The 91,144-nt window shown below is 63.0% G+C and carries 101 protein-coding genes, 1 tRNA gene, 1 pseudogene and 1 riboswitch; of the genes and pseudogenes, 38 read left to right on the top strand and 65 right to left on the bottom strand.

Annotated elements, in window-relative coordinates; genetic code table 11:
- The first annotated feature begins 189 nt into the window (after positions 1 to 189).
- Together M2S36_RS00510 and M2S36_RS00505 are read left to right on the top strand one after the other, a co-directional pair.
- Positions 190 to 1,923 carry a C13 family peptidase gene (locus M2S36_RS00510; protein WP_207832798.1) on the top strand — a complete coding sequence of 578 codons (1,734 nt, stop codon included), beginning with the start codon at positions 190 to 192 and terminating at the stop codon, positions 1,921 to 1,923.
- A gap of 27 nt (positions 1,924 to 1,950) precedes the next feature.
- Positions 1,951 to 2,595, top strand: a complete 645-nt coding sequence (locus M2S36_RS00505; RefSeq protein WP_207832796.1) for an oxidoreductase — start codon at positions 1,951 to 1,953, stop codon at positions 2,593 to 2,595.
- Between the two features lie 108 nt (positions 2,596 to 2,703).
- On the opposite strand, the gene M2S36_RS00500 is transcribed toward M2S36_RS00505, so the two are convergent.
- From M2S36_RS00500 to M2S36_RS00485, 4 genes are all read right to left on the bottom strand, one after another.
- A complete protein-coding gene (locus M2S36_RS00500) occupies positions 2,704 to 2,991 on the bottom strand; it encodes a YceK/YidQ family lipoprotein (RefSeq protein ID WP_207832794.1) in 288 nt (95 codons plus the stop codon).
- Positions 2,988 to 3,617 carry a flavin prenyltransferase UbiX gene (gene ubiX / locus M2S36_RS00495; protein ID WP_016715383.1) on the bottom strand — a complete coding sequence of 210 codons (630 nt, stop codon included), beginning with the start codon at positions 3,615 to 3,617 and terminating at the stop codon, positions 2,988 to 2,990. The genes M2S36_RS00500 and ubiX overlap by 4 nt, the downstream gene beginning before the upstream one ends.
- Positions 3,614 to 4,963: a UDP-N-acetylmuramate:L-alanyl-gamma-D-glutamyl-meso-diaminopimelate ligase gene (gene mpl / locus M2S36_RS00490; protein WP_063911089.1), complete on the bottom strand. Its 1,350-nt coding sequence runs from the start codon at positions 4,961 to 4,963 to the stop codon at positions 3,614 to 3,616. Before mpl ends, ubiX begins: the two co-directional genes overlap by 4 nt.
- 66 nt (positions 4,964 to 5,029) lie before the next feature.
- Positions 5,030 to 7,003: a sigma-54-dependent Fis family transcriptional regulator gene (locus tag M2S36_RS00485; protein WP_233688376.1), complete on the bottom strand. Its 1,974-nt coding sequence runs from the start codon at positions 7,001 to 7,003 to the stop codon at positions 5,030 to 5,032.
- Between the two features lie 255 nt (positions 7,004 to 7,258).
- Here M2S36_RS00485 and exaC point away from each other — a divergent pair, with 255 nt between their 5' ends.
- The 17 genes from exaC to M2S36_RS00400 all read left to right on the top strand — a co-directional run bounded on the left by exaC (position 7,259) and on the right by M2S36_RS00400 (position 25,493).
- Complete coding sequence (exaC, locus tag M2S36_RS00480; protein ID WP_012270312.1) at positions 7,259 to 8,779, top strand: acetaldehyde dehydrogenase ExaC; 1,521 nt, start codon at positions 7,259 to 7,261, stop codon at positions 8,777 to 8,779.
- A gap of 227 nt (positions 8,780 to 9,006) precedes the next feature.
- A complete protein-coding gene (gene eat / locus M2S36_RS00475; RefSeq protein WP_013970695.1) occupies positions 9,007 to 10,455 on the top strand; it encodes an ethanolamine permease in 1,449 nt (482 codons plus the stop codon).
- Between the two features lie 46 nt (positions 10,456 to 10,501).
- Positions 10,502 to 11,896 (top strand): ethanolamine ammonia-lyase subunit EutB, encoded by a 1,395-nt coding sequence (locus M2S36_RS00470; RefSeq protein ID WP_013970694.1) that lies wholly within the window; start codon positions 10,502 to 10,504, stop codon positions 11,894 to 11,896.
- Between the two features lie 8 nt (positions 11,897 to 11,904).
- Complete coding sequence (gene eutC, locus M2S36_RS00465) at positions 11,905 to 12,723, top strand: ethanolamine ammonia-lyase subunit EutC (RefSeq protein ID WP_207832788.1); 819 nt, start codon at positions 11,905 to 11,907, stop codon at positions 12,721 to 12,723.
- A 108-nt stretch (positions 12,724 to 12,831) separates the two neighbouring features.
- Positions 12,832 to 13,290: a GNAT family N-acetyltransferase gene (locus tag M2S36_RS00460; protein WP_207832785.1), complete on the top strand. Its 459-nt coding sequence runs from the start codon at positions 12,832 to 12,834 to the stop codon at positions 13,288 to 13,290.
- Positions 13,291 to 13,538: 248 nt separating this feature from the next.
- Positions 13,539 to 14,186 carry a DedA family protein gene (locus M2S36_RS00455; protein ID WP_207832783.1) on the top strand — a complete coding sequence of 216 codons (648 nt, stop codon included), beginning with the start codon at positions 13,539 to 13,541 and terminating at the stop codon, positions 14,184 to 14,186.
- A gap of 8 nt (positions 14,187 to 14,194) precedes the next feature.
- Positions 14,195 to 15,010: a zinc-dependent peptidase gene (locus tag M2S36_RS00450; RefSeq protein WP_023660929.1), complete on the top strand. Its 816-nt coding sequence runs from the start codon at positions 14,195 to 14,197 to the stop codon at positions 15,008 to 15,010.
- Between the two features lie 93 nt (positions 15,011 to 15,103).
- Positions 15,104 to 15,631 carry an inorganic diphosphatase gene (ppa, locus tag M2S36_RS00445; RefSeq protein ID WP_003255365.1) on the top strand — a complete coding sequence of 176 codons (528 nt, stop codon included), beginning with the start codon at positions 15,104 to 15,106 and terminating at the stop codon, positions 15,629 to 15,631.
- A gap of 369 nt (positions 15,632 to 16,000) precedes the next feature.
- Complete coding sequence (locus M2S36_RS00440; RefSeq protein ID WP_207832780.1) at positions 16,001 to 16,702, top strand: LexA family transcriptional regulator; 702 nt, start codon at positions 16,001 to 16,003, stop codon at positions 16,700 to 16,702.
- 430 nt (positions 16,703 to 17,132) lie between these two features.
- Positions 17,133 to 18,284, top strand: a complete 1,152-nt coding sequence (locus M2S36_RS00435; RefSeq protein ID WP_207832778.1) for an efflux RND transporter periplasmic adaptor subunit — start codon at positions 17,133 to 17,135, stop codon at positions 18,282 to 18,284.
- A complete protein-coding gene (locus M2S36_RS00430; protein ID WP_333956471.1) occupies positions 18,281 to 18,967 on the top strand; it encodes an ABC transporter ATP-binding protein in 687 nt (228 codons plus the stop codon). Before M2S36_RS00435 ends, M2S36_RS00430 begins: the two co-directional genes overlap by 4 nt.
- The gene (locus M2S36_RS00425) at positions 18,967 to 20,178 is read left to right on the top strand and encodes an ABC transporter permease (RefSeq protein WP_233688203.1); all 1,212 of its coding nucleotides are present in this window, start codon (positions 18,967 to 18,969) and stop codon (positions 20,176 to 20,178) included. Before M2S36_RS00430 ends, M2S36_RS00425 begins: the two co-directional genes overlap by 1 nt.
- Complete coding sequence (locus tag M2S36_RS00420; RefSeq protein ID WP_333956470.1) at positions 20,178 to 21,374, top strand: ABC transporter permease; 1,197 nt, start codon at positions 20,178 to 20,180, stop codon at positions 21,372 to 21,374. The genes M2S36_RS00425 and M2S36_RS00420 overlap by 1 nt, the downstream gene beginning before the upstream one ends.
- 396 nt (positions 21,375 to 21,770) lie before the next feature.
- On the top strand, positions 21,771 to 23,540 hold the full coding sequence (locus M2S36_RS00415; RefSeq protein WP_233688205.1) for a copper resistance system multicopper oxidase: 1,770 nt from the start codon (positions 21,771 to 21,773) through the stop codon (positions 23,538 to 23,540).
- Between the two features lie 14 nt (positions 23,541 to 23,554).
- Positions 23,555 to 23,854, top strand: coding sequence for a hypothetical protein (locus M2S36_RS00410; protein ID WP_233694721.1), 300 nt, complete (start codon positions 23,555 to 23,557; stop codon positions 23,852 to 23,854).
- Positions 23,844 to 24,806, top strand: a complete 963-nt coding sequence (locus M2S36_RS00405; RefSeq protein WP_333956469.1) for a copper resistance protein B — start codon at positions 23,844 to 23,846, stop codon at positions 24,804 to 24,806. The genes M2S36_RS00410 and M2S36_RS00405 overlap by 11 nt, the downstream gene beginning before the upstream one ends.
- 9 nt (positions 24,807 to 24,815) lie before the next feature.
- Entirely contained in the window at positions 24,816 to 25,493 is a 678-nt protein-coding gene (locus tag M2S36_RS00400) for a c-type cytochrome (protein WP_233688207.1), read from the top strand.
- A gap of 70 nt (positions 25,494 to 25,563) precedes the next feature.
- On the opposite strand, the gene M2S36_RS00395 is transcribed toward M2S36_RS00400, so the two are convergent.
- Positions 25,564 to 25,827, bottom strand: a complete 264-nt coding sequence (locus M2S36_RS00395) for a DUF3077 domain-containing protein (protein ID WP_207832764.1) — start codon at positions 25,825 to 25,827, stop codon at positions 25,564 to 25,566.
- 653 nt (positions 25,828 to 26,480) lie between these two features.
- Positions 26,481 to 27,686, bottom strand: a complete 1,206-nt coding sequence (locus M2S36_RS00390) for an RtcB family protein (RefSeq protein ID WP_233694718.1) — start codon at positions 27,684 to 27,686, stop codon at positions 26,481 to 26,483.
- 91 nt (positions 27,687 to 27,777) lie between these two features.
- Positions 27,778 to 27,919, top strand: a riboswitch (FMN riboswitch).
- An 80-nt stretch (positions 27,920 to 27,999) separates the two neighbouring features.
- Between M2S36_RS00390 and ribB the strand changes: the two genes are divergently transcribed.
- From ribB to dxs, 4 genes are all read left to right on the top strand, one after another.
- Positions 28,000 to 28,650 carry a 3,4-dihydroxy-2-butanone-4-phosphate synthase gene (gene ribB, locus M2S36_RS00385; RefSeq protein ID WP_207832758.1) on the top strand — a complete coding sequence of 217 codons (651 nt, stop codon included), beginning with the start codon at positions 28,000 to 28,002 and terminating at the stop codon, positions 28,648 to 28,650.
- A gap of 207 nt (positions 28,651 to 28,857) precedes the next feature.
- Positions 28,858 to 29,100 (top strand): exodeoxyribonuclease VII small subunit, encoded by a 243-nt coding sequence (locus tag M2S36_RS00380; protein WP_003255380.1) that lies wholly within the window; start codon positions 28,858 to 28,860, stop codon positions 29,098 to 29,100.
- Positions 29,097 to 29,984: a (2E,6E)-farnesyl diphosphate synthase gene (gene ispA, locus M2S36_RS00375; RefSeq protein ID WP_207832755.1), complete on the top strand. Its 888-nt coding sequence runs from the start codon at positions 29,097 to 29,099 to the stop codon at positions 29,982 to 29,984. Before M2S36_RS00380 ends, ispA begins: the two co-directional genes overlap by 4 nt.
- 177 nt (positions 29,985 to 30,161) lie before the next feature.
- Entirely contained in the window at positions 30,162 to 32,057 is a 1,896-nt protein-coding gene (gene dxs, locus M2S36_RS00370; RefSeq protein WP_063911072.1) for a 1-deoxy-D-xylulose-5-phosphate synthase, read from the top strand.
- 118 nt (positions 32,058 to 32,175) lie between these two features.
- On the opposite strand, the gene M2S36_RS00365 is transcribed toward dxs, so the two are convergent.
- The 12 genes from M2S36_RS00365 to nrdR form a co-directional block, all read right to left on the bottom strand.
- Positions 32,176 to 32,988: a cobalamin-binding protein gene (locus tag M2S36_RS00365; protein WP_207832753.1), complete on the bottom strand. Its 813-nt coding sequence runs from the start codon at positions 32,986 to 32,988 to the stop codon at positions 32,176 to 32,178.
- Positions 32,988 to 33,407 (bottom strand): hypothetical protein, encoded by a 420-nt coding sequence (locus M2S36_RS00360; protein WP_063911070.1) that lies wholly within the window; start codon positions 33,405 to 33,407, stop codon positions 32,988 to 32,990. The genes M2S36_RS00365 and M2S36_RS00360 overlap by 1 nt, the downstream gene beginning before the upstream one ends.
- Positions 33,404 to 34,021 (bottom strand): GTP cyclohydrolase II, encoded by a 618-nt coding sequence (ribA, locus tag M2S36_RS00355; RefSeq protein WP_003260612.1) that lies wholly within the window; start codon positions 34,019 to 34,021, stop codon positions 33,404 to 33,406. Before ribA ends, M2S36_RS00360 begins: the two co-directional genes overlap by 4 nt.
- Before the next feature lie 157 nt (positions 34,022 to 34,178).
- Positions 34,179 to 34,922: a substrate-binding periplasmic protein gene (locus M2S36_RS00350; RefSeq protein WP_207832751.1), complete on the bottom strand. Its 744-nt coding sequence runs from the start codon at positions 34,920 to 34,922 to the stop codon at positions 34,179 to 34,181.
- 16 nt (positions 34,923 to 34,938) lie between these two features.
- Positions 34,939 to 35,442: a phosphatidylglycerophosphatase A family protein gene (locus tag M2S36_RS00345; RefSeq protein ID WP_004376077.1), complete on the bottom strand. Its 504-nt coding sequence runs from the start codon at positions 35,440 to 35,442 to the stop codon at positions 34,939 to 34,941.
- A complete protein-coding gene (thiL, locus tag M2S36_RS00340; RefSeq protein ID WP_333956458.1) occupies positions 35,439 to 36,407 on the bottom strand; it encodes a thiamine-phosphate kinase in 969 nt (322 codons plus the stop codon). Before thiL ends, M2S36_RS00345 begins: the two co-directional genes overlap by 4 nt.
- An 18-nt stretch (positions 36,408 to 36,425) precedes the next feature.
- The gene (gene nusB / locus M2S36_RS00335; protein WP_013970674.1) at positions 36,426 to 36,926 is read right to left on the bottom strand and encodes a transcription antitermination factor NusB; all 501 of its coding nucleotides are present in this window, start codon (positions 36,924 to 36,926) and stop codon (positions 36,426 to 36,428) included.
- On the bottom strand, positions 36,923 to 37,399 hold the full coding sequence (gene ribH / locus M2S36_RS00330) for a 6,7-dimethyl-8-ribityllumazine synthase (RefSeq protein WP_003255395.1): 477 nt from the start codon (positions 37,397 to 37,399) through the stop codon (positions 36,923 to 36,925). The genes nusB and ribH overlap by 4 nt, the downstream gene beginning before the upstream one ends.
- A 92-nt stretch (positions 37,400 to 37,491) precedes the next feature.
- The gene (ribBA, locus tag M2S36_RS00325; protein ID WP_016484697.1) at positions 37,492 to 38,583 is read right to left on the bottom strand and encodes a bifunctional 3,4-dihydroxy-2-butanone-4-phosphate synthase/GTP cyclohydrolase II; all 1,092 of its coding nucleotides are present in this window, start codon (positions 38,581 to 38,583) and stop codon (positions 37,492 to 37,494) included.
- Between the two features lie 18 nt (positions 38,584 to 38,601).
- Positions 38,602 to 39,267: a riboflavin synthase gene (locus M2S36_RS00320; protein ID WP_003255399.1), complete on the bottom strand. Its 666-nt coding sequence runs from the start codon at positions 39,265 to 39,267 to the stop codon at positions 38,602 to 38,604.
- A gap of 42 nt (positions 39,268 to 39,309) precedes the next feature.
- The gene (gene ribD, locus M2S36_RS00315) at positions 39,310 to 40,440 is read right to left on the bottom strand and encodes a bifunctional diaminohydroxyphosphoribosylaminopyrimidine deaminase/5-amino-6-(5-phosphoribosylamino)uracil reductase RibD (protein WP_207832747.1); all 1,131 of its coding nucleotides are present in this window, start codon (positions 40,438 to 40,440) and stop codon (positions 39,310 to 39,312) included.
- A 2-nt stretch (positions 40,441 to 40,442) separates the two neighbouring features.
- Positions 40,443 to 40,907, bottom strand: a complete 465-nt coding sequence (gene nrdR / locus M2S36_RS00310; RefSeq protein ID WP_009685710.1) for a transcriptional regulator NrdR — start codon at positions 40,905 to 40,907, stop codon at positions 40,443 to 40,445.
- A 106-nt stretch (positions 40,908 to 41,013) separates the two neighbouring features.
- Between nrdR and M2S36_RS00305 the strand changes: the two genes are divergently transcribed.
- The 3 genes from M2S36_RS00305 to trxA are packed head-to-tail and all read left to right on the top strand — an operon-like array spanning position 41,014 to position 43,030.
- Entirely contained in the window at positions 41,014 to 41,466 is a 453-nt protein-coding gene (locus M2S36_RS00305; RefSeq protein ID WP_063911066.1) for a YbaY family lipoprotein, read from the top strand.
- A complete protein-coding gene (locus M2S36_RS00300; RefSeq protein WP_207832744.1) occupies positions 41,467 to 42,126 on the top strand; it encodes a class I SAM-dependent methyltransferase in 660 nt (219 codons plus the stop codon).
- 31 nt (positions 42,127 to 42,157) lie between these two features.
- Entirely contained in the window at positions 42,158 to 43,030 is an 873-nt protein-coding gene (trxA, locus tag M2S36_RS00295) for a thioredoxin (RefSeq protein ID WP_207832743.1), read from the top strand.
- A gap of 104 nt (positions 43,031 to 43,134) precedes the next feature.
- On the opposite strand, the gene M2S36_RS00290 is transcribed toward trxA, so the two are convergent.
- The gene (locus M2S36_RS00290) at positions 43,135 to 43,479 is read right to left on the bottom strand and encodes a hypothetical protein (protein WP_207832742.1); all 345 of its coding nucleotides are present in this window, start codon (positions 43,477 to 43,479) and stop codon (positions 43,135 to 43,137) included.
- A 130-nt stretch (positions 43,480 to 43,609) separates the two neighbouring features.
- On the opposite strand from M2S36_RS00290, the gene M2S36_RS00285 reads away from it, so the two are divergent.
- From M2S36_RS00285 to M2S36_RS00265, 5 genes are all read left to right on the top strand, one after another.
- Entirely contained in the window at positions 43,610 to 44,188 is a 579-nt protein-coding gene (locus M2S36_RS00285) for a DUF2796 domain-containing protein (protein ID WP_333956446.1), read from the top strand.
- The gene (locus M2S36_RS00280; protein ID WP_233688215.1) at positions 44,189 to 44,899 is read left to right on the top strand and encodes an ABC transporter ATP-binding protein; all 711 of its coding nucleotides are present in this window, start codon (positions 44,189 to 44,191) and stop codon (positions 44,897 to 44,899) included. It begins immediately after the preceding gene.
- The gene (locus tag M2S36_RS00275; protein ID WP_063911060.1) at positions 44,899 to 46,164 is read left to right on the top strand and encodes an ABC transporter permease; all 1,266 of its coding nucleotides are present in this window, start codon (positions 44,899 to 44,901) and stop codon (positions 46,162 to 46,164) included. Before M2S36_RS00280 ends, M2S36_RS00275 begins: the two co-directional genes overlap by 1 nt.
- Positions 46,165 to 46,290: 126 nt before the next feature.
- Positions 46,291 to 46,803, top strand: coding sequence for a DUF3299 domain-containing protein (locus M2S36_RS00270; RefSeq protein ID WP_333956478.1), 513 nt, complete (start codon positions 46,291 to 46,293; stop codon positions 46,801 to 46,803).
- A 109-nt stretch (positions 46,804 to 46,912) separates the two neighbouring features.
- Positions 46,913 to 47,596: an OmpW/AlkL family protein gene (locus tag M2S36_RS00265; protein ID WP_063911057.1), complete on the top strand. Its 684-nt coding sequence runs from the start codon at positions 46,913 to 46,915 to the stop codon at positions 47,594 to 47,596.
- A gap of 53 nt (positions 47,597 to 47,649) precedes the next feature.
- Here M2S36_RS00265 and M2S36_RS00260 read toward each other — a convergent pair whose 3' ends face one another.
- Entirely contained in the window at positions 47,650 to 48,855 is a 1,206-nt protein-coding gene (locus M2S36_RS00260) for an MFS transporter (protein ID WP_207832739.1), read from the bottom strand.
- Positions 48,856 to 48,957: 102 nt separating this feature from the next.
- Here M2S36_RS00260 and M2S36_RS00255 point away from each other — a divergent pair, with 102 nt between their 5' ends.
- Positions 48,958 to 49,401, top strand: a complete 444-nt coding sequence (locus M2S36_RS00255; protein ID WP_063911055.1) for a winged helix-turn-helix transcriptional regulator — start codon at positions 48,958 to 48,960, stop codon at positions 49,399 to 49,401.
- Between the two features lie 132 nt (positions 49,402 to 49,533).
- Here the strand turns inward: M2S36_RS00255 and M2S36_RS00250 are convergent, their stop codons facing one another.
- Positions 49,534 to 50,466 carry an NAD-dependent epimerase/dehydratase family protein gene (locus M2S36_RS00250; RefSeq protein WP_207832737.1) on the bottom strand — a complete coding sequence of 311 codons (933 nt, stop codon included), beginning with the start codon at positions 50,464 to 50,466 and terminating at the stop codon, positions 49,534 to 49,536.
- Complete coding sequence (locus tag M2S36_RS00245; protein WP_196176555.1) at positions 50,459 to 51,343, bottom strand: sugar nucleotide-binding protein; 885 nt, start codon at positions 51,341 to 51,343, stop codon at positions 50,459 to 50,461. Before M2S36_RS00245 ends, M2S36_RS00250 begins: the two co-directional genes overlap by 8 nt.
- Positions 51,344 to 51,559: 216 nt before the next feature.
- On the opposite strand from M2S36_RS00245, the pseudogene M2S36_RS25030 reads away from it, so the two are divergent.
- A pseudogene (locus M2S36_RS25030) lies at positions 51,560 to 51,748 on the top strand (hypothetical protein); the annotation flags it as partial.
- Positions 51,702 to 52,547: an alpha/beta hydrolase gene (locus M2S36_RS00240; RefSeq protein ID WP_233688217.1), complete on the top strand. Its 846-nt coding sequence runs from the start codon at positions 51,702 to 51,704 to the stop codon at positions 52,545 to 52,547. The pseudogene M2S36_RS25030 and the gene M2S36_RS00240, both read left to right, overlap by 47 nt.
- 11 nt (positions 52,548 to 52,558) lie before the next feature.
- Here the strand turns inward: M2S36_RS00240 and M2S36_RS00235 are convergent, their stop codons facing one another.
- Positions 52,559 to 53,368, bottom strand: a complete 810-nt coding sequence (locus M2S36_RS00235) for a helix-turn-helix domain-containing protein (RefSeq protein ID WP_207832735.1) — start codon at positions 53,366 to 53,368, stop codon at positions 52,559 to 52,561.
- Positions 53,369 to 53,547: 179 nt separating this feature from the next.
- On the opposite strand from M2S36_RS00235, the gene M2S36_RS00230 reads away from it, so the two are divergent.
- Together M2S36_RS00230 and M2S36_RS00225 are read left to right on the top strand one after the other, a co-directional pair.
- Positions 53,548 to 54,990, top strand: coding sequence for an alanine/glycine:cation symporter family protein (locus M2S36_RS00230; RefSeq protein ID WP_063911050.1), 1,443 nt, complete (start codon positions 53,548 to 53,550; stop codon positions 54,988 to 54,990).
- A 71-nt stretch (positions 54,991 to 55,061) separates the two neighbouring features.
- Positions 55,062 to 56,051: an asparaginase gene (locus M2S36_RS00225; RefSeq protein WP_416774941.1), complete on the top strand. Its 990-nt coding sequence runs from the start codon at positions 55,062 to 55,064 to the stop codon at positions 56,049 to 56,051.
- Positions 56,052 to 56,167: 116 nt separating this feature from the next.
- Here M2S36_RS00225 and M2S36_RS00220 read toward each other — a convergent pair.
- The 9 genes from M2S36_RS00220 to M2S36_RS00180 form a co-directional block, all read right to left on the bottom strand.
- Positions 56,168 to 56,263, bottom strand: a tRNA-Sec gene (locus M2S36_RS00220).
- 6 nt (positions 56,264 to 56,269) lie between these two features.
- On the bottom strand, positions 56,270 to 58,192 hold the full coding sequence (gene selB / locus M2S36_RS00215; protein ID WP_207832732.1) for a selenocysteine-specific translation elongation factor: 1,923 nt from the start codon (positions 58,190 to 58,192) through the stop codon (positions 56,270 to 56,272).
- Entirely contained in the window at positions 58,189 to 59,616 is a 1,428-nt protein-coding gene (gene selA / locus M2S36_RS00210) for an L-seryl-tRNA(Sec) selenium transferase (RefSeq protein ID WP_063911047.1), read from the bottom strand. Before selA ends, selB begins: the two co-directional genes overlap by 4 nt.
- A 160-nt stretch (positions 59,617 to 59,776) precedes the next feature.
- Positions 59,777 to 60,697, bottom strand: a complete 921-nt coding sequence (gene fdhE / locus M2S36_RS00205; protein ID WP_333956441.1) for a formate dehydrogenase accessory protein FdhE — start codon at positions 60,695 to 60,697, stop codon at positions 59,777 to 59,779.
- Between the two features lie 4 nt (positions 60,698 to 60,701).
- A complete protein-coding gene (locus tag M2S36_RS00200) occupies positions 60,702 to 61,358 on the bottom strand; it encodes a formate dehydrogenase subunit gamma (RefSeq protein WP_063911045.1) in 657 nt (218 codons plus the stop codon).
- Positions 61,355 to 62,305, bottom strand: coding sequence for a formate dehydrogenase subunit beta (gene fdxH / locus M2S36_RS00195; protein WP_207832731.1), 951 nt, complete (start codon positions 62,303 to 62,305; stop codon positions 61,355 to 61,357). Before fdxH ends, M2S36_RS00200 begins: the two co-directional genes overlap by 4 nt.
- The gene (gene fdnG / locus M2S36_RS00190) at positions 62,305 to 65,373 is read right to left on the bottom strand and encodes a formate dehydrogenase-N subunit alpha (RefSeq protein WP_156510838.1); all 3,069 of its coding nucleotides are present in this window, start codon (positions 65,371 to 65,373) and stop codon (positions 62,305 to 62,307) included. Before fdnG ends, fdxH begins: the two co-directional genes overlap by 1 nt.
- Before the next feature lie 257 nt (positions 65,374 to 65,630).
- Positions 65,631 to 66,392: an SDR family NAD(P)-dependent oxidoreductase gene (locus M2S36_RS00185; RefSeq protein ID WP_207832729.1), complete on the bottom strand. Its 762-nt coding sequence runs from the start codon at positions 66,390 to 66,392 to the stop codon at positions 65,631 to 65,633.
- A 21-nt stretch (positions 66,393 to 66,413) separates the two neighbouring features.
- Positions 66,414 to 67,199, bottom strand: coding sequence for a TSUP family transporter (locus M2S36_RS00180; protein WP_207832849.1), 786 nt, complete (start codon positions 67,197 to 67,199; stop codon positions 66,414 to 66,416).
- 199 nt (positions 67,200 to 67,398) lie between these two features.
- Here M2S36_RS00180 and M2S36_RS00175 point away from each other — a divergent pair, with 199 nt between their 5' ends.
- On the top strand, positions 67,399 to 68,781 hold the full coding sequence (locus tag M2S36_RS00175; RefSeq protein WP_233694708.1) for an aminotransferase-like domain-containing protein: 1,383 nt from the start codon (positions 67,399 to 67,401) through the stop codon (positions 68,779 to 68,781).
- A 193-nt stretch (positions 68,782 to 68,974) separates the two neighbouring features.
- Here the strand turns inward: M2S36_RS00175 and M2S36_RS00170 are convergent, their stop codons facing one another.
- From M2S36_RS00170 to M2S36_RS00160, 3 genes are all read right to left on the bottom strand, one after another.
- Positions 68,975 to 69,844, bottom strand: a complete 870-nt coding sequence (locus M2S36_RS00170) for an EamA family transporter (RefSeq protein ID WP_207832725.1) — start codon at positions 69,842 to 69,844, stop codon at positions 68,975 to 68,977.
- 165 nt (positions 69,845 to 70,009) lie between these two features.
- Complete coding sequence (locus M2S36_RS00165; RefSeq protein ID WP_063911040.1) at positions 70,010 to 70,552, bottom strand: single-stranded DNA-binding protein; 543 nt, start codon at positions 70,550 to 70,552, stop codon at positions 70,010 to 70,012.
- 9 nt (positions 70,553 to 70,561) lie between these two features.
- On the bottom strand, positions 70,562 to 71,956 hold the full coding sequence (locus M2S36_RS00160) for an MFS transporter (RefSeq protein ID WP_063911039.1): 1,395 nt from the start codon (positions 71,954 to 71,956) through the stop codon (positions 70,562 to 70,564).
- 129 nt (positions 71,957 to 72,085) lie between these two features.
- Between M2S36_RS00160 and uvrA the strand changes: the two genes are divergently transcribed.
- Entirely contained in the window at positions 72,086 to 74,920 is a 2,835-nt protein-coding gene (uvrA, locus tag M2S36_RS00155; protein WP_333956431.1) for an excinuclease ABC subunit UvrA, read from the top strand.
- 117 nt (positions 74,921 to 75,037) lie between these two features.
- Here uvrA and bfr read toward each other — a convergent pair whose 3' ends face one another.
- From bfr to rpsJ, 30 genes are all read right to left on the bottom strand, one after another.
- Positions 75,038 to 75,502 carry a bacterioferritin gene (gene bfr / locus M2S36_RS00150; protein ID WP_003257116.1) on the bottom strand — a complete coding sequence of 155 codons (465 nt, stop codon included), beginning with the start codon at positions 75,500 to 75,502 and terminating at the stop codon, positions 75,038 to 75,040.
- 163 nt (positions 75,503 to 75,665) lie between these two features.
- Positions 75,666 to 77,105 (bottom strand): catalase, encoded by a 1,440-nt coding sequence (locus M2S36_RS00145; RefSeq protein ID WP_207832721.1) that lies wholly within the window; start codon positions 77,103 to 77,105, stop codon positions 75,666 to 75,668.
- Positions 77,106 to 77,277: 172 nt separating this feature from the next.
- Positions 77,278 to 77,664 (bottom strand): 50S ribosomal protein L17, encoded by a 387-nt coding sequence (rplQ, locus tag M2S36_RS00140; protein ID WP_003255451.1) that lies wholly within the window; start codon positions 77,662 to 77,664, stop codon positions 77,278 to 77,280.
- Positions 77,665 to 77,706: 42 nt separating this feature from the next.
- The gene (locus M2S36_RS00135) at positions 77,707 to 78,708 is read right to left on the bottom strand and encodes a DNA-directed RNA polymerase subunit alpha (protein ID WP_003255452.1); all 1,002 of its coding nucleotides are present in this window, start codon (positions 78,706 to 78,708) and stop codon (positions 77,707 to 77,709) included.
- A 22-nt stretch (positions 78,709 to 78,730) separates the two neighbouring features.
- A complete protein-coding gene (gene rpsD, locus M2S36_RS00130) occupies positions 78,731 to 79,351 on the bottom strand; it encodes a 30S ribosomal protein S4 (protein WP_003257114.1) in 621 nt (206 codons plus the stop codon).
- A gap of 15 nt (positions 79,352 to 79,366) precedes the next feature.
- Positions 79,367 to 79,756 (bottom strand): 30S ribosomal protein S11, encoded by a 390-nt coding sequence (gene rpsK, locus M2S36_RS00125; RefSeq protein ID WP_003255454.1) that lies wholly within the window; start codon positions 79,754 to 79,756, stop codon positions 79,367 to 79,369.
- Between the two features lie 18 nt (positions 79,757 to 79,774).
- Complete coding sequence (rpsM, locus tag M2S36_RS00120; protein ID WP_003257112.1) at positions 79,775 to 80,131, bottom strand: 30S ribosomal protein S13; 357 nt, start codon at positions 80,129 to 80,131, stop codon at positions 79,775 to 79,777.
- 131 nt (positions 80,132 to 80,262) lie between these two features.
- Positions 80,263 to 80,379: a 50S ribosomal protein L36 gene (gene rpmJ, locus M2S36_RS00115; RefSeq protein WP_002555468.1), complete on the bottom strand. Its 117-nt coding sequence runs from the start codon at positions 80,377 to 80,379 to the stop codon at positions 80,263 to 80,265.
- A 28-nt stretch (positions 80,380 to 80,407) separates the two neighbouring features.
- Positions 80,408 to 81,739, bottom strand: a complete 1,332-nt coding sequence (gene secY / locus M2S36_RS00110; RefSeq protein ID WP_003257108.1) for a preprotein translocase subunit SecY — start codon at positions 81,737 to 81,739, stop codon at positions 80,408 to 80,410.
- The gene (rplO, locus tag M2S36_RS00105; protein WP_003257107.1) at positions 81,740 to 82,174 is read right to left on the bottom strand and encodes a 50S ribosomal protein L15; all 435 of its coding nucleotides are present in this window, start codon (positions 82,172 to 82,174) and stop codon (positions 81,740 to 81,742) included.
- Positions 82,175 to 82,177: 3 nt separating this feature from the next.
- Positions 82,178 to 82,354, bottom strand: a complete 177-nt coding sequence (gene rpmD, locus M2S36_RS00100; protein WP_003255463.1) for a 50S ribosomal protein L30 — start codon at positions 82,352 to 82,354, stop codon at positions 82,178 to 82,180.
- A 2-nt stretch (positions 82,355 to 82,356) separates the two neighbouring features.
- Positions 82,357 to 82,857 carry a 30S ribosomal protein S5 gene (rpsE, locus tag M2S36_RS00095; protein ID WP_003255465.1) on the bottom strand — a complete coding sequence of 167 codons (501 nt, stop codon included), beginning with the start codon at positions 82,855 to 82,857 and terminating at the stop codon, positions 82,357 to 82,359.
- Between the two features lie 3 nt (positions 82,858 to 82,860).
- Complete coding sequence (gene rplR, locus M2S36_RS00090) at positions 82,861 to 83,211, bottom strand: 50S ribosomal protein L18 (protein WP_009397496.1); 351 nt, start codon at positions 83,209 to 83,211, stop codon at positions 82,861 to 82,863.
- A gap of 10 nt (positions 83,212 to 83,221) precedes the next feature.
- Positions 83,222 to 83,755: a 50S ribosomal protein L6 gene (rplF, locus tag M2S36_RS00085; protein ID WP_009681972.1), complete on the bottom strand. Its 534-nt coding sequence runs from the start codon at positions 83,753 to 83,755 to the stop codon at positions 83,222 to 83,224.
- 12 nt (positions 83,756 to 83,767) lie between these two features.
- Entirely contained in the window at positions 83,768 to 84,160 is a 393-nt protein-coding gene (rpsH, locus tag M2S36_RS00080) for a 30S ribosomal protein S8 (protein WP_009681971.1), read from the bottom strand.
- A gap of 209 nt (positions 84,161 to 84,369) precedes the next feature.
- A complete protein-coding gene (gene rpsN, locus M2S36_RS00075) occupies positions 84,370 to 84,675 on the bottom strand; it encodes a 30S ribosomal protein S14 (RefSeq protein ID WP_013970638.1) in 306 nt (101 codons plus the stop codon).
- Positions 84,676 to 84,688: 13 nt separating this feature from the next.
- Positions 84,689 to 85,228, bottom strand: coding sequence for a 50S ribosomal protein L5 (gene rplE, locus M2S36_RS00070; RefSeq protein ID WP_003257095.1), 540 nt, complete (start codon positions 85,226 to 85,228; stop codon positions 84,689 to 84,691).
- Between the two features lie 20 nt (positions 85,229 to 85,248).
- On the bottom strand, positions 85,249 to 85,563 hold the full coding sequence (gene rplX, locus M2S36_RS00065) for a 50S ribosomal protein L24 (protein ID WP_013970637.1): 315 nt from the start codon (positions 85,561 to 85,563) through the stop codon (positions 85,249 to 85,251).
- Positions 85,564 to 85,574: 11 nt separating this feature from the next.
- A complete protein-coding gene (gene rplN / locus M2S36_RS00060) occupies positions 85,575 to 85,943 on the bottom strand; it encodes a 50S ribosomal protein L14 (RefSeq protein ID WP_002555479.1) in 369 nt (122 codons plus the stop codon).
- Positions 85,944 to 85,966: 23 nt separating this feature from the next.
- Positions 85,967 to 86,233, bottom strand: a complete 267-nt coding sequence (rpsQ, locus tag M2S36_RS00055) for a 30S ribosomal protein S17 (RefSeq protein ID WP_003255478.1) — start codon at positions 86,231 to 86,233, stop codon at positions 85,967 to 85,969.
- A gap of 2 nt (positions 86,234 to 86,235) precedes the next feature.
- Complete coding sequence (gene rpmC, locus M2S36_RS00050) at positions 86,236 to 86,427, bottom strand: 50S ribosomal protein L29 (RefSeq protein WP_002555481.1); 192 nt, start codon at positions 86,425 to 86,427, stop codon at positions 86,236 to 86,238.
- Positions 86,427 to 86,840, bottom strand: a complete 414-nt coding sequence (gene rplP, locus M2S36_RS00045) for a 50S ribosomal protein L16 (RefSeq protein WP_003255479.1) — start codon at positions 86,838 to 86,840, stop codon at positions 86,427 to 86,429. Before rplP ends, rpmC begins: the two co-directional genes overlap by 1 nt.
- A 12-nt stretch (positions 86,841 to 86,852) precedes the next feature.
- Positions 86,853 to 87,539 (bottom strand): 30S ribosomal protein S3, encoded by a 687-nt coding sequence (gene rpsC, locus M2S36_RS00040; RefSeq protein WP_003255481.1) that lies wholly within the window; start codon positions 87,537 to 87,539, stop codon positions 86,853 to 86,855.
- 13 nt (positions 87,540 to 87,552) lie between these two features.
- On the bottom strand, positions 87,553 to 87,885 hold the full coding sequence (gene rplV, locus M2S36_RS00035; RefSeq protein WP_003103908.1) for a 50S ribosomal protein L22: 333 nt from the start codon (positions 87,883 to 87,885) through the stop codon (positions 87,553 to 87,555).
- An 11-nt stretch (positions 87,886 to 87,896) separates the two neighbouring features.
- Positions 87,897 to 88,172: a 30S ribosomal protein S19 gene (rpsS, locus tag M2S36_RS00030; protein WP_003255482.1), complete on the bottom strand. Its 276-nt coding sequence runs from the start codon at positions 88,170 to 88,172 to the stop codon at positions 87,897 to 87,899.
- Positions 88,173 to 88,188: 16 nt separating this feature from the next.
- Positions 88,189 to 89,013: a 50S ribosomal protein L2 gene (gene rplB / locus M2S36_RS00025; RefSeq protein ID WP_015268750.1), complete on the bottom strand. Its 825-nt coding sequence runs from the start codon at positions 89,011 to 89,013 to the stop codon at positions 88,189 to 88,191.
- Between the two features lie 14 nt (positions 89,014 to 89,027).
- Positions 89,028 to 89,327 (bottom strand): 50S ribosomal protein L23, encoded by a 300-nt coding sequence (gene rplW, locus M2S36_RS00020; RefSeq protein WP_003255484.1) that lies wholly within the window; start codon positions 89,325 to 89,327, stop codon positions 89,028 to 89,030.
- The gene (gene rplD, locus M2S36_RS00015; protein ID WP_008089819.1) at positions 89,324 to 89,926 is read right to left on the bottom strand and encodes a 50S ribosomal protein L4; all 603 of its coding nucleotides are present in this window, start codon (positions 89,924 to 89,926) and stop codon (positions 89,324 to 89,326) included. The genes rplW and rplD overlap by 4 nt, the downstream gene beginning before the upstream one ends.
- A gap of 12 nt (positions 89,927 to 89,938) precedes the next feature.
- Complete coding sequence (gene rplC / locus M2S36_RS00010; RefSeq protein WP_003257089.1) at positions 89,939 to 90,574, bottom strand: 50S ribosomal protein L3; 636 nt, start codon at positions 90,572 to 90,574, stop codon at positions 89,939 to 89,941.
- Between the two features lie 80 nt (positions 90,575 to 90,654).
- A complete protein-coding gene (gene rpsJ / locus M2S36_RS00005; RefSeq protein WP_003186070.1) occupies positions 90,655 to 90,966 on the bottom strand; it encodes a 30S ribosomal protein S10 in 312 nt (103 codons plus the stop codon).
- Positions 90,967 to 91,144: the final 178 nt, after the last annotated feature.

Here is a 91,144-nt window from a genome sequence, read left to right as displayed (position 1 = left end):
TACCCGCGAAGAAGACCACGCGCTGCATGGCACCGGCGTCGCCGGTGTTCGCGGGCACGCCCGCTCCCACAGGGACCGTGCCAGCTTTTCGATGCAGTGCAGGCTCGAGAGCTGCGCCAGCACATGCGTTCGCTGTTTCAGGATCCCATTCTGCGTCATACTCGGCAGACCTATTGCCCGGTTCTCGCCATGCGTCCATTGCTCCCCATCACCCTGGTCCTGCTGCTCGCCGCCTGCGGCGATGGCGAATCGCTGCTCCCGCCGGACGCGCGTCTGCCCGACGGTGGACGGTACCGGGGGCAGGTGGTCGATGGCCTGCTGCAAGGCGAAGGCCGGATCGACTACCCCAACGGCAGCTGGTACGCCGGCAGCTTCAAGGACGGCCAATGGCACGGCCAGGGCGAATGGCACGGGCGCAACGGCGAGGTGTACCGTGGCCAGTTCGCCGCAGGGCTGTTCCAGGGGCTGGGTGAGCTGACCACCCCGGGCAGCCACTATGCCGGCACCTTCAGCCGAGGCCGCCGCGACGGCGAAGGTACCCTCAAGCAAGCCGACCAGACCTACCGCGGCCAGTTCAAGGACGACCTGTATGAAGGCGCCGGCGAGCTGGAACTGGCCGACGGCAGCCGTTACCAGGGCCTGTTCGCCAAGGGCAAGCCCAACGGTGCCGGGGTGCGTAGCGATGCCAGCGGCAACCAGTTCAGCGGCCGCTTCATCAACGGCCAGCTGGAAGGCAGCGGCACCTACGACAGCGTCGACGGCGAGCAGTACATCGGCGAGTTCAAGGACAACCGCCTGGAGGGCCGTGGCCGCTACGAAAACGCCGAGGGTGATGTGTGGATCGGCGAATTCAAGGACGGTTCGCTGGTCGGCGAAGGCGAACTGCTGGGCAGCGACGGCAGCCACTACAAAGGTACCTTCGCCGACTGGCGCCTGTCGGGCCAGGGCAGCCTGCAACTGGCCGACGGCAGCAAGTACATCGGCGGCTTCCTCAATGATGCCTACCACGGTCAGGGCCGGCTGATCCTGGCCAGCGGCAAGGTCGAAAGCGGCACCTGGAGCAACGGTGTGCGCATACGCGACCAGAATGGCAAGCTGTTGCCCGACCCGCTGGACCTGGCGTTGCTCAATCAGGGCCGGTTGCTGGACGAGGCGCTGGCCCGGGTACCGCGCTCGACGCCACCGGTCCAGCTATACAGCCTGGTGGTGGCCGGCGATGGCCAGCAGAGCGTGTTCCTGCGCGAAGCCGACTACGTCAGCAACATGCTCAAGGTGCGTTTTGGCGCCCGCGGCCAGGTAACCTTGGTCAACCACCGCGACCACATGACCACCCGCGCCATGGCCACGCGCGAGAACCTCACCCGCGCTGCCCGCACCCTGGCCGAGCGCAGCGGCCCCGAAGACCTGGTGTTCATCTACCTCACCAGCCATGGCAGCCAGGACCACCAGCTGGTGCTCGACCAGCCGCGCCTGCAGCTGGCCGACCTGTCCACCGACGAACTGGCCAGCGCCCTGGCACCGCTGAAGGATCGCGACAAGGTCATCGTCATATCCGCCTGCTATTCAGGGGGCTACATCGCAGCGCTCAAGGATGAGCGCACGGTGATCATGACCGCCGCCCGGGCCGACCGCGTGTCCTTCGGTTGCTCGGAAGAAGCCGATTTCACCTACTTTGGCGATGCCCTGTTCGCCGAGGCGCTGAACCAGACCGACGACCTGAAACAGGCGTTTGAACTGGCGCGCGCCAGCGTTGCCGAAAGAGAACAAAGGGAAGGTTTCGAGGCCTCTGAACCGCAGCTGTGGGCGCCGCCGAGTGTGCTTGAGCACTGGCAGCACCTGCGCCGGCAGCAGGCCGAAGAAGCATTGCGTAACGCCGCACAGGCCACCGTGGGGGAACAGGCGCAAACGCCACGCAGCCACTAAGCTTGTGTGTAACAAGGGAGAGACATCATGTATTTGACGCCTCAGCATGTCCTGCTTGCCGGTGCCACGGGTCTGACAGGTGAACACCTGCTCGACCGCCTGCTCAACGAGCCAACCATCACCCGCGTACTGGCGCCTACCCGCCGGCCATTGGCCGAGCATCCGCACCTGGAAAACCCGGTGGGCGACCCGGCGGTGTTCCTCCCGCAGCTGGCCGGGCGGGTCGATATCGCCTATTGCTGCCTGGGTACCACGCTGAAGCAGGCCGGCTCCGAATCGGCCTTCCGTGCGGTGGACCTCGACATGGTGGTGGCCTTCAGCAAGCGTGCCCGGGAGTTGGGCGCGCGGCATCTGCTGGTGGTCAGTGCGCTGGGCGCCGACCCGAAATCGTCGATTTTCTACAACCGGGTAAAGGGCGAGATGGAAGAGGCACTCAAGGCCCAGGATTGGCCGCAGCTGACCATTGTGCGGCCGTCGTTGCTGCTGGGCGAGCGGGTCCAGCCGCGGCTCGGGGAAAAGCTGATGTCGCCGTTTTCCAGGCTGATACCCGGGAAATATCGGGGGATCGAGGCTTGTACCTTGGCCCGGGCGCTGTGGCGACTGGCGCTGGAGGAGGAAGACGGGGTGCGGATAGTGGAGTCGGATGAGTTGCGCAGGTTGGGCAAGAAATAGGCTTCACTTGTGATGGCCTCTTCGCGGGCACGCCCGCTCCCACAGGTACTGTGATCACTTGAGGATTACACAGATCCTGTGGGAGCGGGCGTGCCCGCGAAAGGGCCCTTACAGGCCACCAGTGGCCTGGAAGCCTACACCGGCCGCTGTCAGCAACGACAACGGCAGCAACAGGGTATCGAGCAGCATGCTCCCGGGCAGGTCCAGCCCCGGGTACGCCGGGGCATCAGCCCCATAATGATCACGCGGGCAACACCCGCCATTGATCACATACAAATCCAGCCGGGTACCGGCATACACCACCGGCGCCCCGGGCTTGTTGGCATCCAGCGTGCGCACCGTGGCACAGCCACCGAGCAGCACCAGCACCAGCACAACCGCCAGCGCTCGCTTCAATCATCCACCCCGAAATGGTGCTCACCCCAACGCGGCAACATGTCCTGGGGAATGTTCAGCAGGTTGAGAATGCGCGCGACGACAAAGTCGACCAGGTCATCGATGGTCTGCGGCTGGTGATAAAAGCCCGGCGCCGCCGGCAGGATCACCGCGCCCATCTGCGACAGCTTGAGCATGTTCTCCAGGTGGATGGTGGAGAATGGCGCTTCACGCGGCACCAGGATCAGCTGGCGACGTTCCTTGAGGGTAACGTCGGCAGCACGCTCGATCAGGTTGTTGCAGGCACCGGTGGCAATCGCCGACAAGGTGCCGGTGGAACAGGGCACCACCACCATCGCCGCCGGGGCGCCGGAACCCGAGGCCACCGGCGACATCCAGTCTTCCTTGCCATACACGCGGATCTGCCCGTCGGCGGCTCCGGTGTATTCGGTGAGAAAGGCCTGCATCGCCTGCGGCTTGGCCGGCAGCAACACGTCGGTCTCGGTGGCCATCACCAGTTGCGCGGCCTTGGAGATCAGGAAGTGCACCTCGCGGTCCTCACGCACCAGGCAGTCGAGCAGGCGCAGGCCATACTGGGCGCCAGAGGCGCCCGTCATGGCCAGGGTGATGCGTTCCGGCCCGCTCACTTCAGTGCCTCGGCCAGCTTGCCGTGCAGGCCGCCGAAGCCGCCATTGCTCATGATCACAACGTGGGTACCTGGGCGGGCCTGGCCCTTGACTCGCTCGATGATCGCTTCGAGGCTGTCGGCCACCACGCTGGGCACTTTGCATTGCGCGGCAGTGGCAGCCAGGTCCCAGCCCAGGTTGGCCGGGGCGTACCAGATCACCTGGTCGGCGTCGTTGACGCTTTCCGGCAGGCCGTCACGGTGGGCACCGAGCTTCATCGAGTTGGAGCGCGGCTCGATCACGGCGATCACCGGGGCCTCGCCAACGCGCTTGCGCAGGCCGTCGAGGGTGGTGGCGATGGCGGTCGGGTGGTGGGCAAAGTCATCGTAGATGGTCACGCCCTGCACTTCGGCAACCTTCTCCATGCGCCGCTTGACGCTCTTGAAGGCACTCAGGCCTTCGATGCCCATGGCTGGCACCACACCTACATGGCGCGCCGCTGCCAGTGTGGCCAGGGCGTTGGCGACGTTGTGCTGGCCAGTGAGTGCCCAATCCACCACGCCCTGCACTTCGCCGTCGAACAGCACTTCAAAGCGCGAGCCGTCGGGGCTGAGCAGACGCGCTTGCCACTGCCCACCTTCGCCAGTGGTCTGCACCGGGGTCCAGCAGCCCATGCCGATCACCCGCTCCAGCGCCAGCTCGGTAGTGGGGTGGATGACCAGGCCTTCGCTGGGGATGGTGCGCACCAGGTGATGGAACTGCCGCTCGATCGAGGCCAGGTCGGGGAAGATGTCCGCATGGTCGAACTCAAGGTTGTTGAGGATCGCCGTGCGTGGGTGGTAATGGACGAACTTCGAGCGCTTGTCGAAGAAGGCGCTATCGTACTCGTCGGCTTCGACCACGAAGAACGGCGTATCGCCCAGGCGCGCCGACACCGAGAAGTTCTGCGGCACACCGCCGATCAGGAAGCCCGGGCTCATGCCGGCGTGCTCCAGCACCCAGGCCAGCATGCTGCTGGTCGTGGTCTTGCCGTGGGTACCGGCAACGGCCAGCACCCAGCGGCCCTGCAGCACGTGATCGGCCAGCCACTGCGGGCCGGAAACATAGGGCAGGCCCTTGTTCAGCACGTACTCCACCGCCGGGTTGCCACGCGACATGGCGTTGCCGATGACCACCAGGTCTGGCGCCGGGTCCAGCTGGGCCGGGTCATAGCCTTGGGTCAGCTCGATGCCCTGGGCTTCGAGCTGAGTGCTCATCGGGGGATAGACGTTGGCGTCCGAGCCAGTGACGCGGTGGCCAAGTTCCTTGGCCAGCACCGCCAGCGAGCCCATGAAAGTGCCGCAAATACCGAGAATGTGAATATGCATGGTCGACCTCGCAAAACATCGAGGCAGGGTAGCCCAGGGCGCGATAAATCGCACCAGATGTTTCGCTCAGCCGGCCCTGGTGATGCCGTGTTTGCGCAGTTTTCGATACAAGGTATTGCGGCTGATGCCCAAGTGCTCGGCGACACGGGTGAGGTGCCAGTGTTTTGCCTCCAGGGTCGCCAGCAGCGCATGGCGCTCGGCATCCTCCAAAGCGGCAGGCCCTATCGCCGGCAAGCCGGCTCCCACAGGGTTTGCACATGGCTTGAAGCCATTGCCGTCGATGTGGGAGCTGGCTTGCCGGCGATCGAGGGCGAAGCCCTCGCGAACAATGGCGGGGAGATCCGGGAACACAATCCGGGAGTCTTCGCAAAGCGCCACCAAGGTACGCAGCACATTACGCATCTGCCGCACATTCCCCGGCCAGGCGAAATCGAGCAGTGCCTGGCGCGCCCTCGGCTCGATGTCGATCAGCTGCCCCTGCGCCTCCTGACGCAGCAGAAAGTCCAGCAACTGCGCCTTGTCACTGCGCTCGCGCACCGCCGGCAACGCCACTTCCAGGCCATTCAGGCGGTAATACAGGTCCTCGCGGAAACTGCCCTGCTCCACCCGCTCCAGCAAGTCGCGGTGGGTGGCGCTGACAATGCGCACGTCGACCGCCTGCGGTTCGCCACCGATCGGCACCACCTGGCGCTCCTCCAGCACGCGCAGCAAGCGGGTTTGCAGAGTCAGTGGCATGTCACCAATCTCGTCCAGCAGCAAAGTGCCGCCGTCAGCCTGCAACAGCTTGCCGCGCATGCCTTCCTTGCGCGCGCCGGTAAAGCTGCCGCCACGGTAGCCGAACAGTTCGCTCTCGATCAGGCTCTCCGGGATCGACGCGCAGTTGATGGCGACGAACGGCTTGCCGCGCCGCTCGCTGGCCTGGTGCACAGCCTGGGCGAAAGCCTCCTTGCCACAGCCGGTCTCGCCACGCAGCAACAGCGGCACATCGCGCTCGAACACCCGCACACTGCGGCGGAAGTCGTTCTGCAAGGCCGGGTCGAGCAGGCAGATAAGCGGCTCCACGTCCCGCACGGGTCGCGGCTGGGCAGCTGGCACCGACCACACCGGTGCGCGCGCCTGACCACGCAGGCTGGCGAACACCTGGCGCCCGTCCAGGGTGCGCAGCGGCCAGGCCGTGCTGCCAGCGGGCGTGGCGCGGCTGAACAGTTCGTCGTGGCTGCAAGCGAAAAAGCGTTCCAGCGGTTTGCCCAGCACGCCACCACGCACCGTGCCCAGCAGGTTCAGCGCGCTCTGGTTGGCGGCGCAGATGCGCCCGTCACCGTCGAAGGCCAGCAGGCCTTCGCTGAACAGACCGACCGACTCGGCCTGCAGGTGAAAACGCAACAGCCATTGCTGTTCGAAATGGCGCAGGAAGTAGCAGCTTTCGATCATCTTCGCCGACAGGTTGACCAGGGCCATGGTGTGGAACTGGCTCTGCCGGGAAACGTCGGGCCGTGCCGAAGACACATCCAGCACCGCCAGCAGCTCGCCGTGCGGGTCGAACACCGGGCTGGCCGAGCAGGTCAGGCCGGTGTGGCGACCACGGAAGTGCTCGTTCTGGTGAATGGTCAGCGCCTGGCGCTCGACCAGACAGGTGCCGATGCCGTTGGTGCCCTCGCGTGCCTCGCTCCAGTCGGCGCCCAGCCACAGCCCGGCGCGCTCGAAGCTGCGCCGCTCGGTCGGCGCGCTGACGCAATTGAGGATCACCCCACGGGCATCGGTCAGCAGCACCGCATGGCCGGCCCCGGAAAGCTGCTGATGCAGGCTGTTCATTTCATGGTCGGCAATCTGCAGCACCTGGCGCAGGCGCTCGCGGCTTTCCAGCAGGCGCCCGTGTTCGAGCACCACCGGGGCCTCGATCACCGACGGGTCGAGGTGGTAGTCCTCCAGGCAGCGCAGCCAGGAGCGGGCGATGGAGGGGTCGCTGCCGCCCTCTCCGGCCCCACCATGGGCAACGCTGTGGACTTGCTGGGCATGGCGACTGAAAAGATTGCTCTGCATTGTTGTAGTTCTCCGCAGATAGAGAGTCCCGCCAGCATCCTCCACCCGGGAAGGCTTTGCAATGCACCCTCCGGTTACGTGTCGCAAATGGCACAAAGTGTCACCCCCGCGCGTACCGGTGCTGGCACAGCAACCGTGGGGCAGGCTTTGGGAATCGAGCCAAGTCATTGATTTTACTGGCACTCGAAACGCTGGCCCAACCTTTGCTCTACGCTTTCCAACTCCCTAACAAACACAATAGCCAGGAGACACACCATGCGTTACGCACATCCCGGTACCGAAGGCGCGAAGGTTTCCTTCAAGAGCCGCTACGGCAACTACATCGGTGGTGAGTTCGTTCCTCCGGTAAAGGGGCAGTACTTCGAAAATACCTCCCCGGTGAATGGCAAGCTGATCGCTGAATTCCCTCGCTCCACTGCCGAAGACATCGACAAAGCCCTGGATGCCGCCCACGCTGCGGCCGACGCCTGGGGCCGCACTTCAGTGCAGGATCGCTCCAACGTTCTGCTGAAGATCGCCGACCGTATCGAGCAGAACCTCGAACTGCTGGCCATTACCGAAACCTGGGACAACGGCAAGCCGATCCGCGAAACCCTCAACGCCGACATCCCGCTCGCGGTTGACCACTTCCGCTACTTCGCTGGCTGCATCCGCGCCCAGGAAGGCGGCGCTGCCGAGATCAACGAAGGCACCGTGGCCTACCACATCCACGAGCCACTGGGCGTGGTCGGACAGATCATCCCGTGGAACTTCCCGATCCTGATGGCCGCCTGGAAGCTTGCTCCGGCACTGGCCGCCGGCAACTGCGTGGTGCTCAAGCCGGCCGAACAAACGCCACTGGGAATCACCGTACTGCTCGAAGTCATTGGCGACCTGCTGCCACCTGGCGTGCTCAACGTGGTGCAAGGCTATGGCCGCGAAGCCGGTGAAGCCCTGGCCACCAGCAAGCGCATCGCCAAGATCGCCTTCACTGGCTCTACCCCGGTCGGCTCGCACATCATGAAATGCGCCGCCGAGAACATCATCCCGTCCACCGTCGAACTGGGCGGCAAGTCGCCGAACGTGTATTTCGAAGACATCATGCAGGCCGAGCCAAGCTTCATCGAGAAGGCGGCCGAAGGCATGGTGCTGGCGTTCTTCAACCAGGGCGAGGTATGCACCTGCCCGTCGCGGGCACTGGTACAGGAATCGATCTACCCGCAGTTCATGGAAGTGGTGATGAAGAAGGTGCTGCAGATCAAGCGCGGCGACCCGCTGGACACCGACACCATGGTCGGCGCCCAGGCCTCGCAACAGCAGTTCGAGAAGATCCTGTCGTACCTCGACATCGCCCAGAAGGAAGGCGCCGAGCTGCTGACCGGCGGCAAGGTGGAAAAACTGGAAGGCTCGCTGGCCACCGGTTACTACATCCAGCCGACCCTGCTCAAAGGCAACAACAAGATGCGCGTGTTCCAGGAAGAAATCTTCGGCCCGGTGGTCAGCGTCACCACCTTCAAGGACGAAGCCGAAGCCCTGGCGATTGCCAACGACACCGAGTTCGGCCTGGGCGCCGGCGTGTGGACCCGCGACATCAACCGTGCCTACCGCATGGGCCGTGGGATCAAGGCTGGCCGCGTGTGGACCAACTGCTACCACCTGTACCCGGCGCATGCGGCGTTCGGTGGCTACAAGAAGTCGGGGGTCGGGCGTGAGACCCACAAGATGATGCTCGATCACTACCAGCAGACCAAGAACCTGCTGGTGAGCTACGACATCAATCCGTTGGGCTTCTTCTAAACCGCGCCGTCTTCTTCGCGGGTAAACCCGCTCCCACAGGTACTGCGCTTGCTTAAGGTGCTGTACACCCCCTGTAGGAGCGGGTTCACCCGCGAAGAGGCCTGGCCTGCTTTACACAATACCCAGAGCGGTAACCGTGCACCAACCGCTCTGGCTCGCTTCCTGCAATACACATCACCATCGGCCCGGAACCCGTCCGGCCACCAAGAAAAACAACAGGTGAATCTATGCCAAGCGATCATTCCGCCGGCTCGCCGGCAGGCTCTTCCGTCGACTTCGAAAAAGTCGGCTCGGACTATTTCCAGCAACGTGAACTGAAAAAAGGCGCCGCCGGCTGGGTCCTGCTGGTCGGCCTGGGCGTGGCTTATGTCATCTCGGGCGACTATGCCGGCTGGAACTTCGGCCTGGCCCAGGGCGGCTGGGGCGGTATGTTCCTCGCCACCCTGCTGATGGCCACCATGTACCTGTGCATGTGCTTCTCGCTGGCCGAGCTGTCGTCGATGATTCCCACCGCAGGCGGCGGCTATGGCTTTGCCCGCAGCGCCTTCGGCCCCTGGGGCGGCTTCCTCACCGGGACGGCGATCCTCATCGAGTACGCCATCGCCCCCGCCGCCATCGCGGTGTTCATCGGCGCCTATTGCCAGTCACTGTTCGGCATCGGCGGCTGGATGATCTACCTGGCGTTCTACATCGTGTTCATCGGCATCCACATCTTTGGCGTGGGTGAGGCGTTGAAGCTGATGTTCATCATCACTGCCATCGCCGCCATCGCCCTGGCCGTGTTCCTGGTGAGCATGGTGCCCCATTTTGATGCAGCCAACCTGTTCGACATCGCCAAAACGGACGCCGTGGGCGCCAGCAGCTTCCTGCCGTTCGGCTATGTCGGCGTATGGGCGGCCATCCCCTACGCCATCTGGTTCTTCCTCGCCGTAGAGGGCGTGCCACTGGCCGCCGAAGAAACCAAGAACCCCAAGCGCGACCTGCCACGCGGCCTGATCGGCGCCATGCTGGTACTGCTGGCCTTCGCCCTGCTGATCCTGGTGGTCGGCCCCGGCGGCGCGGGCTCCGAAGCACTGAAAGCGTCCGGCAACCCACTTGTAGAAGCCTTGTCCAAGGCCTACGGCGGTAGCACCTGGATGGGCGGCTTCGTCAACCTGGTCGGCCTGGCCGGGCTGATCGCCAGCTTCTTCTCGATCATCTACGCCTATTCCCGGCAGATCTTCGCCCTGTCCCGCGCCGGCTACCTGCCGCGCAAGCTGTCGGAAACCAACAAGAGCAAGGCCCCGGTACTGGCCCTGATCATCCCCGGGATCATCGGCTTTGCCCTGTCGCTGACTGGCCAGGGTGACCTGCTGATCCTGGTGGCGGTGTTCGGCGCTACCCTGTCGTACGTGCTGATGATGGCCGCGCACATCACCCTGCGCATCCGCCGGCCGAAGATGGAGCGCCCCTACCGTACCCCCGGTGGCATCTTCACCTCGGGTTTGGCCCTGGTGCTGGCCTGCATCGCCGTGGTCGCCGGTTTCCTGGTCGACCCACGAGTGGTGATTGGCGCCGCAGTGATCTATGCGGTATTAATTGCCTACTTTGCTTTCTACAGCCGCCACCACCTGGTCGCGGGTACACCGGAAGAGGAATTCGCCGCGATCCAGAAGGCCGAAGAGGCCCTGCACTGATCGCCGCCACCCGCCGCGGGGCAACCCGCGGCTCTGGAGAGTCTGTATGGCAAGTTTCGTACACACGGTCGGCCACCTGGTCTACCGCTTCGACAGCCTCAAGGAAGTGATGGCCAAGGCCAGCCCCGCCCGCTCCGGGGACTACCTGGCGGGCGTTGCGGCCAGCAACGACGGCGAACGGGTCGCCGCGCAGATGGCCCTGGCCAATATCCCGCTGACGCATTTTCTCAATGAAGCGCTGATCCCCTACGAAGATGATGAAGTCACGCGCCTGATCATCGACACTCACGATGCCCAGGCCTTCGCCCCGGTCAGCCACCTGACCGTGGGTGGCCTGCGCGACTGGCTGCTGAGCGAAGAGGCCAACGAGGACAGCCTGCGCAGCCTGGCGCCAGGGCTGACGCCGGAAATGGCCGCCGCGGTGTCGAAGATCATGCGCGTGCAGGACCTGGTGCTGGTGGCGCAGAAGATCCGCGTGGTCACCCGCTTCCGTGGCACCATGGGCCTGCGCGGGCGCCTGTCGACCCGGCTGCAGCCCAACCACCCGACCGACGAGCCGGCCGGCATCGCCGCCAGCATTCTGGACGGCCTGCTGTACGGCAACGGCGACGCCATGATCGGCATCAACCCGGCCACCGACAGCATCGCCTCGATCTGCGCCCTGCTGGAAATGCTCGACGCCATCATCCAGCGCTACGACATCCCCACCCAGGCCTGCGTGCTGACCCACGTCACCACCTCGATCGAGGCGATCAACCGTGGCGTGCCACTGGACCTGGTGTTCCAGTCCATCGCCGGCACCGAGGCGGCCAACGCCGGGTTCGGCATCAACCTGAACGTGCTGCAGGAAGGCTACGAGGCGGGCCTGTCGCTGAAACGCGGCACCCTCGGGCAGAACCTGATGTACTTCGAAACCGGCCAGGGCAGCGCGCTGTCGGCCAACGCCCACCATGGCGTCGACCAGCAAACCTGTGAAACCCGCGCCTATGCCGTGGCCCGCCACTTCAAGCCGTTCCTGGTCAACACCGTGGTCGGTTTCATCGGCCCGGAGTACCTGTACAACGGCAAGCAGATCATCCGCGCCGGCCTCGAAGACCACTTCTGCGGCAAGCTGCTCGGGGTGCCGATGGGTTGCGACATCTGCTACACCAACCACGCCGAAGCCGACCAGGACGACATGGACACCCTGCTGACCCTGCTGGGCGTGGCCGGGATCAACTTCATCATGGGCATCCCCGGCTCCGACGACATCATGCTCAACTACCAGACCACCTCGTTCCACGACGCGCTGTACGCGCGCCAGACCCTGGGCCTGAAGCCCGGGCCGGAATTCGAGGCATGGCTGGCCCGCACCGGCATCTTCACCCAGGCCGATGGCCGGGTGCGCTTTGGTGACAACCTGCCGCCGGCCTTCCGTCAGGCCTTGGCACAGCTTGCATAGGGATGACCATGGACCACCGCACGCCTACCCCCGACAACCCTTGGCTGGCCCTGCGCAACCTGACCCCGGCGCGCATCGCCCTGGGCCGTACCGGCACCAGCCTGCCGACCGGGGCGCAGCTGGACTTCCAGTTCGCCCATGCCCAGGCCCGCGACGCCGTGCACCTGGCCTTCGACCATGCCGGCCTGGCTACCCAGCTGAGTGACCGCGGGCGCGAAAGCCTGGTGCTGCACAGCGCCGCCAGCGACCGCAACCAGTACCTGCAACGCCCGGACCTGGGGCGGCGCCTGAGCGAAGATTCGGTTGCCGCGCTGCGCGAGCACGCCCAGGCCAACCCCGGTGGGGTCGACCTGGCCATCGTCGTCGCTGACGGCCTCTCGGCCCTGGCCGTGCACCGCCACACCCTGCCCTTCCTCGCGCGCTTCGAGGAGCAGGCCGCCGCCGACGGCTGGACCAGCGCCCCGGTGGTGCTGGTGCAGCAGGGCCGCGTGGCAGTGGCCGACGAGATCGGTGAACTGCTGGGCGCACGGATGACTGTGATGCTGATCGGCGAACGGCCGGGGCTCAGTTCGCCCGACAGCCTTGGCCTGTATTTCACCTATGCACCGAAGGTGGGCCTGACCGATGCCTACCGCAACTGCATTTCCAACATCCGTCTGGAAGGGCTGAGCTATGGCATGGCAGCGCACCGCTTGCTGTACTTGATGCGTGAAGCCTGCCGGCGCCAGCTTTCCGGGGTGAATCTGAAAGACGAAGCCGAGGTCCATAGCCTGGAGAGTGAACACAGCACCGGCCAGAAAGGTAATTTCCTGCTCGGCAAAGGGTAAAAAACATGTCACGGAAGGCGGATTGCACTTGCCCCGCGCATTGGGCAGCATGCCCTTGAAAGCTGCTGGCAATCCGCTGTTTCCCCTAACGGACTCTGAGGGCCGCACATGCGCATCATCAAGGCAACCCTGGAACACCTCGACCTGCTCACGCCGATGTTCGTCAAATACCGTGAGTTCTACGGGCAGCTCCCCTACCCCGACAGCTCGCGCAGCTTCCTGGAAAAGCGCCTGAAGCGGGATGAGTCGGTGATCTACCTGGCGCTACCCGATGATGACAACGGCAAACTGCTGGGCTTCTGCCAGCTGTACCCGAGCTTCTCGTCGCTGTCGCTGAAGCGGGTATGGATTCTCAACGATATCTACGTGGCCGAGGACTCGCGGCGCATGCTGGTGGCCGACCACCTGATGCGCGAGGCGAAGAAAATGGCCAAGGAAACCAATGCCGTGCGCATGCGGGTGTCGACCAGCGCGGACAATGAGGTAGCGCACAAGACTTACGAATCCATCGGGTTTCGTGAGGATAACGAGTTCAAGAGCTATATCCTGCCAATCAGCCAGGATTGACTGTGCTGGCCTCTTCGCGGGTGAACCCGCTCCCACAGGGATCGCGACGCATCTGAAATCGATGCTGTACCTGTGGGAGCGGGTTCACCCGCGAAGAGGCCGGAACAGGAATACCCCTGCCGTAACCCCCCGCTACAAACTCCCCGGGCATGATCCTGACTTAGCCGTATAATGGCCCACCTGTCATGTGTGAAAATTTACCCATCCCCAGGTAACCGAGCCTACGCCCAAGAACACAGGTGCTGTACATGGATTTCAACCCGCTGGACCTTATCCTGCATCTCGATGCCTACCTCGATCTGCTGGTCACCAACTACGGTCCCTGGATCTACGCCATCCTCTTCACCGTGATCTTCTGTGAAACCGGTCTGGTGGTCATGCCCTTCCTGCCCGGCGATTCGCTGCTGTTCATCGCCGGCGCCGTGGCCGCCGGTGGCGGCATGGACCCGGTCCTGCTGGCCGGCCTGCTGATGGCCGCCGCGATCCTCGGCGACAGCACCAACTACGTGATCGGCCGCACGGCCGGCGAGCGGTTGTTCAACAACCCCAACTCGAAGATCTTCCGTCGCGACTACCTGCAGCGTACCCACGACTTCTATGAACGCCACGGCGGCAAGACCGTGACCATGGCGCGCTTCCTGCCTATCCTGCGCACCTTTGCACCGTTCGTCGCCGGCATCGCCCACATGCACTACCCGCGCTTCCTCGGTTTCAGCGTCGCCGGTTCGCTGCTGTGGGTCGGCGGCCTGGTTACCCTGGGCTACTTCTTCGGCAACGTGCCATTCATCAAGCAACACCTGTCGCTGATGGTGGTAGGCATCATCATCCTGTCGCTGGTGCCGATGATCCTCGGCCTGCTGCGTAGCCGCCTGGGCCGCACGGCCAAGGCGCACTAAGCCTGCCAATGTGGTCGTTCAGCGCCTGGCGGCGCAAGCGCACCCTGGCGCGCTACCCCATCCCCCCCCAGCAATGGCAGGCCGTGCGCGAGCGCCTGCCGATGCTGGACGGCATCACTGACGAAGAAGATCGCTGGCTGCGTGAAGCCTGCATCCTGTTCCTGCTCGACAAGCACCTCACCTGCCTGCCCGGCGTCGAGCCGGACGACGAGCAGCGCCTGTTGCTGGCGGCCCAGGCGCAGTTGCCGCTGCTGCACCTGGGCGAGCTGAACTGGTACCAGGGTTTCCACGAAATCATCCTCTACCCCGACGACTTCAAGAGCCCCCAGCGCCACCGCGATGCCAGTGGCGTCGAGCACGTATGGGACGGCGAGCACAGCGGCGAGGCCTGGCAACAGGGCCCGATCATCCTCGCCTGGAGCGGCGTGCTGGCCAGTGGGGGCTGGGAGGCCTACAACCTGGTCATCCATGAGCTGGCGCACAAGCTCGACATGCTCAATGGCGATGCCAACGGCCTGCCGCCGCTGCACAGCGGCATGCCTGTGGATGAATGGGCAACCGCCATGCAACAGGCCTATGACGACCTCAACCGCCAGCTGGACGCCAACCCCGACGCCGAAACCGCCATCGACCCGTATGCCGCGGAAAACCCCGCGGAGTTCTTTGCCGTCACCAGCGAGTACTTCTTTAGTGCACCCGACCTGCTGCAACAGGCTTATCCACAGGTCTACCGCCAGTTGTCGCTGTTCTACCGCCAGGACCCGCTGGCGCGCCTGTGCCGGCTGCAGGCCGAACACCCGGAATACCGCGAAAGCCACGCCTGACGGGGCCGCACATCAGGCCAGGCGTGGCATGCCCATGCAGAATGTGCCTATAATCGCCGCCACTTTTTTGGTCAAACACGGGGGCACTGCCCAATGAGCTACAGCAAGATTCCGGCGGGCAAAGACCTGCCGAACGACATCTACGTCGCCATCGAAATCCCGGCCAACCACGCGCCGATCAAATACGAGATCGACAAGGACAGCGATACCCTGTTCGTCGACCGTTTCATGGCTACCCCGATGTTCTACCCAGCCAACTACGGCTTCATCCCGAACACCCTGGCCGATGACGGTGATCCGCTGGACGTGCTGGTCGTTACCCCTTACCCGGTAGCTCCAGGTTCGGTTATCCGCGCCCGTCCGGTCGGCGTGCTGAACATGACCGACGACGGCGGCGGCGATGCCAAGGTCATCGCTGTTCCTCACGACAAGCTGTCGCAGCTGTACGTCGACGTGAAGGAATACACCGACCTGCCAGCCCTGCTGATCCAGCAGATCGAGCACTTCTTTGCCAACTACAAAGATCTCGAGAAGGGCAAGTGGGTCAAGATCGAAGGCTGGGAAGGCGCTGACGCCGCCCGTGCCGCGATCACCAAATCGGTTGCTGCCTACAAGGGCTGATACCGGTTGCATGAAGAACCCCGCCCTGGCGGGGTTTTTTTATGCCTGATGGATGGCTGGCCGCCCTGGCACTGGATGACCTGCCTGCGCAGCACTTTTGTGGGAGCAACTGTCTTGCTCAAACTCTAAATGCTGGCGCGATCCCTGTGGGAGCGGGCGTGCCCGCGAACACCGGCGCAGCCGGTGCCAGCTACCGCGTTGGCCTCTTCGCGGGCACGCCCGCTCCCACAGGAACCGCGCACTTGCTTGGGAAAGTAATAAGTCCTACGCAGTCCTACGCCAACGCCCTACAAACAGGCGCTTTTCACACAAGCCCCATCAACATCCGGTTCATATCCTTGCTGGCACCCCGCCGCTACACTCGCCGCCATGAACACATCCGGCGACCGCCTCAAAGCCCTGCTCCACGAATGTGGCCTGACCCCTTCCGATTTCGCCGCCCAGCGCAGCGTCACACCCCAGCACGTCAACAACTGGTTCAAGCGCGGTGTGCCCCTGGCCCGGCTGGACGAAATGGCCGACCTGTTCTGCGTGCATCGTCGCTGGTTGCGCACGGGCGAAGGGCCCAAACACCACAACCCGATCCTGCGCAACTGCCCGCCAGGGCCGGCGCCCGCCAACCCGCCCACGCCACTGTCGGCGCAAGGCGGCCGGGCACTGAAGGTGCCCTTTTACGAACTGCACAACGGCCTGCTGTCACCTGTGGCCAGCAAGCACCTGTGCCTGCCCGCAAAAGCCCTGAAAGTGTTGGGTGTGCATGCCGACAACGCCATCTGCCTGGCCATGCCCGCCAGCAACATGACCCCGCTGATTCCGCTGCAGGCCACCCTGGCCATCGACCTGGGCATGACCCGGGTGGTCGAGGGCGAAACCTATGCCCTGCTGCACAACGGCGCGCTCCGGGTGAACAACCTCAGCCTCGGCCAGCACGGCACGCTGTACCTGCACAGCCATGACCGGCGCACCTATGCGGTAGAACGCTACACCGCCGCCCAGCGCCAGGCACAAGGGCTGGAAATTCTGGGCTGGGTGTTCCACTGGTCGCATTTCCGCCAGCAACGGCCCGGCTGAAACAACCTGTGCCATTTTTTGCTGGGCATCCTGCGCGCGCCCTTGTATGCTACGCCGCACATTCAGCCCCGACCGGCGCGAGCCGCGGTCCAGAGGGCTCGGCGATATCCCACACGGGCATCTGCCATCTCTTTCAGGCCTTTGATGGCCACACAGTTAAGGCGATTGCGGCTTACCATAAATTAGTCGGAAGCGTCCCCGAGAAGCCGGCCACAAGCCGGCTTTTTAATGCCTGAAGAAAAGCCATTGTGATTCTCTGCAACCTTCCTATGGCTGGGAAATCGCAGTTGCGAGAGCGAAAATAATCTCATTCGCCATTTATCTGACACTACCCTGACGCTCATCTGAAAATCGTCGGATAAATGACGTTTCGCGTGGAGCTTTCATCCTCCTGTTCTAGGCTCAAGCCATATGGGAAAAGGTGTAGTCCATGCGCAAATTATTGATTGGCTCGTCGATACTGGCTTGTCTGGTGGTGCTGGGTGGCTGGTTGAGTCGACCGCAGCCGTTGCCGGTCAGGCTGCTGGAGGTTGAGCGGGGGCCGGTGGAAACGGTGGTGGCCAATACGCGCGCGGGTACGCTGAAGTCCTGTCGACGCTCGCACCTGTCCTTCAATGTCGGCGGCCAGGTTGCCGAGTTGCAGGTCAGCGAGGGCCAGCGGGTCCAACCGGGCCAGGTGCTCATGCGCCTGCGCCAGGACGAGCAGCTGGCCAGGCTGCAGGAGGCCGAGGCGCGGCTGGAGGCCCAGCGCAACACCCGCGAACAGCGCTGCCAGCAAGCGCTCCTGGACCGGCGCGACCTTGATCGCCTGGGCCAGCTGGCCGACCGCAAGCTGATTGCCGCCGATCGTCTGGACCAGGCCGCGACCAAGGCCAACCTGGCGAAGCTGATGTGCAGTGCCAGTGCCGTGCTGATCCGCGAGGCCGACGCCAGCCTGCAGCTGCAGCGTTCACTGCTGGAGCAGACGACCCTGCGTGCGCCATTTGCCGGCGTAGTCGCAGAAATCAACGGCGAACTGGGTGAGTTCGTCACCCCTTCGCCGCCGGGTATTCCCACACCACCGGCGGTCGACCTGATCGACGACAGCTGCCTGTATGTCGAGGCACCGATCGATGAGGTGGACGCTGCCCGGGTTCACCCCGGCACCGCCGTGCGGATCAGCCTGGATGCCTTCCGTGGCCAGCATTTCACCGGCCGCGTCAGCCGCATCGCACCCTATGTGCGTGAATTGGAGAAGCAGGCGCGTACCGTCGATGTCGAGGTTCGCTTCGACCAGCCGCCGTCAGACCTGGCCCTGCTCACCGGCTATAGCGCCGATGTCGAGATCCTCCTGGAGCAGCACGCAAGTGCTTTGCGCATCCCCACCGAAACCCTGCTGGAGGGGCAGCGTGTGCTGCGATATGACCCGAGCGCCCGGGTGTTGCGCGAGGTGCAGGTACAAACCGGGTTGAGCAACTGGCGCTGGACCGAGGTGCTCGCCGGGCTCGACGAGGACGCGCGTATCGTCGCCAGCCTCGAGCAGGAGGGGCTCAAGGATACCGTGGCGGTGATCCCGCTGGATGCCACGGAGACCGAAAAATGATCCGCCTGCGCGGCGGCAGCCGCAGCTTCCAGCTGGGCGAACAACGGGTGATGGGGCTGGACGGCCTGGACCTGGACATCGCAGCCGGTGACTACATGGCGGTGATGGGCCCTTCGGGCTCGGGCAAGTCGACCCTGCTGAACATCCTTGGCCTGCTCGATGCGCCGAGCGCCGGCGAGTACTGGCTGCAGGGCGAGGCTACGGCGGCGCTGAGCGAGGCGCGCCGCGCCCAGTTGCGCAGCCGACTGATAGGCTTCGTTTTCCAGTCCTACCACCTGATCGCACGGCTGACGGTGCTGGAAAACATCGAGCTGCCGATGGTCCTCGCCGGCATCGGTGCGGCGCAACGGCGCAAGCGCAGCAGCCAATTGGTGGCCCGCCTGGGGCTGGGCAATCGCCTTGCCCACCGCCCGGCCGAGCTGTCCGGTGGCCAGCGCCAGCGCGTCGCGATCGCCCGGGCGATGGTCATGCAACCGGCGCTGTTGTTGGCCGACGAGCCCACCGGCAATCTCGATAGCCAGGCCGGCGCCGAGGTCTTCAGCCTGCTGGAAGAGCTCAACGGCGAGGGTCTGACCCTGATAGTGGTGACCCACGACGCCAGCCTTGGCGCCCGCGCACAGCGCCAGCTACACATGCGTGACGGACGCATCCACAATATTGCGCCGCAGCGGGCGCTGGCCTGATGCGCGCTGCCGATGCCCTGGGCTTCTGGCTCGGCGCTTTGCGTGGGCACCGCTCGCGCAGCCTGATGCTACTGCTGGCCATCGCCATCGGGGTGGTGGCGGTCAACCTGCTCACCGGCCTTGGCGCTGGGGCGCGGGCCTTTGTGCTGAACGAGTTCTCGCTGCTCGGGCGCGACATCCTGATCGTTTTCCCGGGCCGCAAGGAAACCACGGGGCGAATGCCCCCGCTCACCGGCCTGACGCCGCACGAATTGACCTTGCAGGATGTCCAGGCCATCACCCGGCTGCCGGGCATCCGCCGGGTCGCGCCGCAACAGGCCGGGCAGATGGAGGTGATAGTCGGCAACCGCAATCGTGAGGTGCTGACCCTGGGCACCACCCGGGACTTCTTCGCCATTCGCCAACTGACGGTCGTCCAGGGCCAACCCCTGCCGGCGCTGGACCCTGAACAGGCCGAGGCCGTCTGCGTGATCGGCGGCAAACTCCGGCGCGAGCTGTTCGGCGAACGCCCGGCCCTGGGTGAATGGTTGCGCGCCGGCGACCGGCGCTTCCGGGTGGTCGGTATCCTCGGTGAGCGGGGCGAATCCCTGGGCATGGATTTCGCCGAGATGTTGATCATCCCGGTGGCCAGTGCCCAGGCCTTGTTCAATAGCGAAGGGTTGTCGCGGGTGTTTGTCGAGGTGCATGGTCCGAGCGTTCTCGACCGTAGCAAGCGCCTGATACTCGCCGCGCTCAAGGAGCGCCACGAGGGTGAGGAAGACGTCACCCTGGTCAGCCAGGACAGCCTTCTCAGCGCCTTCGACCACATACTCGCGGTGCTGACCCTGGCGGTGGCCGGGATTGCCGCGATCAGCCTGGTGGTGGCAGGCATCCTGATCATGAACGTGACCTGGATTGCGGTGAGCCAGCGCAGCGCCGAGATCGGCCTGCTCAAAGCCATAGGCGTGACGGCGGCGCAGCTGCGCCTGCTGTTCCTCGGCGAGGCGGCGCTGCTGGCCCTGACGGGGGCGCTGGCGGGGCTGCTGCTGGCCGAAACCTTGCTCTGGCTAGGGCGCCTGGCGTTCGATCTGCCGCTCTATGCACCCTGGTGGGCGCGGGCTGGCGCAGTACTGCTGGCACTCGGCACGGCACTGCTGTTCGCCTGGCTGCCGGCCGCTCGGGCCTCGGCGCTGGAGCCGGTGGCGGCGCTACGCCCGCCGGGAGCGCACTGATGCGCTGGCAAGATGGTCTCCGGCTGACCAGCTCGGCGCTGACCTGCCGCCCCTTGCGCAGCCTGCTGACCCTGCTCGGGGTAGCGATCGGCATAGCCGCCGTGGCGCTGCTCACGGCCATCGGCGAGGGCGTGCGCGGCTATGTGCTGGAGAACTTCTCGCAGTTCGGTACGCGGATCATCACCGTGCGCCCGGGCAAGACCCAGACCAGCGGCCTCGGCGGCCTGCTCGGCAGCGTACGGCCACTGACCATCAGTGACACCGATGCCCTGCGGCGCTTGCCGCATGTCGAGGCGGCTGTGCCGATCATTCAGGGTAGCGGGGATGTCCAGTTCGGCCAGCTGAGCCGGCGCAGCGACATTCTCGGTGGTGGCCATCAATTGGCACAGGCCTGGCGCATGCAGCTGAGCCTGGGCGAGTTCCTGCCCGCGGCCCGTGACGGTCGTTCGCCGCCCTATGTGGTGCTCGGCCATCAGCTGCGTGCCGAGCTGTTCGGTGCGCGCAATCCGCTGGGCGAGTTGATTCGCGTCGGCGGCGTGCGTTTCCGGGTGATCGGCGTGATGGAAAAGAAGGGCCAGTTGCTCGGTTTCAACCTCGACGATATCGCCTACATCCCGGTGGATTGGGCGCAAAGCCTGTTCAACCGCACCGGGGTGGTCAAAGCCCATGTAGTGTTCGGCGCAGGCACCACTTCAAAGGCGTTGAGCCGGCAGATTCGCGAGGTGCTTGGCGAACGGCACGGCGCGGAGGACTTCAGCCTGACCACCCAGGATGACATGCTGCGCAGCTTCAACCGCGTGCTCGGCACCCTGAGCCTGGCCATCGGTGCCTTGGGGGGTATTTCGCTGTTGGTTGGCGCGGTCGGCATTCTCACCATCATGACGACTGCTGTGGGCGAGCGCACGGCGGAAATCGGCCTGTTGCGGGCGATTGGCGCCAGCCCGCGGCAGGTGCTCGGGCTGTTTCTCGCCGAAGCGACGCTGCTGTCCATGGCCGGTGGCTTGCTTGGCCTGCTGTTGATGGGCCTGCTGCTCGGGCTACTGCACCTGGCCATGCCGAGCCTGCCCTTGGCGCTGCATCCGCTGTTTCTGCTACTGGCGCTGCTGCTGGCGGCGGTGCTGGGGGTTCTCGCCGGCCTGGCTCCGGCATTGCGGGCCGCCCGCCTGCATCCGGTGGCGGCGCTACGCAGTGAGTAGCGGCCAGGCCAATGAGCCGTACGCTGCAGGAAGATTTCTACAGGCTTTACTGGGGCTGCTTTGCAGCCCTTCGCGGGCACGCCCGCTCCCACAGGACTGCACATAACTCATTGAATTAGCAGGGGCCTTGTGGGAGCGGGTTTACCCGCGAACACCGGCATAGCCGGTGCCATATATCGCGTCGCATTCTTCGCGGGTGAACCCGCTCCCACAGGGTGCGCGGCGCGCTTACTGAATTTGACCCACCGCAAGCTGACAGAAAAGTAATCTGAAGCTCAGCCAGCTGACAGCGCAGATCAGCTAGCGTGAAGGAAGATTGTGGGGCTTCTCGACCCACAGGCTGGGCATTCACCCGCCTGAATACCAGCAACTTTTCGACTGACTGGACGCAACGGCATGCAAAGCAAAACCACCAGACGCTCCTTCGTCAAAGGCCTGGCCGCTACCGGACTACTTGGCGGGCTGGGCATGTGGCGCACGCCGGTCTGGGCCGTGACCAGCCCCGGCCAACCGAATGTGCTGAGCGGCACCGACTTCGACCTCTACATCGGTGAGCTGCCGGTCAACATTACCGGCGCTGCGCGCACAGCGATGGCCATCAACGGCTCCATACCCGGGCCCATTCTGCGCTGGCGCGAAGGCGATACCGTCACGCTGCGTGTGCGCAACCGCTTGCAGCAGGACACCTCCATTCACTGGCACGGCATCATCCTGCCGGCGAACATGGACGGCGTGCCGGGCCTGAGCTTCCATGGCATCGCCCCCGACGGCATGTATGAGTACAGGTTCAAGGTCCAGCAGAACGGCACCTACTGGTACCACAGCCACTCCGGTTTCCAGGAGCAGATCGGGGTGTACGGCGCCCTGGTCATCGATGCAAAAGAGCCTGAGCCATTCACCTATGACCGAGACTATGTGGTCATGCTCAGCGACTGGACGGATGAAGACCCTGCCCGGGTGCTGTCCAAGCTCAAGAAGCAGTCCGACTATTACAACTACCACAAGCGCACGGTGGGTGATTTCGTCAACGACGTGAGCGAAATGGGCTGGTCCGCTGCGGTAGCCGACCGCAAGATGTGGGCCGAGATGAAGATGAGCCCCACCGATCTCGCCGACGTGAGCGGTTACACCTACACCTACCTGATGAACGGCCAGGCCCCGGACGGTAACTGGACGGGCGTGTTCAAGCCGGGCGAGAAAATCCGCCTGCGCTTCATCAACGGCTCGGCCATGACGTATTTCGATGTGCGAATTCCCGGCCTGAAGATGACGGTTGTCGCGGCGGATGGGCAGCATGTAAAGCCCGTTTCGGTCGACGAGTTCCGCATCGCCGTTGCCGAAACCTACGACGTCATTGTCGAGCCCGAGAACGAGCAGGCTTACACCATTTTCGCTCAATCCATGGACCGCACCGGGTATTCCAGGGGCACCCTGGCTGTTCGCGAAGGCTTGCAAGCCCCTGTTCCAGCTGTCGATCCACGGCCGATCATTTCCATGAGCGATATGGGCATGGACCATGGCGGTATGGGTGGAATGGACCACGGCAGCATGGCTGGCATGGATCACGGCGACATGGCTGGCATGGACCACGGCAGCATGGCCGGCATGGACCATGGCAACATGGCTGGCGCCAACGCAGCCATGCAGAGCCACCCAGAATCCGAGACCAACAACCCCCTGGTCGACATGCAGACGATGACCCCTACGCCAAAACTGGGCGATCCGGGCATCGGGCTGCGTGACAACGGCCGCCGTGTGCTGACCTATGCGGACCTGCGCAGCACCTTCCCGGACCCGGACGGCCGCGCGCCAGGTCGCACAATCGAGCTGCACCTCACCGGCCACATGGAAAAGTTCGCCTGGTCCTTTGACGGCATCAAGTTTTCCGATGCCGAGCCATTGCGCCTCAAGTATGGCGAGCGCCTGCGCATCACCCTGGTCAACGACACCATGATGACTCACCCCATCCACCTGCATGGCATGTGGAGCGACCTGGAGGATGAGAACGGCAACTTCATGGTGCGCAAACACACGATCGACATGCCGCCTGGCTCAAAACGAAGCTACCGCGTCACTGCAGATGCTTTAGGACGTTGGGCCTATCACTGTCACCTGCTGTTCCACATGGAAATGGGCATGTTCCGCGAAGTCCGTGTGGACGAATGAACTGGAGATCCGAGATGAGCAAACCAATGAAACGAAGCGCGTTTTTCCTTTCTGCTGCAATGGCCGGCCTGTTTGCCGTTTATGCCCCGTCATCATGGTCCGACGGCGAGCAGCCTGCCGATGCCGCAAAAGCCAAGGGCACCCAAGGCATGGACCATGGTGCGATGAAGGGCATGGATCACGGCGCCATGAAAGGGATGGATCACGGCTCGATGAAAGGTATGGACCATGGCTCGATGCAAGGCATGGACCACGGCAAGATGATGCAATCGCATGGCAGCGATAAAGCTAAGGCAGGGAAAGATGCTCAATAGCCTGGCACGACCATCGCTGCTGGCATTGACCGTTTCGCTCGGCGTGCTGGGGGCTGCGCCCAGCTTCGCCGCTGAAGAAATGGACCATTCGACGATGGACCACGGCAAGATGGATCATGGCAGCATGCAGGGCATGGACCACGGCACCATGGATCATGGGGCTATGGACCATGGAGCCATGAACCATGGAGCGATGGACCATTCGAAAATGAACCACGGCTCGGCGGATACGCCGACGACCAGCCGTACCCCGATCCCGGTGCTGACCGATGCCGACCGCCAGGCGGCCTTCCCGCCGTTGGGCGGGCATCAGATGCACGACAGTGCGATCAACAGCTTCTTCCTGCTGGATCAGCTCGAGTACCAGGATGCCGATGAAGGCAGCACGCTGGCCTGGGATGCTTCTGGCTGGATAGGCGGCGATATCAACCGTCTGTGGATCCGCTCCGAAGGTGAACGCACCAACGGTGTCACCGAGGATGCCGAATTGCAGCTGCTGTACGGCCGCTCGATCAGCCCATGGTGGGATGTGGTTGCCGGGGTGCGCCAGGATTTCAAGCCTGAATCTCCCCAGACCTGGGCGGCGTTCGGTATCCAGGGCATGGCACTTTACGACTTCGAGGCCGAAGCCACTGCGTTCATTGGTGAGAACGGCCAGACTGCCGCGCGCCTGGAAGGCGACTACGACATTCTGCTGACCAACCGCCTGATCCTGCAGCCAACCGCTGAAGCCAATTTCTATGGCAAGAACGACCCTGGGCGCGGCGTGGGCTCCGGCCTGGCCAATACCGAAGTCGGGCTGCGCCTGCGCTATGAAATTGTCCGCCAGTTCGCCCCCTACATCGGCGTCACCTGGAACCGCTCCTACGGCAAAACCGCCGATTTCATCCGCGACGAGGGTGGTGATGTGGATGAAGCGCGTTTCGTGGCCGGTATTCGCCTGTGGTTTTGAGAGCCAGACATGAAAAAAACAATAACAACGCTTGTTGCAGCAGGCGCAGTGGCCAGTGTGGCCGTGCTGGGTGCCGCGTACTCCGGCCTGGTCAATGTCGGAGCCGATGATCCCCATTTCCCCGCCGTGCATGCCTTTCTGGCCATGGCACGGGAGCGTTCGATCGCAGTGCGGGCCAGGGACATCGAGGTGCCAGACCTGAAAGATGAAGCGCTGATTCGTACCGGCGCCGGTAACTACAATGCCATGTGCATCGGTTGCCACCTCGCCCCCGGCGTCGAGAACACCGAGCTCAGCCAGGCTCTGTATCCATCACCCCCCAACCTTGCCAGGAGCGGGATCAGTGGCGACCCTGCGGCTGCGTTCTGGATCATCAAGCACGGCATCAAGGCCTCCGGCATGCCGGCCTGGGGCAAAAGCATGGGTGATGAATACATCTGGGGCATCGTCGCCTTCCTGGATCAGCTACCCCAGTTGAACGCCCAACAGTACAAGACAATGGTCACGGCCAGTGGCGGCCACCAGCATGGTGGTGGCGAAAGTGAAATGCACAACCATGAAGGCCAGCACGGCGACAACGTGCCTGACCACCATGGCGAGCAGGCCTCGGGCGCAGGCCATCATGATGAGGGGCATTCAAAGGCGCATACTCATCGCGATGGCAAGCAGCACATGCATAAAGACTGAAGGCAGCTTCGCGGGCCAACAGGTGTATACCGACAGGTTTGCAGCGCCTATGAGACCTGAAAGCAAACACTCACTGCTTCATGCCCAACTCAGCATCATCCATCAGCGCCTTGGCCATCGCACTCAGGTAGTGCGCAGCCCAGATCATCATCGGTTTCTCATCCATCAGGCCGGTGATGGTCAGTTCGTGGACATAGCCCATCAACTCTGAGGACTGCTCGCGGGCATCGCGGCAGGGGATGCCGGGCTCGATGCGGAACAGCGGGTGGGTGCCGTTTTCGCCCTGGTAGAAGGTGGTTTTGCCGACGGTGAACTGGGTGTCTTCTGTGGTCATTGTTGAATCCCCCTGAAATTTCTCGAGTGCCTGGGCCGGCCCTTTCGCGGGTGAACCCGCTCCCACAGGAGCTGTGCAAGTCTTGAAGCTTGTAATGAACCTGTGGGAGCGGGTTTACCCGCGAAGAGGCCCGCCCAGACAACACATCACTCAAGCCTCAGTGCAAAGTCCGAGTCTCAATGGCCTGAGGCACAACGGTCGCAACACACAGCGCATAGTCCGTGGCCTGGATCAGGGTGTCTTCAAGGGAATGAATAACGTGGGGTGGATCGGGAACAATCTTAAGCATGGTGAGGTTCTGAATTGACTGGCTAGAACCGCCACTCATTACCTGCAGTGTGATGGGTGGCGGCCACGTACAGGTCTGCAAGACCGGCAGAGAACGAAACCGGCAGGTTCGAAAACCTCCCGTACGCAGCCACCATCAAACGCGCGCAATGGCATGCCATTGGCTATTGGTGATCGGTAATCGTTCTCTGAGCGGGCTTGCAGGCCCGGTCGCTGATTTGCCAACGACAGGGCCACACTAGGCCGCCAGGAACACCACCGCAATGGCTCAAGGGCGCTAGGAAGCTATTTCAGCAACGCCCTACGCGCAACGGGAAAAATCTGATTATTACCGGCGCGATTGAGGGGATGTCGCGGTAAACCTGTCAGCCCTTCACACACACCACCTGCCGCAAGGTGTGCACCACCTCCACCAGTTCCTGCTGCGCGCGCATCACCGCATCGATGTCCTTGTAGGCCATGGGTATCTCGTCGATTACCTCCTTGTCCTTGCGGCATTCCACATGCGCCGTGGCCCGCCGCTGGTCTTCCACGGTGAAGCGGCTCTTGGCCTTGGTCCGGCTCATCAACCGGCCGGCACCATGGCTGCAGGAACAGAACGCTTCCTCGTTGCCCAGCCCCCGCACGATGAAGCTCTTGGCCCCCATGGAACCCGGAATGATGCCCAGCTGCCCCTTCTGCGCCGACACCGCGCCCTTGCGCGTCACCAGCACCTCTCGGCCAAAATGCTGCTCGCGCTGCACATAGTTGTGGTGGCAGTTCACCGCTTCCAGGCTGGCCTCGAACGGTTTGCCCAGCGCCTTGCGCGCCGCGCCGACCACCGCCAGCATCATCAGCTCGCGGTTCTGCCTGGCGTAGTCCTGCGCCCACTCCACCGCTTCGACATAGTCGGCGAAATGGCGGCTGCCTTCCTCGAAGTACGCCAGGTCCTTGTCCGGCAGGTTGACCAGGTGCTGGCGCATGTCGGCCTGGGCCAGTTCGATGAACAGGTTGCCAATGGCATTGCCCACGCCCCGGGAGCCGCTGTGCAACATGAACCAGACGCGGTCGGCCTCGTCCAGGCACACCTCGATGAAATGGTTGCCACCGCCCAGCGTCCCCAGGTGATGGCGGTTATTGGTCTTCTCCAGCCGCGGGTACTTGTCGGTGATGGCCTTGAAGCGCCCGGCCAGTTGCCCCCAGGCCTTGTCCGCCTTGGCTGGCACATCGGCCCAGGCGCCCTGGTCACGTTTGCCGAAGGTCTTGCCGTGTGGCACGGCGTGTTCGATGGCACTGCGCAGGCCATGCAGGTTGTCCGGCAGGTCGCGGGCGTGCAGCGACGTGCGCGCGGCGATCATGCCGCAGCCGATGTCCACACCGACCGCGGCGGGGATGATCGCGCCAACGGTGGGAATGACGCTGCCGATGGTCGAGCCCTTGCCCAGGTGCACGTCGGGCATCACTGCCAGGTGCTTGAAGATGAACGGCATCCTGGCCGTGTTGAGCAGTTGCTTGCGGGCGTCGTCTTCGACAGGTACGCCATCGGTCCACAACTTGACCGGCTTGCCGCCGGCGACCTGGAGAATGTTCATGCGGCTGTTCCTCGAATGCATACCGGCATGATACCGCCAAAGGTCGTAGGGCCGCGGGTTGCCAGTGGGGTGGCTATGTGCTGTATGCTTGACCGGTCTTCAGGGCGGGGTGAAAGTCCCCACCGGCGGTAAATCGAAAGATGAGCCCGCGAGCGCCCCGGCCATGCCGGGGGTCAGCAGATCTGGTGAGACTCCAGAGCCGACGGTCATAGTCCGGATGAAAGAAGGCGTCAGGCAGGGGCCATCCGGGCGCCCCTGCGCGCGCATTTTGTTCGCCCCGAGACGTTCATCGATCATTCACGAGGAGCGTTTCATGTCCACCATGCACCACCCGCAATTCCCCAATGTCAGCGCCGCCATCGCCGCCTTCAAGGCCGGGCGCCCTGTGCTGCTGCTCGACGACGACGACCGCGAGGACGAAGCGGACATCATCGCCGCCGCCGAGAACATCTCGCTGCAGACCATGGCCATGATGATTCGCGATTGCAGCGGCATCGTCTGCCTGTGCCTGGACGAGGCCACCGTCGACGAACTGCAACTGGCACCCATGGTGCAGAACAACCAGGCCCGCCATGGCACCGGCTTCACCGTCACCATCGAGGCGGCGGAAGGTATCACTACCGGGGTTTCCGCCCAGGACCGCATCACTACCATAAGCGCGGCACTGCGCTCCACCGCGGAGCAGCGCCATATCGTCAGCCCGGGGCATGTGTTCCCGCTGCGCGCCCGCAATGGCGGGGTGCTGACCCGCCGTGGCCACACCGAAGGCTCGGTGGACCTGGCGCGCCTGGCCGGGTTGCGCCCGGCGGCGGTGCTGTGCGAACTGATGAACCCCGATGGCACGATGGCCCGTGGCGAGCAGGTGGCGGTGTATGCGCGGCAGTACAATTTGCCGGTGCTGACCATCGAGGAACTGGCGCGGTACCGTGAAGCCATGCTGGAGCGGGAAGCAGAGCCAGCCTGATCCACCGCACGGGGCCGCTTTGCGGCCCATTCGCGGGTAAAACCGCTCCCACAGGGACCGCGCAGACTCGGAACCGGCGCAGTACCTGTGGGAGCAGGTTTACCCGCGAAGAGGCCGGCAAGTCCAACCTCAGGCTGCCGGAAGTTTGCTCCCCCCGCCCCGCTCTGCTAGTGTCGCGCCGTTCTGAATGCCACCGAGACAGTCGCCATGGCCCGCAAAAAAGCCTCCCTCGATTTCGAGCAATCCCTCGCAGACCTGCAAGCACTGGTCGAGCGCCTGGAGAACGGCGAGTTGTCGCTGGAAGAGTCGCTGGCCGCCTTCGAGCAAGGCATCGCCCTGACCCGTGATTGCCAGGGCGCCCTGGCCCAGGCCGAACAGAAGGTGCAGATCCTGCTGGAACGCGATGGCGAACTGGCTGCCCAGCCCTTCGACGCGGAGCCGGAAGCATGATCGGCACCTACCAGGCCAGCTGCCAGGCACGGGTCGACGCCGCCCTCGAACCGTTGTTCGTCGCCCCGACCAAGGAGCTCGCACGCCTTTACGCCGCCATGCGCTACAGCGTGATGAACGGTGGCAAACGCGTCCGCCCGCTGCTGGCCTACGCGGCCTGCGAAGCCTTGGGCGCCCCGGCCGAACAGGCCAACGGCGCAGCCTGTGCGGTGGAACTGATCCACGCCTACTCGCTGGTGCATGACGACCTGCCGGCCATGGACGACGACGACCTGCGCCGCGGCCAGCCGACCACCCACAAAGCCTTCGACGAAGCCTGCGCGATCCTCGCCGGCGACGGTTTGCAGAGCCTGGCCTTCAGCGCCCTGCTCGACCCGCGCCTGAGCCCGCAGGCCGACAGCATTCGCCTGGCCATGGTCCAGGCCCTGGCCAAGGCGGCCGGCCCGGCAGGCATGGTCGGTGGCCAGGCCATCGACCTGGGCTCGGTGGGCCTGAAGCTGGACCAGCAGGCGCTGGAGTTCATGCACCGGCACAAGACCGGTGCGCTGATCGAAGCCAGCGTGCGCCTCGGTGCCCTGGCCAGCGCCCGCGCCGAACAGGCGCAACTGGATGCCCTGCAGACCTACGCGCAAGCCATCGGCCTGGCGTTTCAGGTGCAGGACGACATCCTTGATGTGGAAAGCGACACCGCCACCCTGGGCAAACGCCAGGGGGCTGATATCGCCCGTGACAAACCGACCTACCCTGCGCTGCTGGGCCTGGAAGCGGCCAAGGCCTATGCAATCGAACTGCGCGACCAGGCGCTGGTCGCACTGAGTGGGTTCGGCGACAAGGCCGAGCCGCTGCGGGCGCTGGCACGCTACATCGTCGAACGCCGCAATTAAGCAACGACACCAATCCCTGTAGGAGCGGGTTTACCCGCGAATGCGATGTTGAGTTTACCGCCGCATTCGCGGGTAAACCCGCTCCCACAGGGGCCGCGTAACCCGTGGTTGAATGGGCAGTATTTCCTACAATGGGGTAAACTGCCGCCTCTTCACACACCTATAACGACTCGCCTGATGCCCACGACGTTTCAAGAGATCCCCCGCGAACGCCCGGTCACGCCGTTGCTCGACCGCGCTGACACGCCTGCCGGCCTGCGCCGGCTGGCCGAAGCCGACCTGGAGACCCTGGCCGACGAACTGCGCCAGGAACTGCTCTACACCGTGGGTCAGACCGGTGGGCATTTTGGTGCCGGCCTGGGCGTCATCGAGCTGACCATCGCCCTGCACTACGTCTTCGACACCCCCGACGACCGGCTGGTGTGGGACGTGGGTCACCAGGCCTACCCGCACAAGATCCTCACCGGGCGCCGTAACCGCATGCTCAGCCTGCGCCAGAAGGACGGCATCGCCGCCTTCCCGCGCCGCAGCGAGAGCGAGTACGACACCTTCGGCGTCGGCCACTCCAGCACCTCGATCAGCGCCGCGCTGGGCATGGCCATTGCCGCCCGCCTGCAGAACAGCGCTCGCAAGTCGATCGCGGTGATCGGCGACGGCGCACTGACCGCCGGCATGGCCTTCGAGGCGTTGAACCACGCCCAAGAAGTCAACGCCGACATGCTGGTGATCCTCAACGACAACGACATGTCGATTTCGCGCAATGTCGGTGGCCTGTCCAACTACCTGGCCAAGATCCTCTCCAGCCGCACCTACGCGAGCATGCGCGAAGGCAGCAAGAAAGTGCTGTCGCGCCTGCCGGGCGCCTGGGAAATCGCCCGCCGCACCGAAGAGTACGCCAAAGGCATGCTGGTGCCGGGCACCCTGTTCGAAGAACTGGGCTGGAACTACATTGGCCCGATCGACGGCCACGACCTGCCGACCATGATCGCCACCCTGCGCAACATGCGTGACCTCAAGGGCCCGCAATTCCTGCACGTGGTGACCAAGAAGGGCAAGGGCTTCGCCCCGGCCGAGCTCGACCCGATCGGCTACCACGCCATCACCAAGCTGGAGCCGGCCGACAAGCCCGCCGCACCGAAGAAAGCCAGCGGCCCGAAATACTCTGCGGTGTTCGGCCAGTGGCTGTGCGACATGGCCGCCGCCGACAACCGCCTGGTGGGCATTACCCCGGCAATGAAGGAAGGCTCCGACCTGGTCGATTTCAGCGAGCGCTACCCGGAGCGTTACTTCGATGTGGCCATCGCCGAGCAGCATGCCGTGACCCTGGCGGCCGGCATGGCCTGCGAGGGTAGCAAGCCGGTGGTGGCGATCTACTCCACCTTCCTGCAGCGCGCCTACGACCAGCTGATCCACGACGTGGCAGTACAGAACCTCGACGTGCTGTTCGCCATCGACCGCGCCGGCCTGGTCGGCGAAGACGGCCCGACCCACGCGGGCAGCTACGACCTGTCGTACCTGCGCTGCATCCCGGGCATGCTGGTGATGACCCCAAGCGACGAAAACGAGCTGCGCAAGATGCTCAGCACCGGCCACCTGTACAACGGCCCGGCGGCTGTGCGCTACCCACGTGGCACCGGCCCGAACGCGCCGATCAGCGGTGACCTGCAGCCGCTGGAAATCGGCAAGGGCGTGGTCCGTCGCCAGGGCGAGAAAGTCGCCTTGCTGGTGTTCGGCGTGCAACTGGCCGAGGCCATGCAGGTAGCTGAGCAGATCAACGCTACCGTGGTCGACATGCGTTTCGTCAAACCGCTGGACGAGGCACTGGTGCTGGAGCTGGCCGCAAGCCATGAGCTACTGGTGACCATCGAAGAGAACGCCATCATGGGCGGTGCCGGTGCGGCTGTTGGTGAGTTCCTGGCCAGCCAGGCGATCGTGAAACCGCTGCTGCACCTGGGGTTGCCGGACATCTATGTCGAGCACGCCAAACCTGCGCAGATGCTGGCTGAGTGTGGGCTGGATGCGGCCGGGATCGAGGCTTCGGTGAAGGCTCGGATGGCCAGGCTCGGGTTGTAATCCCTGGGGCCGCTTTGCGGCCCTTTCGCGACACAAGGCCGCTCCCACAAAGGTCGTGCAAGCAGTCCCTGTGGGAGCGGCCTTGCGTCGCGATCGAGGGCGCAGCCCTCGCAAAAGCTCACTTGGACGTTGGCGCTTTAGCCTCGAGCAGCGCACACAAGCGCGCCGTAGCTTCGATCATCTGCCCACTGGGCCGCTCCAGGCCTTTGTCGGGCACCACCAGCAAACGATCATCGGCAACCGCACGCAATTGCGGCCAGGCCTTCCAGCTCGCCAGCTGCGCTTCATCACCCGCCAGAATGACCTGCGGGTTGCGCAGCAGCACAGATTCCACATTGACCTGCGGCGCCGGCTGGGTGAGATCGGCGAAGACGTTACGCGCCCCGCACACGGCCAGGGCATCGCTGACCACCTGCCGGCCACCGAGCGTATACAGCGGTCGGTCCCATACCTGGTAGAACACCTGCAAAGGCTCGTCACGTCGATACTGCTGGCGCAGCTGCCGCAGCCGGTCACGCAGGGCCTGGGCATACCGATGGCCTTGGTCGGCACGGCCGATACGCCCGGCGATGGCTTCGATCTGCTCGATCAGCTGGTCGATATCATGGGGTTCGGCGCTGAAGGTGGCGATGCCCAGGCGCTTGAGCTGGTCGCGTTGGGCCGGTGGCACGCTGCCCGGCCACAGCAGCAACAGGTCGGGGCGCAGGCTGAGCAGGCGCTCCAGGTCCAGTTGCCCCTGGCGCCCCACCGAGGGCAACCCGCGCAGCGCCGCCGGCCGTTCGCCACCGTCGAGCACACCTACCAGCAGATCATCGGCCTGCAGTTCGAGCATGATCTCGCTCATCGATGGGGCCAGGCTGACCACCCGCAGGGGTTCACCGGCCAGTGCGGAGCAGGCGAACAGCGCCAGCAGGCCGGGCAGCAGGCGCATCAGCCGAGCTGGCGGGGAATGCGATAGAGGTACAGCACCACCACGGAGGACAACGCCAGCAGGATCTGCGGCACCACCTCCAGGCCGACCAGCACCGACAGGGCGGCGACCCAGGCCGGGAAGCAGGCATACAGCATGGCCAGGCGCCGCACCCGCGCCAGTTCGATCCAGGCGGCTGGCTCTTCGCCAGTGCCGAGCACCTTTGAGGTGGCAATGAGGGCGTGCTTGTAGGCACCGAAGCGCGGCAAGCTAAGGAACATGGTCGCCGCGCCGGCAATGAACAGTGGCATGGCCAGCACCGAGGCCAGCGCATCACCGCCACCGAAGGCCCAGGCCATCACCGGCAGCGGCACCAGGCCCACCGCCAGGTACTGCCACCAGGCCAGCGCCAGGCGCCGCTTGACCTCGGCGCGGGTCACGCCTGGGGCACCTCGCCCTGGTGCTCGTTACCCAGCATGTGGCCCAGCTTGCCGGCCTTGGTCGCCAGGTAGTAGCGGTTGTGCGGGTTGTGCCCGGTGTGCAGCGGTACGCGCTCGGCGACAACGATGTTCATGTCGGTCAGGGCTTTGACCTTGCGCGGGTTGTTGGTCATCAGGCGCAGCGACTTCACGCCCAGGTGCTCCAGCATCGGCAGGCACATGGCGTAGTCGCGCTGATCGGCGGCGAAGCCCAGGCGCTCGTTGGCCTCGACAGTGTCGGCGCCACCATCCTGCAACTCGTAGGCGCGAATCTTGTTCAGCAGGCCGATGCCACGGCCTTCCTGGCGCAGGTACAGCAGCACGCCACGGCCTTCACGGGCGATGGCTTGCAGCGCGGCTTCCAACTGCGAGCCGCAGTCGCAGCGCTGGCTGAACAGGGCATCGCCGGTCAGGCACTCGGAGTGCAGGCGCCCCAGCACCGGCTGGCCGTCCGCGATGTCACCCAGGCTGAGCACCACATGCTCACGGCCAGTGGCTTCGTCAAGGAAGCCATGCATGGTGAAGGTCGCGAAGGGAGTCGGGAGTTTAGAGGCGGCAACAAAGACGACGGGCACGTTGTGCTCCTGGAATAAGTTGAAAATTTCTCGTGGGCCGATTGTATCAGCAGGTTGGGGGATGTGGGCTGGCTGAATACCGTGGCTTAAGATCGAAAAGTTCGATGCTTAGCAGAGGTCTGTACTCAATCCTGTGGGAGCCCATGAAACGGGTTGTTCAATGCGGTTTGCTGTCCGGACTGAACGGATAAGGCTGCTGCCAGCGCTGGAAAATCGCCTTCAGCTCGCCACTGCGCACCAGTTCGGCCATGCGCTTGTCGAACAGGTCGCGCAGGGCCCGGGCCTGGTCGTTGCGGGCAAAGGCCAGGTACAGCGGCAGGTCGACTACGTGGGTGCGGCGGAAGCGCTCGGGTTGGGAGGTCTGGCCGAGCACGTAGTCGACCTCGGTCAGGGCGTCGATGTAGAAGTCCACACGGTCATGCTCGAGCATCGGCAAGATGCCCTCACGACGCTGGACTTCACGGAACTCGTGCACGTTCGGCAGGTAGCTGCCGTAGTCGTAGCCACGCACCCAGGCCAGGCGGTACTTGCCCACGCTCTCCAGGGTAGGCACGGGCTTGCTGGCCAGCCCCAGGGCGTAGATATGGTCCATGTCGAAGTGCCAGCGCGGGTACAGGTTGTCGTCGTTCTCTTCCTTGTACGAGCCTACCCAGGCATCAGCCTCGCCACGCTTCACCAGTCCGATGGCACGGCTGTAGGGCGCGCTCTGGATCACCACCTTGACCCCGGCCGGCTCGAACACCTTGCGCAGCACGTCCCAGGCCACCCCGGTCCCGTCGGCGTTGGTGTAGTCGAGCCACTCCTCGCTGACCAGGTGGACCTGCTTCGGCACACCCTCGGCAGCCGCCGCCCAAGGGGCAAGGCTCAGCAGCATTGCCAGCAGCATCGCCCTCATGGCCATTTACGCACTCCCTGTATCAGGCAACCGCCCACACCAGAACCTGCATGCCCAACCAGGCAAACACGCCGGCCAGGATATCGTCGAGCATGATCCCGACGCCCCCATGCACATGGCGGTCGACCCAGCGGATCGGCCACGGTTTGAGGATGTCGAAGAAGCGGAACATCAGGAACCCCGCCAGCAGCCATTGCCAGCCTTCCGGCACCAGCCAGAGGGTTATCCACATGCCGACGATCTCGTCCCAGACAATGCCTTCGTGGTCATGCACGCGCAAATCATTGGCGACCTTGCCACAGAGCCAGAAACCGAACAGCATGCTCACGCCCAGCAACAGCCAGTAGCCCCAGTCGGGCAGCATCTGCCACAGCGGGATGAACGGTATGGCCACCAGCGAGCCCCAGGTGCCCGGCGCCTTGGGCAAGGTACCGGAGCCGAAGCCGAAGGCGATGAAGTGCCACGGGTTGCGCCAGACCGAAGGCGGAACGAACTCCGCAGGCACCTGGTTGGGGTGATCGGTCACGGTGTCTCCCTAAAATGTTGATAGCCGCGTTGCCGCGGGGTGATGTCCTGGCCCTGCCGGTCGCGCAGGCTGACCCCCTGCCCTTCGAGCACCCGCCCGATGACGTGGAATGCCGCCAGGCCTTGTGCCTGCAGGGATGAAAGCTCGCCTGGCGGCAAGGTGAACGCCAGCACATAGTCGTCGCCACCAGTCAGCGCCGCCTGTACGGCCGCCTCGGCGCCGAGGAAACCCTGCAAGGCGGATGACACCGGCACCTGCTCCAGGTTCACCTCGAGCGCCACGCGGGAGGCCTTGGCGATATGCCCGCAGTCGGCCAGCAGGCCGTCGGAAATATCCAGTGCCGAGGTGGCACACCCGCGCAGCAGCTGCCCCAGGGCGAACTGCGGCGACGGCGACCAGTAATGGTCGAGCAACGGTTGCGCCAGCGCGGCATCGGCCTGGCGCTGGCCCAGTACCAGCGGCAAGGCCCCTGCCGCGTTACCCAGCTCCCCCCCCACGCACAGCAGGTCGCCCGGGCGAGCGCCGTCACGGCGCAACGCCTGCCCCGCCGGCACCCGGCCGAATACGGTCATGGTGATGCTCAGGGGGCCACGGGTGGTGTCGCCACCGATCAGGCTCAGCTGGCAATGGCCGGCCATGCGGTTCAGGCCGCTGGCGTAGGCTTGCAGCCAGTCGGCGCTGACCTCGGGCAAGGTCAGGGCAAGGGTGAAACCGATGGGGGTGGCGCCCATGGCCGCCAGGTCGCTGGCCGCCACGGCCAGCGAGCGCTGGCCGAGCAACCACGGGTCGCACACAGCCGGAAAATGCACCCCGGCGACCAGGGTGTCAGTAGACACCGCCAGTTGCTCGCCGGCGGGAAGGCTCAGCAGGGCGCAGTCGTCGCCGATGCCCAGGGCCACACCTTCACCGCCCTGCGCACAAGGCGCGGCGGCGAAGTAATGGCTGATCAGCTCGAACTCACCCATGGTCCGCAAGCGCCAGGATCAGCGCTTGTTCGCCTTGACTTCTGCTTCGCGCAGGTTCGGGGCCAGCTTGTCCAGTACGCCGTTGACGAACTTGTGGCCGTCGGTGGCACCGAAGACCTTGGCCAGCTCGACACCTTCGTTGATCACCACGCGGTACGGTACGTCGACGCGCTTGATGAACTCCCAGGTGGACAGACGCAGCACGGCCAGCTCGACCGGGTCGAGCTCTTCCAGTGCCAGGTCCAGGCATGGCTTCAGGGCGCTGTCGATTTCGCTCTTGATCGCCGGGACCCCGTGCAGGATCTCGCGGAAATAAGCGCCGTCGACATCGGAGAAATCGTTATCGACCCGGAACTGCGCTTCGATCTCGTTCAGCGAATGCTGCGCCATGTGCCACTGGTACAGCGCCTGGGTCGCGAGCTTGCGGGCTTCGCGGCGCTTGGCGCTCTTCGAGGGCTTGCCGGCATCCGCAGGTTTTGGATCGCGCGGGTTGAAACGATCGCTTTCGTCGCTAATCACTTGGCCTCCAACTGCGCCAGCAGGCTGACCATTTCCAGAGCGGACAGGGCAGCTTCAGCACCTTTGTTGCCGGCCTTGGTGCCGGAACGCTCGATGGCTTGCTCGATGGAGTCGACGGTCAGTACGCCGAAGGCCACCGGAACACCGAACTCCATGGACACCTGGGCCAGGCCCTTGGTGCATTCGCCCGCCACGTATTCGAAGTGCGGGGTACCGCCACGAATCACCGCGCCCAGGGCGATGATCGCGTCGTAGGCGCCTTGCTGGGCGACCTTCTGTGCCACCAGCGGGATTTCGAATGCACCCGGGGCACGGATGATGGTGATGTCGCTTTCGCTGACACCGTGGCGTACCAGGGCATCAACGGCACCGCTTACCAGGCTTTCGACGACGAAGCTGTTGAAGCGGCCAACCACCAAAGCATAGCGACCTTTGGGGGCGATGAAGGTACCTTCGATGGTCTTCAGGGTCATTCCGATATTCTCATCTTCAAGAGCGAGGCCGCATGCTGGCGGCCTCGACAGGGGTATGGACTCGAGCTGGAGGGCGTCACTGCCGCCTCAAGTCACTCGGAGGGCACGTATTCTACAACTTCCAGATCGAATCCGGATATCGCGTTGAACTTCATCGGCGAACTCATCAGGCGCATCTTGCGCACGCCGAGGTCACGCAGGATCTGCGAACCGGCACCCACGGTGCTGTAGGTGGTCGGTGCCTTGGCCGGTGCATCGCCGGCGCTTTCGCGGATGTGCGCCAGCAGCACGTCGCCGTCCAGCGGGTGGCCCAGCAGCAATACCACGCCGCTGCCGGCCTCGGCCACGGCGGCCATGGCCGCGCGCAGGCTCCAGCGGCCCGGTTGCTTGACCAGCAGCAGGTCGCGCAGCGGGTCCATGTTGTGCACGCGCACCAGGGTCGGCTCTTCGGCGCAGATCTTGCCCAGGGTCAGGGCCATGTGCACGTCGCCTTCCACCGCGTCGCGGTAGGTGACCAGGTTGAACTCGCCCAGCTCGCTCTCCACCGGTTGCTCGGAGACGCGCTGCACGGTGCGCTCGTGGATCATGCGGTAGTGGATCAGGTCGGCGATGGTGCCGATCTTCAGGCCGTGCTCGGCGGCGAACACTTCCAGCTCGGCACGGCGCGACATGGTGCCGTCGTCGTTCATCACTTCGCAGATCACGCCGCTCGGCTCGAACCCGGCCATGCGCGCCAGGTCGCAGGCGGCTTCGGTGTGGCCGGCACGGGCCAGGGTACCGCCAGGCTGGGCCATCAGCGGGAAGATGTGGCCAGGGCTGACGATGTCTTCGGCCTTGGCATCCTTGGCGGCGGCCGCCTGCACGGTGCGCGCGCGGTCAGCGGCGGAGATGCCGGTGGTGACACCTTCGGCGGCTTCGATCGACACGGTGAACTTGGTGCCGAAGCCCGAGCCGTTGCGCGGCGCCATCAGCGGCAACTTCAGCGTTTCGCAACGCTCGCGGGTCATCGGCATGCAGATCAGGCCACGGGCATGCTTGGCCATGAAGTTGATGTGCTCGGGCAGGCAGCACTCGGCTGCCATGATGATGTCGCCTTCGTTTTCGCGGTCTTCGTCATCCATGAGGATGACCATTTTGCCCTGGCGGATGTCTTCGACCAGTTCTTCGATGCTGTTGAGCGCCACGCGGCACCCCCTTCTCAATCAGGATTTCAAGAAGCCGTTGGCGGCCAGGAAGCTTTCGGTAATGCCACTGCCCTTGCTCGGTTCGGCGGCCTTGTCACCCAGCAGCAAACGCTCCAGGTAACGGGCCAGCAGGTCGACCTCAAGGTTCACCCGACGCCCTGCACGGTAGTCGGCCATGATGGTTTCGGACAGGGTGTGCGGGACAATGGTCAGCTCGAACTCGGCGCCATTGACCTCGTTGACCGTCAGGCTGGTGCCGTCGACGGTGATCGAACCCTTGTGGGCGATGTACTTGGCCAGCTCCTTCGGTGCACGCACGCGGAACTGGATGGCGCGGGCGTTATCGCTGCGCGAGATGATTTCGCCGACCCCGTCGACGTGGCCGCTGACCAGGTGCCCGCCCAGCCGGGTGGTGGGGGTCAGGGCTTTTTCCAGGTTGACCTTGCTGCCACTCTTGAGGTCGATGAAGGCGGTGCGCTTGAGGGTTTCGACACTGACGTCGGCCCAGAAGCCGTCACCCGGCAATTCGACGGCGGTCAGGCACACGCCGTTGACGGCGATGCTGTCGCCGAGCTTGACGTCACCCAGGTCGAGCTTGCCGGTTTCGACGTAGACGCGCACGTCGCCACCCTTGGGGGTCAGGCTGCGGATGGTGCCGATGGATTCGATGATGCCGGTGAACATGGGGTCTTCCTCAAAAACGGTTTGCGCGGGGCAAGCCTGGCATTATACGCCGGGCGCCGGCAGGGGGATGGCCGTGACCCGCCAGTCATCGCCCACTGCGCGCATTTCGGTAATTTTCAGTCGCGGCGCTTCGCTCATCCTGTCCAGTGGCCAGTCCAGCAGCGGGCGGGCCCGGGAACCGAGGAAGGTGCCGGCGACGAACAACTGGTACTCGTCGACCAGGCCTTGCCGGGCAAAGGCGCCGGCCAGGCCGGCACCGGCTTCCAGCAGGATTTCGTTGACGCCACGGGCCGCCAGGGCCTGCAGCAGCGCCGGCAGGTCTACCTGCCCATTGTCGCCCGGCAGGCTGAGCAGTTCGTGGCCGGCAGCGGCATAGCGCGGGTCATCTGCGACAGCGGTCACCACCAGGGCCGGGCCGGCCTGGAAGAATGGTGCATCCAGCGGCACGCGCAGGCGGCCATCGACCAGCACGCGCAGCGGTGTGCGGCTGAGTGCCAGTGCGGTGGTTTCGGCATCCAGGCCCAGTTCGGCGCCACGTACGGTCATCCGCGCGTTATCGGCCAACACGCTGGCGGCGCTGGTCAGCACCACGCTGGAACGGGCGCGCAGGCGCTGCACCGCCGAGCGGGCGGCCGGGCCGGTGATCCACTGGCTTTCGCCACTGGCCATGGCGGTGCGGCCATCCAGGCTCATGGCCAGCTTGGCGCGAACGAACGGCAGGCCATGTTCCATGCGCTTGAGGAAACCGGGGTTGAGTGCCCGGGCCTCGGCCTCGAGCACGCCGCTGGCCACTTCGATGCCGGCCTCGGCCAGGCGCCGCAGGCCCTGCCCCGCCACTTGCGGGTTAGGGTCCTGCATGGCGGCCACCACCCGCGCCACGCCGGCCTTGACCAGCGCTTCGGCGCATGGCGGCGTGCGGCCATGGTGGCTGCAGGGCTCAAGGGTGACATAGGCACAGGCGCCACGAGCACGCTCACCGGCCTGGCGCAGGGCATGCACCTCGGCATGCGGCTCGCCGGCGCGCACATGCCAGCCTTCGCCAACCACCTCGCCATCGCGCACGATCACGCAGCCTACACGCGGGTTCGGGTGGGTGGTGTACAGGCCCTTGCGCGCCAGCTCCAGCGCGCGGGCCATGTAGTGGGCGTCGAGGATGGCAGCTTGGCTGGGCATGTTCACTCTTTAGCCGGCTCGCGGGCCAGGCGGTCGATTTCTTCGCGGAACTCGTCGAGGTCCTGGAAGCGCCGGTAAACCGAGGCAAAACGGATATAGGCCACTTCGTCGAGCTTGCGCAGCTCGGCCATGACCATTTCACCCACCACCAGCGATTTGACTTCGCGCTCACCGGTGGCACGCAGGCGGCTCTTGATATGCGCCAACGCCGCTTCCAGGCGCTCGACGCTGACCGGGCGCTTTTCCAGTGCCCGCTGCATGCCGGCACGCAGCTTATCTTCGTCGAAGGGTTGGCGCGTGCCGTCCTGCTTGATCAGCCGGGGCAGCACCAGCTCAGCGGTTTCGAAGGTGGTGAAGCGCTCACCGCAGGCGACGCATTCGCGGCGGCGGCGCACCTGCTCGCCCTCGGCGACGAGGCGAGAGTCGATGACCTTGGTGTCGTTGGCACCGCAAAAGGGACAGTGCATGGTGGCAGGCAACAAAAAAAGGGAGGGCCATGGTAGCGCATCCCACTGGCAAGACAAGCCAAAGGGGTTAACATCCATGGGAAATCTGCCCGTGAAGGACTACCCCATGCACTACCGAGCGCTCGTCGTGCTGTGCTGCGCCGCCCTGCTCGCCGCCTGCGGCAGCGACAGGCCAAAGCCCGACACCCCTCCGGCCCCCACGCCCGCCCGCGCGGCCAAGCCGGCCGAAGTACTGGGCCCGCTGCCGGCCTACCAGCGCGAGCTGAGCGGCACCTTGCTGGAGATCCCGGCCGGTGCCGACGTGGAGCTGGCCTTGCTGGTCATCGACGAACGCGACCGCCCACAACGCCTGCTGGCCAGCAGCAACCTGACCGGCACTGGCCAGGCCCTGCCCTACCACTTGCGCTTCAACCCCGAGGCCTTCCCCGCCGGTGCCCGGGTCGAGCTGCGTGGCCGCGCCAGCCGCTCCGGCCAGCTGATCATGCACCTGCCGCCGGTGCGCATTACCCAGGCCCAGACCCAGGCCATCGGCCCGCTGCGTTTCGAGAAGGCGCCGTAAGTGGCGCCGCTAGCCCTGCAACAGGCCCTCAGCGGCCTGATCGGCGAAGCGCGCCTGGTCATCAGCGAACTGCCCGGCTGCGACCTGAAGCTGTGGCTGATCGACGACCAGAACATGGACCGTGCCTTCAGCAGCGAGGAGACCCGGCGCATTCTTGAAGACCCGCCCTACTGGAGCTTCTGCTGGGCCAGCGGCCTGGCCATGGCGCGCTACCTGGCCGAGCGCCCGGAGTGGGTAGCCGGCAAGCGCGTGCTGGACTTTGGCGCCGGCTCCGGTATCGCCGGCATTGCCGCCGCCCGCGCCGGTGCGCTGGAAGTGGTGGCCTGTGACCTCGACCCGCTGGCCCTCGATGCTTGCCGCGCGAACGCCGCGCTGAACGGGGTAGAACTGGGTTACAGCCATGACTTCTTCGCCGAAGACGACCGCTTCGACCTGATCCTGGTTGCCGATGTGCTGTACGACCGCGCCAACCTGCCGCTGCTGGATGCCTTCCTCGGGCGCGGGCGCCAGGCGCTGGTGGCCGACTCGCGGGTACGCGACTTCAGCCACCCGCTGTACCAGCCGTTGGGCGTGCTGGAAGCGCTGACCCTGCCGGACCTGGCCGAGCCGCACGAATTCCGCCGGGTCAGCCTGTACCACGCCAGTCGCGACACCTTATAGTGGTGCAATTCACCAGTTTGCGAGAGTCGCGATGACCCAAGACACGCCTTACATTTTCGACGCCACCGATGCCACCTTCCAGCAACTGGTAATCGAGAACTCCTTCCACAAGCCGGTGCTGGTGGACTTCTGGGCCGAGTGGTGTGCGCCGTGCAAGGCACTGATGCCACTGCTGGCGAAGATCGCCGAGGGTTACCAGGGCGAGCTGCTGCTGGCCAAGATCAACTGCGACGTGGAGCAACAGGTGGTTGCCCAGTTCGGCATCCGCAGCCTGCCGACCGTGGTGCTGTTCAAGGACGGTCAACCGGTGGACGGCTTTGCCGGTGCACAGCCGGAGTCGGCGATCCGCGCCATGCTCGAACCGCACGTGCAACTGCCTGCCGCGCCCGTTGCTTCGCCGCTGGAACAAGCCAAGGCGCTGTTTGCCGAAAGCCGTTTTGCCGAGGCCGAAGCGCTGCTGCAGGCGCTGCTGGGTGAGGACAACAGCAATGCCGAGGCGCTGATCCTGTACGCCCGCTGCCTGGCCGAGCGCGGGGAGTTGGGTGAAGCCCAGGTGGTGCTGGATGCGGTCAAGACCGACGAGCACAAGGCTGCGTTGGCCGGGGCCAAGGCTCAGCTGACCTTCCTGCGCCAGGCCGCCAGCCTGCCAGAAGTGGCCGACCTGAAAAGCCGACTGGCGCAGAACCCGCAGGATGACGAGGCGGCCTATCAGCTGAGCATCCAGCAACTGGCTCGCCAGCAGTATGAGGCGGCGCTGGAGGGGTTGCTGAAGCTGTTCCAGCGTAACCGTGGTTATGAGAACGGGTTGCCGCAAAAGGCGTTGCTGCAAGTGTTCGAGTTGCTGGGTGGGGATCACCCGCTGGTCAGCGTGTATCGTCGCAAGTTGTCGGCGGCGATGTTCTGACCTGAAGTTTTCTGCGAGGGCACGCCCGCTCCCACAGTGTACGCACTGTACTCACTGTGGTAGCGGGCATGCCCGCGAATGAGGCCAGCACAGGCAATAGAGATCTATCCCACCCAGTGATACACCGGCGCGTCCACGCCGCTTTCCACCTTCACATCACTGCTGTGCCGCAACCGCACCAACAGCCGTTTACCCGCCGCCGTACTCCCCGCCAGCCCCTCCAACCGATCCAGCAACTCCGGCCCGCTCATCTGCCCTGCCAGGCGCAACACCTCACGAGCCGCAGTCCATTGCCCATCATCCTGACGAGTTGTCGCCAAGGGTTCCGCTGCTGCGGTCTGCGCCACCGCAGGCAATTCGATCTGCCGCCCCAGTTGCACCCACTCTTCCGGCGCCAGCTCGATGGTCAGATCCACAGGCCAATCACCAATCTGTCCACGAATTCTCATGCTGCATACCTTGAACCCAAGTCAATGCCACCATGCTACCCCAACATGAAACCTGAGCCACGCAGACTGGCAGCACGCGGAAAAGTTGTTATAACATAACCCAATCTTCCCGCCCGCTCCGGAGTCGTCCATGCGTCGCCTGTTGCTCGCCCTGCCCATCGCCTTGCTACCCCTGGCCCATGCCCACGCTGATGACCATGATCATGACCACGCCCATGGCACCCTCGGTGCCCACGAGCATGGCGTGGCCAAGCTCAACGCAGTGCTCGATGGCAACACCCTGGAGCTGGAGCTGGACAGCCCGGCCATGAACCTGGTCGGCTTCGAACACGCCGCCAACAGCGACGCCGACAAGGCCAAGGTCGCGGCGGTGCGCCAGCAGCTCGAGCAACCACTGAAGCTGTTCGGCCTGCCCGCTGCCGCCGGCTGCAAGGAAGACCAGCAGGAACTGGAAAGCCCGCTGTTCGGTGACGCCCCGAAAACCGACGACGACGGTGACGAGCACGAGCACGAGCACAGCCACCCGCACAGCGACATCGGCGCCCACTACCAGCTGACCTGCGCCACCCCAGACAAACTGCTACAGGTGGACCTCGCGCCGCTGTTCAAGGCCTTCCCGGCCACCCAGAAAATCAACGTGCAACTGATCGGCCCCAATGGCCAGAAAGGTGTGGAAACCACGCCGGCCAAGGCCGCGGTCGCGTTCTGAATGCGCCAGCCGTTGATCGAACTGCATGACCTGGTGTTCGCCTGGCCAGGCCAGCCCGCGCTGCTGGACATTCCGGCATTTCGCCTGGAGGCTGGCGAGGCCCTGTTTCTCAAGGGCCCCAGCGGCAGTGGCAAGACCACGTTGCTGGGCCTGCTGGGCGGGGTGAACGTGCCGGGCCAGGGCCGTATCCAGTTGCTCGGCCAGGACCTCGGCCGCCTGGGCCAAGGCGCCCGTGACCGATTCCGGGTCGACCACACCGGTTACATCTTCCAGCAGTTCAACCTGCTGCCGTTCCTCTCGGTACGCGAAAACGTCGAGCTGCCCTGCCGTTTCTCGCGCAGCCGCAAAGCCCGCGCCGAGCAGCGCCATGGCAGCGTCGACCAGGCGGCCAGCACGCTGCTGGCCCACCTGGGGCTGGGCGACCCCGCCCTGCTCGCCCGCCGCGCCGACAGCCTGTCGATCGGCCAGCAACAACGGGTTGCCGCCGCCCGCGCACTGATCGGCCAGCCCGAACTGGTGATCGCCGACGAACCAACCTCGGCGCTGGATACCGACGCCCGCGAAGCGTTCATCCGCCTGCTGTTCGATGAATGCCGCGCCGCCGGTGCCAGCCTGCTGTTCGTCAGCCACGACCAGAGCCTGGCGCCGCTGTTCGACCGCCACCTGTCGCTGGTCGAACTCAACCGTGCCGCCAAGCCCCGGGAGGCCTGATGTACCTGCTCCGCCTTGCCCTGGCCAGCCTGGCCAACCGCCGTTTCACCGCATTCCTCACCGCCTTTGCCATTGCCCTGTCGGTGTGCCTGCTGCTGGCCGTGGAACGGGTCCGTACCGAGGCCCGGGCCAGCTTCGCCAGCACCATCAGCGGTACCGACCTGATCGTCGGTGCCCGCTCCGGCTCGGTGAACCTGCTGCTGTACTCGGTATTCCGTATCGGCAACGCCACCAACAACATCCGCTGGGACAGCTATGAGCACTACGCCAAGGACCCGCGGGTAAAATGGGCCATCCCCATCTCGCTGGGCGACTCGCACCGCGGTTATCGGGTGATGGGCACTACCGGCGACTACTTCAGCCATTACCAGTACGGTCGCCGCCAGCACCTGGAATTGAGCCAGGGTCGCGCGTTTGCCGATGATCCGTTCGAGGTGGTGCTCGGTGCCGAAGTGGCCGAGGCGTTGCACTACAAGCTGGGCGACAAGCTGGTGCTGGCACATGGCGTCGCCGCGATCAGCCTGGTCAAGCACGATGACAAGCCATTCACCGTGGTCGGTGTGCTCAAGCGCACCGGCACGCCGGTCGACCGCACGCTGCATATCAGCCTGGGCGGCATGGAGGCCATCCACGTCGACTGGCACAACGGCGTGCCGGCCCGCGGCGCCGGGCGTATCAGCGCCGAGCAGGCACGGAGCATGGACCTGCAACCTGCCGCCATTACTGCATTCATGCTCGGCCTGAACAGCAAGATCGCGACATTCAGCCTTCAGCGGGAGATCAATGAATACCGCAGCGAGCCGTTGCTGGCGATCCTGCCCGGGGTAGCCCTGCAGGAGCTGTGGAGCCTGATGGGCACTGCGGAACAGGCGTTGTTCGTGGTTTCGCTGTTCGTGGTGCTGACCGGCCTGATCGGCATGCTCACGGCGATTCTCACCAGCCTCAACGAACGCCGCCGGGAGATGGCGATACTGCGCTCGGTTGGCGCCAGGCCATGGCATATCGCAGGGCTGCTGGTGCTGGAGGCGCTGTCGCTGGCGGCGGTCGGGATCGGCGCCGGGCTTGGCTTGCTGTATGCAGGTATCGCGCTGGCCCAGGGGTATGTACAGGCCAACTATGGTTTGTATTTGCCGCTGGCCATGCCAAGCGCTCATGAATGGATGTTGCTGGCTATTATCCTGGGGGCTGCTCTGCTGATGGGCAGCGTGCCGGCGTGGCGGGCCTATCGGCAGTCGCTGGCCGATGGCTTGTCCATTCACCTCTGAGGGCGTGCAATGATCCAGTACCTCACTGCCTTCTTCGCGGGCGCGCCCGCTCCCACAGGTTCTTCACACGGTTCCATGCCTGCGGTGAACCCTGTGGGAGCGGGCATGCCCGCGAAAAGGCCAGCACTGCACACGCTGCTGATCCTGCTGCTGACAGTAGCGATGCCTCTGTGGGCCTCGGAACCCCGCGAACTGGACTGGCCCGCCCTTATCCCCGAAGGCGCCCCGATCATCCCGCCCCAACTCGCGCCGCTGCACGACATGTCGCAGCTCAGCAACGCCCTGTCCGCCGAATCCGCCCCACCGGCGCGCCAGCAGGCCCCCGCCGCCCCGGTGGTGAAAAGCCTCGATGGCCAGCAGATCAAACTACCCGGCTACATCGTGCCGCTGGAAGTGAGCGAAGAAGGCCGCACCACCGAATTCCTGCTGGTCCCCTACTACGGCGCGTGCATCCACGTGCCACCACCGCCCTCGAACCAGATCGTGCACATTTTCAGCGAGATGGGCGTGCGCATCGAAGACCTCTACCAACCCTACTGGATCGAGGGAAAGCTGCAGGTTAGAGCATCCAGCAGCGAACTGGCCGACGCTGGATACCAGATGGAAGCCGAGAAAATATACGCTTACGAGCTGAAGTGAGATCTGTTTCGAATTCGTGAAGACGCTTCTTTGAGCTGGGTCAAACTTTCTGTTTAACCGCATCCGTACCATTGGACTACTCGATTACTCACGTCCTTTGGGAGCTTCCATGAACAAGTCCTTGCTCAGCGCCGCCCTCGCGGCCCTGGCGCTCGCTGCCCCTGTCGCCCACGCCCACCAGGCAGGCGATGTCATCGTCCGTGCCGGTGCCATCACCACCGCTCCCAACGAAAGCAGCGGCGACCTGAAATTCGACGGCAACAAAGTCTCGGGCACCAAGGCGACCCTGGACAGCGACACCCAGCTGGGCCTGACCTTCGCCTACATGCTCACCGACCACATCGGCCTGGAACTGCTGGCAGCCACCCCGTTCAAGCACACCGTCGGCGTCAAAGGCCTGGGCGGCGGCCTGGACGGCAAGCTGGCCGACATCAAGCAACTGCCACCGACCCTGTCGCTGCAGTACTACCCGATGGAGCCGACTTCCAGGTTCCAGCCGTATGCCGGCGTCGGCATCAACTACACCCTGTTCTTCGATGAAGACCTCAGTAGTGCACGCAAGCAGCAGGGCTTCAGCAACCTGAAGCTGCAGGACTCGGTCGGCATCGCCGGCCAGCTGGGCATGGACTACATGATTACCGACAATCTGCTGGTCAACGCCTCGGTCTGGTACGTCGACATCGACACCAAGGCCAGCGTCAACGGCCCGTCCGCACTGGGCTACAGCAAGACCAAGGTCGACGTCGAAGTCGACCCGTGGGTGTACATGGTCGGCCTTGGCTACAAGTTCTGACCCGAACACTGCAGGGCCGAAGTCGACCCGTGGGTGTACATGGTCGGCCTTGGCTACAAGTTCTGACCCGAACACTGCAGGGCGGCTTCGGCCGCCCTCGCTCGTTGCAACCCTAGCCAATACCCCAGCGCGACCGCGCTGATGCCCATCCCAAGCCCACACACCGCTGCCCAACCCCAATGGGCATACACCCAGCTCGCCAGTACCGCCCCAAGCCCACTGCCAAGCGAATAGCAGCACATGTAGGCGCCGATCAACCGGCTGGCCATTGCGCCACGCCCGGCCAGCAACAGGCTCTGGTTGGTGACATGCACCGCCTGCACGGCAAAGTCCAGCATCAGCACACCCAGCCCGAAGGCCAGCAGTGAATGCCCGACGAAAGCCGTAGGCAGCCATGACAGCACCAGCAGAACCAGCGCCAACCCGGTGGTGCGCTCCGCCAACCCCTGGTCGGCCAGGCGACCGGCGCGCGCTGCCGCCAATGTGCCGGCAACACCCGCCAGGCCGAACAGACCGATCTCGGTATGGCTCAGCGCCAATGGCGCGGCACTCAGGGGCATGACCATGGCACTCCACAGCACGCTGAACGCGGCGAAGATCAATACGCCGAACAGCCCACGCTGACGCAGCAACCGATCGTGCTGATACAGCCTGAACTGGGCAACGATCAGCGCCCGGTAGCCAGACCGCAGCGTCACCGGCTGCCCCGTGGGCAGGCTGCGCCATAGCACCAGGGCCAGTAGCATCAGCAGCCCTGCGGCAAACAGGTACACGCTGCGCCAGCCGGCCAGGTCGGCAAGCCCGCCCGAGACCAGACGCGCCAGCAGAATGCCCAGCACCACGCCGCTGGTGATGCTGCCCACGGCCTGCCCTTGCTGCCCGGGGGCGGCAAGGCTCGCTGCATGCGCCACCATCACCTGCACCATGACCGCCATCAGCCCGGTGATGGCCAGGGCCAGCAGCAGTAGCGCCCAGGTCGGCGCCATGCCAACACCAACCAGCGCCAGGGTCGAGAACAGCAACTGCCCGAGCAACAGGCGCTTGCGGTCGATCAGGTCCCCCAGCGGCACGATCAGCAACAACCCCAGCGCATAGCCCGCCTGGGTCGCGCCAACTACCCAGCCGATCCGCTGCTGCGCCACGCCCAGGTCGGCGGCCATCGATTCGAGCAAAGGCTGGGCGAAATACACGGTCGCCACGGCCATGGCGCTGGTGGTGGCCAGCAACAGGGTTATCCAGCGTGTCAGCGTAGGGGTCATCGGGCTGGCCTCGTCAATCTGGTTTCGAATTGAAACTACATGCTGGCTATTTAGCAAATGTGGTTTTAACCTGCAACCAGATGATCATGAAAGGCCCCGTCCATGCTCGATGAAAACAATGCGCAATGCCCCGTGGCCCGGGCCCTGGAGGTGCTGGGAGACCGTTGGGCGTTAATGATCCTGCGCGATGCCTTCGATGGCCTGCGGCGCTTCAGTGAATTCCAGAAGAACCTGGGGCTGGCGAAGAATATCCTCGCCTCTCGGCTCAAGTGGCTGGTGGAAAGCGGGCTGCTGACGCTGCAGCCTGCGTCGGATGGCAGTGCCTACAAGGAATATGTGCTGACCGAGAAAGGACGATCGGTGTTCCCGGTGGTGGTTGGCTTGAGGCAGTGGGGGGAGCGGTTTCTGTTCGAGGCAGGTGAAGTGCGTTCGGAGTTGGTGGATGGCGATACCGGGCAGGCGCTGGAAACACTGCAGGTGCGGGCCCGGGATGGGCGGGTGCTGGCGGCCGGGGATTGCCTGCGAAAAGTGGTGCGGCATCGATGATTCCGGGGCCGCTGTGCGGCCCTTTCGCGACGCAAGGCCGCCCCCACATGGACCGGACATGTTTGGCTTTACGCGATCTCTGTAGGAGCGGCCTTGTGTCGCGATAGGGGGCGCAAAGCGCCCCCAAGGATTTCAGCCCTTGCCCAGAAGCCGCGCCAGGCCCTCGACAATCGGCGTCGCCTGCGGAAACTCGAACCGCGCCAGCAAACGCTGGTTATCCGCCCGCGAATGGCGAATGTCACCCGAGCGTGCCGGCACATAGCTGACCGCCGGCAAGCTACCCACCACTTTCTCCAGCGCCGCCAGCAGCTGGTTAAGCGACGTGGCCTGGTTGAGGCCGATATTCACCGCGCCCTCTTCGACCTGCGGCTGCTCCAGCGCCTGCACCATCACCTGTACCAGGTCGCCCACGTAGAGGAAGTCCCGGGTCTGCTCGCCATCGCCGAACACCGTAATCGGCAAACCCTGCACAGCACGCTCGGAGAAGATGCTGATCACCCCGGAATACGGCGAAGACGGGTCCTGGCGCGGCCCGAAGATATTGAAGAAGCGGAACACCACAGGCTCCAGGCCATGCTGGCGACGGTAGAAGTCCAGGTACTGCTCACTGGCCAGCTTGTCCACGGCATAGGGGGTCAGCGGCGCCTTGGGGGTGTCTTCGGCAATCGACTCGCCTTCGCCATTGTTGCCGTACACCGCAGCACTGGAGGCGAACAACACCCGGCGCAGGCCATGCACGCGCATGGCTTCGCACACATTGAGGGTGCCGATGAAATTGCTCTGGTGGGTCCGCACCGGGTCCTCGACCGAGGCCTGCACCGAGGCCACCGCCGCCAGGTGCACCACAGCACTGCAACCAGCCGCAACCTGCTTGACCAGCCCGGCATCGGCGACATCGCCTTCAACCAGTTCCAGCCGTGGGTGGCCGACCTGCAGGTTGCCCCGCTGGCCAGTGGAGAAGTCGTCGAGAATGCGTACTGCGTAGCCTTTGTCCAACAACGCATCGCACAGGTGGGAGCCAATGAAGCCGGCACCGCCGGTGATCAGGATGGGGGCGTCAGCCATGGCGGTAGAACCGGTCCAGTAGGGGCGGCAGGCCGGCGCGCCAGGCGCGCGGCTTGATGCCGAAGGTATGAAGGATTTTCTTGCAGGCCAGTACCGCGTGCTGCGGCTCTTCGCTGGCATCCGGGCGCGCGGCATGGGCCTGCGGCGTCGGTGCCTGCACGGCCAGCTGACGGTATTGGCCGGCCTCGGCGAGGATCGCCTGGCCTAGCGCCAGCGGCGTGGTCGCCTCGTTGCCGGCGTAATGGTAGGTGCCCCACAGCGGCGCGCTGCAATCGAGTTGCTTGAGCACCGACAGTATCACCCGGGCGGCGTCGTCGACCGGCGTCGGGTTGCCGCGCCGGTCATCGGCCAGCAGCAGCTCCTGGGGTTGCTCGGCACGGGTCAGGAAGCGCCCCAGCGACCCATCGATGCTTTCGTCGAGCAGCCAGCCAAAGCGTAGCAGCACGTGTTGCGGGCAAGCCGCGCGCACGCTCTGCTCGATGCGCCACAGGGCCTGGCCACGCAGGCCCAGCGGCACCGGCTCGTCCTTTTCGCTATAGGCCGTGGCCCGCGAACCATCGAACACCCGGTAGCTGGAAGGCTGCACCAGGGTGATCTGGTGGTGCTGGCACAGCTCCGCCAACCGCTCCACCGCCCGCTCCTGTTGAGCCAGGCGTTGCTCGCTGACCGACTCGGCCTGGAACCAGTCGAAGTAATAGGCCAGGTTGACCAGGGCATCGGGGCGATGATCGTCGAGCAGCTGGGTGAGGCTGGCCGGCGTCCAGCCGTTCTCGGGCGGGCGCGGCGCCAGGAATGCGATGTCCTCCTCGGCCCCAAGACGAATCAGCGCTTGCCCGAGGGCATTGCCACCACCCAACAGCATTAGGCGCATACGCATAGAGTCAGCAGATCCGGAGAGGTTGATTGAAGGAAAGGGCTCATTTTGCGGTTTCTGGGCGGGGAAGTCCAACGTGGGCCATAGCCATTGCAAGCCAAACCATTGCAGACTTGGGCCGCCCGGAGGCAAAGGACTGACCTGTTCTGTGTGGAGGTTGCTCCAGGCATCGGGTTTTATGATGACAACTTCGGCCCTGGAGCCGGGGTTGTTCATGCTGGCCTGCGCTGTACCGTTCGTTTCGGCTCTGGTCTCATAAAGCCGCTGCTGGTCAGTATCTGCATCATCATGGCAATCAAACTGCTACTCGATACGGGAACTCCACTCGGCGAATGGCTCAAGCAATTCCTCCAGAGGCCCCATGCACTTGCAAACGGAATCTTCTCAGCGCCTGAAATGGCAGTTTGACGAACTCGCCCCAGGCAAAGAACTGTTCATCGACGAAGTATTTGGAAACTACCAGCAACAAGCCCGCTTGCTGGTCCCCGATATCGAACGCGCAGCGCCGGCATTCGTCCTGGGGGGCGCGCGCTCCGACTTTACCCGGCTCAATCCCCTGCTCTATCGCCTGCAGGCCGCAGGCATTGGTTCCCTCACTGCCAATCTGTCAGGTCATAGCCTCGCCAGTGAGCCAGGCGCAGTGTCACCCTCACTGGCTACCAACCTTGATGAAGCACGGCGTTTCCACGCGCATATCGCGCTTCGCTGTCGGACGATAATAGGCCACAGCCTGGGCGCGGCTATAACGCTGAAACTTGCAGCACAGTTGCCGCAAGTGGACAGCATCGTGCTGATCTGCCCGGCGGTCTATCCAGACCGTGCTCACAAGGTACCGTTCGGCCCGGCATTCACAGCCGCGATCAGAGAACCCTATGGTTTTCTCGATTGTGACAGTTACGCCTTCCTCAAGCGGTTCCAAGGCAGAGTTCTGATGGTAATTGGCGAGTATGACGGGCTGAACTCACAACGATTTGGCAAAGATCCGGGCACTAGCGCAGGTAACCTGTGGCTGGCCGGCGCCGAGCGCTACAGCCCGATTCCTGAAGAAGTTACCCAGGCCCTGATGCAATCAGTTTCAGCGTCGCGTTTGCAATGCCTGTTTCTTACAGACTGCGACCATGGCATCGCCGCCCACTTACGCAGTACGCCAGCGATTGCCGATCAGGTTGCGAGCGCCGTGGAAAACTTCATCCTCGACAACGCCTGACGCGTTGACCACTACTTGATTTCAAACAATCCGTTACTAAGCGGCCTCACACTCAAGCGCTCGCGTATGTCGTCATCTATACGGGGATCATCCGGCTGGTACAGTTTTACCTGGCGATAGGCGTTGATGCGATTGATCTCCTCTCCCAGGTAATCCCACACCACCCGGGTACAGGCCGGGTAGCGCTGGTCACCGCTGGAAACGCCGGCCTTGAGGCCGTTCAGGCGGGTAATGCGGCTTTTGAAGCTGGGGATGAGGATGGTCTGGCTCATCTCGTTGAAAGTCAGCGACTCGTAGTCGACCAGGAACATCCGGTCCTGCAACTGGAACGCCGCCCCCAGGTAACGGCAACGCACCTCGGCATGGTGGTCAGTGGCACTGGAGCGCTCCTGGCGTTCCTGGCGCTCGAACAGAAACTGCCCGCGCTCTTCCCACAGGTGCACCAGCGACACCAGGATCGTGCCCGGCACCGACATGCAGTTGGAATACTCCAGGTAATAGCCGCAATAACGCGACAGATTGCCGGCATGTTCGTGCAACGGGCGAAACAACTCGCTGATCGGGTCGCCAGGTTGCTCGGCCAAGGTCGACACACGCGCACCGATCAGGTGGCTGAACTGCTCGGGCGGCAAATTCAGCTCGTAATCCTCGACACCGAAGAAATCGCTGATGCGCTTGAGATTGAATGCCGTCGGACGGCTCTGCCCGCTCAGGTACTTGTTGAACTGTGCGCGATTGATCGCGAGCTTGCGGCAAACTTCGGAGATAGAGCGGTAGTGGCTGCAGGCCAGTTTGAGATTGGTAGCGAAATGAACGCTCATGACACAGGGCTCGGGTGACGCGAATGACGCAAGTATAGCATCAGGTTGCACCAAATCAGAGCAATCCGCGAAATTGTAACCGGCCTTGTCATAGCCAACCATGCGCCCCAACGAATAGCGGTGCGCCCGCCGTCCGCTGGTCTTTCCACACGAACAATAAGAATCGAGGTCATTTTCCAATGCTCGAAGTACTCAACGATTTCCTCTCGGGGAAACTTCTCATTGTGCTGATCGTAGGGCTGGGTAGCTACTTCACCATCCGCTCCCGTTTCGTCCAGTTCCGCCACTTTGGCCACATGTTCGGTGTGTTCAAGGAGTCGCTGCGTGGCCAGGCTGGCCAGCTGAGCTCCTTCCAGGCCCTGATGCTGAGCCTGGCCGGCCGTGTGGGCGCCGGTAACATCGCCGGTGTCGGCATTGCCGTGACCCTGGGTGGCCCAGGCGCCGTATTCTGGATGTGGGTCACCGCACTGGTGGGCATGTCCAGCAGCTTCTTCGAATGCACCCTGGCCCAGGTCTACAAGCGCGCCGATGGCGACGGCCTGTACCGTGGCGGCCCGGCCTACTACATCCAGCACGGCCTGAAGCTGAAAAGCATGGCCATCGTGTTCTCGGTCCTGCTGCTGGTCACCTACGGCTTCGCCTTCATCGGCCTGCAGTCGTACACCGTGACCCACTCGCTGCAGAACGCCTTCGCCTTCGACCCCAAGCACACCGGCATCGTCCTCGCCGTGCTGCTGGCCATCACCTTCATCGGCGGCATCAAGCGCATCGCCGCGGTGTCGGACCTGCTGGTACCGGTCAAGACCCTGGCCTACATCGGCGTGACCCTGTACGTGATCGGCACCCAGATCGAACACGTGCCAGCCATGCTGGAAACCATCTTCAAGAGCGCCTTCGGCCTCGACCCGGCGTTCGGCGGCCTGCTCGGCAGCGCCATCGTCATGGGCGTGAAGCGTGGCGTGTTCGCCAACGAAGCGGGCCTGGGCAGTGCACCGAACGTCGCCGCAGTGGCCGCCGTGAAACACCCGGGTGCCCAGGGCGTGGTCCAGGCCTTCAGCGTGTTCCTCGACACCTTCGTGATCTGCACCTGCACCGCGCTGCTGATCCTGCTGTCGGGCTTCTACACCCCGGGCTTCGAAGGTGACGGTATCGTCCTGACCCAGAACTCGCTGGCCGCCGTGGTTGGTGACTGGGGCCGCGTGTTCGTCAGCGTCGCGCTGTCGCTGTTCGTGTTCACCTGCATCCTCTACAACTACTACCTGGGCGAGAACAGCCTGCAGTTCCTCAGCCGCAATCGCGTGGTACTGATGGTGTTCCGTGGCCTGGTACTGGCGCTGGTGGTATGGGGTTCGCTGCAGGACCTGTCGACCGTGTTCGCCTTTGCCGATATCACCATGACCTGCCTGGCCTTCGTCAACCTGGTGGCTCTGGCCCTGCTGTTCAAGGTCGGCCTGCGGGTAATGCGCGACTACGACGAGCAGCGCAAGGCGGGCGTCGACCAGCCGGTGTTCGACTCGGCCAAGTTCGCCGACCTGGACCTGGACCGCAATGCCTGGCCTGCCAATCCGCAGGCGGAAACAGCCACTGACAAAGCAGTCGGCGAAGTCCAGACGCAGCGCTGATATTCTCCCTTCCAGCCGCCCCGTCCGTGGGCGGCTTACCTTTTCTCCGCTCACCGCTACGGATGCTTCCCATGCGAGCAGTAAACAATCTCCTCGTTCTCTATACCGGGGGCACCATCGGCATGCTCGAAACCCCCGAAGGCCTGGCGCCGGCCGGTGGTTTCGAAGCGCGCATGCGCGAACACTTCGCCCACATGCCCGATGCGCCCCAGGTGCAGTGGACACTGCAGGAACTGAACCCGCTGCTCGACAGCGCCAACATGCAACAGCACAACTGGCTGGCGATGCGCGATGCCATCGTCGCAGCGGTAGAGGTTGCTGGCCATGATGGCGTGCTGGTGCTGCATGGTACCGACAGCCTGGCCTACAGCGCCGCGGCATTGTCGTTCCTGCTGCTGGGCCTGCCGGTGCCGGTGCTGCTGACCGGCTCGATGCTGCCGGCGGGTGCCGCAGACAGCGATGCCTGGGGCAACCTGTGCGGCGCGCTGCGCCAGTTCGAACAAGGGCTGGAAGACGGCGTGCAGCTGTACTTCCATGGCCAGCTGCTGCATGGCTGCCGGGCGTCGAAGCTGCGCAGCGAGGCGTTCGATGCCTTTGTCGCGCTGCCACGTCATCGTGACAGTGAGCGCGCCACGGCGATCCCTGCCGAGCTTGGCTACAAGCACCCGCGCCAGCCGGTCAACCTGGCGGTAGTGCCGGTGTTCCCGGGCCTGCAGGCCGGGCACTTGCAGGCACTGCTGGGCAGTGGCGTGCAGGGGTTGCTGCTGGAGTGCTACGGCAGCGGTACCGGGCCGTCGGATGACCAGGCATTGCTGGATGTGCTGAGCGCAGCGCGCCAGCGCGGTGTGATGCTGGCAGCTATCAGCCAGTGCCCTGAGGGGTCGGTGGTGTTCGATACCTATGCGGCGGGTAACCGCTTGCGCGGGGCCGGGCTGGTCAGTGGTGGGGGCATGACCCGTGAGGCGGCGCTGGCCAAGATGGTTGCGCTGCTGGGGGCCGGGCTGGATGTGGATGCAGCTGAGCAGTGGTTTGCCCTGGATCTGTGTGGGGAGCGGGCCTAGCTTTCACCCATCAGGGCCTATTCGCGGGCAAGCCCGCTCCCACAGGTACAGCACTGCCCTTGAAGGCTGTGAAGTCCTGTGGGAGCGGGCTTGCCCGCGAATGGGCCAGTAAAAAATGGCGGAAGGCAGCGGGAGTCGAACCTGCCCGGGAACGGCTGCCGTCCCCAACCGGGTTTGAAGCCCGGCCGCGCCACCGGGCGCGATTGCCTTCCTTGAACTCAGTGCCTGGCTTGCTGCTGGGCCAGGGCGCTGTCGGCGCGAATGTGACGCTGATCGGCCACCCTCCGGGTCAGACCGATGCGGTCGAAGTATTCCAGTATCTGCACACTGCGCTTGCGACCGATGCCCAACATATCGCGAAACGCGGCAACCTGCACTATCGGCGTTTCACTGGCCTGCCCCAGCAGCAGCTCTGCCATGCGCTGTAGCGTCGCCTCAGGGTAGAACAGGTCGCGCACCACCTGGTGCACCAGGCCCAACCGGGCCAGCTTGCGCAGCAACAGGCGCACATCGGCTTCGGCACGGTTTTCCTCACTCGCCAGCGTCCTGACCCAGGGCGGATCGTATTGCCCCGCCAGCAACTTCGGTTGCAGACTCGCCCATAGCGCGCTGTCGGCTTCACTCAACTGCACCTTGTGATCGGGCAGGTGCAGCCAAGGCCCGCTGCTGGCAATGGCACGGTCATCGAGCAACTCATCCAGCAGGCTGACAAAAGCGGGCCGCTCCAGCGGCAAGGCAGCAAAGCGGCGCAGGCGGTCGCGGTCCGGGCCGAGCTGGTCAGGCTCCTGCTCATGGAACCGCGCCAACTGCTCCAGCACCAGGCGCTTGAGCGCCTGCCACTGGGCACGGGCAAACAACAGTTGGCCCTGCCGTGTTGCCACCACCAGCACATCTTCCGGCAACTGCCAGGTTTCGCGCAGGCGATTGAACTGCCGCTCCAGGCGCTGCGGGTCGACACCCCCGGGTGCGCTGGCGAGCAGCGCCGGCAGGGCCTGCTCCAGGTCCTCGGTATCACGCAGCACCTGCAACTGGCGCAGGCGCTCATCGCTGCGCCGCTGACGGCTTGGCGCAAACGGGTCGAGCACCTTGCCGCCCCCCAGGGTGCGCTGGGCACGCTGGTCGCGCAGCACCAGGCGGTCGCCGTGTACCGCCTGCAGCGGTGCGTTGAGCAGCAACTGGGCGAACATGCGCTGGCCCGCCGTCAGGGTTTCTCCTTCGAGCAAGGCCACCCGGGCCGTTACGTCCTGGGTGCCGAGGTGCACGTGCACGGCGCTGAAATGTTCGAAAGTCCGGGTCTCGCCCGGCAAAAGTTTCAGTTCGATATCCACCCGCACGCTGGGGGCATGCAGCCACTCGGCCACCAGCCAGTCACCCCGATGCACCTGTTCCGCCGCCAGGCGTTCGGCAGCGATGTTCAGCGCCACACGCTGGCCCGCCTCGGCCACCAGGGCGGCCTGGTTCTGCGCATGCAGGCCACGCACCCGTACCGGTTTGCCGGCCTTGCCCAGCAACAAGGTGTCGCCGGCACTGACCCGCCCGGCCAGCGCCGTGCCCGTGACCACCACACCCGCCCCGGTAACGGCGAAAGCACGGTCGACGGCCAGGCGGAAACCGCCGCGCACGCTGCGCTGGCGCACGCGCTGCTCCGCCGCCAGCAACGCCTGGCGCAGGGCATCGATACCCTCGCCGGTCACACTCGACAACGGAAACTGCCGTGCACCGGCATAAGGGCCCGGCGCCAGCAATTCGCTGACTTGTGCCTGCACTTCGGCCAGGCGTGCCGGCTCTACCCGGTCGCATTTGCTGATTGCCACCAGGGCCTGGGGAATGCCGAGCAGCTCGATGATTGCCAGGTGCTCGCGGGTTTGTGGCATCACCCCGTCGTCGGCCGCCACCACCAGCAGCACCAGGTCGATGCCGTGGGCGCCGGCCAGCATGTTGTGGATAAAGCGCTCATGGCCCGGTACGTCGATGAAGCCGGTCAGTGCCGCCCCCTCGGTCAACGCCGCATAGCGGTAGCCCAGGTCGATGGTCATGCCACGGGCGCGCTCCTCCTGGCGCTGGTCGCCGGCCTGGCCGGTCAGGGCCTGGAGCAGTGCGGTCTTGCCGTGGTCGATATGGCCGGCGGTACCAACGATCACTGTACCGGCCCCAACTGCAGGGCGGGCAACTGCGCCAGCCACTGGGCTTCGTCATCCAGCTGGCGCAGGTCCAGCCACAGGGCGTCGTCGGCGATGCGGCCGAGCACCGGCACCGGCAGGTCTCGCAAGGCCCGCTCCAGCACATGCAGGCTGCGCCCGCGCAACTTCTTCGACACCTGCGGGCGCAGGCACAACGCCGCGCTCGGCAGGCGGGCGACCGGTTGGCTGCCACTGCCGATCATGCCCAACGCCGGCTCCACGCTGACCGCCCATTGCTCGCCGAGGCGGGCCTTGAGCTCAGGGGCCAGGCGCTCGGCCTGGGCCTGGATTTCGGCCTGGCTGCGGGTCAGCAGACGCAGGCTGGGCAGGCGCTCGGCCAGGCGGTCGGGGTTGCGGTACAGCGCCAGCACCGCTTCGAGTGCGGCGAGGGTGATCTTGTCGACCCGCAGCGCACGCTTGAGCGGGTTCTTCTTGATCCTGGCGATCAGGTCCTTGCGCCCGACGATGATCCCGGCTTGCGGCCCGCCCAGCAGTTTGTCGCCACTGAAGGTGACGATATCGGCGCCGTCAGCCAGGGCCTGGCGCACGGTCGGCTCGGCGGGCAGGCCCCAGCGGGTGAGGTCAAGCAGGCTACCGCTGCCAAGGTCCTCAAGCAGCGGTAAGTCATGTTGGTGGGCGATGCGCGCCAGCTCGGCGGTGGGCACCTGGGTAGTGAAACCCTGGATACTGTAGTTGCTGCAATGCACGCGCATCAGCAGGCCGGTGCGTGGGCCGATGGCGGCCTCGTAGTCGCGGGCGTGGGTGCGGTTGGTGGTGCCGACTTCGTGCAGCTTCACGCCAGCGCGGGCCATGATGTCGGGAATGCGGAAGGCACCGCCGATCTCGATCAGTTCACCGCGGGAGATGATGCCCTCCTTGCGCGCGCCCAGGCTGTTGAGCGCCAGCAGCACGGCGGCAGCGTTGTTGTTGACCACGGTGACGGCTTCGGCGCCGGTCAGCTCGCGGATCAGGCCTTCGATCAGGTCGTCACGGTCGCCACGCTTGCCGGTGGCCAGGTCGAATTCCAGGTTGAGCGGGTAGCGGGCGGCGGTCTGCATGGCCTCGATGGCCTCCTCTGGCAACAGGGCGCGGCCGAGGTTGGTGTGCAGGACGGTGCCGGTGAGGTTGAACACGCGACGGACCTGGCTGCGTTGCTGGGTGGCCAGGCGTTCGCCGGTGCGGCCCAGCAGGACTTCAGCGGCCAGTTCGGCGGCGCTGAGTTGGCCGGTACGGGCGGGGTCGCGCAGGTCGTCGAGCAGTTGGCGCAAGGTGGCAAGGACCGCGTCGCGGCCATGGCGGTCGATCAGCGGGAGGCAGGCCGGGTGGCGCAAAAGGGTGTCGATGGAGGGCAGGCGTGGGGTGTCGCTGGCTAGGCTGGAGGACATGCGGTACTACCTTGGACTGATCCGTTGTCTGTACTGGCCTCTTCGCGGGGGAACCCGCTCCCACAAGGCCCGCGCAGCTTTTGAAGCTTGCGCGGTACCTGTGGGAGCGGGTTTACCCGCGAAGAAGGCGACTCGGTCTTACAGTGTAGACACTCACCCACTACCCGGGCGCAAGCATCAGGTTCGGTGCCAACCGATGGAAGCCCTCCTCGTCCAGGCGAATGTCCAGCGCCAGGCTGGCCAGGTCGTCGGCCAGCGGCTCGGCCGCCGCATCGTTTTCCAGGTAGTTCTGCTTCAGGTAGCTTTCGCACGCCGGGCAGCACTCGGCACGCAGCGGCGCCTTGCCCGGCGCATGGCGGTCATCGTCGAGGCTGGTGTAGCGCAGGTCCTTGCTCGACTCGCAGTAGACGCACTTGACCCGCACTACATGCCATTCACAGGCACACAGCGAACAGGCCAGGTAGCGCAGGCCATTGTGCTTGCCACGGTTGCGCACCACCCCGGCCATCGCCGGCGAGCCGCAGGCCGGGCACTGGGCCAGGCTGCCGGCGGGCTTGAGCTCTGGCGCGGGCAGCGCCAGCAACCAACTGGACCAGGCCGCCTGCAAGGCCGCCCCAATGAACGGCACCAGCCCTGCGGGCACTGCATCGTACTGGCCGGCGAGCAAGGCAATGCCCCAGCCCTTGCGCTGATTGTCGTCGCTGCCACGCAGGGCTTGCAGTGCCTCACCCAACGGACCGCTGGTTTGCGCGCTGAAGTGCTCGAGCAAGGCCTGCAACCAGACCAGCCACGGCCCTTCACGCACCAGGCTATCCGCCGCCAGCGGCGGCAAACCATGACTTATGCACAGGCGTTGACGCTCCTCGGCCACAGGCATGCCAGCGGGCGGGTTATCCACAAGCTGCTGCTGGATGCGGCACAAGCGGGCCACCAGCTTCAGGTATTCGCCAAGGGCATTGCCCTCGGCCAACTGCTCCAGGCGCGCGGCCCGCAGTTCGAACAGGTTGGCGGGGGGCAGGTGCAGAAACGGCGGCATCACCGCCGACGCTTCGATCTGCCCGGGTTCGAGTATCGTGCTCAAGCGCTCATCCTTCTTTTCGTCCGTGATTGCCCGGCGTCTTGTCACCGGTCACTTCGCGGTACCACAACTCATGGTGCTTGCGCGCCCAGGCGCGGCTGACCCAGCCATGCAGCATGGCGCCGATCGAGCCCTTGATCCAGATGCCGGCGTAGATGTGCACGATGATGCTGAGGATCAGCACGAACGCCGCCAGGGCGTGGAGCAGCGCGGACAGGCGAATGACCTCGATGCCGAACCAATGGCTGAAGTAGGCGCGCCAGATCACCACACCGCTGACCAGCAGAACCAGCATGCACGCCAGCAGGGTCCAGAACAACAGCTTCTGCCCGGCGTTGTACTTGCCGATCGGCGGCACACCCTCCTCCTTGTTGAGCATCACCCGGTCCACGCGGCGCAGCCACAGGCGGTCGTTGGCGGTGATGAAGTTGGCGCGCCAGAAACGCAGCACCAGGCCGAGGAAGAACACGAACATCGCCACCCCGATGAAGGGGTGCAGGATGCGTGTCCACGGCCCACCGCCGAACAGGTTGCTGAGCCAGAACAGCGCCGGATGGAACAGCGCCAGCCCCGACAGGCCAGCCAGGATGAACAGGATCGCGACGACCCAGTGGTTGCTGCGCTCGTTGGCGTTGTAACGCAGGATGGGTTTGTTGTCGTTCATGGTCGCTGCTCCCCTTGCCCACCGGGCTTGGCCGGATCATAGACATGGACCGACGGGTCCACCTGATGCACGCTTTCATCCGGCGGTGTCGGGCGTTCGTCCTCCTCCACCCGCTGTGGCCCGACCCGCACATAGTGGAAGAACCCGGCCAGCACCGCCGCGCCCATGGCCAGCAGCGCCAGCGGCTTGGTGAAGCCTTTCCACAGCCCCACCAGAGGGCTGATCACCGGCTGATCCGGCAGGCCGGCGTACAGTTTCGGCGTGTCGGCATGGTGCAGCACATACATCACATGGGTGCCACCGACGCCGTCCGGGTCGTACAGCCCGGCGTTGTCATAGCCGCGCGACTTGAGGTCGACGATGCGCTCGGCGGCATGCACTTTCATCTCGTCCTTGCTGCCGAACACGATCGCCCCGGTCGGGCAGGTTTTCACGCAGGCCGGCTCCAGGCCCACGGTCACGCGGTCGGAACACAGGGTGCACTTGTACGCCTTGTGGTCCTTCTGCGAGATGCGCGGGATGTTGAACGGGCAGCCGGTGATGCAGTAGCCGCAACCGATACAGTGGTCCTGGTTGAAGTCGACGATGCCGTTGGCGTGCTTGATGATCGCCCCCGGGCTCGGGCAGGCCTTCAGGCAACCTGGCTCGGCGCAGTGCATGCAGCCGTCCTTGCGAATCAGCCACTCCAGGTTGCCGTCGTCGCGCTCATGCTCGGTGAAGCGCATCAGGGTCCAGGTCTCGGCGGTGAGGTCCTGGGGGTTGTCATAGGTGCCGTGGTTGTGGCCGACCTCGTCACGCAGTTCGTTCCACTCCGAACACGCCACCTGGCAGGCCTTGCAGCCGATGCACTTGGTGGTGTCGATCAGCTTGGCGACTTCCTGCTGCTGGCGTACCGAAGGCGGTACGGTGGTGGTGGCCGAGCGGGCGATGATGTCTTGGCTGGCCATCAGAGTTTCTCCACTTTGACGAGGAACGACTTGGACTCTGGCGTCTGGGTATTGCCGTCACCCAGGAAAGGCACCAGGGTGTTGGTCAGGTAGCCATGCCGCGTAGCCCCGGTGAAGCCCCAGTGCAGCGGGATGCCGATCTGGTGCACGGTCTGGTTGTTGACCTTGAGCGGGCGAATCCGCTTGGTCACCACCGCCACCGCCTCGATGTGCCCGCGCTTGCTCGACACCCGCACCCGGTCACCGGCCTTGATACCCTTCTCGTTGGCCAGCACCTCGCCGATTTCGACGAACTGCTCGGGCTGGGCAATGGCGTTGAGGCGGCAATGCTTGCTCCAGAAGTGGAAGTGCTCGGTCAGCCGGTACGTGGTCGCCGCATACGGGAACTCGTCGTGCTTGCCCAGGGTGTCCCACACCGAGTCGAAGACCCGCCCGGCCGGGTTGCTGGTGGCCTTCTTGTTCTGCGGGTGCAGCGGGTTGATGCCAATCGGCGTCTCGAACGGCTCGTAGTGCTCGGGGAACGGGCCTTCGGCCATCTTGTCGATGGCGAAGAACCGCGCCACGCCTTCGGGGTTCATGATGAACGGGTTCATCCCCGCCTCGGGTGGCGAGTCGACCTTGAAGTCGGGCACGTCGGTACCGGTCCAGGCCTTGCCGTTCCACCATACCAGGCGCTTCTTCTCCGGGTCCCAGGGTTTGCCTTGCGGGTCGCTGGAAGCACGGTTGTAGAGGATGCGGCGGTTGGCCGGCCAGGCCCAGGCCCAGTTCTGCACCTGGTGCATGCCGTATGGGTCGCTGTTGTCGCGGCGGGCCATCTGGTTGCCCTGCTCGGTCCAGCTGCCGGCGAAGATCCAGCAGCCGGACGCGGTGCTGCCATCGTCCTTGAGCTGGCCAAAGCCCGCCAGTTGCTGGCCGGCCTTGAGCACTGCGCCAGTCGGGTCGGTGAGGTCGGTCACCGCCCAGCCGTTCATTTCCTTGGCCAGTTCCTCCGGGGATGGCTCTTCAGGGATCTTGTATGGCCAGTTGATGTTCATCAGCGCGTCTGGGTAGGCACCGCCCTCGGCCTGGTAGCGTCGGCGCAGGCGCAGGAACAGCTCGCTCATGATGTGCACGTCGGTGCGGGTCTCACCCGGGCCGTCGGCGCCCTTCCAGTGCCACTGCAGCCAGCGGCTGCTGTTGACCAGCGAGCCGTCTTCCTCGGCGAAGCAGGTGGTGGGCAGGCGGATCACTTCGGTCTGGATGTTGGCCGTGTCGACATCGTTGAACGGCCCGACGTTGCGCCAGAACTCCGAGGTCTCGGTGGCCAGCGGGTCCATGATCACCAGCCACTTGAGCTTGCCCAGGGCTGCGGTGACGCGGTTCTTGTCCGGCAGCGCGGCAATCGGGTTGAAGCCCTGGCACATGTAGCCGTTGACCTTGCCCTGGCCCATCATCTCGAACATGCGCAGCACGTCGTAGGCCGGTACGTCGAGCTTGGGCAGCCAGTCGTAGCCCCAGTTGTTTTCTGCCGTAGCGTTGGCGCCATACCAGGCCTTCATCAGGCTGACGTGGAACTTGCCGTAGTTCTGCCAGTACGACAGTTGCCCTGGGCGCAGCGGTTTGGAGGCGCGCTTGTCGATGTAGGCGGCGTAGTCCTGCTCGGCATCGCCAGCCAAGGTCAGGTAACCCGGCAGCGAGTTGGACAGCAGGCCGAGGTCGGTCAGGCCCTGGATGTTGGAGTGCCCGCGCAAGGCGTTGACCCCGCCACCGGGCATGCCGACGTTGCCCAGCAGCAACTGGACCATGGCCGCACTGCGGATGATCTGTGCGCCGATCGAGTGCTGCGTCCAGCCGAGCGCGTAGAGGATCGTCATGGTCTTGCCCGGTACCGAGCAGGTGGCGATCTCTTCCCAGATCTTCAGCATGGCGTCCTGCGGCATGCCACAGGTCATGCTCGCCAGTTCCGGGGTATAGCGGCTGTAGTGCTGCTTCATCAGCTGGAACACGCAGCGCGGGTGCTGCAAGGTCGGGTCGACCTTGGCAAAACCGTCCTCACCCAGTTCATAACCCCAGCCGGACTTGTCGGCATACACACGCTTGGCCTCGTCGTAGCCGCTGAACAGGCCATCCTCGAAGCCATAGTTCTCTTTGACGATGAACGACACATCGGTGTAGTTGCGCACGTACTCGTGCTGGATCTTGTCGTTGCTCAGCAGGTAATTGATCAGCCCGCCCATGAAGGCGATGTCGGTACCGGTACGAATCGGTGCGTAGTAGTCCGCCACCGAAGCGGTACGGGTAAACCGCGGGTCGACCACGATCAGCCGCGCCTTGTTGTGCGCCTTGGCCTCGGTCACCCACTTGAAGCCGCACGGATGCGCTTCTGCTGCGTTGCCACCCATCACCAGGACCAGATTCGCGTTGGCGATATCGGACCAGTGGTTGGTCATGGCGCCACGGCCGTACGTCGGGGCAAGACTTGCCACCGTCGGGCCATGTCAGACACGAGCCTGGTTATCGAACCCCAGCATGCCTGTTGCGCGGATGACCTTGTGGGTCAGGTAGCCGGCCTCGCTGGAGGCGGCGGAAGCAGCGAGAAAACCGGTAGTGAGCCAGCGGTTGACCGTTTGCCCCTGGGCGTTCTTTTCGATGAAGTTGGCGTCGCGGTCCTGCTTCATCAGGTCGGCGACGCGATCGAGCGCCTCGTCCCAGCTGACTCGCACCCACTCCTTGCTGCCCGGCTTGCGTACCTCGGGGTACTGCAGGCGGCTCGGGCTGTGGATGAAGTCCAGCAGGCCGGCGCCTTTCGGGCAGAGGGTGCCGCGGTTGACCGGGTGGTCGGCGTCACCTTCGATATGGATGATGTTCTGTTTGACGTTCTTGCCCGCATCGCCCTGGCTGTACATGATCAGGCCGCAGCCGACCGAGCAGTAGGGGCAGGTGTTACGGGTTTCTTTGGTATGCGCCAGCTTGAAGTGACGCACCTGCTCGGCGAATGCGGGTGTCGGGGCCATGCCCAACGCCGCAAGGCTCGAGCCTCCAAGGCCGACGGCGGCGACCTTGAAGAACTGCCGACGGTTCAGGTCCATCGTGCACTCCTGATCAGGTGGTGGACGCACGGAACATGGCCGGCGCCTCTTGGTAGTCACGGTGGCGGCCAATTGATGGCCGCCAACAGGTAAGACTAGCCAAGAATCGCGAAGGTGCGATGACATGGGTCAGCTGAAGGCGCTGTGTTGCCTGATTCGCGGGTGAACCCGCTCCCACAGGTACTGCACCTGCCCGAATGTGGGAGCGGGCGTGCCCGCTAACACCGGCAACGCCGGTGCCATCCACCACCGGCCGATCAGCAAAGCGGCAGGTTGCGCACCACGTTCAGCGCCGCGCTGCTCTGCGCCACCGGCATGATCTCGATGGTATTGATGTTCACATGCGCCGGCTGCTCGGCAATCCAGGCCACCGTGGCCGCGATGTCCTCGGGCAGAATGGCCTCCACATCCCTATACAGCGCCTGCACGGCATCCAGGTCACCGTTCAGGCGCACCACCGAGAAATCGGTACCCGAGCACAGCCCCGGCTCGATGTTGCTCACTCGCACGCGGGTGCCCGCCAGGTCGGCGCGCAGGTTGAGGCTGAACTGGCGGACGAAGGCCTTGCTGGCGCCATACACGTTACCGCCCGGGTAGGGGTAGGTGCCGGCGATCGAGCCGATGTTGATGATCATGCCGCTGTCGGCTTCCACCATCTGCGGCAGTATCTTGTGGGTGACCATGGCCAGGCCGGTGATGTTGGTGTCGATCATCCGCTGCCAGTTTTCCGCACTGCTGACCTGGGCACGGTCCACGCCCAGCGCCAGCCCGGCATTGTTGACCAGCAGGTCGATCTGCAGCGAAGCATCACGAATCTTCTCGACCGCCGTCTCGAGCGACACCGGGTCGGTGACATCCAGCGCCAGCGCAGTGAAGTTGGCGCCCAGTTCGGCTTCCAGCGCTTGCAGCTTGTCCATGCGCCGGGCGCCACCGATCACGCGGTAGCCTTTGCCGATCAAGGTACGGCAGATGGCGCGGCCAAAGCCCGAGGAGGCGCCGGTTACGAATGCGGTTTTCATCAGTTGTCTCCTATGGAAGGGTCAGGCCAGGTACTTCACGCCCAGGCTGGTGAACAGGCAGAGCATCGAAAACACCAGCGCCTTGCGCACCACTTCGTTGCCCTTGCGCAGGGCCAGCGCGCTGCCCAGGTGGTTACCGAGGATGTTGCAGGCCACCAGCGGCAACGCCAGCAGGTAGACGACCTTGCCGGCAATGACGAAGGCCACCAGGGCGCCGATGTTGGACGCGAAATTGAAGGTTTTGGAGTTGGCCGAGCTGGAGACCAGATCCATGCGCAGCAGGTAATGGAACGCGATGATGAACATGCTGCCGGTACCGGGGCCGAAGAAGCCGTCATAGAAGCCGATGGCCAGACAGGTCAGCGGGACCACGGTGAACAGCATGCGCGATGACAGTTCGCGCTCTTCGACCGGGCGGTCCTTGGGGGTGAGGAAGATGAGGATGCCGAGGGGGATCAGCGCCAGGATGATCTTGCCCACGGTTTCCTGGGAGATCGACACGATCAGGTGTGCCCCCAGGTAGGCACCGAGCAACGAGAACGGCACGCCGACCAGCGCCACCTGCCAGACCATCTTGCTGTTGGCCAGGAAGTTGCGAATGGCTGCCAGTGTGCCAAGGGTACTGACCAGTTTTTCCTGACCGAGGGCAACCTGCGGTGGCATGCCGACCAGCAGAAAGCCCGGCACCAGGAACAACCCGCCGCCACCGGCAATGCTGTCTACGAAGCCGGCAACGAAAGCGATAGCCCCAAGCATGAGCACCGCCAGCAACCAGTGTTCCGCCCAGAAAGCGCCCAGAATTTCCATAGCGAAGTCCATCCAGTGGAGTGTCCTGCCAAGCACAACGCAAGTGTGCATGTCCCAATCAGCGCGATGATTGTAATTACAAAAATTGAATCGATGCAATATCAAATTAAATCGACTCAATGGCAACAATTGCCCTCATTACCCGCATCTTGGCTTTCATGTTAGGCTGCGCGCAATTGCAGAATCTGGTGTCATTTCCATGTGGGTCCCTCAATACGGCGATCAAACCCAGCCGGTTTACCTGATGATCGCTAATGCCCTTGAACAGGACATCGAAAGTGGTCGGCTTGCAGCAGGCGATCGTTTGCCCACCCTCAAAGACCTTGCCGAGGCACTCAATGTAACTCCCGGCACCGTTGGAAGAGCCTACGACGAAGCCGCCAAACGCGGCCTGGTGGTTGGAGAGGTGGGCCGTGGCACATTTGTCAGGCAGTTGCGACAGCGGTTATCCACCCCGTCGGTGCCTGCACCCGTTACTGGCGAAAGCAGCCAGATCGATCTCTCGATCATCAAACCCAACGACGCCCACATGAGTGAGTGGTTGGGTGCGGCGATCAGCGAGCTGGCCACTTCTCCGGACCTGGGGCAGGTACTCGACTATGTGACAGAGGGTGGTCACACCTCCCACAAACAAGCAGGGGCAGCCTGGATTCAGCGCTGGCTGCCTGATGCTCGCTGGCAACAGGTTGTACTGACCTCTGGCGCCCAGCATGGACTATTGGTGGCCATCAGCAGCCTGTCGAAGAGCGACGATGTGGTGCTGTGCGAATCGTTCTGCTACCCAGGCATCATCTCCCTGGCCCACAGCATGGGCCGCCGCCTGCGCGGCGTGGCCATGGACGAGCACGGCCTTATTCCGGAGGCATTGCGCGCGGCCTGCCTGGAGCACCGCCCTTCCCTGCTGGTGTGCGTCACCACCCACCAGAACCCGACCAACTCGATCATGCCCCACGCACGGCGCCAGGCCATTGCAGAGATCGCCCGCGAGTTCGACCTGTTCATCGTCGATGACGATATCTACGGTTTTCTCGAACCCGCAGCGGATTACCAGCCACTGACCGCGTATGCGCCCGAACGCTCGGTGTACCTCACCAGCCTGTCCAAGAGCGTGCTGCCGGCGCTGCGCATCGGTTACCTGTACGCGCCACCGCAAACCCTCTCGCGGTTATCGTCGATGGTACGCAGCAGCGTCTGGATGCCGTCACCATTGATGGCGCAACTGGCCAGCAACCTGATCAACAGCGGCATGGCCGACCAGTTGGTGCGGGTACAGCAGGACGAGGCGGCCGCGCGCCAGCAAATGGCCCGGGAGATCCTTGGCAGGTACAAGATCCGCAGCCAGCCCAATAGCTTCCACATCTGGCTGGAGTTGCCGGAGCCGTGGACCAGCGACGAATTCGCCAACCTGGCGCGCAACAACGGCGTCACGGTAGTCAGTGGCAGCCAGTTCCTGCCGGAACGCAGCCACGCAACCTGCGGCGTGCGCATCGCCCTGATGGCGCCCAGCCGCCAGGAACTGGGCTTTGCCCTGACCAAGCTGGTCAGCCTGCTGGACTCGCCGGAGCCGCGGTTGTTCTATTGAAGCGCTGCCTTATTGGACCCGCTCTCACATAACCCTGTGAATTAGCAGGGACCCTGTGGGAGCGGCTTTAGCCGCGAACACCGGCACAGCCGGTGCCATGCACCGCGCTGGATTCTTCGCGGCTAAAGCCGCTCCCACAGGATAAGCGGATCGCTTGCGAACTCGTTCGCACCAGCACCTGAGCTTATCGGGATCAGCCAAACAGGTGCAGTAGAATGGCACCCACCAAGACCAGGCCCACGCCCACCACCTGAAAGCAGGACAACCGCTCCCGATAGAAGAAGAAGCCCAGTATCGCGGCGATTCCCCCCGACAGCGTGCTGATCACGGTGACAACGGAAATCGAACCATTTAGCGCCCCCCAGGAAAAGGCGGAAAACCCACCCAGGTTGAACAGGCTGGCACCGCACAATGTTGCACACGTTCTTGGCCTGATTACCGACCAGCCCCTCAGCAGCCTGAGCGCTTCGGGCATCAGGAAGATCACCCCAACTGCATACCCTAGCGCCAACATGTTCACAGGGCCGAGCGAGGGCAGCGCATATTTCCCCTGAAGCCAGAAACTGACGCCGTAGAAAGCCGCCGCCAACAGAGCGAAAGCAACCGGCAAACGGCTCATCGACCGCCCCTGCTCACCCGCCCTGTTACCGCTGCTACTGGCCAACAGCACACCAAGGAAACAGGTCAGCAAGCCAAGAAACTGCCAAAGCGACAGTTCATCACCACCTAGCCAGGCCAGCAGCGTAGTAAAGACGCCATACGAGGTCACCAGCGGAGCCACGACTGCCGTCTTGCCGATAGCAAAGGCCTTGGAAAGTGACAGCGCCCCTAACACCGTGCAAAGCGCCGCAACTCCGCCAAGCAGCAATGCGCTAACAGGTGCCGCCAGTATCTTTTCCAGCTGATTGGCCGATATGAAGATGATCAGCCCCATCAGCAACAGACCCAATACCTGCCCAAAAAAGACAGCTCGACGAATGCCAACCGCCCGGGCGTTTACCCCCACTAGAAAATCGGTGACGCCCCACAACAAGGCGGCTATCAAACCCATGATGACGTCCATGTTTCCACTCTCGTTGCCTGCTAGGGACAGATATTAAATTGAGAAGGCAACAATGAGCTGCAGCACCAGCAGTTTCAGAAGCCTCCTACACGGGTGGCTGCCCATAAAAAAACCCAGGGCAACTGCCCTGGGCTTCTGGTCTTGCTAGACGCCTGACCGCTCCGATCAGAACGGAATATCGTCATCGAAGCTGTCGAAGTCAGCCGCTGGCTGCGGGGCTGGCTGCTGCGGTGCCGGGCGCTGAGGAGCCTGTTGCGGGCGCGGGGCCTGCTGGCGCGGAGCCTGGTTGTACTGTTGCGGCTGGCCGCCACCGTAGTTGCCGCCACCCTGGTTGTACGGGTCACCGCCCTGCTGCTGGCCCTGCGGACGGCCGCCGAGCAGCTGCATGGTGCCGTTGATGTCGACGATGATCTCGGTGGTGTAGCGCTTGATGCCGTCTTTTTCCCACTCGCGGGTCTGCAGCTTGCCTTCGATGTAGCACTGCGAACCCTTGCGCAGGTATTCGCCGGCGATTTCGGCAACCTTGCCGAACAGCGACACACGGTGCCACTCGGTACGCTCGACCTTCTGGCCCGACTGCTTGTCGGTCCACTGCTCGCTGGTAGCCAGGCTCAGGTTGGTCACGGCGTTACCGTTGGGCAGGTAGCGGACTTCGGGATCCTGGCCACAGGTACCAACCAGAATGACTTTGTTAACCCCACGGGCCATAACGTTCTCCTAGGCTTCGCACGCCGAAGAGGCCGGGTTCACCAGGCGCTCGAGGGTCGTACGGTCCAAAATTTTCGTATCCAGTTTGATATAGATGGCGGCTTCTTCCGCCACCACGACGGCGTCGGTCACACCCGGCACGGCCATCAGGCGCTCGGTCAGGCCGGCTTCCCGGACTGCCTCAGGCGTCAGCGGCATGCGCAGGCTGGTCACATAGGGCGGCTCGTTCATGCGCAAGGCAACGACCAACCAGATGGCACACAGTACCGCACAACCGAGGAACACCATGTTCAGCCCGCCGTGCTGGAACAACCAGCCACCGAGGATTCCTCCCAGGGCAGCACCGAGGAACTGGCTGGTGGAGTAAACCCCCATTGCCGTCCCCTTGCCACCTGCAGGCGACACCTTGCTCACCAGCGAAGGCAGCGATGCCTCCAGCAGGTTGAATGCAGTAAAGAATACCACGGTGCCGATCACCAGTCCGCGCAAACCGTCAGCCCACTGCCAGAAGAACACCTCCACCAGCAGCAACACACTGACCGCCCCGGCCAGCACGCGTTTCATCTTGCGCTTTTTCTCGCCGTAGATGATGAACGGGACCATTGCAAAAAATGAGATGAACAATGCGGTCAGGTATACCCACCAGTGCTGCTCCTTCGGCAGACCGCCGCGCTCGACGAAGGCCAGTGGCAGCGCGACGAAGCTGGCCATGAGGATGGCGTGGAGGATGAAGATGCCCGCGTCCAGGCGCAGAAGGTCCGGATGGCGCAGGGTCGGGCCGATGGCCTGGCGCGCCACACCCGACTCACGGTGCTGCAGGATGCTGTGGGTATTGGGCACGACAAAGGCGATCAGCAGGATGCCGACCAGGGCAAGTCCTGCCGTGGCGAGGAACAATCCTGACAAGCCAAAGGCACGAGTCAGCAATGGGCCGACGACCATGGCGACGGCAAACGACAGGCCGATGCTCATGCCGATCATGGCCATGGCCTTGGTCCGGTGCTGCTCGCGGGTGAGGTCGGACAGCAGCGCCATGACCGCAGCGGAAATCGCCCCGGCCCCCTGCAGGATACGCCCGGCGATCACACCCCAGATGGAGTCGGCCTGGGCCGCCAATACACTGCCCAGGGCAAAGATCACCAGCCCCAGGTAAATCACCGGCCGGCGGCCGATACGGTCGGAAATCATCCCGAACGGGATCTGCAAAACGGCCTGGGTCAGGCCATAGGCACCAATGGCCAGGCCAATCAGCGCCGGTGTGGCACCGGCCAGGTCCATGCCGTAGGTGGCCAGCACCGGCAAGACCATGAACATGCCCAGCATACGAAAGGCAAAGACCAGGGCCAGGCCGCCAGCGGCGCGGGTTTCGCCGCCACTCATGCGCTCGTTGTGGGTGTCGTGCATGGATTAACCTCGTGTGAACCGGCGGCGATTCTATCAGTCCGACAGCGTGACGGCATCTACGCGACGCTTTGCCGCGTACTGGCAGGGCGCCGTATACTTCCTTGTTTATGCCCGCCGAGCGAGGCCGCAGTGGACAAGATCCTGATTCGTGGGGCACGCACCCACAACCTGAAGAACATCGACCTGACCCTGCCCCGGGACAAGCTGATCGTGATCACCGGCCTGTCCGGTTCCGGCAAGTCGTCCCTGGCGTTCGACACCCTGTACGCTGAAGGCCAGCGCCGCTATGTCGAATCGCTGTCGGCCTACGCCCGGCAGTTCCTGTCGATGATGGAAAAGCCTGACGTCGACACCATCGAAGGCCTGTCGCCGGCCATTTCCATCGAGCAGAAGTCGACCTCGCACAACCCCCGCTCCACGGTGGGCACCATCACCGAAATCTACGACTACCTGCGCCTGCTGTACGCCCGCGTCGGTACCCCACGCTGCCCGGACCACGATATCCCGCTGGAGGCGCAAACGATCAGCCAGATGGTCGACCTGGTGCTGGAGCGCCCGGAAGGCAGCAAGCTGATGCTGCTGGCGCCAGTGGTGCGCGAGCGCAAGGGCGAGCACCTGGCGGTGTTCGACGAATTGCGTGCCCAAGGCTTTGTGCGTGCCCGGGTCAACGGCAAGCTCTACGAGCTCGACGAACTGCCCAAGCTGGACAAGCAGAAAAAGCACAGCATCGATGTGGTGGTGGACCGCTTCAAGGTCCGCGCCGACCTGCAACAGCGCCTGGCCGAATCGTTCGAGACCGCGCTCAAGCTGGCCGACGGCATCGCCCTGGTGGCACCGATGGATGATGAACAAGGCGAAGAGACGATCTTCTCCGCGCGCTTCGCCTGCCCGGTCTGTGGCCATGCCATCAGCGAGCTGGAGCCGAAGCTGTTCTCCTTCAACAACCCCGCCGGCGCCTGCCCGACCTGCGATGGCCTGGGAGTGAAGCAGTTCTTTGACACCAAGCGCCTGGTCAATGCCGAACTCACCTTGGCCGAAGGCGCGATCCGCGGCTGGGACCGGCGTAACGTGTACTACTTCCAGATGCTCGGCTCGCTGGCCGCGCATTACGGCTTCAGCCTGGAGGAGCCGTTCGGCCAGCTGTCGGCCGAGCACCAGAAAGTGATCCTGCAGGGTAGCGGCAAACAGAGTGTCGACTTCAAGTACCTCAACGACCGTGGCGACATCGTCAAGCGCTCGCACCCGTTCGAAGGCATCGTGCCGAACCTGGAGCGTCGCTACCGCGAGACCGAGTCGGCCACCGTGCGTGAAGAACTGGCCAAGTTCCTTGGCACCCAGCCCTGCCCGGACTGCCGCGGCACCCGCCTGCGCCGTGAGGCACGGCATGTGTGGGTGGGTGAAAAGACCCTGCCGGCGGTGACCAACCTGCCGATTGGTGAAGCCAGCAACTACTTCGGCGAACTGACCCTGACCGGCCGCCGTGGCGAAATTGCGGCGAAGATCCTCAAGGAAATCTGCGAGCGCCTGCAGTTCCTGGTCAATGTCGGTCTCGACTACCTCACCCTCGACCGCAGTGCCGATACCCTGTCCGGTGGCGAAGCGCAGCGTATCCGCCTGGCCAGCCAGATCGGCGCTGGCCTGGTGGGGGTGATGTACATCCTCGATGAGCCGTCCATCGGCCTTCATCAGCGCGACAACGACCGCCTGCTGGCCACCCTCAACCACCTGCGCGACCTGGGCAACACGGTAATCGTGGTGGAACACGACGAAGACGCCATCCGCCTGGCCGACTATGTGGTGGACATCGGCCCGGGGGCCGGCGTACACGGCGGGCAGATCGTTGCCGAGGGCTCGCCGCAGGAAGTCATGGCCCACCCCGACTCGCTGACCGGCAAGTACCTTTCCGGGCGCAAGAAGATCGTCGTCCCGGCCAAGCGCACGCCGCGCAACAAGAAGCTGCAACTCAAGCTCAAGGGCGCACGTGGCAACAACCTGCAAAACGTCGACCTGGAAGTCCCGATCGGCCTGCTGACCTGCGTGACCGGTGTATCCGGCTCGGGCAAGTCGACGCTGATCAACAACACCCTGTTCCCACTGGCCGCCACCGCCCTGAATGGCGCAAGCAGCCTTGAAGCGGCGCCGCATGCCAGCATGGATGGCCTGCAGCACCTGGACAAGGTAGTGGATATCGACCAGAGCCCGATCGGCCGCACCCCTCGCTCGAACCCGGCGACCTACACCGGCATCTTCACGCCGATCCGCGAGCTGTTCTCCGGTGTGCCGGAATCACGTTCGCGCGGTTATGGTCCGGGGCGCTTCTCGTTCAACGTCAAGGGTGGCCGTTGCGAGGCCTGCCAGGGCGATGGCCTGATCAAGGTGGAGATGCACTTTTTGCCGGACATCTACGTGCCGTGCGACGTGTGCAAGAGCAAGCGCTACAACCGCGAAACCCTGGAGATCAAGTACAAGGGCAAGAACATCCACGAGGTGCTGGAGATGACCATCGAGGATGCCCGCGAGTTCTTCGATGCAGTGCCGGCGCTGGCGCGCAAGCTGCAGACGCTGATGGATGTGGGGCTGTCGTACATCAAGCTGGGGCAGTCGGCGACCACGCTGTCGGGCGGCGAGGCACAGCGGGTGAAGCTGTCGCGCGAACTGTCCAAGCGTGACACCGGCAAGACCCTGTATATCCTCGACGAGCCGACCACGGGCCTGCACTTTGCCGATATCCAGCAGTTGCTGGACGTGCTGCATCGCCTGCGTGACCACGGCAATACCGTGGTGGTGATCGAGCACAACCTGGATGTGATCAAGACCGCGGACTGGCTGGTGGATCTGGGGCCGGAGGGTGGCTCGAAAGGTGGGCAGATCATTGCCTGCGGTACGCCGGAAGAGCTGAGCGAGATGAAGCAGTCGTATACCGGGCATTATCTGAAACCGCTGCTGGAGCGGGATCGGGCGTGAGGCCTTGGGGGCGCTTTGCGCCCCTGTTGCGACACAAGGCCGCTCCCACAGGAGGAGTGCATTTGCCTGTGGGAGCGGCCTTGTGTCGCGACAGGGCTGCAAAGCAGCCCCCAGCTTTTACATCTGCGATTGCAGGTAGTTTTCCAGGCCGATGGCCTTGATCAGCCCCTGCTGCTTCTCCAGCCAGTAGGTGTGATCTTCTTCGGTGTCAGCCAGTTGGGCACGCAGGATGTCGCGGCTGATGTAGTCCTTGTGCAGTTCGCACAGCTCGATGCCTTTGCATAGCGCGCCGCGCACCTTGTACTCGAGCTTGAGGTCAGCCTCGATCATTTCCGGCACGGTGCTGCCCACTTCCAGGTCGTCCGCGCGCATGTCAGGGGTGCCTTCGAGCATGAGGATGCGACGCATCAGGGCATCGGCGTGCTGCGTCTCTTCTTCCATTTCGTGGTTGATGCGCTCGTAGAGCTTGGACAGGCCCCAGTCTTCGTACATCCGCGAGTGAATGAAGTACTGGTCGCGCGCCGCCAGTTCGCCCTTCAGCAGCGTAACGAGGTAGTTGATTACGTCCGGGTGACCTTGCATCGCCCTGCTTCTCCATGTGAAAACGTCTATGCCACATAGTGTGAACCAGCTTTTGCCAGCGGTCACTGAAAAACGCGCAATCAGAAGCAAAAAATCGGTCAAACAGTAGTGATATTCATTGAAAAACCGCCCAAATGAGGGCGGTTCTTCTTATCACTTCGACTTAAGCGAGATTGACGCCCAGGGCCTTGGCGACCCCTTCGCCGTAGGCCGGATCGGCCTTGAAGAAGTACTGCAGCTGGCGCTGGACCACGTCTTGGCTGACGCCTGCCATGGTGCCGGCAATGTTGTTGATCAGCAGGGCTTTCTGCTCATCGCTCATCAGGCGGAATAGCGCGCCGGCGTGGCTGTAGTAGTCGGTGTCTTCACGGTGATCGTAGCGGTCAGCCGAACCATTCAGGGCCAGTGCAGGCTCGGCATGGCGCGGCGACTGCTTCGGTGCATCGCTGTAGCTGTTGGGCTCATAGTTCGGTGCACTGCCGTAACTGCCAGCAGCCATGGAACCATCACGCTGATAGCTGTTAACCGGGCAGCGTGGTGCGTTCACCGGCAGTTGCTGGTGGTTGGTGCCCACCCGGTAGCGGTGCGCGTCAGCGTATGCGAATACACGCCCTTGCAGCATGCGGTCTGGCGACAGGCCGACACCCGGCACCATGTTGCTCGGACCAAAGGCAGCCTGCTCGACCTCGGCAAAGTAGTTGAGCGGGTTACGGTTGAGCTCCAGCACGCCCACCTCGATCAACGGGTAGTCCTTCTGCGACCAGGTCTTGGTCACGTCAAAGGGGTTCTCGTCGCGGCTGGCAGCCTCGGCTTCGCTCATCACCTGGATGCATACGGTCCAGCGCGGGTAGTCGCCTCGCTCAATGGCTTCGAACAGGTCGCGCTGCGCGTAGTCCGGGTCAGTACCTGCCAGGCGCGCGGCATCTGCCGGGGCGAGGTTCCTGATACCTTGCTGGGTCTTGAAGTGCCATTTGACCCAAGTGCGCTCACCCTCGGCATTGATCAGGCTGTAAGTGTGACTGCCGAAACCGTGCATGTGGCGGTAGCCGTCCGGAATGCCGCGATCGGAGAACAGAATGGTGACCTGGTGCAACGCCTCGGGGGAGTGCGACCAGAAGTCCCACATCATCTGGGCGTTCTTCAGGTTGGATTGCGGGTGACGCTTCTGGGTGTGGATAAAGTCCGGGAACTTCAGCGGGTCGCGAATGAAGAATACCGGCGTGTTATTGCCGACGATGTCCCAGTTGCCTTCCTCGGTGTAGAACTTAACGGCGAAACCACGCGGGTCGCGCTCGGTATCGGCGGAGCCACGCTCGCCACCAACGGTAGAGAAGCGCAGGAAAGTTTCGGTCTGCTTGCCAACCTGTTCAAACAGCTTGGCACTGGTGTAACCGGTGATATCGCGGGTGACGGTAAAGGTACCGTAGGCGCCCGAGCCCTTGGCGTGCACGCGGCGCTCAGGAATGTTCTCGCGGTTGAAATGGGCAAGCTTCTCGATCAGGTGGAAGTCGTCGAGCAGCAGCGGGCCGCGCGGGCCGGCGGAACGGGAATTCTGGTTGTCGGCTACAGGTGCACCGCTGGCGGTGGTGAGAATCTTGCTCATGGGCTCTCCTTATCGGTCTACAAGCGCCGGCTAATCGGCTTTGGAGAGAGTATTGACGAGCAAGGTTACAAGAACAAATTCATTACATGACTTATATCAATAGAAATAAACAATGCATGTAGCAACAAAAAACCGGGCACTAGGCCCGGTTCTTTGTAGCAGACAGAACGTCTTACTCAGCAGCTTCTACAGCACCGCCGACCGGACGATCAACCAGCTCGACGTACGCCATAGGGGCGTTGTCGCCAGCGCGGAAACCGCACTTCAGGATGCGCAGGTAGCCGCCCTGACGGGTGGCGTAACGCTTGCCCAGGTCGTTGAACAGCTTGCCAACAGCGGACTTCGAACGGGTACGGTCGAAGGCCAGACGGCGGTTAGCTACGCTGTCTTCCTTGGCCAGGGTGATCAGCGGCTCGGCAACGCGGCGCAGTTCCTTGGCTTTCGGCAGGGTGGTTTTGATCAGCTCGTGCTCGATCAGCGACACTGCCATGTTCTGGAACATAGCCTTGCGGTGAGAGCTGGTACGGCTCAGGTGACGTCCACTTTTACGATGACGCATGATTCATTCCTTACCAAACACTACGTTCGGTGATTACGACGATCAGGCGGTCGCCTTGTCGTCTTTCTTAAGACTTGCAGGCGGCCAGTTGTCGAGGCGCATGCCGAGAGACAGACCACGAGAGGCCAGGACGTCCTTGATTTCAGTCAGGGACTTCTTGCCCAGGTTAGGAGTCTTCAACAGCTCTACTTCGGTACGCTGAATCAGGTCGCCGATGTAGTAGATGTTCTCCGCCTTGAGGCAGTTGGCCGAACGTACAGTCAGTTCCAGGTCGTCAACCGGACGCAGCAGGATCGGATCGATCTCGTCTTCCTGCTCGACTACGACAGGCTCGCTGTCACCTTTGAGGTCGACGAACGCGGCCAGCTGCTGTTGCAGGATGGTCGCAGCGCGGCGGATAGCCTCTTCAGGATCCAGGGTGCCGTTGGTTTCCAGATCAATGACCAGCTTGTCCAGGTTGGTACGCTGTTCAACACGGGCGTTCTCGACCACATAGGCGATACGACGCACCGGGCTGAACGAAGCGTCCAGCTGCAGACGGCCAATGCTACGGCTTTCGTCTTCGTCGGTTTGACGGGAGTCGGCCGGCTCGTAACCACGACCACGAGCTACAGTGAGCTTCATGTTCAGGGCGCCGTTCGACGCCAGGTTCGCGATTACGTGATCGGGGTTGACGATCTCGACATCGTGATCCAGCTGAATATCGGCAGCGGTAACCACCCCCGAACCCTTTTTCGACAAGGTCAGCGTAACTTCGTCACGACCGTGCAGTTTGATAGCCAGGCCTTTCAGGTTCAACAGGATTTCAATTACGTCTTCCTGAACACCTTCGATCGCGGAGTACTCGTGGAGTACGCCGTCGATCTCGGCCTCGACTACTGCACAGCCAGGCATGGAGGACAACAGGATGCGGCGCAGCGCGTTGCCCAGGGTATGGCCGAAGCCACGCTCGAGAGGCTCGAGCGTGATCTTGGCGCGGGTCGGACTGACTACCTGCACATCAATGTGGCGGGGAGTCAGGAACTCATTTACCGAAATCTGCATGGATGCACCTATTTTCTAGCCCTTACTTGGAGTAGAGCTCGACAATCAGGTTCTCGTTGATGTCGGCAGACAGGTCGCTGCGAGCAGGAACGTTCTTGAAAACGCCCGACTTTTTAGCAGCATCCACATCAACCCACTCAACGCGGCCACGCTGGGCGCACAGTTCAAGGGCTTGAACAATGCGCAGCTGGTTCAGCGACTTCTCGCGAACCGCGACCACGTCACCCGGACGAACTTGGTAGGATGGAATGTTTACAGTCTTACCGTTGACGCTGATCGCTTTGTGCGAAACCAGCTGACGGGACTCGGAACGAGTCGAGCCGAAGCCCATACGGTAGACGACGTTATCCAGACGGCACTCGAGCAGTTGCAGCAGGTTTTCACCGGTTGCGCCTTTTTTCGAGGCTGCAGCCTGGTAGTAACCGCGGAACTGACGCTCCAGAACACCGTAGATACGACGAACTTTTTGCTTCTCGCGCAGCTGGGTGCCGTAGTCGGACTGACGGCCACGGCGCTGGCCGTGGATACCTGGGGCTGCTTCGATGTTGCACTTCGATTCCAGAGCGCGAACGCCGCTCTTCAGGAACAGGTCAGTGCCTTCACGACGAGACAGTTTGCATTTTGGACCAATGTAACGTGCCATTTATCTGTCTCCTGATTACACGCGACGCTTCTTCGGCGGACGGCACCCGTTGTGCGGGATTGGCGTCACGTCGGTGATGCTGGCGATCTTGTAGCCGCAGCTGTTCAGTGCACGAACGGCGGACTCACGACCTGGACCTGGACCCTTGACGTTTACGTCGAGGTTCTTCAGACCGTATTCCAGCGCAGCTTGACCAGCACGCTCAGCAGCGATCTGGGCTGCGAACGGGGTGGATTTGCGCGAACCACGGAAACCCGAACCACCGGAGGTCGCCCAGGACAAAGCGTTGCCCTGACGGTCGGTGATGGTCACGATGGTGTTGTTGAAAGAGGCATGGATGTGGGCGATGCCATCAACCACTGTCTTTTTGACTTTCTTACGAGGACGAGCAGCAGGTTTTGCCATGTCTATATTCCTGGGCGATTACTTGCGGATCGGCTTACGCGGGCCCTTACGGGTGCGTGCGTTGGTCTTGGTGCGCTGACCGCGAACCGGCAGACCTTTACGATGACGCAGGCCGCGGTAGCAACCCAGGTCCATCAAGCGCTTGATCTTCATGTTGATGTCACGACGCAGGTCACCTTCGGTGGTGAACTTCGCGACTTCGCCACGCAGGGTTTCGATTTGCTCGTCGCTCAGATCCTTGATCTTAGCGGCTGGGTTTACACCAGCGTCTGCACAGATCTTCTGTGCAGTAGTGCGACCGACACCATAGATGTAGGTCAGCGAGATAACAGCATGCTTGTTATCTGGAATGTTGACGCCTGCAATACGGGCCATTCAGTGGGACTCCAATTGACAGCTACCTACGCCCCGGAAGCCAAGAAATAGGGCGCGAGATAATATCGCTGTAGAAACGAATAATCAACCCAGCAGCACACTAGCTGCTGGGTTTGAAGCGCAGATCACACTCAGCCTTGGCGCTGTTTGTGACGCGGTTCCGCGCTGCAGATCACTCGTACGACGCCTTCGCGACGGATGATCTTGCAGTTACGGCACAGCTTTTTCACCGATGCACGAACTTTCATTACCGACTCCTCGAACCTTAGGGGCGTATCAGCGCAGCAGACCGCTGCCACCGTAGCCTTTCAGGTTGGCTTTCTTCATCAGGGATTCGTACTGGTGCGAAACGAGGTGCGATTGTACTTGGGACATGAAGTCCATCACAACCACTACCACAATCAGCAACGAGGTCCCGCCAAGGTAGAACGGCACATTTGCTGCCACCACCAGGAACTGGGGCAGAAGGCAGACGGCCATCATGTAAAGAGCACCGAACATGGTCAGACGGGTCAGAACGCCATCAATGTAGCGTGCCGACTGCTCACCAGGACGGATACCCGGAATAAAGGCACCGGACTTCTTCAGGTTTTCCGCTACGTCTTTCGGATTGAACATCAGCGCTGTGTAGAAGAAGCAGAAGAAAATGATCCCTGCACTAAACAGCAAAATGTTCAACGGCTGACCAGGAGCGATCGACTGCGAGATGTCCTGCAGCCAGCCCATACCTTCGGACTGACCGAACCAGGCACCCAGCGAAGCCGGGAACAGCAGAATGCTGCTCGCGAAAATGGCCGGGATGACCCCCGCCATGTTCACTTTCAGCGGCAAGTGGCTGGTCTGCGCAGCGAAGACCTTGCGGCCCTGCTGACGCTTGGCGTAGTGAACGGCGATACGACGCTGACCACGCTCAATGAACACCACGAAGCCGATAATCGCTACTGCCAGCAAACCGATAGCGACCAGGGCGAAAATATTGATATCGCCTGTGCGCGCAGACTCGAAAGACTGCCCGATTGCTCTCGGAAGACCGGCAACGATACCTGCGAAGATCAACATCGAGATACCGTTGCCCACACCGCGCTCGGTGATCTGCTCGCCCAGCCACATCATGAACATCGCGCCTGCCACGAAGGTGGAGACGGCGACGACATGGAAGCCCAGACCTACAGAAAACGCCACGCCCTGGTTGGCCAGGCCAATGGACATGCCAATGGCTTGAACCAGTGCCAGGATAACGGTGCCGTAGCGGGTGTACTGGCTGATCTTGCGACGGCCAGCTTCACCTTCCTTCTTCAACTGCTCCAGTTGCGGGCTGACCGCCGTCATCAGCTGCATGATGATCGATGCCGAGATGTACGGCATGATCCCCAGTGCAAAGATGCTCATGCGCTCGAGCGCGCCACCGGAAAACATGTTGAACAAGCTAAGAATGGTCCCCTCATTCTGCCGAAACAGATCCGCCAGACGGTCCGGATTGATGCCAGGAACCGGGATATGCGCACCTATCCGATAGACGATGATCGCCATGAACAGAAAGCGCAGACGAGCCCAGAGTTCCGACATCCCGCCCTTACCGAGCGAAGAGAGAGCACCTTGCTTAGCCATTTATTCCTCGAACTTGCCGCCAGCTGCTTCGATAGCCGCACGCGCACCCTTGGTGGCTGCGATACCCTTGATGGTGACTGCGCGAGTGACTTCGCCAGACAGCATGATTTTCACGCGCTGTACGTTCTGGCCGATCACGTTGGCATCCTTCAGGGATTGCACGGAGATCACGTCGCCTTCCACCTTGGCCAGCTCGGACAGACGCACTTCGGCGCGGTCCATGGCTTTCAGGGAAACGAAGCCGAACTTCGGCAGACGACGGTGCAGCGGCTGTTGACCGCCTTCGAAGCCAGGAGCGATCGAACCACCCGAACGGGAAGTCTGACCTTTGTGGCCACGGCCGCCGGTCTTACCCAGACCGCTACCGATACCACGACCTGGACGATGCTTCTCGCGACGGGAACCCGGCGCTGGACTCAGATCATTGAGTTTCATCGATTAACCCTCGACCTTCAGCATGTAGTAAGCCTTGTTGATCATCCCGCGGTTTTCGGGAGTATCCTGGACTTCTACAGTGTGACCGATGCGACGCAGACCCAGGCCTTTAACGCACAGCTTGTGGTTAGGCAGACGGCCCGAGACGCTCTTGATCAGCGTTACTTTTACGGTTGCCATGATCAGAAGATCTCCTCGACGCTCTTGCCGCGCTTGGCAGCAATGGATTCAGGAGATTGCATGGCTTTCAGACCCTTGAAGGTGGCGTAAACCACGTTCACAGGGTTGGTCGAACCGTAGCACTTGGCCAGAACGTTCTGAACACCAGCAACTTCCAGGACAGCACGCATTGCGCCACCGGCGATGATACCGGTACCTTCCGAGGCAGGCTGCATGTAAACCTTCGAGGCGCCGTGGGCAGCCTTGGTGGCGTACTGCAGGGTGGTGCCCTTCAGGTCAACCTGGATCATGTTGCGGCGAGCAGCTTCCATGGCTTTCTGGATCGCGGCAGGTACTTCGCGCGACTTGCCACGGCCGAAGCCAACACGACCTTTACCATCACCTACCACGGTCAGCGCGGTGAAAGTGAAGATACGGCCGCCTTTTACGGTTTTGGCAACGCGGTTAACTTGAACCAGCTTCTCGATGTAGCCTTCGTCGCGCTTTTGATCGTTATTTGCCATAACTTAGAACTCCAGCCCGCCTTCACGAGCAGCATCAGCCAGCGCTTTGACGCGGCCATGGTACTTGAAGCCGGAACGGTCAAAGGCAACTTGAGATACACCGGCGGCTTTCGCACGCTCAGCTACCAGCTTGCCAACCTTAGTGGCCGCGTCGATGTTGCCAGTGGCGCCATCACGCAGTTCTTTGTCCAAGGTCGAGGCGCTTGCCAGAACCTTGCTGCCGTCGGCCGAAATGACCTGGGCGTAGATGTGCTGCGAGGAGCGGAACACGCACAGGCGCACGACTTCGAGTTCGTGCATCTTGAGACGTGCTTTGCGAGCGCGACGCAGTCGAGTAACTTTTTTGTCGGTCATTTGCTAGGCCCTACTTCTTCTTGGCTTCTTTACGACGGACTACTTCGTCCGCGTAACGCACACCCTTGCCTTTGTAAGGCTCTGGCGGACGGAAGTCGCGGATTTCAGCGGCCACCTGACCCACCAGCTGCTTGTCGATACCCTTGATCAGGATGTCGGTCTGGCTTGGGGTTTCAGCGGTGATACCGGCTGGCAGTTCGTAGTCCACTGGGTGCGAGAAGCCCAGGGCCAGGTTCAGGACGGTGCCCTTGGCCTGCGCCTTGTAACCAACACCGACCAGCTGGAGCTTGCGCTCGAAGCCTTGGCTTACGCCCTGGACCATGTTGTTCACCAGAGCGCGGGTGGTACCGGCCATGGCGCGAGCTTGCTGGTCACCGTTACGAGCGACGAAACGCAGCTCGCCAGACTCTTCGGTAACTTCAACAGACGAGTGAACGTTCAGTTCGAGAGTGCCTTTGGCACCCTTCACCGAAAGCTGCTGGCCGGCGAATTTGACTTCGACACCTGCTGGCAGCTTAACGGGGTTCTTAGCGACGCGAGACATGCCTATCTCCCCTTAGAACACTGTGCACAGAACTTCGCCGCCGACACCGGCAGCGCGCGCAGCGCGATCAGTCATCACACCTTTGTTGGTGGAGACGATAGACACGCCCAGACCGCCACGTACTTTCGGCAGTTCTGCGACGGACTTGTACTGGCGCAGGCCTGGACGGCTGGAGCGCTTCAGTTCCTCGATGACCGGACGGCCTTCGAAGTACTTCAGTTCGATCGACAGGGAAGGCTTGGCCTCACCAGTTACCTGGTAGCCGGCGATGTAACCTTCGTCTTTCAGAACTTTGGCAACCGCGACCTTCAGGGTGGAGGAAGGCATGCTTACGACGGACTTTTCAGCCATCTGGGCATTACGGATGCGAGTTAGCATGTCCGCTAACGGGTCCTGCATACTCATGGGCTAGATGCTCCTGATACAAGAATTATTAGCCTTGCGGCTATCACAACCACCCGAGCGGACAGGGCAAAAAACCCAGGCTCAGGTGAGCCGGTCATTCTAGACACAAGGCAGAAACGAAACAAGCCCCATATAGGGGCTTGTTTGTTGGCGAAGTCACCGGCGGTCGGAAGATTGCTCCCCTTCCGCCGGGATCCTGCCTGCAGCGATTACCAGGAGGCCTTGACCAGACCTGGTACGTCACCGCGCATTGCAGCTTGACGCAGCATGTTACGGCCCAGGCCGAACTTACGGTATACACCGTGAGGACGACCGGTCAGGCGGCAACGGTTGCGCAGACGCGAGGCGCTGGCATCACGTGGCTGCTTCTGCAGGGCGACAACGGCAGCGAAACGCTCTTCAGGAGAGGCGTTCAGGTTGACGATGGTCGCTTTCAGCTCGGCACGCTTTTTGGCGTACTTGGCTACCGTGAGCTGACGCTTCAGCTCGCGGTTTTTCATGCTCTTCTTGGCCATTTTCCTACTCCAATCAGTTGCGGAACGGGAACTTGAAAGCACGCAGCAGAGCGCGGCCTTCGTCGTCCGAACGAGCAGTGGTGGTCAGGGTGATGTCCAAACCGCGCAGAGCATCGATCTTGTCGTAGTCGATTTCCGGGAAGATGATCTGCTCTTTCACGCCCATGCTGTAGTTGCCACGGCCATCGAAGGACTTGGCATTCAGGCCGCGGAAGTCGCGAACCCGAGGCAGGGAGATCGCCAGCAGGCGGTCCAGGAATTCGTACATCTTGTCGCGACGCAGGGTCACCTTGACGCCGATCGGCCAGCCTTCACGGACTTTGAAGCCCGCGATGGATTTACGAGCGAAAGTCACGACCGGCTTTTGACCGGTGATCTTTTCCAGGTCGGCAACAGCGTGCTCGATGACTTTCTTGTCGCCGATCGCTTCGCCCAGACCCATGTTCAGGGTGATCTTGGTAACGCGCGGAACTTCCATCACGTTCGACAGCTTAAGTTCTTCCTTAAGCTTAGGAGCGATTTCGTTCCGGTAAATCTCTTTCAGTCGTGCCATGGTCTTCTACCTAGCAGTGTTCAAGCATCAACCGCTTTTTGGGTCGACTTGAAGACACGAATTTTTTTACCGTCTTCTACTTTGAAACCAACGCGGTCAGCCTTGTTGGTTTCGCCGTTGAAGATGGCAACGTTGGAAGCGTGCAGAGGCGCTTCTTTTTCGACGATACCGCCCTGTACGCCCGCCATCGGGTTAGGCTTGGTATGACGCTTGACCAGGTTCACGCCACCAACAACCAGACGGTTATCAGCCAGAACCTTCAGCACCTTACCGCGCTTACCTTTGTCTTTGCCGGCGATCACGATGATCTCGTCGTCACGACGAATCTTTTGCATGTCGGATCTCCTTACAGCACTTCAGGGGCGAGCGAGACGATCTTCATGAACTTCTCGGTACGAAGTTCACGGGTCACTGGCCCGAAGATGCGAGTGCCGATCGGCTCTTGCTTGTTGTTCAGCAGAACAGCAGCGTTGCCGTCGAAACGAATGATGGAACCGTCAGCGCGACGAACACCGTGACGGGTACGCACGACAACAGCAGTCATCACTTGGCCTTTCTTGACCTTACCGCGCGGAATTGCTTCCTTGACGGTTACCTTGATGATGTCACCGATGCCGGCGTAACGGCGGTGCGAACCGCCGAGAACCTTGATGCACATGACGCGACGAGCGCCGCTGTTATCGGCCACATCGAGCATGGATTGAGTCTGAATCATAAAATTTCTCCGACCCTTCGCCCTTAGACTTCAACAGCGCGTTCGAGGACTTCAACCAGTGCCCAGGACTTGGTCTTGGCCAGCGGACGGGTTTCACGGATGGAAACCTTGTCGCCGATCTTGCACTGGTTGGCTTCGTCGTGCGCGTGCAGCTTAGTCGAACGCTTAACGTATTTACCGTAGATCGGGTGCTTGACGCGACGCTCGATCAGAACGGTGATGGTCTTGTCCATTTTGTCGCTGACGACACGGCCAGTCAGCGTACGGACGGTTTTTTCAGCTTCAGCCATGATCACTTACCTGCCTGCTGGTTGAGCACAGTTTTCACGCGAGCGATGTCACGCTTAACTTGCGAGAGCAGGTGCGACTGCCCCAACTGGCCAGTTGCTTTCTGCATACGCAGATTGAACTGGTCGCGCAGCAAGCCGAGCAGTTGCTCATTCAGTTGCTGTGCCGATTTTTCACGAAGTTCATTCGCTTTCATCACATCACCGTCCGCTTAACAAAGGAGGTGGCGAGAGGCAGCTTTGCAGCAGCCAGGGCGAAAGCTTCGCGCGCCAGCTCTTCAGAAACACCCTCGATTTCATACAGGACTTTGCCTGGCTGAATCTGGGCAACCCAGTATTCCACGGAACCCTTACCTTTACCCATACGAACCTCGAGAGGCTTCTTGGAGATCGGCTTGTCCGGGAACACACGGATCCAGATCTTGCCGCCACGTTTTACGTGACGGGTCAGCGCACGACGTGCGGACTCGATCTGGCGAGCGGTGAGGCGACCGCGAGCAACAGCTTTCAGGGCGAATTCGCCGAAGCTGACTTTGCTACCGCGCAGTGCCAGACCACGGTTGTGGCCGGTCATCTGCTTGCGGAATTTTGTACGCTTTGGTTGCAACATTTGGCGTACCCCTTACTTAGCAGCTTTTTTACGAGGCGCTGGTGCTTGTGGTTTCAGCTCTTCTTGGCGACCACCAATTACTTCGCCTTTGAAGATCCAAACCTTCACACCGATCACACCGTAAGTGGTGTGAGCTTCGTAGGTGTTGTAGTCGATATCGGCACGCAGGGTGTGCAGAGGCACACGACCTTCGCGATACCACTCGGTACGAGCAATCTCAGCACCGCCGAGACGACCGCTCACCTGGATCTTGATGCCCTTGGCACCAATACGCATGGCGTTCTGCACGGCGCGCTTCATGGCGCGACGGAACATTACGCGGCGTTCCAGCTGCTGAGCTACGCTCTGCGCAACCAGCATAGCGTCGAGTTCCGGCTTGCGGATCTCTTCGATGTTGATGTGCACAGGCACACCCATCTGCTTGGTCAGGTCCTGACGCAGCTTCTCGACATCTTCACCTTTCTTCCCGATAACGATACCTGGACGAGCGGTGTGGATGGTGATGCGTGCAGTTTGAGCCGGACGATGAATATCGATACGGCTTACGGACGCGCTTTTTAGTTTGTCCTGGAGGTACTCACGCGTTTTCAGATCCTTCAACAGGTAATCTGCGTAAGTAGCACCGTCTGCGTACCAGACGGAGGTGTGCTCCTTGACGATTCCCAGGCGAATGCCAGTGGGATGTACTTTCTGACCCATCTGATCGACTCCGTTACTTGTCCGCAACCTTGACAGTGATATGGCAAGACCGCTTGACGATGCGATCAGCACGGCCTTTGGCACGTGGCATGATGCGCTTCAGCGAACGCCCTTCGTTGACGAAGACGGTGGAGACCTTCAGGTCATCAACGTCTGCGCCTTCGTTGTGTTCGGCGTTGGCTACGGCCGACTCGAGGACTTTCTTCATGATTTCAGCGGCTTTTTTGCTGCTGAAGGCCAACAGGTTGAGCGCTTCGCCCACCTTCTTCCCGCGGATCTGGTCGGCGACCAAGCGGGCTTTCTGGGCGGAGATGCGAGCGCCCGACAACTTAGCGGCTACTTCCATTTCCTTACCCCTTAACGCTTGGCTTTCTTGTCAGCCACGTGCCCGCGGTAGGTGCGGGTACCGGCGAACTCGCCCAGTTTGTGGCCGACCATGTCTTCGTTCACCAGAACTGGGACATGTTGACGACCGTTGTGTACCGCGATGGTCAGACCGACCATTTGTGGCAGGATCATCGAACGGCGCGACCAGGTTTTAACTGGCTTGCGATCGTTCTTCTCCACCGCCACTTCGACCTTCTTCAACAGGTGAAGATCGATAAAAGGACCTTTTTTCAGAGAACGTGGCACTGTCGTATCCCTCTAGTTACTTGCGACGACGGACGATCATGTTGTCGGTACGCTTATTACCACGGGTCTTCGCACCCTTGGTTGGGAAGCCCCATGGCGATACCGGATGACGACCACCGGAGGTACGACCTTCACCACCACCATGTGGGTGGTCAACCGGGTTCATGGCAACACCACGAACGGTTGGGCGAACGCCGCGCCAGCGTTTGGCACCAGCTTTACCCAGCGAACGCAGGCTGTGCTCGGAGTTCGAGACTTCGCCCAGGGTCGCACGGCACTCAGCCAGGACTTTACGCATTTCACCAGAGCGCAGACGCAGGGTCACGTAGACACCTTCGCGAGCGATCAGCTGAGCCGAAGCACCAGCGGAACGAGCGATCTGAGCACCTTTACCCGGCTTCAGTTCGATGCCGTGAATGGTGCTACCTACTGGAATGTTGCGCAGCTGCAGGGAGTTACCGGCCTTGATTGGGGCCAGGGCACCTGCGATCAGCTGGTCGCCAGCGCTCACGCCTTTAGGGGCGATGATGTAGCGACGCTCACCGTCTGCGTAGCACAGCAGGGCGATGTGAGCAGTACGGTTCGGGTCGTATTCGATACGCTCGACAGTGGCTGGGATGCCATCTTTGTCGTTGCGACGGAAGTCGACCAGACGGTAATGCTGCTTGTGACCACCACCAACGTGACGAGTGGTAATGCGGCCATTGTTGTTACGACCACCAGACTTCGATTTTTTCTCGATCAGCGGTGCGTGAGGAGCGCCTTTGTGCAGCTCCTGGTTGACCACCTTGACCACGAAACGGCGGCCAGGGGAAGTCGGTTTGCATTTAACGATTGCCATGATGCACCCCTTCCTTACTCAGCACTGCTGCTGAAATCGAGATCTTGGCCTGGCTGAAGGGAGACGATCGCCTTCTTCCAGTCATTACGCTTGCCCAGACCACGTGCGGTACGCTTGGTTTTACCCAGAACGTTAACAGTCGACACGTTTTCAACTTTTACGTTGAACAGGCCTTCGACAGCTTTCTTGATTTCCAGCTTGGTTGCATCGGTAGCAACCTTGAATACGAACTGGCCTTTTTTCTCAGCCAGAACGGTAGCCTTCTCGGAAACGTGCGGGCCAAGGAGGACTTTGAATACGCGTTCCTGGTTCATCCCAGCAGCTCCTCGAATTTCTTCACGGCCGAGACAGTGATCAACACTTTCTCGTATGCGATCAGACTGACCGGGTCGGAACCTTGTACGTCACGTACATCGACGTGCGGCAGGTTGCGAGCAGCCAGGTACAGGTTCTGATCAACAGCGTCGGAAACGATCAGTACGTCGTTCAGACCCATGCCGTTCAGCTTGTTCAGCAGATCTTTGGTTTTCGGCGCTTCAACAGCGAAGTCCTGAACCACGACCAGACGGTCGCTACGCACCAGCTCAGCGAGGATGGAGCGCAGGGCTGCGCGGTACATCTTCTTGTTGAGCTTCTGCGAGTGATCTTGAGGGCGAGCTGCGAAGGTTACACCACCGCCACGCCAGATCGGACCACGAGTGGTACCAGCACGAGCACGGCCAGTACCCTTCTGACGCCATGGGCGCTTACCGCCACCAGCCACGTCGGAACGGGTCTTCTGCTGCTTGGTGCCCTGACGGCCGCCGGCCATGTAGGCCACGACTGCTTGGTGTACCAGCGTCTCGTTGAATTCGCCACCGAAAGTCAGTTCGGAAACTTCGATCGCCTGAGCGTCATTTACATTGAGTTGCATGTCAGTTTCCCCTTAACCGCGAGCCTTGACAGCTGGACGTACAACCACGTCGCCGCCAGTAGCGCCTGGAACGGCACCCTTGACCAGCAGCAGGTTGCGTTCAGCGTCTACGCGAACTACTTCCAGGGACTGAACAGTCACGCGCTCGGCGCCCATGTGACCGGACATTTTCTTGCCCTTGAACACACGACCAGGAGTCTGGCACTGGCCGATGGAACCTGGGACACGGTGCGACACGGAGTTACCGTGGGTGTTGTCCTGGCCACGGAAGTTCCAGCGCTTGATGGTACCGGCGAAGCCTTTACCTTTGGACTGACCAGTAACGTCTACCAGCTGGCCTGCAGTGAAGAGTTCAGCTTTGATCAGATCGCCAGCCTGGAAATCGCCTTCTTCAAGACGGAACTCCCAGACACCGCGACCAGCGGCAACGTTGGCCTTGGCGAAGTGACCTGCCTGAGCGGCAGTCACACGCGAAGCACGACGCTCGCCGACAGTGACTTGCACTGCACGGTAGCCATCGGTTTCTTCAGTTTTGAACTGGGTGACGCGATTCGGCTCGATCTCGATGACCGTGACCGGAATGGAGACACCTTCTTCGGTGAAAATGCGGGTCATACCGCATTTGCGACCGATTACACCAATAGTCATGTTGTAAACCTCATGAGTGTACGGGGCTTTCACCCGCTATGGCCGCCCATTTCAGAGCGTTACACGACTAGACCGAAGTCTTAGCCGAGGCTGATCTGTACTTCCACACCTGCCGCCAGATCAAGCTTCATCAGCGCATCAACGGTTTTATCCGTTGGCTGGACGATGTCCAGAACACGCTTATGAGTGCGGATCTCGTACTGGTCACGCGCGTCTTTGTTGACGTGCGGGGAAACCAGAACGGTGAAACGCTCTTTGCGGGTAGGCAGTGGAATTGGACCACGCACTTGTGCACCAGTACGTTTCGCGGTTTCCACGATTTCCTGGGTGGATTGGTCGATCAGGCGATGGTCGAAAGCCTTCAACCTGATACGGATTTGCTGATTTTGCATTGGATTTCAGACTCCAGGCTGTTCCCAACGGACGCACTACGCCCGCTAAAAGGAGGCGTGATTCTATAGACGCCCCCATTTAGTGTCAACCCAATAAAAAAAACCCCCGCTGAGCGGGGGTTTTTTCAATCGGTCGAGTGATTACTCGATGATTTTGGCTACGACGCCGGCGCCGACG

Origin of the sequence: Pseudomonas sp. SF2, from assembly GCF_036858055.1 — a bacterium.
Lineage (GTDB): Bacteria > Pseudomonadota > Gammaproteobacteria > Pseudomonadales > Pseudomonadaceae > Aquipseudomonas.
The sequence above is the reverse complement of the archived record's forward strand: the minus strand, read 5'-3'. Positions and strand labels throughout refer to the sequence as shown.

Bases quoted from the DNA above. Each gene is read 5' to 3' on its own strand.
- M2S36_RS00305 (WP_063911066.1), top strand. From the start codon at position 41,014: ATGCACTACCGAGCGCTCGTCGTGCTGTGCTGCGCCGCCCTGCTCGCC.
- M2S36_RS00320 (WP_003255399.1), bottom strand. From the start codon at position 39,267: ATGTTCACCGGCATCATCGAATCCATCGGCACCATCCGCAGCCTGACC.
- M2S36_RS00415 (WP_233688205.1), top strand. From the start codon at position 21,771: ATGCAAAGCAAAACCACCAGACGCTCCTTCGTCAAAGGCCTGGCCGCT.
- nrdR (WP_009685710.1), bottom strand. From the start codon at position 40,907: ATGCACTGTCCCTTTTGCGGTGCCAACGACACCAAGGTCATCGACTCT.
- M2S36_RS00405 (WP_333956469.1), top strand. From the start codon at position 23,844: ATGCTCAATAGCCTGGCACGACCATCGCTGCTGGCATTGACCGTTTCG.
- M2S36_RS00235 (WP_207832735.1), bottom strand. From the start codon at position 53,368: ATGAGCGTTCATTTCGCTACCAATCTCAAACTGGCCTGCAGCCACTAC.
- exaC (WP_012270312.1), top strand. From the start codon at position 7,259: ATGCGTTACGCACATCCCGGTACCGAAGGCGCGAAGGTTTCCTTCAAG.
- mpl (WP_063911089.1), bottom strand. From the start codon at position 4,963: ATGCATATTCACATTCTCGGTATTTGCGGCACTTTCATGGGCTCGCTG.
- M2S36_RS00430 (WP_333956471.1), top strand. From the start codon at position 18,281: ATGATCCGCCTGCGCGGCGGCAGCCGCAGCTTCCAGCTGGGCGAACAA.
- rplQ (WP_003255451.1), bottom strand. From the start codon at position 77,664: ATGCGTCATCGTAAAAGTGGACGTCACCTGAGCCGTACCAGCTCTCAC.
- M2S36_RS00410 (WP_233694721.1), top strand. From the start codon at position 23,555: ATGAGCAAACCAATGAAACGAAGCGCGTTTTTCCTTTCTGCTGCAATG.
- M2S36_RS00505 (WP_207832796.1), top strand. From the start codon at position 1,951: ATGTATTTGACGCCTCAGCATGTCCTGCTTGCCGGTGCCACGGGTCTG.
- M2S36_RS00185 (WP_207832729.1), bottom strand. From the start codon at position 66,392: ATGAAAACCGCATTCGTAACCGGCGCCTCCTCGGGCTTTGGCCGCGCC.
- M2S36_RS00230 (WP_063911050.1), top strand. From the start codon at position 53,548: ATGCTCGAAGTACTCAACGATTTCCTCTCGGGGAAACTTCTCATTGTG.
- rplO (WP_003257107.1), bottom strand. From the start codon at position 82,174: ATGAAACTCAATGATCTGAGTCCAGCGCCGGGTTCCCGTCGCGAGAAG.
- rplB (WP_015268750.1), bottom strand. From the start codon at position 89,013: ATGGCAATCGTTAAATGCAAACCGACTTCCCCTGGCCGCCGTTTCGTG.
- thiL (WP_333956458.1), bottom strand. From the start codon at position 36,407: ATGGGTGAGTTCGAGCTGATCAGCCATTACTTCGCCGCCGCGCCTTGT.
- ribD (WP_207832747.1), bottom strand. From the start codon at position 40,440: ATGCCCAGCCAAGCTGCCATCCTCGACGCCCACTACATGGCCCGCGCG.
- rpmD (WP_003255463.1), bottom strand. From the start codon at position 82,354: ATGGCAACCGTAAAAGTAACGCTGATCAAGAGCGTCTCGGGCCGTCTG.
- M2S36_RS00425 (WP_233688203.1), top strand. From the start codon at position 18,967: ATGCGCGCTGCCGATGCCCTGGGCTTCTGGCTCGGCGCTTTGCGTGGG.
- trxA (WP_207832743.1), top strand. From the start codon at position 42,158: ATGACCCAAGACACGCCTTACATTTTCGACGCCACCGATGCCACCTTC.
- rplN (WP_002555479.1), bottom strand. From the start codon at position 85,943: ATGATTCAGACTCAATCCATGCTCGATGTGGCCGATAACAGCGGCGCT.
- M2S36_RS00175 (WP_233694708.1), top strand. From the start codon at position 67,399: ATGTGGGTCCCTCAATACGGCGATCAAACCCAGCCGGTTTACCTGATG.
- rpsH (WP_009681971.1), bottom strand. From the start codon at position 84,160: ATGAGTATGCAGGACCCGTTAGCGGACATGCTAACTCGCATCCGTAAT.
- M2S36_RS00145 (WP_207832721.1), bottom strand. From the start codon at position 77,105: ATGAGCAAGATTCTCACCACCGCCAGCGGTGCACCTGTAGCCGACAAC.
- rpsJ (WP_003186070.1), bottom strand. From the start codon at position 90,966: ATGCAAAATCAGCAAATCCGTATCAGGTTGAAGGCTTTCGACCATCGC.
- rplX (WP_013970637.1), bottom strand. From the start codon at position 85,563: ATGCAAAAGATTCGTCGTGACGACGAGATCATCGTGATCGCCGGCAAA.
- eutC (WP_207832788.1), top strand. From the start codon at position 11,905: ATGGACCACCGCACGCCTACCCCCGACAACCCTTGGCTGGCCCTGCGC.
- dxs (WP_063911072.1), top strand. From the start codon at position 30,162: ATGCCCACGACGTTTCAAGAGATCCCCCGCGAACGCCCGGTCACGCCG.
- M2S36_RS00245 (WP_196176555.1), bottom strand. From the start codon at position 51,343: ATGCGTATGCGCCTAATGCTGTTGGGTGGTGGCAATGCCCTCGGGCAA.
- M2S36_RS00420 (WP_333956470.1), top strand. From the start codon at position 20,178: ATGCGCTGGCAAGATGGTCTCCGGCTGACCAGCTCGGCGCTGACCTGC.
- M2S36_RS00180 (WP_207832849.1), bottom strand. From the start codon at position 67,199: ATGGAAATTCTGGGCGCTTTCTGGGCGGAACACTGGTTGCTGGCGGTG.
- rpmC (WP_002555481.1), bottom strand. From the start codon at position 86,427: ATGAAAGCGAATGAACTTCGTGAAAAATCGGCACAGCAACTGAATGAG.
- ribB (WP_207832758.1), top strand. From the start codon at position 28,000: ATGTCCACCATGCACCACCCGCAATTCCCCAATGTCAGCGCCGCCATC.
- M2S36_RS00350 (WP_207832751.1), bottom strand. From the start codon at position 34,922: ATGGCCATGAGGGCGATGCTGCTGGCAATGCTGCTGAGCCTTGCCCCT.
- M2S36_RS00290 (WP_207832742.1), bottom strand. From the start codon at position 43,479: ATGAGAATTCGTGGACAGATTGGTGATTGGCCTGTGGATCTGACCATC.
- M2S36_RS00455 (WP_207832783.1), top strand. From the start codon at position 13,539: ATGGATTTCAACCCGCTGGACCTTATCCTGCATCTCGATGCCTACCTC.
- rplV (WP_003103908.1), bottom strand. From the start codon at position 87,885: ATGGAAGTAGCCGCTAAGTTGTCGGGCGCTCGCATCTCCGCCCAGAAA.
- rpsQ (WP_003255478.1), bottom strand. From the start codon at position 86,233: ATGGCTGAAGCTGAAAAAACCGTCCGTACGCTGACTGGCCGTGTCGTC.
- M2S36_RS00280 (WP_233688215.1), top strand. From the start codon at position 44,189: ATGCGCCAGCCGTTGATCGAACTGCATGACCTGGTGTTCGCCTGGCCA.
- M2S36_RS00225 (WP_416774941.1), top strand. From the start codon at position 55,062: ATGCGAGCAGTAAACAATCTCCTCGTTCTCTATACCGGGGGCACCATC.
- M2S36_RS00165 (WP_063911040.1), bottom strand. From the start codon at position 70,552: ATGGCCCGTGGGGTTAACAAAGTCATTCTGGTTGGTACCTGTGGCCAG.
- M2S36_RS00275 (WP_063911060.1), top strand. From the start codon at position 44,899: ATGTACCTGCTCCGCCTTGCCCTGGCCAGCCTGGCCAACCGCCGTTTC.
- M2S36_RS00450 (WP_023660929.1), top strand. From the start codon at position 14,195: ATGTGGTCGTTCAGCGCCTGGCGGCGCAAGCGCACCCTGGCGCGCTAC.
- rplF (WP_009681972.1), bottom strand. From the start codon at position 83,755: ATGTCTCGCGTCGCTAAGAACCCCGTTAAGCTGCCAGCAGGTGTCGAA.
- M2S36_RS00170 (WP_207832725.1), bottom strand. From the start codon at position 69,844: ATGGACGTCATCATGGGTTTGATAGCCGCCTTGTTGTGGGGCGTCACC.
- M2S36_RS00485 (WP_233688376.1), bottom strand. From the start codon at position 7,003: ATGCAGAGCAATCTTTTCAGTCGCCATGCCCAGCAAGTCCACAGCGTT.
- rpsN (WP_013970638.1), bottom strand. From the start codon at position 84,675: ATGGCCAAGAAGAGCATGAAAAACCGCGAGCTGAAGCGTCAGCTCACG.
- ribH (WP_003255395.1), bottom strand. From the start codon at position 37,399: ATGACCCTGAAGACCATCGAAGGTACCTTCATCGCCCCCAAAGGTCGC.
- M2S36_RS00135 (WP_003255452.1), bottom strand. From the start codon at position 78,708: ATGCAGATTTCGGTAAATGAGTTCCTGACTCCCCGCCACATTGATGTG.
- M2S36_RS00265 (WP_063911057.1), top strand. From the start codon at position 46,913: ATGAACAAGTCCTTGCTCAGCGCCGCCCTCGCGGCCCTGGCGCTCGCT.
- M2S36_RS00255 (WP_063911055.1), top strand. From the start codon at position 48,958: ATGCTCGATGAAAACAATGCGCAATGCCCCGTGGCCCGGGCCCTGGAG.
- fdxH (WP_207832731.1), bottom strand. From the start codon at position 62,305: ATGGCCAGCCAAGACATCATCGCCCGCTCGGCCACCACCACCGTACCG.
- M2S36_RS00470 (WP_013970694.1), top strand. From the start codon at position 10,502: ATGGCAAGTTTCGTACACACGGTCGGCCACCTGGTCTACCGCTTCGAC.
- M2S36_RS00395 (WP_207832764.1), bottom strand. From the start codon at position 25,827: ATGACCACAGAAGACACCCAGTTCACCGTCGGCAAAACCACCTTCTAC.
- secY (WP_003257108.1), bottom strand. From the start codon at position 81,739: ATGGCTAAGCAAGGTGCTCTCTCTTCGCTCGGTAAGGGCGGGATGTCG.
- rplD (WP_008089819.1), bottom strand. From the start codon at position 89,926: ATGCAACTCAATGTAAATGACGCTCAGGCGATCGAAGTTTCCGAACTG.
- rplP (WP_003255479.1), bottom strand. From the start codon at position 86,840: ATGTTGCAACCAAAGCGTACAAAATTCCGCAAGCAGATGACCGGCCAC.
- M2S36_RS00250 (WP_207832737.1), bottom strand. From the start codon at position 50,466: ATGGCTGACGCCCCCATCCTGATCACCGGCGGTGCCGGCTTCATTGGC.
- M2S36_RS00160 (WP_063911039.1), bottom strand. From the start codon at position 71,956: ATGCACGACACCCACAACGAGCGCATGAGTGGCGGCGAAACCCGCGCC.
- rplW (WP_003255484.1), bottom strand. From the start codon at position 89,327: ATGAACCAGGAACGCGTATTCAAAGTCCTCCTTGGCCCGCACGTTTCC.
- M2S36_RS00510 (WP_207832798.1), top strand. From the start codon at position 190: ATGCGTCCATTGCTCCCCATCACCCTGGTCCTGCTGCTCGCCGCCTGC.
- rpsK (WP_003255454.1), bottom strand. From the start codon at position 79,756: ATGGCAAAACCTGCTGCTCGTCCTCGTAAGAAAGTCAAAAAGACAGTG.
- rplE (WP_003257095.1), bottom strand. From the start codon at position 85,228: ATGGCACGACTGAAAGAGATTTACCGGAACGAAATCGCTCCTAAGCTT.
- rpsC (WP_003255481.1), bottom strand. From the start codon at position 87,539: ATGGGTCAGAAAGTACATCCCACTGGCATTCGCCTGGGAATCGTCAAG.
- M2S36_RS00440 (WP_207832780.1), top strand. From the start codon at position 16,001: ATGAACACATCCGGCGACCGCCTCAAAGCCCTGCTCCACGAATGTGGC.
- rpmJ (WP_002555468.1), bottom strand. From the start codon at position 80,379: ATGAAAGTTCGTGCATCGGTGAAAAAGCTGTGCCGTAACTGCAAGATC.
- M2S36_RS00260 (WP_207832739.1), bottom strand. From the start codon at position 48,855: ATGACCCCTACGCTGACACGCTGGATAACCCTGTTGCTGGCCACCACC.
- rplR (WP_009397496.1), bottom strand. From the start codon at position 83,211: ATGACCGACAAAAAAGTTACTCGACTGCGTCGCGCTCGCAAAGCACGT.
- bfr (WP_003257116.1), bottom strand. From the start codon at position 75,502: ATGCAAGGTCACCCGGACGTAATCAACTACCTCGTTACGCTGCTGAAG.
- eat (WP_013970695.1), top strand. From the start codon at position 9,007: ATGCCAAGCGATCATTCCGCCGGCTCGCCGGCAGGCTCTTCCGTCGAC.
- rpsE (WP_003255465.1), bottom strand. From the start codon at position 82,857: ATGGCAAATAACGATCAAAAGCGCGACGAAGGCTACATCGAGAAGCTG.
- selA (WP_063911047.1), bottom strand. From the start codon at position 59,616: ATGTCCTCCAGCCTAGCCAGCGACACCCCACGCCTGCCCTCCATCGAC.
- M2S36_RS00435 (WP_207832778.1), top strand. From the start codon at position 17,133: ATGCGCAAATTATTGATTGGCTCGTCGATACTGGCTTGTCTGGTGGTG.
- M2S36_RS00390 (WP_233694718.1), bottom strand. From the start codon at position 27,686: ATGAACATTCTCCAGGTCGCCGGCGGCAAGCCGGTCAAGTTGTGGACC.
- ispA (WP_207832755.1), top strand. From the start codon at position 29,097: ATGATCGGCACCTACCAGGCCAGCTGCCAGGCACGGGTCGACGCCGCC.
- M2S36_RS00200 (WP_063911045.1), bottom strand. From the start codon at position 61,358: ATGAACGACAACAAACCCATCCTGCGTTACAACGCCAACGAGCGCAGC.
- M2S36_RS00380 (WP_003255380.1), top strand. From the start codon at position 28,858: ATGGCCCGCAAAAAAGCCTCCCTCGATTTCGAGCAATCCCTCGCAGAC.
- M2S36_RS00460 (WP_207832785.1), top strand. From the start codon at position 12,832: ATGCGCATCATCAAGGCAACCCTGGAACACCTCGACCTGCTCACGCCG.
- M2S36_RS00285 (WP_333956446.1), top strand. From the start codon at position 43,610: ATGCGTCGCCTGTTGCTCGCCCTGCCCATCGCCTTGCTACCCCTGGCC.
- M2S36_RS00365 (WP_207832753.1), bottom strand. From the start codon at position 32,988: ATGCGCCTGCTGCCCGGCCTGCTGGCGCTGTTCGCCTGCTCCGCACTG.
- rpsD (WP_003257114.1), bottom strand. From the start codon at position 79,351: ATGGCACGTTACATTGGTCCAAAATGCAAACTGTCTCGTCGTGAAGGC.
- rpsM (WP_003257112.1), bottom strand. From the start codon at position 80,131: ATGGCCCGTATTGCAGGCGTCAACATTCCAGATAACAAGCATGCTGTT.
- ppa (WP_003255365.1), top strand. From the start codon at position 15,104: ATGAGCTACAGCAAGATTCCGGCGGGCAAAGACCTGCCGAACGACATC.
- M2S36_RS00240 (WP_233688217.1), top strand. From the start codon at position 51,702: ATGCACTTGCAAACGGAATCTTCTCAGCGCCTGAAATGGCAGTTTGAC.
- rplC (WP_003257089.1), bottom strand. From the start codon at position 90,574: ATGACTATTGGTGTAATCGGTCGCAAATGCGGTATGACCCGCATTTTC.
- M2S36_RS00400 (WP_233688207.1), top strand. From the start codon at position 24,816: ATGAAAAAAACAATAACAACGCTTGTTGCAGCAGGCGCAGTGGCCAGT.